Raw genomic sequence first — 112683 nt, forward strand, 5'->3', positions numbered from 1 at the left:
TTTTAGTCATAGAAATTTGATCTTTCCTAAGTAATTTTTCGTACTTTAAGACTGTTTCAATGGACGGCCAGTTATTTCCCTCAGGCATTTTCGGAAATTCAAATTCCGGAATATCATGGTGATTTTCAGCTTCTTCAAGCACCGTTTTCGCCCATTCATGATCTGAATCATAAATATGGATTGATCCCGCATTATGAAAATATTCTCCGACTTCTACACGCAGTTCTCTGGCCATTAATTCCTGCATGAAGGTAAATGAGAAAAGATCACTGATCATCCCGCGAAAAGCATCATTTGCACGCATGACAGAAGACATGTATAATTCGCCTTCCCTCACAAAAAACTGCAAACCGATTGTGCAGGAAACATCTATATTTTCTAAAACGAAGAGTTCCGAAGCATCGAATATTTGAATAAATGCCCTTTTTGAATCAATATCTTCTTGTGTCAAAAGATTTTTTATTCTATTCCATTGATTTAGTTTTGCATTTCCGAATTCAAATATTTTAGGCCCGTACGCAGTGCCTGTTAATGTTTTTTTATTCATTGAGTATGAAGGCATTTTTTTATTGTAATAACTGATAAAATCTAAGTCGTTACTCCCCGATAAATACCATAGCACTTCAGCAAAATTAAACACGATATTGGTTTTTCTTGAGGATAAATAAGTGACACGTTCTATTGGATTTTCCAGAGTCAGATGGTAGTTCAATTGTTCTCTGCTTTTTTGTCCGCGCGGTGAATTGAAAAATTCAGGGTTGTGATAGATGTCATACAGCGTTTCCGTATATGCTTCATGAAAAGTTCTCTTTCTCATTGAGATTCCGCCTTATATGCTGCAAAGGTATTTTTAATGTTCTCTAATAAATCATCTGTATCTTTATAGCTGATGTACTCAACATCCGCCACTGCATGTAACCCTTGAATTAAGAAAGCATAATCCTTGTCCTTTTCTAGAAATAGCACGATCTTTTTTTTCAAGGCGGAAGCCCATCCAATTTCTATATGTGTTCCAGGAGAAGCGGGTGATCCGGGAAATGCTGCAAAAAGGTCGCAAGTACTTATTTCATCAAAATCAATTTTAGTGCATTGAAGGGGTGTCATGAAATCTTTCCCCCACCCTTCCCGCTTGTGAGCATTATGAACCAGCCATCCTTCATTCTCAAAAAAGGAAATTAATGATTCCAGCTTTCCCCTCTCATACGTACTCATCAATCCAGTTTTCTCATCTACTAAACTTTTAAAAGGCCCTGCCAGAAAAACTTTTTTAGTCGCCACTTCATATCACCCTTTCAAAATAAATAAAGCCACTTTCCTCTATGGAAAGTGGCTTAAATATAGATAAGATAAAGAATCTCTCTAATTTTTCACTTCCCTACGCTGGTATTAACCAAATCAGGTTCAAAGGGTCAGGACGTATTGTCTCTTCTCAGCTATTAAAGCTCCCCTAGTGACTTTTTATAAATATTTACTTTAATTCTATGCTATTCCATATAAATAGTCAAACAATGACTTTCCCTTCAATATTGCAGCTTACCCACTAGTTTTAAAACCTTCCGGCCTCTTTTTTCCTGCCAACGAATAAGGTGACCACAACACTGGCTAAACTGACCAAAGTCCCCAGTACGGCAGCAAGAATTGTCAAAAAGCCATTGGGGATCAGAAATCCAATCGGAATGAGCCCCGCAAACGTGAGGACGATAAAACATTGATAGACTCCGGATATGATTCTCACAACCAAACTGCCAAAAAAGGACATGACGAATGGAGGAATGAACAAACATAAGATGATTCCGAGTGAGATCAATAAAATCATAGGCTCGTCAAAAGAAATGACACGATCGCCGGGAGACTCTTCAGCAGCCGCGAATACAGCAAATATAGACATTATCAGCGTAAGAAAAACAAGAAAAAACCTTTTCAGCAACGTTATGACTCCTTTTTTTATAAAAACGGGTATCTTTTTTTCAATCACAATAACCATTTTATGTTATCAAATGAAATAATATGAAGTCAAACCGAGTTCTGCACCTGATTTATTGGTTCTTATTTTTTTGATAATTTCCATATAATTGTCCGCAAGCAGCATCTATATCAATGCCAAATTGACTTCTGACGGTCACGTTAATTCCTGCTGACTTTAATTTTTTATAGAAGTTTACAACTTGTTTCTCATTTACTTCTTCAAATCTCATAGGTGAACTAACAGTCGGGTTATATCTAATGATGTTTACATGGAACAAGTTCCCTCTCTTATATCTGCTTCTTAAAAGATTTACTACTTCATTCGCATGATCAATAGAATCATTAACTCCCGGCAGCATAATATAAGCAATATAAACTTTTCTTGAGGTCACACGTATATGCTCATCTAATGTGTCCATTACCTCCAATAACGGGTAGCGTTCATTAATCGGCATTAACTTGCTTCGCTGTTCATTAAAAGGAGAATGTAATGAAAACGTCAGGTTGACCTGCGGATAATCCTGAGTGATTTTTTTAATGCCCGGAATAATACCTATGGTCGAAATAGATAACCTGCGAGGGCTTAAAGCAAACAACTTCGGATTTGTAAGCACATGTAAAGCATCAAAAACTTGTACATTCGCTAATGCTTCTCCCATTCCCATAAAAGAAATACTGTCAATTGAATGTCCTTTTAAGTGAAAGTACAAAATTTGGTCAGTCATTTCATCTGACGTTAAATTGCGTTTTAAACCAATATCTCCTGTTGCACAAAATTTACAGCCAAAATGACAGCCGCACTGCGAGGATATACAAAATGACTCCCAACCGGCTTTATATTTCATATTAACCGTTTCTATTTTTTCGTCTCCTGAAATTTCAAATAAGACTTTTGTAACTTGCTCAGAATGCTGCACTTTTAAAGGAGCAATATTTAAAATTGACTCTCCGAACTCCTCTATTAACAATTTTCTCAAGGATTTAGGAAGAACCGTTATTTCATTGAAATGATTTATTCTCCCTTGGAATACAGCATTTTTGATTTGATTCATTCTAAAATCAGGAAATTTATTTTGCTTCAGGAACTCTTGAATTCTTATATACTTGTTTTTTTGTTGCATGTTTTCTCATCCTTCCATAATACTCTTGTTTGTTTGAGTAAATAGAAGGGAGTGATCATCTAACCTTTTTTTAAAATCAGGCACAAAAAAACACCGACACAATTATCGGTGTTACGCTTAAATAACATCATGCACAAATAAACAAGGACATTATGTCATTGGATTATCGTTTATTTGACATAGAGAAAAAGCACCGATAACTGTTTTTGTATGGTGATTTGGCTTAAAAAAGGACAGACTGCTCCCTTTGTCCGCCAAAATGTTTCCAATTTTTGCATTTTTACCATACAAAATTCCATAAATCGTTATCATCGCTTTCACCTCTTTCTTGTCAATATTAGCAATAATCACCATATCATAAGGTTTCCCTTATGTAAAGCTAAACAAATGCTTACGCCCCCGCTAATGACAGTATTATATAACTTGCTTATTAAGCCTAATCCAAGTACAGAAAGCGCGCTGATCACATTTTTCACTTATCCGCGACGGAACATTTCTTATATAATGGGTGACCGGCAGCTGCCTGCTTGAATCCCAATCTTCCTATAGTGATTTTTTATATTCATGACAGTATGATGATTTGTCACTTCAGCAATCAGATCGTTTATTCGATCCAGATTAATCGGTTTATTTTCTGATAAGCTGCTGAAGCTTTCTCTGATTTCTTCAGGATAGACATTTCCGGCCATGCTTGACAGGCCGTTACACCCGTTACTCAGCATCTTCGGAAATTCAACGTCCCCTGCCGCAAACAAAATAAAGTGATCAGGGAACTCTGTTTGTTTATGACGCAGAACGTCTCCTCCTTCTTTCAGCCCCCTTATCCCGGGATGCCGGCTTATTAAGTCTTTAAGCGCTTTCTCACTCAGATTAAAACCGGTCCGGCCGGGGTTATTATAAAGCACAGCCTCTTTAGAGGTATGACTGAGAAGTTCGTCAACGTAATAAACGGCTTGCTGCTGTGTCGGTCTTATATAAGGAGGAAAACCAATCAGTACAGAATCAATATTGGTTTTCTCGATGTGTTTCATCAGTTTGACGGCATCACTGGTTCTTACGGCTGAAACACCGAACATCAGTTCAACATCTTCAAATTTTCGCTGATGAACATACTCAATGATCTGAAGACGCTCATCTATGCTGAGTGAATGCTGTTCACCAGTCGTGCCGCATATGAGTAACGAATGGATACCGCTGTTTTTCAAATGTTCGACAATAGCATCAAATCCTTCTACATATAAACTTTCATCTTCATGAAAAGGCGTAGGGATAGCAACATTAAAATTTCGCATGAGAATGTCCTCCAAGTACATATTCTTGAATATCTGCAGAGTATCATATAACACTGTCTGACATTTAAAAAGGTACAGTTTCAGATAAACAAACATGTCAGATGTAAAGGCCGACACACAAAAAAAGCAGGCAAAGAGAGCCTGCTTCATCCTCTAGCGATTCATTTCCTGGATGGCTTGACAAATATGAGTAATAAGGCAAACTGAATGTAAAAATTGTGCTAATGAGGTGGGGTTAATGATTTTAGATTTAAAAGGTGAACCGCACATGGATCATCTTGTGGGAATGCTGTATTCTGCCGTTAATGAAAATTACAGCCGCTTAATATCCATTGTGTCAGACATGTCACAGCAGGAGATTGATTATAAAGGACCAAATCAAACATACAATAGTACAGCTCAGCTAATAAGACACTTAGCATATGTTGATCTCAACTGGATATTCAGAATAAAGGGTGAACCGATACCAAAGCAGCTTGAAGAGAAGTATGGACCAATGTTAGATCAGAACAATAAGCTCCCTTTCATTTCCGGTGTTTCATTAGAACAAATTCTCACTGATTATGAAGAAGTATTCAGCATGTTTAAGTCTGTTTGTTATCAGTTAACTGACGATCAGCTGAATCATACAGTAGATTATGAAGCAGAAAAACAAGCAACCATTCAATGGGGAATATGGCATATGGCAGACCATAATAGATATCATCAAGCTCATATTCATCAGCTTCGCAAATGGTTTGAAGAGAAACAGAAACTTGTCGGTTAAAGCCGCTTATTAGGAGGAGCAAGGATAAATTTATTACAAGTTCCCTGCGGATTGCCTATTTTCACTGACTGCCAATCAATTAAAATGTACAGACAAAAAACCACATTTGCTGTTGAAAAGTTGTGGAATAAAGCATCGCATCAACTGCACTATGACAAGCTGAAACGTTAATATTTTGTGTTTCAGCCATTCAATCGCTTTATTTAATGATGCTGTCCAAATACGATTTTTTCTATAGTCTTTGCAGCAGTAAAGTCCTCTGGAATCCTATACTAATCTTCCGCAGCCGCTGCATCGGCCTTTGTCACATGAACCGTACCAAACGGATGGTTAGGAGGAGCATAAATTGAATACAGTTTTAACGGCGTATTACCCGTATTCACAACATTGTGCCAAGTGCCGGCAGGGACAACAATGGCAAAGTCATCATAGACATTTCTTTGGAAAGTTAAATGTTCCTTGCTCTTACCCATTTTAACGATCCCCCGGCCTTGCTCAATCCGTAAGAATTGATCTACGTGGGGGTGGATTTCCAAACCGATATCTTCTCCAATGCCGATACTCATTAAAGTAATTTGAAAATGTTTTCCCGTCCATAGAGCCGTACGGAATGTATTGTTTTGTTTTGCGGCTTTATTGATATTCACAACGAATGGTTTTGGTCCATAATCTTTCAAGAGAAGGTTTCTATCTTCGTATGAAGGATCATAGTTATTTGGAACAGTCCAATAAACAGATCTTCCATCGCTATACATCGGTACATTCACACAATAATAACATTGATGCGAAAAAGGTATATAATACATTTTTCATCCCCGCAATTTTAAATTTTTGTGATATTATCCTATGCTTTTGGTAATGAGAGTGTGCCGTACAAAGAAATTCCCTTGTTCAGCCTAAAAGACTTAAGTTAGCAGAAACGTTTTGACCACTAAATCCGTTTGCATAAAAAATACCAACTGAATATGCGCGGACTAAAATCGTTGCACTGATGGATAATTTAGGCACATGCCCTTATCAAAAACAATCTGGGTGCATATCCTGCTCCTAAAAGTCATTCATAAAGGGAGTTTAGATATGTATTATTATTATCCGTATTATGTATATGATTACAGACAGCAGCCTGATTTAAGTCAGGCAAACCTTAAAATGCGAAGCCATTTATCTGCGATTCAACAAATTCCAATACACTCATCCTCCTTTCAACAATCAATGGCTGCGGTAGTGAAACACTTGCAGGCTGTCAGCAGAGCACTCGCTCTGGGATGCGGTATGAGTTCAGAATTCAGATTTCTTCCAGACACTTGGGGATTACGAGAACTTCATATTGTACACGCGAAATATCTTACTCCGTTGAGCTATCACGTTTATTCCGCTTTAGGCGCAGCAGAGCTTCTCGCCTCCGGACAAGGCCGGGCTCCTCATTTTCCTCTTATGGTTGGCTGCATGAATTCAATACTTCGTCTATGGTCAAACTTCCCCGCAGCGATAGCAGACCTGAGAAGAGCAGCCGGTCACCAATACGAGTCATCTGTAGACGAGGCGGAAAATCTCCTAAGACCAATGGTTCCAGCCACACAACAGGCATTATCCATCAGTCAATCTGCAGTGAGTCCGGCTATTTGGCAGGCTTCCTTACGTGCCGCGCAGTTAGCTCGGGAAGTACGTCAGAATGTTGCACAATCAATGAGTCAGGGATCTTCTTATTAATTAAGCCAAAAGATTTTTTCGGCTTTACACAGTCACATAACCGTACTTATTCAACACAAAAAAGAGCAGTAAACACGTAAGTTACTGCTCTCCTCTGTCTATCCGCCGTTCATTTGTTTTACAATGTATTCAGCATCATTTCCTACACCTTGAAGCAGCGCTGAACCTCGCCTATGCTGCCAAGGCAAACCAATAAAATACAATCCTTCCACAGCTGAAACACCCCGGTGATGTATAATTCGGCCTTCCTTATCCAAAACACCTTCTATTTTCATCCAACAAAGCGGATTCTTAAAACCAGTTGCCCAAATGATATTGTTTACTTCTAATGAAGATGAATCTTTAAAAATCATTTCATTTTGCTTTCCGGCTATGACTCTTTGTTTTAAGATGATCTTCTTCTGTCTTATTGCATGTTTTAATTCATACCCAAATATGGGGTCGCCTTTCTTCTGAATGAACTTGCCTAATATTGATGTATGACTTGCATGTAAAACTCCTAATTTATCAAACCACCAAAAGATGCTTCTTTTTCCAATCCATAAAGGGAAATAAACCGGTTTATTACTGCAAGCCAAATATGTAACTCTTTCTTTGGATAATTCAACAGCTATCTGAGCCCCGCTATTCCCGCCGCCGACTACCAGTACATTCCCAGGCGCCAGTTGTTTTGAATGTTTATATTGTGAAGAATGTAATTGATGAATATGATCGGCTACATCCCTTGATATTGATGGAATGTTAGGGGTATGAAAAGGACCTGCGGCCATCACAAGATTCTTCGTTTGATATTCTTCCCGGTTTGTTTTTATTAAGAAATAGTTCTTTAATTTTTGGACACTTATTACTTCTGTCCGTAATTGGATCGGGATTTCAAATCTTTCAACATATTTTTTCAGATAAGCAGCAATTTCATTTTTTGAAGGGAGTCCATGCTTGTCTCCTTCAAGCTGCATTCCAGGCAAAGAGCTGTACATTCGAGAAGTAAATAAAACCAATGAGTCATACCGGTTTTTCCAGCTTTCTCCTACTTCATGACTTTTATCCAAAATGATAAACTTTTGTTTCGACTTCTTTAGATAATATCCTACTGAGATTCCTGCCTGACCGGCTCCGATTACTATCGTGTCGTACATATGAATCCCCCCGCGGTTTTAGCTTAATTGTCAGAAGACAAAGTGAACCCCTATTTCCTTCTTTAATGATGATGATGGTCACGCGGAATCTCATTTTGGGCCTGACAAAGAATCGTATTGTCGTGATTATGCGCTGCTGTTTCCATTTGAATGGTTACATGTGTAATGCCTTTATCTCCAAGTTCATGTTCAATTTTGCGTAAAATACTTTCGCTTTCTGAAATGGTCAGTTGATCGTTAACAACAGCGTGGCAGGAAAGAGCATTCAATCCGCTTGTGATAGACCATATGTGCAAATCATGAATGCTTTGAATTCCTTCTGTCTCTTCAATTGTATGAATGATGTCAGTGACATCGATATTTTCCGGAGTTCCTTCCATTAATACGTGAATGGAGTCTTTCGTCACATGGTAACCGCTTCTCAGAACAAGAATAGCCACAATGACACTGGCCGCTGGATCTGCCCAGCTCCACCCGAAGAAGATGATAAGGATCGCAGCCAGTATGGCACCTACAGATCCGAGCATGTCACTTATCACATGTAAGTAAGCCCCTCTTATGTTCAGGTTATTCTTTGTATCTCCGCCGTTCAGCATAATCCAAGCGACCAATATATTTACAGCTAACCCGATGATACTAATCGTCAGCATGCCGGTTGTTGCTACCTCCGGCGGATGAGAGAAACGTTTGATTGCTTCATAAATGATGTAAAGGGAAATCAATATTAATGCAACACCGTTTATCACAGCTGCGAGAATCTCAAATCGTTTGTAGCCGAATGTTTTATGATGACTTGCCTTTTTTTCGGCCAATTTAAAAGCAATCAGAGCAACCATTAATGAGATCGAGTCACTCAGCATATGGCCTGCATCTGACAAAAGCGCTAAACTATTGGTTAAAAATCCGCCTATCGCTTCTATTATCATATAACTTGTAATCATGATAAAAGAGATCAATAAAACCTTCTTATTGGATCCGCCAGCGTGATTGTGACCCATAAAAATCTCCTCCTTATCTCATACACTGCATTTATTATTTCTTTTCTGTTATGAAGCATTCTAACATGGACACAAAAATAACCGTATATGATTATGTGCTCATATATGAATATATAGGTTCTTTACTGAAATGTCAAAATCTTTTCAATGAAAATGTCCAATACTTTATATTGCTCTTGATCAATGATTGCTATGAAGCCGCGGATTACAGTAATTACTTTAGGCGCAGACAATTTAGAAAAATCGCTTCACTTCTATCGAGATGGCTTGGGTCTGCCTACAGAGGGAATAGCCGGTACAGAATTTGAACATGGTGCAGTTGCCTTTTTTGACTTACAAACAGGACTGAAACTTGCCATTTGGAACCGCAAAGACATCGCACATGAAACAAACGTTACGTTAACTGCGCCAAGCCCTGCATAATTTACATTAGGACATAATGTTGGCAGTAAAGCTGAAGCCGATAAAGTCATGGAACAGGCAAAACAGGCAGGAGCAACGATAACTGATCCCGCTCATGATACTTTTTGGGGCGGATACTCCGGTCACTTCCAAGACCCCGATGGACACTTATGGGAAATCGTTTGGAATCCGCACTGGGATGCAATTGAATAACCACATTTAGCAACAATAAAAACACACCTGAATGTTCTGGTGTGTTTTTTATTTGTTTCCAAAAACGATCAAACTATTTATACGATGGCGGGATGCTTTGCGGAAAACGGAATACATTTTCGGGATCGTATTTCGCCTTTATTCTTTGAAGCCTTGCAAAGTTTGAGCCATAATATGCTTTTCCGAAGTTCTCGATATTTTGATCCGGAACATTCACATATGAACCTGTTACATATGGTTTCATCAGCTGACGCACTCTTTCAACTGATGCAAGATTCGAAGCTTCTTGTGATTTATTTTTCCAACTGGCCGTCCATTCCGTATAAAACAATGGTCGGCGCCAATAGAAGGCTGTTTCACTGCTTGGAACTCTGCTTATCGCGCCGCCCCAATTGATAAAAAAGAAATTGGTTTCTGTCCCGGTCGCTTTTTCTAAAAATTGTCTCATTACTGCAATAGGTTCTTCCGGCCAAAGATTGAGCGCCCACGCCGAGGAGAATTTAACACTCTGATCAGATCTGCCGGGAATCGGTTCGTCAGGATCTAAGAAATCTATACAATCCGGGTAGTATAGTGTTTTGATTACTGTTTGTGCCGGTGTTCCGGCATTTAATAAAGGTTTTAATAATTGAACCAGCTCTGGTTTTGAACCGAGGAACAATCCTTCCACATGGCACAAGCCATTTACTTTGCTGTAAATCTCAAGGTAGCATCCTAATCGTTCGTCTGTAAACGGCGCCCATTTTTGCCACGCTTTAAATACCGTTTCTAACTGTTCCCACGGCCAAATGACATTAAAGACGGTTGCGGTTTTAGGGGCACGGTGAACTTTGAATGTATATTGGGTGTTATATCCGAAATTGCCTCCCCCGCCGCCTCTGGAAGCCCACAGTAAATCTTCATTGCGGGATTGATTTGCTTGAATAATCCTGCCTTTGGCATCTACCATTTTCAGTGCGAGAAGGTTATCGCTTATCAGGCCGATCGATCGGGAAAGCACTCCAAATCCGCCTCCCATTGTGATTCCTCCGATTCCGACGGTTGGACTGTCTCCGAACGGGGCCATAAAACCTTCCCGAGCTAAACCTTTTACAAGCGGGCCGACGTGAATACCGGTTTGAACAGTTGCTACCGCGTTTTTTTCATCTAAGAAAACTTTATTCATGTCACTCACATCAATAACAATCCCATCACTTACCGTGGAAAGATTTTTATCCAGAGCATGGCGGCCGCTTCTGACACGCATAGGCACATTCTTCTCACGAGCCCATTTAATAGCATTACTTACATCGTATGAATTTTGGGCAAAAACAAAGACAAGCGGACAGACATCAACATAAGGGTTCCAATTCTTAACCGCCTGTGTATAGCCGGGGTCCCCTTTGAAGATGACGCGTCCTGTTAACTGTGCTGATCCCATCTATTTCACTCCTAATAAGCATTTGATTCCGATACCAGTATATGTAGGAATTGGACAAATTCTTAGACAGATGTTCTGCAAACTTAAAAATAGATACATATACGCGAAGATGATATAAAAACAAAAAAAAAGACAAGAGCGGCAAGCTGCCGAAACTCTTGTCTCTCCTGCCTTTTTTATCATGATAGGCACTTACATTTATTGGCGTGATATCCCGACCAAACTATGGAAGTCCATAGAAAATTATGTTTGCCCTGCCATGCGTGGTTCTGCTGAGACACCGGCTGAGCAATCTTTCTGCTTGATCCCCCGACAAAGAATCTTATTCTTTATCGTTTTTGCACCCCTGTACGGTTAACATCAATACACATTGAATCTTATCTTTTACATGATGAAAAGCTCTTATTTTTTCTTCTTGTGCTTACGTTTGCAATCCTGTTTTTTCTCTTTCTTATGACGTTTTTTACATTTCGCTTTTGCTGCTAATTTTGCCGCTTTTACCTTTGCTTCTGCTGCTAATTTTGCCGCTTCTGCTGCTCTGGCTCTTGCTTCTTCCGCTCTTGCTATTGCCTCTTCCGCTCTGGCTCTCGCTTCTGCTTCTCTTGCTGCTTCCGCTCTTGCTGCGTCGTCCGCCATATCAAAATCATGGCCTAGGTCACAGGCTTCGTTGTATGGCTTTTTCTTCTGGACGTACTGTTGATCTTCACCTTCGTTATAATACATTACGCCACTCCTTCTCTCATTTTTTAATCTTTACATACTATGTAAATAAATAACTGCAGCTTGGACTGGTATTTTGATGAACCGGCACATTTTAGGGCAATTTTGATTTATCGATACAACAGATTCTGGATGCTTGATGAAACTTGAATGATTGACGATTATAATAAGCAGCGTAAAAAGGGAGACTGCGAAAAAACCAAGGGGTTAAAACCCTTGGTTTTTTTGTGAAAATGATAAAAAGGATGCTGCACGCTGCAGCATCCTTCTGTACCAACTTTTTATTGAACGATTGGAAAGTGTTTTTTGGCTTTTAGTTTGCTTGCTGTGTTTGTTTTACTGGTTCTTTGCTAAAAAGTCCGACAATGTTCCACAAGATAATTGCAGCAGCTATGATTACACGAGTCGTACTTCTTGGTTAGTAAACAATTTATAGCCATATATTGATCCCAATGCTGTTATGCAAAAAATATTGAACCATTTACTCCAACGCAATTAGAAAACTCCTTATAAAATGATTACATTTCCAAACAATGTATTATAATATTAACAAAATTTTTCAACAATTAACCAAAAATCATTCTTAATTGGTTATTCCTGATCATTTTCTCTAATCGTCATTCGATCTTTCGGATTTTTTGATCGTTTTTTTGTTACAGGCTAGACCCAGACATCATTTTCAGCTGTTTGATCAGTTATTTTCTGCCCGGTATTCACAACACCTTTAGGTTCTACAAGCAAAATGTTACACTCTGATTCTGCATAAGGTTTATGTTCAACATTTTTCGGAATGACAAACATTTCACCTTCATTTAATGTTACTTCTCCATCACGAAATTCAATGATTAAATTACCCTCAATGACAATGAAGACTTCATCTGTTTCGTCATGCTTATGCCAAACAAAATCCCCTTGTACCTTAACAAGTTTAAATTGATAGTCATTCATTTCAGCGATTACTTTTGGAGACCATTGATCTTGGAACGCAGCTAATTTCTCTTGAAAATTAATCGGTCTATATTCCATTCTTTCCGCTTTCCTTGTAAAACTCTATCATTTAACTAGTCCCAAATTAAAGGCCTGTCAACCTTAGCAGTTCTGAGATAATCTAAAAGCTGACCGGTATGTACGGACTCATGGTAAGCGATTCTTAATAACATGTCTCCTAGTTCGCGAATATATCCAACATCAGACCTGTCAATCTTTATATTTGTTAAATCTGTTTCGTTTAACGATTTGATGAATGTCAAAAACTCGGCCCGATACGGTTTTGCAAATTCTAATTCTTCGCTTACAGTGGTAAACATTTTTGATTCATAAGGATTAATAGTTTCCTCTGAAAACTCACTCATGTTTTTCATTAAAATTTGATGATAAAGAAATTCCGCTTCTAATATGTGTCTTATCATTTCTTTACACGACATGGCTTCGGAATCCGGGCGCCAGTCCATTTTTTCCTCAGGTATAGCTGTCCATAACTTGATGCTTCGCCGTCTCACCTCTTCAAAATGTAAAACGATAAGGTCAATCGTATTCAAATATTTTTCCCCCTTTTATTTTTATAACCTATTCTCCTTCTTCCCATGGAATACCTTCATGATCTGCCTCTTAAACTTAAAAATATTTTCTTTCCCACCCCGTTAGATTGATAAATTGAGCAATTTTTATGGTATGAGATATTCATTCATCCATACAGTAGACTCTGGTTGAACATATACTGAATGATAGTTTTCATCAGAAAGGAGAAATCAGCTTTGGCAAAGTATCGGATCATGACCTTTGACGGGGGCGGTACCTTAGGTGCTTTAAGTTTACAACTATTGAACAGACTAGCTGAAGAAAATCCAGCATTAATAAGCCGAACCCATGTATTTGCGGGAAATTCAATCGGTTCATTTACTGCCCTTGCATTAGCAAGCGGAAGATCTCCGAAGGAAACACTTCAGTATTTTGAGGATGAAATCCTGCCCGCATTCAGCACTTCCCGGCCGGGCGGACCTGTTTTCAATCAACAATTACCATATTCCGGTTTTATTAAAGCGGTACGAAACTTTTTCCCGCCAGGCCTTCGTCTTAAAGATGTAAGAAAACGAATTGTTGTCCCTTCATTCAAATTATACTCCCCAGCACTGGATCGTTGGACGCCCGTATTATTTCACAACTTTCCCGGCTCTCCCTATTTAAATGAGAAAGTGAGTGATGTCATACTGCGGAGCAGCGGTGCTCCCGCGACGCAGCGAGCCTATCAAAACTACGTGGACGGATATGTAGTGGCAACGAACCCCAGTACGGCCAGTATCGCGTTTGCGGTTGGTAAAGCCAACGTGCCACTGGATCAAATTGCGGCGCTATCCATCGGTACAGGTGAAGCCCCGACTCGGTTAAGAAGAGATACGAGGGGATGGGGAATGGTGAGTGCGGATAACATACGTCCCGAAAATCTGAAGGACCTTCCTCCAAATTGGGGAGTCCTTTTGGACAGGTCGCCTAATGAACCATTACTGCCATTTCTTCAGATGATCTCCGGCGGAAATGGCTACTATGAATCCATGGTCAGCGCGAATCTGCTGGGAGATCGCTTTTTCCGGTTAGATCCGCGGATTCCTAACTTCTCCAAAACAGACCCTTCCGTGGTTCCCGCTGTCATTGAAATTGCGAACAAAACCAACTTACAGCCTGTGAATACATTTATAGAGAAAAACTGGAACAACAACCATTAAGTAAGTTAGAAGTTTATAATAATTCAATGAACAAAAAATACCAAGGGACTCAAAACCCTTGGTATTTTTAATGCGGCCGAGAGGGTTTGGACCTTTACGGGGTGTTTATACGCTGGGCATTCGATAAAGTGAAAGCTTAGCTTATTACCACCCGGCATTTCAAGCACTGAAGTTAAGCATTACATCCAACAATCGGGCCATTTAATTGAATAGGACTACTCAGTAGTCGCTTCCCATTACGTAAGAAAAGCGACTTTTTAGATTTGATTTTCAAGTTCCTTTGACAAATTTTGAAAAGACCATTGACTATTCAGTTGAACTGTATTAAGTTTAACTATATAGTCAGACTGAATAGAGGATGAGGATATGAAACATAAATTATTACCGCTGTCTGAAACCATGCATTATATTTTATTAGCTCTGCGGGAGCCGCTTCATGGCTATGCCGCCATGCAGAAGATCGAAAAGATGAGTAACGGAACTGTTATTTTAGCAGCCGGCACATTATACGGCGCGATTGAAAACTTGAATAAGCATGGCTGGATTGAACCTGTCGGAGAATCGGGCCGGAGAAAAGTTTATATGATAACTGCGGAAGGAAGCGCCATTTTGAAAATGGAACAAAACAGATTACTTCATATTTTATCCCTGCACGAAGGAAGTGAATCGAATGAAGACATTTAAGATGTTTTTTGATATTGAAAAAGAGGAGCAATGGCTGAACGAGCACCTACAAAAAGGCTATCGCTGTACAAATATCAGCGGATTAGGAATATACACTTTCGAAAAAACCGACAAAAAATATGTGATGCGACTGGATTATCAAGATTATTTATCAAAGAAAAAGTTCAAAGACTACAAAGAGATCTATGAAGACTTCGGCTGGAGTTATATAAACAGCCCATGGCTTAGCGGAACTCGATATTGGCAAAAAGAAGATGATGATCAAAATGAAATCTTCTCGGATCGCCAATCAAAGAGTAATTATTATAAAAGACTAATGAGTTTTTCATCTTGTTTTGGTTTACTGTGCTTGTTTTATTCTTATTTGATTTACAAGGATTCAGGTTTGTATTTAACTGAAGGTCTGTGGAGTATGGAAAGCGCAATGTTTTGGAAAGCATTTTTATTTGAAACTCCATTTGCCCTTTTGAGGTCGCTTCCCGCCCTTATGGCTGTTCTATTTGGCTGCAGTTTCTATAAAGCGTATCGAAAGTATTCAATGTTAAAAGAACAATAACGCGGGGAAGTTACATTCAAAGAAGTAATCGAGGATCATGTATTTGCCGAAGCCGGGCGCTTTAACGGAAAAAAAGCGCCCTGAATTTGCTGATAAATCAGACGGCTTATTTTGTTAATAATACATACTTATTTACAATGGCTTGAGCAAGACAGGCTGATGAATCAACAAAGGTAAGTTCGCTGCTTTTTTGATCCGTGACCATATTTAAATCCGTACATGCAATGATAACCGTATCAACCTTTTCTGCTAATTCACGGTGTAATTCATCATATAATGTACGAGCCTCATTGATTTTACCTTGTTTAATCTTTTCTATTATGTGATCGACATAGATTTGCCAACTATCTTGATGTAAAAAATCATAACCTTCTCTGTTTAACGCTTCTTGAAATATTCCAGATTGAACCGTAGGAACAGTGGCTAAAAGAGCTGCTTTTTTGGAGCCTTTAGGTATTTTTTTTATGGTTTCATCAATCATGTTTAGTAAAGGGACTGAAAGCGATTTTTTTATTTGATTAAAATAGATATGTGCGGTATTACATGGGATTGCAATAAAATCAACACCCGTTTTTTCAAGCTTTACAGCCCCCTCAATAATTGCCTTTTCCATGTCCGTATGATTGAGAGGTTTATTCATATAGAAAGGAGTCGGACAAGAATAAATCATCATATGAGGGAAATCCATGTCATGTATTGCTCCATATATTTTTTGGCACTCGTCTACTACCTTATCTACAAATGGCCCAGTAGATTTTGGCCCCATTCCTGCCAGTATTCCAATCATAATTGTCCTCCTCTGTAAAAATGTGTACGAATACGATCACGATGAGTTATTCTTGTGTTACGCATCTGAATCTGCTCTCATTTCTTTTTGGCTGTCTTCTCCTATTTTATCATTTCATTAATCGAAAAAGGGACTTTAAAAAAGATAGCTGGCAAACCAGACGACTTGCTTTAGGTAACGGGGCAGCTGCAAACAAAAAAGTACCAAAAGTGTCAGAACCCTTGGTATCATTGTGATGCGGCTGAGAGGACTTGAACCTTCACGGGTTATTCACCCGCTGGGCCCTCAATAAAGTGAAACTGTGTTACCTATTACAAAACCTTTATATATTAGTGTTTGTTTATATTGATCATGTTATTTACAAAGATTTATTCATATTGTGGAGTAAAAATGGAGTCGTTTTTTTCGTCACCAGAAAGTTACATGACATGTCTTGGGTTCCATGTTTGTTAAAATCACCATCTTCGTTTTAAAACGTACAGGTTTATAGTGTCCCATAACGCTGTCCTAAATAAAACACTGGACGCAACTAAGTCAAATGTTTTTCACGGTACTATAGTCAAGACTTGCCCAAGTCACCATTATCAAAAAGAATTTCATCAAGCACTTGAAACATTTATTGAACGTGAGCAAGTGTTATAACATGAATAAGAAACCAAGGAGTGATGAATCTTCTAATCTTTCATTTTACCCGCTGACTCATATCAAAGGAGCTCTAACCAAATTTTAATAGCTGTCGCACTTATTAATAACGCTAAAATCCATTGCAGGAATTTTGTATTTACTTTTTGCCCAACAGATGCGCCAATAGGAGAAGCAATTAAACTAGCAATCATAAGAACCAGAGCCGGTGCAAAAAGAACCTGGCCCGTGATTACTTTTCCAACTGTTGCGCCAATAGATGAAAGAAATGTAATCGCAAGAGATGAAGCGACTGTGATTCTAACAGGGATATTTAAAATCGATAACATAATGGGGACTAGGATAAAGGCGCCGCCAGCTCCTAAAATACCTGATACGCCACCAATGATAAACGCTAGGGACGAAGCCAACCATTTAATAAATATCACTTCTTCGTCTTCGCTATGTTCTTGTCCTTTTTTAGGTATAAACATTAAAATAACTGCTAGTATAGACAGAATTCCGTATATAAAGTTAATTCCTTTTTCAGATATATAATGAGAAAAGTAACTCCCCAATACACTCCCTACAAGGGTGCTGCTTCCCATGTACATAATTAATGCTTTATTTAGAAGACCACTCTTACGATAAGCCCAAACACCGCCAAGTGTCGCAAAGAAAACTTGAATAGCCCCTATCCCTGAAACTTCATGGGCAGTTAATGACATCACTCCCACTAAAGAAGGAATGTATAATAACATTGGATAATTAATAACTGATCCGCCAATACCTATCATTCCGGAAATAAAGGCACCAATAAACCCTATAATGAAAAGAGTTGTGATAAAGGCAATATCCATTTTGGTTCCTCCTTTCAAAGAAAAAGGGCATCTTTGTATTCGATACCCTTTCACATTCATTAACCTTTTTTAATCCAGAATTTCAATACATCGCCTTCATCAGTTTGCTCTAAAAGGTCATGCCCGCCTGATTTAGACCAAGCTGCAAGATCATTTTTAGCTCCCTTATCTGTTGCATGCACTTCTAATATTTGACCTGATTCCAGTTCATTCATCGCTTTCTTTGTTCTGACGATTGGCATTGGGCATGCCAGGCCTTTTGCGTCTAATACTTTATCTGATTTCATGTTCATCTCTCCTCTTTTTAATAGAAATTTGTGTTACCGTATTGCACAGCGGTTTGGACCAATCTCCATTTCACGCTGTTTTTCTTCATTTGGGCTGATTTTCCCCATGTTTGTTTCCCGAATCTCTTGGTATGCATTTGGCTGCGGAGGCAAATGATCTGTTACTAGGTGTCTAAATTCTCTTTCATCCGCAATGTTCAAACCATGGTTCTCGCTAAATAATGTACGTAGTTTTTTACCAACACTTCCATCCTCATTTAGCTCGTCAATGATCATAAAGTGTGCCGGTAATACAATTAAATCCTTTGATAACGCGTTGTAACGGCTATAAAGCGTTGTTCTTAAATCTCCCGCCCAATCTTCTGCCATACCGGCTAAGTCTGGTCTGCCAATTGAATCAATAAACAAGATATCACCTGAAAGAAGATATTGATCATCGACAATGAAAGAAGTGGAACCAATCGTGTGCCCCGGTGAATAAATCGGTTGAATGCCAATCTTTGTGTTTCCAATGACAATATCGTTGCCTTCTTCCAGCGGCTGATAATCAAATACCGCTTCTTCTGCATCCTTCGGTGGTAACCAGTAGGTTGCTTTTGTTTTTTCAGCTATGACTCTGCCGCCTGAAATATGGTCTGCGTGAAGATGTGTATCAAATACGTGAGTAATCTCCGCGCCCTTCTCTTTCGCAAAGTCTATAAAAATATCTGCCATACGTGTCGCATCAATAATCGCTGCTTCACCATTGGAGATGACCATGTATGACAGGCAGCCTTTACCGATACGAACAAACTGATACATCACACCGCCATCTTTTAAATCCCCGACTTTTACCGGCTCTAAATGTTCGCTCCATGCTTTCATTCCGCCCTTAAGATAGGATACAGAATGACCTGCTTCAGAAAGCATTTCGGATACCATGACAGATGAACCTTCTTTTGCACAAACGACCAGCACTTCTTTATCAGAAGGAATTTTCTCCAAGATATCTTCTACGCCATCTAAAAGATCGAAATACGGTACATTTAAATGGTCAAAATAATGTCCTTCAATCTTCCAATCGCTAAAATCATTTTCATTACGTACATCCAAAATAAATAAAGATTCTTTGTGAAAGATTTTTTGTGTGACTTCTTTTGCGGTAAGTGCTTGCACGGTCATGTTTACATACCTCCTTTTTCTGTTTTACCTGTCCAATCCCGCATACCGGGAATAACATTAATAACCTTTTTAAAACCTTGTTTTTTCATGGTGTGAGCTGCCATTTCACTTCTTCTTCCTGAATGGCAAATAATATAAATTTCATCATTTTTGTTTAATTCGTTAGAGCGCTTTTCCACTTCGCCAAGAGGGATATGCACCGCTCCGGGGATATGGGCTTCTTCATACTCCTCTATCTCTCGTACATCTAAAATGTGAAGAGACTCATCACGATCCACTTTCTGTGTGAAAGCTTCTAATGAAATCTCAGGAATTGAAGATGCATTTTCTGATGAATGCTCTCCTCCTTTTCGAAGAAAGTGACAAAGGACTTCTCCCTCTGTTTCAGTACCTAGATATTCATGGCCTGAGCTTTTTGCCCATGCTTGCAGATCTGCCGCCGATCCTTTATCTGTTGCTTGAATTTCTAATATGTCACCAGCTTTTAATTCTTTTATTTTCTTCTTTGTTTTTACGATAGGCATTGGGCATGACAAGCCTTTAGCGTCTAATACAATATTTGCTTTCACGATTTTTTCCTCCTTTTCTTATATAGGGGTGGGGGTATATAAATATGCAAAAAGTTACTCTCTGGATGTTAATACCATGTATTCATACCACCTTTTATATTTGTGATATTTTTAAACCCTTGTTTCTTCAATATTTTACTTGCCTTTACACTTCTCATTCCGCTTTGGCAGATCACAAAGACGTCTTTGTCTTTCGAAAGCTGATGAGTTTGACGAGGCAAGATAGACAAAGGAATATTTTTGAACCCTTTAATATGCCTTGTGCGGAACTCATAAGGTGTTCGTACATCTATAAACTGTTTGTCTTTATTTTTCAGCTCTGACTTTAAATCAGCAGTTGTTATTTGTTTAACACCATGCAATGGGAAAAAACGTCGAAATACGATCCAAAGTAAAAATAAAATGAGTAAAGTATTGAACATTACTCCGCTATTCATAGTGTTATAACCCCCTTCACTTATTCAATTTGCAATGGATAACATTAGATAAATAAGTTGACATTGCCTTCTTCAGCATCTGCCAAATAAGCAGCTACACCAGCATAGTCGATATCATCTAATAGTTCTTTTTCCTGTAAACCAAGAAGATCCATTGTCATCGTACAAGCTACGAGCTTTACACCTTGTTCTTGAGCCATCTCAATCAACTGAGGCAACGTAAGTGCATTATGCTTTTTCATCACATTTTTAATCATTTTAGGGCCCATACCTGCAAAGTTCATTTTAGATAAACCCATCTTATCAGCACCGCGAGGCATCATCTTTCCAAACATTTTTTCAAGAAATTCTTTTTTCACTGGAATCAGCTCTTCTTTACGTAAAGCGTTTAATCCCCAAAACGTATGGAAGATCGTCACTTCATGATCGTAGGCAGCTGCACCATTTGCAATAATATAGGCTGCCATTGCTTTGTCATATTCGCCGCTAAATAAAACAATTGTTGTGCGTTTTGTTTGTTTTGTCATGTTTATTCTCCTGACTAACCACTATTACCCCTGGGGGTATATTAGAATTAAAATTTTTTTCGAAAGATCTCCTATTATTCAATCCAAAATACCGGTAGGGGTATATTATAATAAATATAAAAATCCGTCAACCTTAAAGATGATAGGTTGATGAATTTTTTTATCGGCTCTTTACCAATAAGTCGACCGCTTCTTTTACTAAGTGTTGTGTGTCTTCTCCCTTTTCTAAACTTTCACGAACACAATGTTCAAGGTTTGTGCTCACAATCAAACCCATTGCTCGATCGATCGCATTACGTGAAGCAGCTAGTTGGGTCACAACCTCTCTGCAATCTTTTCCTTGTTCCATCATGGTCAATACACCTTTTATCTGTCCTTCTATCCGGCGTAAGCGATTTTTAATCTTTTGATCATATTCCATGCGTTGAACTCCTTCTTTGAAATTTATATATTTGCATGTTATCAACTATCACTTCATACTATGCTTTATCACACTACATTATTAACTAGATAATGTTTGTGAATCAATATTATACCCTTACAGGTATACTGTCAATTTTCAAGACGGCATGAGAATGATTATAAAGAGTTAATATTAGTACCCACCTGTTTTACGTTAAACCCAAAAGATTAATCACAAGAAGTCTCCATATTTACTTAACATGCTCTTAATTGTATGATTGGTATCCTTGAGGAGAAGAAGACATCGAAAAAGTAAAAAAGCAAACAAATCTAGGATTCAATTGCTGTCATTGATGTCAAGTCATGAACTCCTAAAGGAGATTTAATAACTCATTTTCAACGAAAAACTGATCTCTGTTAATTAGTCGAGATTCCAAGATATACACGGACCAATTGAATTGATCTTTCCTTTTTTGGGAATCCCACAGGTTCCCTCTTGTTTTGATGTTGTTTTTTTTAAAAAAATATTGACACAAATAAATGACCATGTTATCATTAAAAATTTGATATCTCACTCCATATATGATAACCTTAAGTTAAGTTCCCATATATGGAGGTGGATTATATGTTTCAAATTGGCGATAACATTGTTTATCCAATGCACGGAGCAGGTACAATTGAAGCCATAGAAGAAAAACAATTCTTAGAGGAAAAACAACAGTATTATGTCATAAGAATGTCAATCAGTAATATGACAGTTATGATTCCAACGCGTAAAATATTGAGTTCAAATATACGGCCAGTTACTGATATACGTGCATTAAAACACATTATACACATTTTTCAGCATGGAGAATCAGATAAGTTACTGCCATGGAAGCAAAGGTATATAGTAAACACGAACAAAATAAAAACGGGTGAAATACAAGAAGGCGCTGAAGTTGTACGTGATTTAATGCGAATGAAGAAAGAAAAAGCACTTAATTCAAGCGAAAAAAAAATGTTGGATCATGCATATGAATTTTTGATTAGTGAACTGGAAGTCATTAAAGGAATCACTGAAAAACAAATGAAAAGTTTCTGCTAAGGTTAATTTTAAATAATGTTTTGCATTCCAAAAAGCACCCACGAGTTTTCGGAATATTACGATTAAAATATTTCGAAGACGCTTAACTTCATCAACTTACTTTTAGAACATTAACCTCTTTTATTATTCCTACAATCTAATCTGTTTTTATTATTAAAAATTTCTTCAACGAACATTTGATGTTTTATCAAAAAACCCGATGAAATAGTCACTTGATTTTTGTAATCCTGATTCACACTGGCACGGACAAGGAGCCGTAAGGATGGAAGAGAGGCAGGGCTTTCATTGTTTTAGGTCTAAGTGATTATTTCCAGAAGAAAAAACAACCACTCCCCTCTTTATCTTTAAGAATTTCTTACATCTGCTTCCACAGTGAATAGCAGGTGGTTATCTTCTTTTCATAAAAGAGATATGCGAATTGTAACAAAGAATAACATACAGTTATCTTGAGAACATAAAAACAAATCATTTATATATATTCCACATATCGTCAATCCGGTATGTTATACTGTAAACAATCCTTTGAGGTTTTAAACCTTTTTCTTACCTTGTAGCAACTGTCCCTACTCGAACGTTGAGTAGGGTTTTTTTATTCGGTATGATACAGAGAACATAAAAAAACAGGCCCTATATAAAGAGCCTGTTTGTATAAACGATTGAAGATTAAGCAGTTTTTTGAACGTTAGCAGCTTGAGCTCCACGAGCACCTTGCTCAACGTCAAACGTTACTTTTTGACCTTCGTCTAAAGATTTGAATCCGTCACTTTGGATTGCAGAAAAGTGTACGAATACATCGTCTCCATTTTCACGTTCGATAAATCCAAAACCTTTTTCTGCATTAAACCATTTAACTGTACCTTGTTCCATTTTTGTTGCCTCCTAGTGTGTTACACATTGTATTACTATCCTTGCCCAAAGTATCATCAAGACGAAAAGTCGATATTCATACTATCCTTTACACGAACAAAAATAATTCTCCTTTATCATAGCACGAAACGGAAATAACTGCAAATTAATAATGTGTTCATTCATGTTTTATTTGTTAAACCTGTCGATACCAGTGCAAAATAAGATGCCTATTAATAGCTATGGTTTGAAAACACCGTGAAAATGAATCACGAGTGCCTTCAAACCCAGTACTTCATATTGATTGTTAAAGATTTCTTTAAAAAGCTCAGCTGTTTCTTGTTCAAGTACAAAATATTCTTGGCTGTTCACTGGTATAGCTTTGTTTCTGCAGATGTTTCCAAACGATCACTCAGGTATACCTCTATTTTAACGGTATTAACTTGTCATGTTTGTTCCTCAAACAATCAAAGTTTACGGTCTAAATAAACCGATTCACATTGGGGAGCATGGAGAGAGTTTGGCCCGATAAAGAGCTGGGTATAATCTTCATACACCTTTTGTATTCCGGCTGGTTCTGCTAATAAAGATTTAATCGGCCTGGAAAAAAGTATCTCATTTCCAATAATTTCACAAACAAATGGGAAAGATACTTATCATCTATGGTGTATGACGCTGTGACTTCAAAGACAAACGTTTTCGATACATAGAAGAACATCAGGGAAGGGGAAATTTTTAAAAAATGAATGAACAAAACCTAAGGACTTTGAGAAAACTGGTTACACCCTATGAAAAATCCGATTTACAAAAAAGTATATGTCAAATCATTAACACATTGGTGCCATTTTTCCTGCTATGGTATTTGGCATATAAGAGCTTGTCCATTTCTTATTTCCTTACATTAGCCATTTCTGTCGTTGCAGCAGGTTTTTTAGTAAGAACCTTCATCATCTTTCATGATTGCTGCCACTATTCCTTTTTTAAGAACCGAAAGGCGAATCGAATCCTTGGAACAATTACAGGAATTCTGACTCTGCATCCGTTTGATCATTGGGCACACGATCATTCTGTCCATCATGCGACAAGCAGCAACCTGGACAAACGCGGTACGGGCGATATTTGGGTACTGACTGTTGAGGAATATAAAGAAGCCTCAACTAAGACAAAAATAATGTACCGTTTGTACAGAAATCCGTTTGTTATGTTTATTATCGGACCGATTTACGTCTTCGGGATTACCAATCGTTTTAATCGTAAAGGAGCAAAACGCAAAGAACGGATGAATACATATGTAACAAACCTGGGGATCGTCGCTTTGGCAGCACTTTTATGTTGGGCTATCGGCTGGCAAACCTTTCTGCTGGTCCAGACGCCAATTTTTATGATCTCGGGATCCCTCGGAATTTGGATGTTTTATATTCAGCATACGTTTGAGGATTCATATTTCGAAGAAGATGAGCATTGGGAATATGTAAAAGCAGCCGTTGAAGGAAGCTCTTTTTATAAGCTTCCAAAAGTCATGCAATGGTTAACAGGCAATATCGGTTTCCATCATGTTCATCATTTAAGCCCAAGAGTCCCAAACTATAAGCTTGAAATCGTGCATAACAACACCGAACCATTGCAAAACGTTCCGACCATCACACTGGCAACAAGTATTAAGTCGTTAAAGTTCCGACTATGGGATGAAGAAGGCAAAAAATTTGTTGGTTTTACCCACTTAAAAAAAACTTCTAAAAACCAGGTATCAGCTCGGCTAAGAACGGATTAAATAAACGCCCATAATCGATGATAATGGGCAGTGTATCTTGCATAATAAAAGTGGAGACTCGCGCAAAGATTTTGTGCAGAGGTCAGCACTTTTTTAATGCCACATGCACTTACAACAAAAAAATACCAAAGGTGTCAAAACCCTTGGTATCATTAGGATGCGGCCGAGAGGACTTGAACCCACGGGTTATTCACCCGCTGGGCCCTCAATTGGGTGCATCCATGTTATATCCTTCATTTACTTATATCCATTGCACACATTTACTCGTTTTTATTACTTTATCAGCCATCTTGAAGACTTAAAATTCCCTAATACTTCACCACTCGGAAACCCTCCAAAGAATAATCATTATTATAATATCGAACAATCATATTAATATTGTCAAAACGTTCGTTTTTGAATCACCTTGTTCATACTTCTATCAGTTTATAATTGAAATGAATTCGCCAATCTCTTCTACAAATAAAAAAACATTTATTTACAATTAATTTTTATTTTGTTATTCTACTCGTGATCATCGTTTTCTTTGTATATTCATTTTATTATGACTTTGATTTTTCTAATTGGTTTTCGCCCCATAAAAGAAGTGTTCAAATATAGGGTTCAGCTCTAGTCCTGCCCTAGTCAATGAATATTCTACTCTTGATGGAACTTCATTATACTGAACTCGTTGAACAATTCCGTATTCAATCAGGTCCTTTAATGATTGATTGAGCATTGTTCCTGTAATTCCATACACTTTACGCTTTAACTCATTATATCGAATATCATTGTAACTACATAGTACAGCTAAGATTTTTAAATTCCATTTTCCCGCTAATATATTTAATGCATAACTTGCTGGAGCTATCGCTTTATTTAGCTCACTTTCAGTCATATTTTATCCACTCCTTAGTCAGTTTTTCCTTACTTAGTCAGTTTATATTGAGTACTTGTTAAATCTTTTCCATTTATTATAATCAAATATGTAAACCCTGTCACCCATGTATTAGAGAGCTAAATTGATCATAAAACCCTTCAAGTTTATACTTTTTCAAGGAGATGGAGTGAGTAAATGAAAAGTGAAAAGATGCGTGCTGCACAATATACTAAATATGGATCACCGAATGTTCTTTTTGAAGATTCTATATCAAAACCTGTTATAGAAACTGGAGAAGTACTCATTCGTGTACATGGGTCGAGTGTAAACTCTATGGATACGCTATTTCGATCAGGCAAGCTGAAACTATTAACGGGTAATCAATTCCCAAAAGGAACAGGGGCAGACTTTTCTGGTGAGGTTGTTGAGGTAGGATCGAACGTAAAAAATTATCAATTAGGTGATAGAGTGTGGGGAGTTCTTCCTATGAATTTAAGGAGCCAAATTGGTAGTGCCGCTGAATATGTAGCTATATCACCTGAGAAAATATCTAAAATTCCTACAAAGGTTGATCTCTTACAAGCCGCGGCATTGCCTGGTGTAGGTGTTACTGCAATTATTGCCTTAAAATATAAAACGAAACTTAGAAAAGGCGAAAAGTTACTTGTACGTGGTGCAAGTGGAGGAGTCGGAAGCATTGCGATTCAAATTGGCAAAATGTTGGGTGCTCATGTAACTGCTCTTGCAAACGAAAAACATCTTACTTTTCTTCAAGAGCTAGGTGCAGACGAAGTATTTGATTATAAAAAAACATCTCCTACTGATCTTAAAAAGTTTGATGTAGTCATGGACACAGTGGGAACTGACCTCAAACATTATAGGCGCTTGCTTGCAAAGAACGGTAGAATGGTTACTATTGGATTTCCTAGTTTTTCGTCCTTCATATATATATTAGCTTCAACTACTTTCGGTTCTCGTAGAGTTCGCACATTCAGCGCAAATCCCAAAAATGAACTTCTAAAAGAATTAGCATCTTATGTAGATTCCAACAAGGTCAGACCAGTTATTGATAGCATTTATTTTTTATCTGATGTTGCCAAAGCTCATCATTCCTTAGAAGCTGGAGGTGGACGAGGAAAACGTATCATAAATTTACTTGATAAAAAATAAACCATCATTTCAGGATAAAATGGACGCTCATTTCTTGTAAAAGGCGTTGCTCCATTTGCGGCGTTATTAGGCGGGGCTTTAGATGGATTGAGATCAACTCAATTTGCTGATGCATTCAGTACTTTAGCCGCTATAATATAGATCGTCTTTTCACCAGTACCAAGAATAGTATGAATAACCGAAAAAGGTATAGTGGAAAATCTGTAATTTCAATTAACAAAAAAGACCAATACTCTTGTGAGTTTGGTCTTTTGGATTACTTCATATATGCGGTTGAGAGGAGTCGAACCTCCACGGGTTTAACCTCACTAAGCCCTCAACCTAGAAAGTTTTGGTAAGCAAGTCTTCTCCCATAGCTGTATTTTCCGCACAAAAAAATAATACCAAAGGTGGTCAAACCCTTGGTATTATTGGTATGCGGCCGAGAGGACTTGAACCCACGGGTTATTCACCCGCTGGGCCCACAATAAAGTGATTCTTTATTATGAATTACAAAAGCCTATAATATCAGCATTTGTTTATTTTGATTATGAGTGTTTACTTCGATTTATTTTTATTTGGGAGTAAAAATGGAGTAGGTTTTCATTTCAAGACAGTTAATGTCTTGTTACTGGTGACATGTCTATTAGAGTAACCGCCTAACTTAATTACATTTCAACATTTTTTATAAGAACAATTGAAATAGCTAGTTCTCCATGTTTTATAATGAACTCCGGCTTGATGAAGTTTTTCTATGATTTGATCTAGGTTTTTATCTTTCCATTTCTTAATCAGCAGAACTCGCGGTTTGTAACACCTTATTATTGCCTTTCAAAATCCTTTGCATAAACGATCTCGACTTTAATGACTGCTTTCTTCGTATTCCCCTTAAAATTGAATAATCACTTTCCCTTTTGGCCGTCCATTTGCGACTAGTTCTAGCGCTTCATTTACATTGTCTATGGTGAATTGTGTTGGATGAATTGCTGGAACAATGTTGTTTTCTTCAATGATTTTGGTAATCTCTTTAAGTTGTGCGCCGTCAGAACGAACGAAGATAAAATGGTATTCCACGTTTTGTTTCTTGGCTTTGCGATCATACTTTGCGCCAGCAAGGGAAAATAGCATTTGTTTCCACGATGGGAAATTTCGGTCTTTTCCGAAACGTTTATTTGGTCCTGTACGGAGAGAGAGCAATCTTCCGCCCGGTTTGATGATACTCAATTCACTGTCAAATTCTTTAGGTCCCAATGTATCAATTACGTAATTCACATTCGACAACAAGTCAACATAGTTTTCTATTGTATAATCCAAATATTGGACTGCACCCATTTCCAAAGTGCGTTCGCGCGCTTCTGAGCTGCCACTAACAATGACATTTAGGCCCATTGCCTTTGCGATTGGTACCGCCATTTGACCAAAGCTGCCTGATCCACCTGGAATGAAAACAGCTTTACCTGACTCTGCCTCCAGTTCTTCATGTAGACCTTGATACGCTGTGAGTCCAGCCAGTGGTGCAGCAGCGGCTTCCACGTAAGACAAATTTTTGGGCATGGGTGCAATTGCGGCAGCGTCAATTGCAGCATATTCCGCAAAAGCACCAATTTTTTCGAGAGGGAGACGTGTATAGATGGCATCTCCTACGTGAAATTCTGTCACTTTTTTTCCGACTTTTTCGATAACACCTGTCAATTCATTACCAAGCGTTAATGGGAATTCATAATCTTGAATCAGTTTCACGCTACCTGTAATAATTAACATTTCGAGTGGATTGACCGCCGCAGCTTTGACCTTTACCAAGACTTCATTGTCAGCGATCTCTGGAATTGGAATTTCATTAATTTGGACATGGGGATTTTTTGAATATTTGGTGATCTGAGCAGCTCTCATGAGTGTTTCCATTTTTATTAGCACCCTTCCGTTGAGTTGCTTTTATTAAGTTTCTTTACCTTATTTTTATTATTTTCACTGTCTACTTCATTTTTCTACCCTCAATATAATTCTTTTTATAAAGATCTTATATTATTCCAATCGTTTAGGTGGAGGGAACCTTATTTTAAGATCAACCCACCACCTAAACCTTAAATACTCACAAAATTATCTTTTTATTCAATTGGGACTGTTGTCTTTTAGAACGTTCATTCTCAAATAATTAAACTTTTTGAATCGCTACTGCAAAGAACCTATGTTTATCAGCCACCCCAACACGTTATTTTTGTTAATACATTAAACGCCTAGTATTGGATAGATTTGATCTCTTAAATTGAAATTGTAGCTTTCATCTACAATACCTACGACTTTATCGTTGTCATAAAGTTCCATCATAAAACCAGCCATTTGCTTAGCTGTGTGATACATTGGCATAAAGTTTTTGTAATCAAATTCTTCTACATCCTGTGCAGTTTTCTCAAATTCTGTTTCAGTCACTGCTGGTGCTAAAACTTTTGCCTTCATTTTTGCACTTTTAAGCTCCAGTTCTTTTGCAAGCCCTTCTGTAAATGCACTAACAAAATATTTAGATGCAGAATAGGTAATACCACCAATATAAGTCGCATATCCAAGTGCGGAGGATACATTAATTAATTGTGTTCCCTCTACATGAGAATAATCTCGCACAAATAGTGTGGAAAGAATCGCCAACGTCTCTATATTAAGACGTAACATGGATTCTACTTTCTCTAAATTCTGGTCCGTCACAGAAGAAGATTCACCAAGACCAGCATTATTAATCCACGTCTCAATTTGATACTCCTTTAAACTGTTATACAGTGTGTATGCCTGATCTGTTATCGATAGGTCACTTGTATGAATAATAACATCTAAATCAGGATTTATATTATGAATTACTGATTTAAGCCCTTCTAATTTCTCTAATCTTCTAGCTACAATAATTAAGTTTTTGCCGCGAGCAGCAAATTCCAATGCAGTTTCATATCCTATACCTGAACTTGCTCCTGTAATAACTGTGTATTTCATATCATTCTCTCCTCGAAACCATATTTTTAATTAACTAATCGATATCACAAAATAGATTTAGTCTAGTGTCGACAAAGTGAAATTAATAATACTTTCTAATTTCTCTTTATCATTTGTCGTTTTTGTTAATACTCGTATTCCTACGAGTGAATTATGAATAAATTGAGAAAGCCCTTTGATGTCATTGTGTTTAGGAATTTCACCTTGATCTTGACCATGTTTTAGCAGATCAAATAAATAGGCTTCTGTATTTATAAAAATCTCTGTCGTTTTTTTCGCTACTTCTTCATCAATTAGGGATAACTCAACAGCTGCATTAACAGCTAAACAACCTTTTGGCTGCTGTTGTGTCGAATCAATCACCATTTCAAATAATTTTCGTATCGACTGCTTCACTGTTAATTCTGTTTTCACTTCATTCTTCATTCGGCCTTCCATTATTTCTACATAATGATTTAAGACTCGCATAAATAAAGTATGTTTGTCGCCAAATGTATCATAAATACTTCTGCGGTGAACGCCCATATGATCCACCAAGTCTTGCATGGATGTTTTTTCATAGCCCTGTTCCCAAAAAAGAATCATTGCTTTTCTTAATGCCTTCTTTTCATCAAATTCTTTATTTCTAGCCATGTAATCCCACCTTCGAACATATTCAGGGAAAGGACTGAGAATCATTGATGTACTAGAAGCACAATCTTATACATTCATTCATCCCTCCCTCATTCTGAAATAATTAAAGAATGATCATTCTCTTTTGAGTAGCAAAACAGTTAGATCTAACGTATTTCAAGTATATCAAATTTAAGAACGATCAGTAAAGAATTTAGAATTAATTATGTGTTTTATATGGCTATGTATGGCTACTACCTGAATTTTAACGAATATCGCTCCTTTTTATTTTTCATCAAATCATTTCTTTAATGTCATTGACGGCAGGTCATAGAGCATACTGGTGTGTTTTCGAAAATACCCCTCATTTCAGTAAAGTTCCCCGCTGGAATATTCACACTTTAGACACGAACTAGGAACTGTAGAAGAGTTTCCCGGATTTTCAAACTAAAGTGTATTAAACAATACGGAGGATTACACTGGGTAACACAGTCAAATAAAAAAGCTCTAACTAATCCAAAAGGTTGCTAGTCAGAGCTTTTTATACATATTTTTTTGGTCCAACTCACAAAGCACCTACTCTGTCATCAGCTCGATAATACTCATTGGAACGTGATAAATCCCCTTTTTCATAAAAATAATCAGCTGCTCTGTTTGCAAAGTTTTCAATGTCTCCGTACATTCTTAGAAGGAAAATACCATTAGCGATGACACTAATGGTACCCCTTTGTTTCTACTCAATCACTTATTCAGCTTCTCCAACAACTGTAAAGCGTTCATTTATATGTTTTGGATTTTCGATTTCATCCAATACTGAAATTGCATAGTCTGCATAGCTGATATAACTTTCGCCTTTCGAATTCACAAGAAGATGATCTTTCCCTGACTGATAAAATCCAGTTCTTTTCCCGTCTGGGTCAAATACCGCTGAAGGACTGATAAATGTCCAGTTAATATCAGAAGTTTCCTTTAGTTCTTGCAAGTTACGACCTTGCCCTTTAGCTGTCGGAATAAAAATCTCCGGGAAATCAGGTGTATCCATTACACTGACAGTTTTATTTTCGTCTACATAAAGACTCCCTGCTCCACCTACAATTACGGCTCTTGTACCCGTTCCTTTTAATGCCCTAATTAATGCCCGGCCAGCATCTACATGTGCCTGTTCTTCTCCTAATGGAGCACCGAAGGCATTAACTGCTACATCTAACTTTTTTAGATCATCCGATGTAAGATCAATTATATTTTTTTCAATGACTGCAATCTTTTCCTCTTTAAGTTTTGCAGCATCTCTTACAATTGCAGTTACTTCATGTCCCCTGCTTACCGCTTCTTTCAAGATAAGACTTCCAGCTTTTCCGGTTGCACCAATGATTCCAATTTTCAATTTAAAGTCCTCCTAATCATTCAAAATTTTAAATGTAACCATATTGATTACATGTAATAATTTTAGTTACACCTTTTCTATTTGTCAATACTTTTATCATCTTGTTAATTGAGCATATTAGAGTAAAAGAACTTGTAATACATTCAGTTACAAGTGTACTATAAAGAGTGTAAAGTAATGAGGATGGTGAAGAAATCATGTCTATTAGCAGCCGTTTTGCTGTAGGAATTCATATATTGGCTCTTATTGAAATAAATGAAGACGGAATTAGCACTTCTGAATTTTTAGCTGGAAGTGTAAATACAAATCCCGCCTTCATAAGAAAAATTATGGGGATGCTGAAAAAAGCAGGTTTAGTAAATGTTCGGCCAGGTATTGCAGGGGCTGAATTAGCGAAGGATCTAACTGAAATCACCTTACTTGATGTTTATAGAGCAGTTAATGTTGTTCAAGATAAAGAATTGTTTAGTATACACGAAAATCCCAATCCTCAATGTCCTGTAGGCCGGAACATTCAAAGTACAATTGGTCCAATATTTGAAATCGCCCAATCTGCCTTGGAAAAAGCTCTTGGGCATATCACAATTGAGGATGTGGTAAAGGATATTATTGAAAAAGAAAAGTTGACCAATAATTGTTAAATGATTTCACAGAAAATCTTTTATCAGACTGGGGATAAAAAAATGGCTTTTTCATGAACAAAAAAAGAGCAGACATAAAGTCTGCTCCTTTTGATGAAAGATTTAGATTACGGTAAGGGATATAAATATGCTCATGATAAAAAGGAAAAATTAACGACAATGCAGACGATGCCAGATTCTTTAATAGGGCGTTGAGTATTACTATCCAACAACTCAAGGTTCAGAAGCTAAGTTCAAACAAAGACTTGAGGAAATCTCGGATTGGTATAAAAGAAACCGCAAATCTTAGTTTGAACGAATATGTTCTGTATATAAAAATAATGAGGTATGGGGTGAATTGATAATGAATTATGATGGAATAAAAGATTCCTGCCTAACCTTTCCAAACTCTTATGAAGACCATCCTTTTGGAGATGGTTGGACTGCAATTCGGCACAAAGGGAATAAGAAAATATTTGCACTTATCTTCACTCGCGACGAACACTTATGTGTCAACCTTAAATGCGAACCTGAAAGGGCTGATTTTCTACGTGGTCTTTTTGAAGAAATCAAGCCCGGATACCATATGAACAAGGAGCATTGGAATACTCTTACCTTAGATGAGGGACTCCCAGAGCATCAAATCCATGACATGGTAAAGTACAGCTTTGAACTGACAAAACCAAAAAGCAAAAAGGAAACATAACATCGAAGGATAGAACGCTCATTATAGATATTCATCCGGTGCAATGGTACAGAGGAATATGCAAAAAACTTCAAGGCAGCAATTTTTAAATTTGTATTTATGAGATGTTTTCGTTATTGTGAGTCCTTTGTTTCTTGAAATAGGTTGAACAAATAAAAAAGAGCAGACTCAAAGTCCACTCAATTAATTAAGATGATTGCTCATTTCATCCAGACACCTATAAAAAATGAAAGGTGACGATGATATGCCGCAAAGGTCATTTAGCGTTTAATTAATACTGATAACTCACCTTCAAACACTTTTTCCTCTTTCTGATTATAGGTAGATAACAATACAGTAAGTATCCCCGTCTGGCTTTTATTTGGTTTTTTATCAATAACCTTAACAATAGTGTGCAGTTTATCATTAGGGTAAACGGGTGCTAGGAATTTTATATTATTCATTCCTGTCCCAGCAATAATATCGTCTTCATGATGCCCTTCTTCAATCCAAAGCTTAAAAGTAATAGATAACGTTTGTATTCCAGAAGCAATAATTCCATTAAATCTGCCCATTTTTGCTTTTTCTTCATTTAAATGCATGTATTGTGGGTCATACACTTCTGCAAAATTCATTATATTCTCTTTCGTTAATTCAAAAGATTTAGTTTGAAAAACCTGCCCGATGGTGAATTCATCCAATTTCATAAATAAATCTCCTTGAATCTAAACTTTATTATTAAATCTACGTAGCATTTTAACATACTGGCTCTCACACAACAACTTAACGGTAAAACAATTGTTCCCCTATCAGGAATGAACAAGCACATTGTTTTTGTTTCCTTGCCTTTAACCTCTTTATAATCAGGTGTTTTCTTATACAGACCAAGGCGGTCGCCATCACCATCACCCGGCATATGTGCCATTTCCTCATAAGAATCTCCAAGCTTCTCATAATAAGAATAAGCAGTCAGCCTACGAGAACTTTCTTCTGGCTGATAAAACGCAAGTTGAATATATTTCCCGTCATCATATACACGAATTATGACGTTATCTCTTTTGTGCTCATCTGAATCCGCTCGCATTTCTTTTCTGACTTTCTTCTCCTGCTTCATCACATCATTAATTGCATTATCATATTTACTACCGCCGCACGCAGTCAGCTGAAGGATGAAGGTGACTGACAAATCATACGACCTACTATAAGTAAGTGGACAGTAACAGATAAATTTCTATAAACAAAAAATACCAAGGGTGTCAAAACCCTTGGTATCATTGATGCGGCCGAGAGGCACTTGAACCTCCACGGGTTATTCACCCGCTGGGCCCGCCATCTATATTCATAAAACTATTGCTCAGTTGTCAGCATGTTAAGTAAATTACGAATTTCCTTGTTATAACTTTTAATTTCTTCTTCATTACAACCGGTTTTATCAAATACTGCATTAGGTATCATTGTGACTTTTTCTTTAAACTCATTCCCTTCAGTTGTTAACGTAATAATTACACTTCGTTCATCCTCTTTTGAACGCTCTCTTATAATAAGACCTCGCTCCTCAAGTCGTTTTAAAACTGGAGTTAATGTTCCGGAGTCTAGATATAATTCTTCGCCTAAACCTTTAACAGATATTTTTTCCTTCTCCCATAAAACAAGAAGAACCAAATACTGTGATTAGCGTACAAGTTCTCGTTTTCTGCTTTGGACCCCATAGAAAATAAAAAGCCAGCTCTCCTTCGGGAGAAGAACTGGCATAACAAAGCTTCTTGCTCTTATTTTGCTGTATTGCTCGGACCTTTTAATTTCTCTTCGTTCTTGCGTCAACGTTTTATTATTAGGACACAACCAATAAAATAATGACGATCGAGAATAGCAACGCTGCTTTTGCAAAGCAGTAAGCCCTCCAGAATATAAAAGAGCTGCAGTCATTGCTGCTCGGATAATCCCAGCTTATTCTGAGTCTGTATTGAGTAGCCGGTCAATTAAATGGATGTTTTTTTCATTCCTTTTCTGTTTGTTCCATTTTCCACCACAGTGAATCTTTTGGATTTTCAACAGCTTCTTGAAACTCAGCTTTAGAAGCAACTGTTGGGTAAGAACCTTTTAAAGATTTACCTGAAGTATCTTTAAATAAGGTTAACACAACTATTAAGCCAATTAAACTAACTGCCAATAAATAGAAACCCGGCGCCAAATTGTTTCTTGTCACATGAGTTAACCAAGAAGCAACTAAAGGTGTTGTTCCACCAAAAATAGAAACTGATAAGTTGAATGTCCAGGATAACGTACGATATCTAATGTCAGTATGGAACAACGTAGGTAAAGATCCTGGCATAGTACCTTCGTATACAGATAATACAATACCTAACATTAAAAGTCCTATAAATAAGAATGTTATATTCCCCATATTAAGAAATTGAAAAGAGATAATCGAAAATACAATTCCTAATACTAATCCAATTGTTATAACTTTTTTATTTCCTAATTTATCTCCCAATTTACCAAAAGTTAAAGCGAACGGTACCATAATAATCAATACAATTGCTGTAACCGGTGTACTTATATTATCACTTATACCAAGGTTCTCATCTAAATAAGAAGGCATATAACCTAACAATAGGTAATTGGTTATATTGAAAAATGCCACAAATACGATACATAAAAAGATATCTTTTTTATATGTTTTAATGACTTCTAATAAACCTGGTTGTTGTTCTTGGCTTTCAGAGATGTCATTTTCAAAAATTGGTGATTCATCTAAATGACTTCTCAAATATAAACCAAATAATCCTATTGGAATACTTAAGAAGAAAGGAATTCTCCATCCCCAACTATTCATTTGAACATCAGATAAAGTCCAGAAAAGTACTGTAACTAAAACAGAAGCTACTATATAACCAGATAATGTGCCGATTTCTAAACCGCTGCCTAACCTTATACGCTTATTATCTGGAGAAGATTCTGCGATATATACCATTGCACCAGCGTACTCTCCACCCACAGAAAAACCTTGCAGAATACGAGCTAAGAGTAATAATATAGGGGCCCATACACCAATCTGTTCATAGGTAGGAAGCACACCAATTATTAAAGTAGATAAAGCCATCATTAAAATAGTAATTGTTAATACTATTTTCCGACCAAATTTATCACCCATTTTACCAAAAATAATTCCGCCTACCGGTCTAAGTAAGAAGGCAATTGCAAATGTAGCAAAAGTAAATATTAACTTTAATTCATCGTTTTGAACTGGACTGAAAAAGTTTTTACTAATAATAACTGCCAAATAAGAATATAAAGCAAAATCAAACCATTCCATCGCGTTTCCTATCCCTGTAGCAAACACGCTTTTCTTCGCTTTTTGAATGTCTACAACGTTAATTTTTTTCTTGTTAAACTTCATTTAATAATATCGACTCCTTAATTATCAAATCCACATTATACAAGCGTATAAACGGTCCCAGAATGTATAGCGTAATGCTTCTCTAAAAGTCTGGGGGTTTCTGTTTCACCTGATGGAGAGCTAACGGCATAGTGGATGATTGGTTCAACTGTACCTTAAAAGACTAGACTAATATCCATATCAGCGCCAAATAACATTGTAAACCAGGAAAGAAGGATGAAATTCAGTTTTTTCGCTGGTTTCCTTAACTTATTTTTGCCGATTGGACTAAAAATAATACAAAAAGCAACAAAAAGAGAAACATCCAACAGATAATACCAGCCAAAGCGGTTAGTGATATATCCTTGGGCTGTGGTTGGCATTTTCTGCAGACTATTTGGAGAAATGATTCCCCTTAATACAGCTCTATTGTGAATATTATCACATTCGAAAACAAACTTTTATTTCTCCAAAGTATCCTAAACCTTTATTTTAGTTCTTCCATTACGGCTTCCAATATGTTTATTATAAGATCGAGGTCGTTCCTAAGAATTATTTACTGATTCTATCTTTATTACCCCACAATCAGGTGAAACAAAACACTATAAACGTAGCATACCTTTTTAAAATCTGACAAGCCCAACAGGGTGATAGAAACCCGGCTAAAGCCCAGCTAGTCAATGGATAGAAGAAATTTTTTTGTTTTTCCCAAGGAATAACCGTCTGTGTTTAATCTAGCCCAATTAGAAAGAAAAAGAGCAGGAGTAATCCTGCTCTTTCATTCAAAACTTTAATTTGTATGAAGAATTTCGTATACCTTTTCGACTTTCTTTACCTATTAATCAGTATGCAGACTACAACAGAAATAAGTAGCACCGGGTATGAAATAATGGATGCATTTAAACAGGCCAATCACCGACAATTGAATTTATTGCATGACACCTAACAAAATTATTTTTTAAATCCAGCTGGAAATAAAGAAACATTTCTTAGGTAATGGATTTATTTTTGATCGGCTATTTCTTACAGCTAAATCCAGATATCATTTTCAGCTGTTTGATCAGTTATTTCTTGCCCGGTATTCACAACACCTTTAGGTTCTGCAAGCAAAATTTCACACTCTGATTCTGCATAAGGTTTATGTTCAACATTTTTCGGAATGACAAACATTTCACCTTCATTTAATTTTACTTCTCCATCATGAAATTCAATGATTAAATTATCCCCAATGACAATAAAGACTAATAATAACTAAAATTTTAGCAAATCCCAATATTCATTATCTCAATTTTGTTTAACTAACTGGTAATTGTAACAGTAAACTCATATTTATGAAAAGTTATACCTTCTGAAAATTTTCCGACTCAAGTCTGTTTAACCAGTTATGAACCAATGAATTAAATACATCGGTTTGTTCGATTTGCAGGTTGTGACCAGCCATATCAAGTACTGCAAAAGTTGCCCTTGGGTAATCTTCGAGTAGTCGCCACGCATCGTGGTATCCGACTACATTGTCCTGACGTCCTGTGATAATTAGCGTGGGATACTCAAGTTTAGATGAAATATCGAAGGTAAACCCATATCCATTTTGACGAATGTTGTTTATGAATTCATAATTTGTTTGTTTAGAAGGAAGTAAAATTTCATCTCGAAACCTCTCCCATTCAGTTTTACCTTGCACAATCCCCATAGAGCAAAATTCATCCGCCTCCTCTGAAGACAATTGTGATATCAAGTCGCTGTCTCTTTTTAGAACAGTCTTCTGCGGTACTACCCTTTCATCGAATTCAGGTATAGTTAATGGTGCCATCAGCAGTAATCCACGAACTGTTTCCTGACGTGAACGAACGATACCTCTGGCAATGTACCCTCCATATGAATTACCACACACAATAAACTGTTGACCAGGAATAATCTCGTCCAAAAGACGCAATATCGCTTCTAAAATATCATCAGAGTTCTGAATAGACGGTTGCGGCTTAGAATGTCCCATACCCGGTAAGTCTATGTATATTCTCTTCCAACCGCTTCGTTTCTCGAATAACGGTTCCATTGCATTTAACATCACCTGATGGTCAAGTGTCCAACCATGCAACATAACGATCGGGTATCCCTCTCCAATTACTTTATGGTAAATCGACATGTATTTGTTTCCCCTTCCCTGTAATCCAAATGTTTCGATATGAACATTCAATCCTTTCATACATTTATCACAATTTTAACAAAATTTTAACTGACCTTGGTAAGTTGAACAAAGATTAAAAATTGAATTTTGACAATCGCAAACTGTCATATGTGTCCGTCATATCAAAAGAATCTCTTTAATGTGTTGTTTAGTGCTTTCGTTACGGCGACTATCGACAAATAAGACCAAGCAAAGTATTGTCCAGATAGTTTGAGTATTTTGATCACTTTGCAAATAAGTTATTGAAAACACACTACCTAACTGCAGCCAATAGACACCGGCTGATTTTCATCAATAATCTCCCCTTTTTTAATTTTCTTAGAGAGCATTAAGCTTCCTCGTTCATGAAAATAATCAGCGACTTCAATCGAAAAATTTTTAACATCAGCAAACATTCTCCTCGAAGTCTTGGTTTTCTTCCTTGCTTAGCAATACTTTCTCTGCTTTTGCAAATTGGAGTTTGAGGCATTAGTAACTACCTATAATGATGAAAATATTTGTGCGATGTCTACTGCAGATGACTTACTTTAGGTAAGCGGGCAGATTGTGGGCAGTAGATCATTTAAAAATAAGCACAAAAAAATACCAAGGATCTCTCTATTACCCTTGGTATCATTGATACGGCCGAGAGGACTTGAACCTCCACTGGTTATTCACCCGCTGGGCCCTCAACCTAGTAAAAACCTATCATGAGTTACAAAAAACTTTTATTCAAAGCATCTGTTTATTTTATTTATACTTATTTTCATCATTTTTCATGAATTCTGAGCACAAACTGGGCACCTATTAGAGACCAAGGAAATCTGCATTTCATCAAGAAATATGCACTCATCGCCCTGCTGTTATTAGTTTCACATCATTTGTTTCAGCTTCCCTCGCGAATACCGGATCAATGCTCAGCTTTAAGATAGTTAACCAATTTCTCCGCACTGTTCTTAACATCTTCTTTTGAAAGGTGAAGTGTCCCATATTGTGTAAAGGCAGGAAGAAAACGCATTCCTATATAGTTAGCAGTGACTTGAAACGGTCTGATAAGCTCGCTGATCGTGATATTATATTCTCCGCCTGCTTGATAATCAGATTCCTGTGCGCCTAAGGAGATCGCTAAGAGCAGTTCTTTTCCATGCAATTTAGTACCTCCAGTTCCATAAGCCCAGCCATGTGTTAACACATCATCTTCCCATTGTTTGAGTAACGCGGGACTGCTGTACCAATACATTGGGAACTGAAAAACAATTCGCTCATGATCTAACAGGAGCTGCTGCTCTTTTTCTACATCAATGATAAAATTAGGGTATTCACCGTACAGGTCATGAACCGTAATGTCATTCTCTTGCTTTAAACGATTCATCCAGGTTTTGTTGACAACAGACGTTTCCAAATTAGGGTGTATAACGATAACTAATGTTTTCATTTGACCGTTATCCTTTCTTCGCAGATTAGTTATTATTGCTTTTGTGATAAAGAATTGATTCTAATTTTAAAATAACAACTTATTTACACCTATTTTATCCTTTTTCATGAATTCAGGGCAACTAATTGGACACCGATTACATTTATAGCCTAGTACCCTTATGCCCCTACCCTATTATCTCGTGTCTAAATTCTAATAGCTGATCATATAACAAGGCATCTTTGTTTTCCTCCATGCTTAGCAATACTTTCTCTGCTTTTGCAAATTGGAGTTTGAGGCATTAGTAACTATCTATAAATAATGAAAATATTTGTGCGACGTCTACTGCAGATGACTTACTCCAGGTAAGTGGGCAGTTTGTGGATAATAGATCATTTAAAAATAAGCACAAAAAAATACCAAAGGTGGTTAAACCCTTGGTATTATTGAGATGCGGGCGAGAGGACTTGAACCTCCACGGGTATTCACCCGCTGGGCCCTCAACATTGTGATTCCGTATCACTGATTATGAAAGCTTGGTTTCATTACATTTCCTATTTTCATTTGCCAACATTTATATACGTTTATATGAATTATGGTTAAAAAATGGTGAGCCAAAATAACAAACACTCTAACCTTTATCATGTGTATTGGTTATAGTTTTAACTAACTTCTTCTTATTAAAAAGGCTGACGAAAATTTCGTCAGCCTAATCTTTAATATTCTGCATTTTCTCAAATACGCTTTCCATAAATGATATATCGTTTCGGTACATTACCGATATTGAAAAGGGATAACAGGTTGTAAGATTGCCGTTAATAATTGGTGAGCAAAAAATACCTTAACTTCTTTACTTCTAAAAAGGGTTATACTGCCTAGGCATGCCATGAGAGTGACATACATAAAAAAAGATGCTATTGAAAAGCAACCTGAAGCTTATTTAAAGTTCAAAAACATCCTTCTAAACATAATCCCCTTAAAGAAATCAGATCCTTAGCACCGTGAAAAGAATAAATATGGTATATTTAGATAAAAAGTTCCTATTAGGAGGTTTATATGGAGAAAGATGTCAAGGTACCAAAGGTTTTTATATCTTACAGTTGGTCTTCTGAGGCTCATAAACAATGGGTACTTGATTTAGCTAATAGATTAGAGGCTAAATCTGGAGTTGAAGTCATTTTAGACAGGTGGCACTTAAAAATTGGACATGATAGATATAAATTTATGGAAGAGAGTATAAGACAAGCTGACAAGGTAATAGTAATTTGCGATAAAACTTACTGTGAAAAAGCAAATAATAGAGTTGGAGGAGTAGGGTCAGAGACCATTATACTTACACCCGAGATTTACGAAGACACTAAACAAGATAAGTTCATTCCTATTGCAATGGAATCATCAGTCGATAACCAGTTGCTCTTACCTGATTTTATAAAGTCAAGATTGGTTTTACCGATTTTAGACAAAGGAGATTTTGAAAAACAGTATGAAGATTTAATACATCTTATTTGGGATGAGCCAAGGCTAACTCCCCCAAAAAGAGGAAGTAAGCCAGACTTCAAAAGTAGTAACGAGAGAAATGATGATTATGATATTGTCTTTGATAAAAGCAATAGCGAGAGAATAATTTGGTTACTCCCACGGGGATTTTTATTATTGAAAGACATAACATATCAAACACATGACTCTTGGGCAATAACTGTACATTATTTCAATTACAATGGAGAGTGGCAGCACGGTACACATTATCACGATTCATACTATAGAGACTGGGATAGAAATATGGAAGTTCAGTTTAGAAAACTTTCAATCCCAAAAGCTGATTGGCTATGGTGTCAAGCGCCTTTAAACTTAGTTAGGGATCTAAGAGATACAACTACAATTATTGATATAGCTAAAGTTATTCAAAAAGAACAACAATGTGATTATCCCGTTTATTATTATGGTCCACAAGAACCTATCCTTTTACCTAAAGTTCCTTCTGATTACCATTTTTATTATAATAATGGTAAAATTAGAGATATTTTAGAGTACTTAAATAATAAACAACTAAAAAATGAAACCGACTTAAATGAACTACATTCAAATGCGTTAACAATAAGGCAAAGCACCTACATTGAATGTCTTAAGTTCTTAGGCGAAAAAAACCCCTTATTTCATTTTGTCAAAGAAGTCCTTGATGAATATGATAAATCTTTTTCAATTGATGATTTAATTATATGGTTCGGTAGAATTGAAAACATACTTTCTAGTACATTAAGTCACGCTTATAATGATTGGAATCTTAAAAATTAAGTTAGAAATGAAAAAGAGCAAATTTTTAATATATGCTCTTTTTCTATGTTCGCTTAACAACAACTTTATCTTATGCGATATTTATCTCAATTGATTTGCTTATGCCCATGTAAATGAGTGAAGGCAAAAATACTCCTCAATCCACCACTACCAATGAAGGTTTGCTATTTAAGTACCTCTAATTCACTCCTAAAGTCAGCATATAAGCACATGTTCGGTGCTAATTAATATGAGTGTTGCACAGCCTCATCATTAGCTCGATATACACTAAAATTTCCGTGTCCCCATAAAATGAAAATATCGCTCTATTATAATCACCTGTTACGCACCTACTCTATCGTCAGCAACATGAAAAGGAGCTTTGATAACAGGGACATCATTTGTTAAAATCACTCCTGCAATACTACCCAATAAAATGACTGTAAACAAAGTCCGGCTGATCTTCATTAATAATCTCCCCTTTTTTTATTTTTCGTCTCGCATCAATACTCAGTCGATAATATTCATTGGAACGTGATAAATCCCCTTTTTCATAAAAATAATCCGCTACTCTGATTGCAAAATTTTCAATGTCTCCGAACATTCTTTTTTCATTCAGGTACGAAAAGGCCTCTTCAATTAAAGAATATTCATCATCAGTAAAATAAAGTCCTTCTATAATCTTGAATTTTGCATCATATTCTGAATCCCCGTATTTCTTTGCGACAGATTGCCCTTTTTTTAAATAAGGTAAGGCTTCAGCCAGAGACTTCTGTTTTGTTTTAACGTTTACTATATTGAACAATGTTTTTGTCACAAATATATGTTCAGTCTTTTCAAAAAACTCTAATGAGGTTTGTAAATATTCAGAGGCTTTATCATATTCACCTATGTAATCATAACAAATGCCAATATTCATTCGAGACATACCAATCAAGTAATCCGCTCCAATTGATTCAGCTATACGCAATGTGTCTCTAAACACATCTAGTGCTCTTTCATAATCTAAAGAGTCAATTAAATTTCCGGCAATTATATTTTGACATCTTATGGTTTGAACTGCATATGCATCGTACTGTTTGAAAATTTTAAGTGCCCGATTGGCATAATTTAAAGAGAAATAAGTCTGCTTCATGTAGTAATACACATGGGAGACTTTAAAAAAGAACTCTGCCCTTTCAATTTCGTCCTCCACCTCAAACAACTTTTTCTCCGCGATTCGATAAGCACTTATTGCTGTAGTAAGCTCTTTTCTTCTAAATTCATACATACCCATAAAGAAATAAAAATAATACTCCAACATACCGGTTAATTGACCTTGGGATTCAATTTCCCTTAGCGTTTCATATGCATTTTCTAAGCTATCCATATTCTTTGACTTCATATAGCTCAACATGATTTCATGTCTGAATTCTAGCAGCTGATAATATAATAGAGCATCTTGATTTTCTTCCATATTAGCTAGTTCAGCTTCTGCTTCCACTTTAATTCTTTCTGCTTCATCAACCAAATCACTTTTTATCGCCATGTACCAAGCATTTAGTTTTTTTGTCACCAAATCATATGGAATTTTGCTTCTCTTTAAAAAACCCTGCTTCAAGAAAGCTCCCCCATCTCCACTAAATTGTTGGAATATTTACATTAATTGTATTATGTCAGATTGAACATTTCTTGACAAAGTTAAAATGTAAAAAGGTACGAATTGTCTATTGAAGAATTTATTCTTTTCGTCTTTATTGCGGTTATTGTAAGTCCTTTGTGTCTTGACAGATTTTAAGCACAAAAAAAGAGCAGACAGGAAGTCCGCTCAACTATTAAAGGATTACGTGGTTTTGGTTTTACGCACTTTGCTTTTGCTTCAGGTTGTTCCATATTTTCACCGTTAAGATGGTAATTAATATCAACGAAACGATAACTAACACAATACCTGTAACTGACTCACTAAAATTGATAACGACAAAGCTGGACAATAGCACGATAGGAATATTTGAAATCAATACAGTTAACATGTATGCAGAATACCTTAACCCGATTGCTGCCGATAAAAAACAAATCACATCCGTAGGAGCTACCGGACAAATCATCCCCAATGCCAAAAACTTATAATTGTACGCTTCCAATAACTCTTTCAAGTCAGGATGTTTATCTTCTAGCATTTGAATTGTTTTTTCACTGGCGAATTTTCTTGAAAAAAGGTAAACCAATGTTTCGCTTATAAACAGGCCGGCCATTGATAGTAAAATGCTAGTCATCGGATCAAAGCATATTCCGCCCAAAAACATCAGCGTCATCCCGGGAATAAAAAAGAGAAGCCTGATGACCCACAGAGCCAAAAACAACAGCATCGCGTATTCCGCATGCCCTGAAATAAAGTCCGATACATCATTCATATCGAATGACAGCAAGTCCAACTCCTTTAAACAATAGACGCCTAAAAACCATATACATAATAAAACAACTTTATTTTTCAAATTTCCCACTCTCCGCTTTCCCTAACATCATAAGCAAAAGGAACACAAACTCTAGTGAATCGGGTGTTCAACAGTAAATGAAAGCCAGCCACCGCTGTAATCCGCATGAATATGACCGCTGTGAAGCTCAACAATTCTCTTTGAAATGGCAAGTCCGAGCCCGGTACCCTGATGACCTGTTCTAGCCTTATCCCCTCTGAAAAATCGTTCAAACAATTGATTTATATCGTCTGAAGGAAGATTTTCAGCTTTGTTTGACACTTTCAAAATTGCTTTTTCATCTTTTATTTTAAGGTTTATGAACAATTCAGATGGTTTGATACTGTACTTTAACGCATTCATAAAAAGGTTATCATAAACACGAACCATCTTTTCTATATCAATACATACAGGAACATGTTCTTCCGTAATTGATTTTCGGACAGTTAATTGTTCCTTTTCAAACATAGGAAAGTACTCTCCGACGATTTGTTCCAATAAAGCAGACAAGTCTGTTTTGCTGCGGTTCAAAATAACATCCGGACTCGATAAATGCGTATATTCAAACAGTTCATCTATCAAATATTTCAGTCTTTGTGATTTTGAATAAATCGTTTCAAGGTACTCCTGAAATTGAGCTTTACTGTTGTATTGTTCTTTTTTAAGCAGATCCAAATATCCGATAATCGATGTTAACGGGGTTCTTAAATCGTGCGATACATTTGAGATCAGCTCACTTTTCGCTCGTTCTAATTCTCTTTCATGTTCAAATTTACTCTCTAATTCTTCGGACATATAATTGATATGTTGTGCAAGCTGTGTCAATTCATCCCTGCTTTCAATCCTGATGGTCAAACCCAATTTCCCATTGGCAATATGGTGAACACTCTCCGTAATGCGTTTCAAATATGATATTTTTTTCCGCACCAATAACAAAAAAACCGCGATGAAAGTAAGCAACGCCGCAAAGTACTCAATCAGTATCGTGACATAACTGCTGCGCACGCTGACGTTGGTCAGGCCGGTTATTTTATAAAAAGAGAAAATAATGAGAGACATCATCCCTAAAGAAACAAAAAAACTGATAGCGATCGCGATCAGAAGCCTGACAATCAGCTTATTTCCAAACTTCCTCATATTTTATATCCCGTTCCCCATACCGTTTTGATATAAATCGGATGTTTAGAATCCTCTTCTATCTTGTCTCTGATCTTTGTGATATGAACCATTACGGTATTGTCCGACTTAAAAAAGTCTTCCTTCCATACCGCCTCATATATTTTTTCAACACTCATGACAATTCCTTTGTTTCTCGAAAGAAGCTCCAGAATATCAAACTCTTTCGGAGTGAGCCTGACTTCTTCTCCCCGCACCCACACCTGCCTTGTATCCGTATTAACGGTCAAATCGCCGATTTCAATAATGTTCGCCGTGCTGATCGTATCTGTATTGTATTTTTTATACCTTCTCAGTTGTGATTTCACTCTGGCGATCAATTCCAATGGGTTAAACGGTTTCGTTAAATAATCATCTGCGCCGGAGGCCAGCCCTTGAATTTTATCCATATCTTCCGATTTGGCGGAAAGCATGATGATGGGCAGATTGCGTTCTTGTCTGATCTTCATGCATGCCTCAATCCCATCCATATTGGGCATCATAATATCCAAAATAATCAGGTCAAACTCCTTTTGCTCCAATAATTTCAATGCTTCAGCAGCATCTTCCGCCTTATGCGTGCTTATTCCTTCATTTTCTAAATAGACAGAGATCAGGTTTCGGATATCTTTGTCATCATCCACGATAAGAATGCTTGTCCCCATATGAATCCTCCCTCGTTTTTTGCGGCAATGAACAGCTGAAAACATAAGCCGGGGGAATATTCCTGAATTCTCTCCTTACTTCTGTTTTGGGAAAGAATTGCTCAATCAATGCCTTTTTATATTGAGTATATTGGAATGTAATAAATTCTCCATGATTTCTTAAGATTTTAGCTGTATCCGTCAAAATATCAGCAGAAACGTTTTTTGGCAGACTTGCAAAAGGAAGTCCGGAGACGACATAGTCGGCATAAGGGATTCCATGCTCTTTTATATGCCTCTCAATATGTTCGGCCGATCCGTGCACAATGAACAGGTTCTGTTCCTCTTTATATTTTTCTTTCAGTAAAGCATAAAATTTTTCATTTTGTTCTATCAATAAGATTATTGTTTCGGGCTGCCGTTTTTCAAGCAGCTTTTTTGTAAATACTCCCGTACCCGGCCCGTATTCAACAATGTATTCAGCTTTATGAAAATCAATTTTTCCCATCATCTTCTCAGCAAGAAAACGCGAGCTGGGCAGAACGGCGCCGACAGTTCTTGGTTTGACTATATATTGAAATAAGAATAACAAACGCTTCATCTTTAATCTCTCCATCCACCCTTAAATTTTCGGGTATAATTTAATTTTTCCATTTGTCTCGAATTTATAAATCAAATTTTACATTCGAAACCTTAAGAAAATGGATCGAAATTTCTTAAGAATTCTTAAGATGAAGTATAAGTCTTCGTTTCTTCACAGGCTTAAAAGCAAAAAAAAGAGCAGACATAAAGTCTACTCCTTAGTTTTCGTTTCCTTCCCTTTAACTTCTTCATAATCAGGTGTTTTCTTATACAAGCCTAAACGATCATGCTCTCCAGTTGCAGGCATATGCTCCATTTCTTCATAATCATTCCCCATCTTCTCATAGTAATCATACGTTGAATAATTGAGCGATCCATCATTATAGAAAGCAAGCTGAATATATTTCCCACCATCATATACACGTATTACTGCATTGTCCCTTTTAACATCATCAGTATCATATCCATCTTCCATTAAAGAGTTTTTATATTTTTTTATTACATTATCAATCACATCATCATACTTATTTCCGCCGCACGCAGTCAGAAGAAGTATGGCGGATATACTAAGGAAAATAAAAAGGTTCTTCAAAATATGCACCCCCTCTTTTTTCAATATTCATTATACTTAAAATATGGATGTCTTTCCACTTTTTATCCATTTCCTTTTACCTGTACATCATCTACCAGCCACTTGTTCTTTTCCTTCTTCATCTTTGTTTGGACAATCAGCACTTGCTGACTGGTTACTGAATTCGCAGTAGTTGATACCTCTACAATGTTCAAAAACAATTCAGTCGAATCATCAATCGGCTTTGAATAGCTTTCCAACGAACGTAATTTGCTTTGTACACTAATAGAATGCTTTTTGTCAGATCGGGAAGGGAAGGCATAATCAAAGCCTTTTTCCGTGGTGTATTTTTTAACCTCATCATAGCGCTTATCAATATCACTGTAATTCAGAAACGCTTCAAAAAAAGCATGATTTTCAGTAGCTCCCCCTGATTCTGATTGACGTATTTCTTCTTTTTTAAGCTCTACCTGCTTCTCTAAAAACCCTTGTCTCGCTTTATCAAATTCTTGAAATTTTGAGTAAGCAAGATATCCCATCCCACATACCAAAAGTAATAACACCCCATAAAGAAGCCAACTCGCTTTTCTTGTCATAGAAACAACCTCCTAATTTTTAATGCGTCCAAATGACACTAAATGATTGCGCCAGTAGCCGGATTTTAGATCAGAATACTGAATACCGCTGTCATTTGAATTGAACATTCGACCTTCGCCAACATAAATGCCAACATGAGTAATTGCCTTTCCTTCATATGTGCCGCCAAAGAACACGAGGTCACCCGGCACGGCCTGTTTTTCACTGATCTTTTTTGTCGCTCCATGCTGTTCCTGTGCTGTTCTTGGAAGAGTAATGCCAGCCTTCGCATATGACCATTGAACAAGCCCTGAACAGTCGAAACCACTTTTCGGGTTTGAACCGCCCCACACATACGGTTGCCCTTCATATTTCAGAGCTTCTTTCATAATGTTTTCATAGCCATCTATTGCACCATCAACAGGCTTGACGTCCTTATTAGAACCTTTGAGATAACGCATCACATGGTCAACATAACTCGGGTCACCGTAGCTTTTCCAACCCATCTTAATAGCTTGAAGACGGCTGAAATCTAAAGCTAGTTTTTTCGTATATTTGCCGCCGTGCTTCTTTACATATCCGATAAATCCAGAGCCAAAGTTATACGATTGTAAAGCTAACCGGACATCTCCTCCGGCTTCTTTAAACACCTTTTTAAAATGTTTGATACCGACTTCAATAGAGTATTCCGGGTCAGTGATGGTATTTGGCGGCAACCCTATGCTTTCTGAACTTTGCATAATATCTAAAGAGCGCCCACCACTTTCCTGCATGGTGAGCGCCATAATCACATTCACTTGATCATATACGCCCTCTTGGCGAGCGTACTTTTCAAACGCAAATCGAAAACGTTCAACTTCCGGAGCTATGCCAACAGTTTCGAACTCTCCATCTCCGCCCCCGATTTCATCGTTACCAATGTCATGTTCGCCCGAAATCAACATGACGACAGCCACCCCTAAAAGAAAGAAGAGGATGACAGGTGCTGAACATATGAGTATCCAAAGCTTTGTTTTTGGTTTCGTCTTACTTAAAACTGTCATATCCTTTCATCCTCTCTTAGTCTATCTATGCCTTTTGCTGATGAGCGACCCACAATATCCTGCAGGGGAAGGGTTTCCACCTTATTCATCACTTTTGGACTGTTACGTTTCAGCGTCACAGGCTTTTCAGCGACCTTTTTCGGAACTTCACGATTTACGAATCGATTTTCACTGCTGGAAGAAACAGACTGTTTTTTCTCCATAGAAAAACCATCTGTTCGGACTTTTGAAGGTGTCTCAGATGGTCTTATAACTGATTGATTCGGTTGTTTGTGTTCTGTCTTAACACCTGAATACGGAGTATATTGTGTTTCCTTCTGAACCTCTTGATAAGTCGGAGAAACATTTTCCCGTTGCACTTGTGCTACCTGATGGTCATAACCCTTTGCCCGGTGCTCTCTTTCACTAAATTGTTGTTGGTCTGTTCGTTCTTCTTCCGTCATCGTTTCTTGATGTAAAGGTGCTCTTTTTATTTTATCTTCTTCCTGTTGATGAAGATTTCCGTTCGTCTCATAAGAAGCAGCATCGTAATTCTCAACAAATTGCCTTTGGTCAGACCGGTCTTTTTCATCCATCTTCTCTTGAAGCATTGGTGCACGCTTATAAGCGTCTTCCTGCTCTTCTTTCAAAACATCATCTATCATAGGAGCTTTAACACCTTCTCGCCGCCAGTCTCTTGTAGAAGAGTTAAGCTGTTGTTTTTTCTGTAATTCACTCGGCGTTAATCTAGGCTGTTCTTTTCTCATGTTTTGCGGTTTTCTTTCAAGTGCCTTTCTCTCTTGATCAGATGGTGGGGCTACAGATGCTTTTTCATTTTGTTGCGGCGTCCTCGAAATAGCTCCCTTGTTGAATACAGTCACCATCCCCGGACTGCTTCCACCTGCACTCGCTCCCTCAGAAGATGGCGATTCTTGATCTTCGAATCCGCCTTTTCCTTTTCTGTTGCCAAATACCTTTCCAATTTGTCCAATTGCCCCAGATAGTCTGCCTGCACCTTTTTTTGCAGCTTCCCAAGAAGGCTGTACATATTCCTTTCTCATGTTGTCTACCATGTTATTATCGATAGATACAACTTTTCCGGCAGTCACAAATTGAACAATCGAATCTCTCTTCTTAATTGCAATCCACATTACAGCCGCCAATACAACCGTATTTAACAGGTACATTCCAAATCCATTAGGAGGGACGAGTGTATCAACCATGAAACAGAGGACATATACAAAAAGTATTAAAATGCTCAACATTGCTTTTAAAAGATAAATGCTTAGCAAACGTCCTAAAGCAACAAAACCTGACATAGCAAGTTGCGGGACATAAGCAATAATAAAAGCAAACGGAATAAAAAATACAATCGCTAAAGCGATAATCTGTAATAGGAAACTGAGGAACGCCAATGCAAGAAAAGGGATTCCAATTGCTATTGCCGAAACAACAGCTATAACCGATTCCCCCAACTGATTAAACACATTCCCCGAAGTCATTGTGTCATTGTTATATTTTTTTATTTCGATTTTCTCTATATATTTCTGTTTTTCCTTTTGACCTTCATCAGACAACTTATAGGACAACAGCTTATCAATACGACTTAATTCTTCTTTGCTGTCTCCTTTCTCATTAATTTTAGCCGCACTTGTTTGATCATAGTTTACAATCAGGTACGGTTTTTTTAAGGCAATGTCAAAATACACATTACGCATTACAGCAACTGTACCTTCCATTTCCTTACCTTTTTCTATTTTTGATGCGTCAGCATAAACCCCCTCATTTTCTACTATTCCAATCAGCCCGTTTCCTGCTTTCAACAGCTTCCCTTGCAACTCAACAGAAAGGGCATTTAATCCCTTCATGTAATAACCGGAGTTTGATACCCATAAGCCCCCAATGACCAGCACAACAATAAAAAGAATGCTACGCCTCATAGCATCCTTTGCACTTCCTCTTACAAAGAAAAGGTACACAATATAACCGCCTACAAAGATAAAAAGCGCTTCCCCAAAATTCTTTTTCAGCGACTTATATACCGTTTTCGATACATTCGTGATGCTGTCTGCAAATTTATCTATCGGTTTAAGGTTATACATAATATCCATACCAGCATCGACCACACGAACGATATTCCCTGCAAAAGAAAACGTCACATTTGTCATCCCTACAAATGGACCTTTGAGCATTTCATCAGATGCTTCATTGTTCGCTTGATAGCGAGAAATCGGAAATCGTTTAGACTCTAGTTCAACGCCTCCTGACTTTTCGATTTTGGGCTGTGTGGTTGTGTCTCCATCCGCCGCAATGGTAGACACTGCTGTTATGATGGTGAGAAACAGCAAAATGACAGCTGACACTATAAGAATTTTTTTCTTTTTCATGTCGTTCCTCCTAATCCAGCCTTGTCAGTAAATAAAACTGATAATTTGCATTCGCTAAATCCCTTTCGGTCAGCACCTTCCATTCAGGAAACCGATCATACAGTTTAAAACAAATTGCTTTTTGATACCTCATGTGCCTGAATATTTTACGATTATGCTCCACTCTAATTCCTAGCAGCGCTTGCATAAATAGAGCCGTCGACCTGTGCCCGATAAAGCTTTTATAACGCCAACCGTAACACCTCAGTACATCATGAACTTCCTGTATCGTAATTTTGTCAGCCTTATAACAGCCCGGGCTGGTCAGAACCAAAGAATTTAAGAGCGCAACCTCCATTTCTCCATCCCCTTTATAAATATTTTTCCTCGGCGTATGCGACAGCTTTTTTCTCAACTGTTTTCAATGCGCCTTCCCATTCTTCAAACAGACATTCAATTGATATTTTGGCAGTACGGCCATAATAATCTTTAAAGAGACATTGTCCCTGAAACATGGATTCCATCATTTTCAGATTTTCTTTTGTGACCTCCATGTTCATCCACTTCAACACGTCTTCACGTTCGTTCGGTTCATCAAAAGCGAAAGCAACACCAAAGTTACCGTTGTCCTCTTCTTTCAATGCGTCTTTTGTAGACTGTGAGATAAAATACTCAGCGTTATTATAAGAGCGACCTATACGCCGCATTTGACGTTCGACTTTTTTCCCTTGTTGTGACGTTGTAAATATCCATGCTTCATCTATAAATTCAACAGTCTGTTCATCTGGATTCATTCCAAACAGCTCACAGAATTTACCGAGTGCAAACATGACGGCACTTGATTTTAATTGTGAGGTTGTATAGTTCTCTAATCGCTCAGAGTGCTCCGGCAAATCCATATTTTCAACTTCTAAAATCGTGATTCTTTCTTCGAGTGAAAGAGCCGGATTCGATCCATCATGAATGCATAATTTCAGGATGGAGTCCGCCACAACTTCATTTAAATAATCGCCTGCTTTTCGCACGGCTTCTTCCGGATGATTCTGCATTTCCTTCACGATATGAAGGGAGCCAACTTGTTCCCCTTTTTGTTTCATCTCAATGACATTTGATGTCGCACGTAGAAACGCCGTATTCACATCGTCTTTTCCTTTAAAGTCATAGACTTGCTCAAAGATGACTTGAACGAGGTCTTTCGCTTTCATAGGCGGGAGGAAGGAAATCGGGTCTAATGCGCCCCAGTTTCCTTTGTCCTCATGATCTAACGTAATATAGTTGTATTTTTCTAAATGAGCGATATACATAGGGAACTTTCCTCTGATTTCTTGATCGTTTAAAACTCGGCGTATCCATTTCCTCATTTCTTTTTTGGGGTCAATATAAAGCGCCTTAACGTTCAGCATGCTGATATAGTTAAAAATCAATTTTGCGAGATAAGACTTTCCGTTCCCTGTGTCTCCTGTAATCAGACAATGAGGTGAACGTGTCTTCGACCCCTTTAACTGTTGGTTCGCTAGGAAAGGGTGAAACAAGACAAAATCACGACTTGATAAAATGGCGCTTTCCAAATCGGTATGCTCTATAAAACGATCAACCCAAGCAAGAAAGAATCCTATTTTTGAACCTATATCAGAGTTAACCGCAAACAAACCTTCAGCCAGCCCATCTTGTGTTGTTTTTTGAATCCAGTTTTTATCCGTCATATCTAACCTTTCGCCGGGCAGCATCTTATAAAACAGTTTCAATTGATCCGCCACAGGAAGTCTGCATGTGATGCCTGCCCCTTTTAAATGACGCCTAACAATCGTAGCCTTTTGGGTACAGTCCTTTTTGTCTTTGCCATGAACCACGATGACGGCCAGCCAGTTCATCAAGTACACTTCTTCTTTCTTAATTTCATCTTGCAGATGCCGCACCATCGTCGCACTGGTCACAGTTGAAACATCACTGCGGTCACCTGTGCTATGCTGTTCACGCTGTTCCTCTTTCAATTGTTGTTTCTTAATATTTAAGGCTGGTTTAGTAATAGACTTCGATTCTGTCTGCGCCTTAATCTGTACTTCTACTGGAAACGGAAGAGCCTGCGCTTCATAAAACAAATCACTTTCAGACATGTTGTGCAAAAATTCATCAACGACAACAAAAGAGGTGAAGCCTTCATCTTGATCACTATGGAGATGTAATACGGAAGGATGTGTAGGGTCAATAAGTGTATTCGTAATTGATCTGACGTTTCTAATCTCGCTTTCTTCTTCGATTCGATGCTTTAAGCCACGCACAAAATGATAACGATTCATATACGTCATTTCCTGCTTCGTGAGCCGTTCACCCCGAATTGACGCCATTACATTGGCTAATGTCTCTTCAACCTCTTCATACTTATAAAAAAAGGAGGTCGGAACATTTTGTTCCCACCCCAACATTTTGACGACTGTATCAGTCGCCGTATTGAACAATGACAATACATTATCTTTCATTTCACCACTGATGTTAACAAGGCTGTTTTTCAATTTAATACCGAAGATAAAATCATACTTGGTAAGCCGCCCTAAACGCTGTTCCAAGAGTCTTACCGTTTCTTCATTGTAATAACGAGCCACATCCAAAGCATCTGCGGCAAGATCAGATTCTAAATCCTCAAATCGTTTTTCTAACTCATATTCACTTGGATACATCATTAAATGAAAGTCATCATATGATGTAATTTCTTCGAATAAGTGTTTCCATTTTTGCTTATAATTCTCGACTTTTTCTTTATTCTGCATTGGGATGGAACTGCTTTTTATTCGGTAATACGCCCAAACGTCTCCCGCTCTTGTCAATAACAGGTTCTTGTGTATGGCTTTCATCGGTGTTTTTAATTTCATTCGATTTTCCCACCACCTCTACTAATTTTCGGAACTCAATTTGCTTCTCATTACTTAAATCCACCTTGCGGTCATGACAAAACTTCTTTTCAGGAAGCTTAATCAGAAAATAGTATTTCGCGAAGTCAAAGAAATACAGATAGATATTTTTTCCTTCCGGTTTAATTTTCGTTACAAGTATGGTTAAAAATACCGGAGTACCAAAAATCACAATAAAGAATGTATTTTCAAAAGCGTGAGGAAAAATCATCCTCACGCCGTACCAAAAACCAAAGCATAGACCCACAAAAATAAAGTAGTTGATTGCAGGTATCAACTCAATAGCAAACGGCAATGAAAAATTCTCGGTAAGCTGTTGAATTTTTTTTGGCTCCCGCATTGCCTTCCGATAATTAAAAACTAGACGCCCCACATCATCACTCCTTACAATTTGTTCATGAGTGCGTCAACCCAGCCGGAGAACTGCGACCAGTGATGAATAATCCATGTAACAGCACTTCCGAGAACACAAGCCGCCACAATTCCGCCTATTTTCAATTTCACGAAGTGCTTAGCAGACAAAGCCACGACAACAATCACAATGAACTGTGTGACAATATCCAACACCCAGCCTTTAACCCCGCTAAGAGTAGGGAGGCCAGCCCCCATAATCAAATGGTTGAATAAATCCATTTTGTTTTCCCCTTTCTAATTGTGTTTTAATTCATTCACATAAAATTGACCGCTGTTCTCTGTTAATTCGAGCGTAAAGCTTTCATTGACAGGTATCTCGTTTTCTTTTTCTTTAAATTGGACAGCACAAATAACCTCGAAACCTTTTTTCGTCCCGAAGATTTTAGCGTTTTTCACTTCACCGAATGCAAGGCTTCCTTGAAGCGCTTCCGGCTTTTTCATCATATACACCATTTCCTCTTGTTTTTCAGAAGCATATTTTTCAAAGAAAGATGTAAGAAATGACTCAATCGCTTCCTTTTTATCTCCTGCGTATTCATCCCTCGTTTCTTCCTTCTCTGAAGCTGATACATTGCCCTTTAAGTCGTATATCTCAGTGAAGTATGGGACAGCAGAGACGGCAAATGCATCGCCTTTATTGACTACAGGAATATTTAACAGCACTTGTTTTTCAGCTTTTTCATTTTCTGTGACTTTCTCCTTCACTTTCTTTTCCTTTTTCCCATCCTTTACTTTTTTCTCGACTTCTTTTTCCACTGGAAAGAGATTCGTATATGTCACTTTGTACTGAAAAAGCTTCCCTTTATCACCTTCTTTCACGTTATACAAGCTGTAATCATTTAGCTGACGATCACCCTTAAAGCCATCCATATCAAAACGTTCGCCATCTTCAAAGCTCGTTTGTGTCTGTTTCACCATGAAACTTTCAAGATTCTTTTTTCGTTCATCGATGGCGTCTTGATCATTTTTCACGTTGATATATTCATTAATGAAGCCTGACAGAAAATTTTCAGCCGCCGTTGTAGACATTTTCTGTTTTTCGCTTTCAGCAGGCTTACTGGATTGATTCCTTATATCATTCACAGCAGATCGGGTATTAACAGACAACAAAACAGACAGGATACAAAAGAGAAGTAACGCTCCTACACACGTCCACAACGTCCCTGCGACCAGTCGGGTACGATCTCGCGGCACTTTTGTATTTGTTTTCTCAGGCCGACGGACTTGTTTCATTTTTTGGATAGCAGCCTTAAAAAATGATTCTTCTTTTTTCTCGTTTTCATTTTCCTTTTGAAGCATCTTTTCACCCCTTTAAGCTGTGCCTTCGTCATTTACAGGACATCTCATTTTTTGAGTAAGTCTCAAAACTGAACGGGCAATTTTTTCACAGTTCGGCTCATTGGCTTCACTCACAAGCACGGTGAAAGGTTTTCCATTAATCTCGCAGACCTTCAAAACCTCTTTCATTTTGTACCCCCACTCTTTATTTGTTTTGTACTTTCCAAGAATGATAAAAAGGATGCTACACGAAGTAACACCCTTTTTATGGCTTGATTCTCTATATAAACTTTTACACTTGTCATACGTCCATCCGGCAGATACCTCGTTTTATAAAAGGTGTATCTGTACTCAGAAAAACCTTTGACCCTTTGACCTTCCACAACCAACATACAATCTCTGCTTAGACTCCTTACAAAAACCAGCGACGGGATGCCTACATTAAACCCCAAGCTTCTGAATTGATCGTCAACAGCAGACATACTGCTCACCCCTTATCTAAGTGAGCACTTTCAAATTCCACGTTTTTTTCTTCTGTTTCACCATCTTCATCTTCTAAGATGTTGAACATTACAAACAGCTTCCTTGTGTAATTCTCTACAACAGTTAAGATTTCAACTAAAAATCGTTCAGCTTCTCTTGTGTAATAAATGACGTAGTCCTGCATTTTCTCTACTATACTTTCAGCATCATGCACACATCCAAGTGCCTCCAATGCACTTTCCAAAGCCGCCCGATTGAGAAGATTGACGTTATTCACCTTTATTCCTCCCTCATGCATGAATTATTTGAATAAGACGCTATTATTTTCTCCTTCCTTGATTTTTTCGACCCTTAACACTATAAGACCAGGAGTCAATGACTGACGCCTATTCAAAACTAGCACTTCTATAAATCGCTTCGTACACTCACCCTTCCATTCATGGAGGCACAAAACATCTTGGGCCTTATAAATATTTTCGCTGACTGTAACCTCTGTAGCCCCTTTAGAAATAGCTTCAAACTCTTCCGGAAGTATCTTTAGATGATGAACGATCACGAAAGAACACATCCCTTCACTTTACTGCGCAACTGGTTTGGAATAGCCAATAACTTCAAAATGAACATCTTTTTCGTGCTGCTCTTCTAATTCATCTTCCTCGACAATCGAAAACATTGCATATACCTTCTGGTAAAACCATTCACCTCAGCAGTTACCTGAACAATAAATGATTCTTCATAAAGAGCGACTTCTTTCATTTGTTCAACAATTTCATCAAACAAATCTAAATGGCCAATTGACTCTAATTACCTTTCCAGCAAATCCGGATTAAGAAGGTTTACATTTACCATCCAACACCTCTCCTTTATTGGGCTTTGCCCAAACCCACCAACGTTAGCCCGTTGGATCGCTAATAATCTATCCCCCTATTCCCCCGAATCATCGGGGGACTCCCTCGCCGGTAGGCAGGAACAAACGGTTGTTTGTTCAATGCCAAGAGGGTTTTGGTGGCGCTGAATATGTCAACTCCTTATCCTCACTTCGTTCCGGTACCGTTGACACATACGTTTAATCGCATCACCTGTGTTTAAGAGCGATAGCAGTCTATTTAAACCTTTAAACGACCATGTCCCTCACTTCAGCAAGAAACACATCCAGCATCTTTTCTTGTTTCTCTGACAGCTCGGCTTCCATAATCATGTCCGAGAGGTCATTACGTCCCAAATGTTGGTCAGCTTCCAACACCATTTTCATGGTGGGGGAACATGAGTTTTTCAGCCAATTCCTTGTTTTCTGGTAAAAGTCTCTTTGCGGCTTCATGTACAGTTGAAGTTTCCCTACATCACCTATAAATTCAGACCAAAAAAGGCTCGTTTTCCAATGCTCACGAGTGACTTTCTCGTTAGCATCAACGAACCTTACATAATTATTAATGATCTGCATGGCGACTAATGTTAAGTCTTTCGTTTTCATCAAAGCATCAATTGCGGCTTGCGCCCGTTCATTTTTTAAGCGCAATTCATAGCGATTCCAATCACCTAATTCTTCTAACGGGATATTGTATTTTTCAGCTTGTTCATAATTTTTCTCATAAAAGCAGAGGTACGCTTCTGATTTTTTTGAACCGAAATAAATTGTCGTTCCGCCTGTTACACCATCCGATAAATCGAATGAGCCATTGAAATCAGATTTCCTAAACCGTGAAATACATTCGCCCTTTTGGGCTTTTTTCAACAATTCCGGGATTGAAAAGTATGTTTTTTTATCGTCAATTGCCAGATCAAGGCGAGTAAATGAACCGCCATTCTGTATACAGTCTTGAAAGAAATCAAACCATGTTTTCTTCCGGCAATCTAAGAACGACTCAAATTGCCGACAGCCTTGACCCGATAACTCGACCAGAATACCTCTATTATCTCCGGGCGGAGAGTAAAAAACTTTGATGAAGTCCAGCTCAAACGTTCCGACATATCCGTAAAAGCCGTTTGGCTTTTCTGTCATGAAATCTTTGTTCAAGTGAAGAATGTTCTCGATAATGTAATCAACATCATGCGTTTTGAAAGTCACACGAATGTAGTCAACCATTGATGTTAAAGGCTTTTCAGCGTTTTCTTCTTTTTCTTTTACGATTACTACCCCCCTGTTAGCGTGGGGGGGTTTTTGTAGTTCACTCACTCGCTTCGCTCCTTCGCTCACCGCTGGCCGTCTGGTCGCTTACGCTGCCGCTGGCGACTGCCGTCGCCTGCGCTCCCTCGACTCCAACCAGCGATTCCTTAATAGATGACATGAAATCATACCCCTTCGGCACAATTGGACTGTAAAACTCTAAAACCGAACCTGTGCCGACATCGGCATATCCTCGCCCTGTCACTTTTTTATTCACAAACGCTTTGTCAACATCACCAAACATCATTCCGTAACCTGTATCAGACATCAAGCCTAACGATACACGGAAACTAAACTGATCTCGTATTCCGTCCGCTAGATATTTTGCATCCGGACGCTGTGCCCCTAAAACAAGAAAATAACCAGCTTGTCGTCCCAACATAACCAATTGTTTCATGTAGGATAAAGCATCATTCCTCTCTTTCATGTCCAGCAAATCCATGAACGCCACGTATTCATCAAAGAAGATAAATACAGGCTTCAACCCTAAATAGGCATAGTTTTCACCCGTCTTGTAATTGGGCATTTTCTTCATTTCATCCATTCGCTCCATCATGCCATCAACCGACTTTCTCAAACACATAAGGATGCCATTTTTCTGCGAATAGACTCTTTTCGGCAACACCTCTTCCAAGTCGGCTAAATCGGCATTTTTCGGGTCTAAGATTTTCAGATCGGCCCCAAGCCCTACACACGCTTTTATGATCGTTAACATGAAATAAGTTTTCCCTCCGCCTGTACCGCCGGAGATCAGCATATGCGGCAACTTATCAAACTTCCACGACACATGTTTCATTAATGGCAAGACACCATCTTTCGCCACTGCGTCATCTATTGAAATTCGGTTTTTCTTCACATCATAAAGCAATTTAAAGCAGACAAAGCCTTCTTCCATTTCTTTATCCACCAGGTCACAAAATAAGCCGTTTTCCAAATCCTTTCCCAAGTCTAGGAAGCGATTCTGAAAACGGCCCATGTCCATAGCTATACGGATATAAATGTGATTGTCTTTGACTCGATAATACATTCTTGGAAAGTAAGTGATTTTTTCTTTAGCAGCCGTGTCATTCGAAAACAGCTTTTTCACTTGAACGCTTTCCTTTTCATAAAACTTATTCGAAAAGATCATCCTCGCAATTTTTTGCCTATGATACAGCTTTTTATACGCATCATGAAACAGAAAATAAGCTAGGATGACAGCTCCCGCCGCGGATAAAAGAGAGCACAGCACACTTTTAATTAGCAACGGGACATTCCATTCAAATTGCTTTACGGTTTTCATAACATCCAAGTGGAGCAAATGATCTTCCCAGAAGAAAAACATAGATAATAAAAAAACAGGTACAAATATGATTGCACCTGTCATTATTACATTGTTTCTCATTCTAGGCCGGATTCGAACCCCCCTATACTTCCAAAGCATTGTTCTAAGCCTAGAAATGATAATACACTCCTAACGTTTAGATTTATCCCTCTTTTTCTCACGCCACAACTCCCTTATGTCCATAATTAGAAACCGGCCACCAAACAAAGCAAATATACAAATTGACAGAAAAACGGTGATGAAAATATCAAAAGGCAACCAACCCACAGGCTTACGATACCAAGCGTAAAACACGAAAAATACGGCCCACAAAACAACACGAATGATTATTGAGAGAGTTGTTTTTGTTTTAAATGTTTCTAGAGATTTTTTTATAATTTTTAAAACCCCTTCCACTTTACAGTAAATGGACATACCCCCTTAACTTTTACCAATCATTCTAAAAATGATAAAATATACAAAATTAATAACTTTGAAAGGGAATATTATATGTTTGATAAACTTATAGGATTTTATTTCAAATTTTCAATTTACTTAACCCATCTTCTTTTGTTTAGTATTATCTTGGCTTCCTTTCACCCCCAAGTTTTCATACACTTTTTTAATGCACTTATAAAATTTATTCCAGTATCAATTATTAACTATTTTGCAGAAAAAAATATAGATCAGACTGATGTATTTTACGTTTTCACCATCGTTTCAGCTATTTCAGGGATAGGAATTATTTGGAGATATTTTTTCCCTAGAAATTATATTAGAAAAATGAGAGAAGTCGGTTTAGACATAAAAGAGTATCCATCATTTCATATGGCTTCAATTCATAATAAAAGTTCTGAGTTAACTACTCTTTTCCTACTCAGTATTACTTTGTTTATACAAACAAATGTTACATCATTTTCACCTTTTAAAGATTTAATATTAAATTTACTTAAGAATGCTCCGTTTGTTTTTCTTTTCTGTTGCATCGGTATAGGAGGAGCTATTCTTAATTGCGTTAATTTAATCATGTCTGGTTTTGGAACTATTATTGACGAGAAAGATTAACCTTAATTCTGAGAAATAGCGTGCCCATTTTCAACTATGAGCACGCTGTTTTTTATTTATTTCTTATCATTCCCGCCAGTTGCCGCCGCAGGTTTTACAGAAGAGCTGCCCTTAACAACAATATCATCAGCTTCAAGTTTCCACATTACATTGGCAAAGGTTGAATCCCTTTGACTAGTTGCCATAGCGCTGATTTTAGGATTTTTCAACTCAACATCAGCAAAAGCAGGGATTTCTTTTGCTCCAGCATACTCAGGAATAGTTACCTCAATTTGACCACCTTGAACAGCACTAGCAATGTTATAAATTCGTGATTCCAGTACGTCAGTACGCTTATTATTTTCCCGATCATACACATATCTTTCTCTGTTGAGTCCCATGTACTTCATTTCTCCAAAAGTCATATTGATGTCTGGCACGATAAAATTTAAATTCATTTTTTTACATCTCCATTCCGTTATTTTTATTCGGTTATTTCAATTTCAATTTTATATTCAAAGATTCGCTCCGGTGTCTCCATCGTGGCGCTTGTCAGTCGCTAACGGAAAATTCCTTCATGGCGACCTAGTAGGCTATTTATAGCCATCAGGCTGATTACACAGCCATGCCGCACGCTTATTCTAGCCTGCTACAGCATTTAAAGTGATTGCTGTTCATCACTCAAATACTCACGCATGACTTTTCATCAAAAATGCCCTATAATAAAATTGTTGAGGTTTTATTGCGGGCGTTCTTGATGGTAATCATCAAGGCGCTTTCTTTGTCTGTATGTAATTTTCAAAGAGCACAATCCTTTCTAATGGCATTTTTCGTACAATTCATCATTGTACAAGACGAACACTCGGTTATCTTTCTTGCCTGTCGGTTCAACCGACCATATGCACCACCAATGCCATCCTTCAAGCTGTTTTGACACTTCCACATTGGCTAAATCATAAGTTGGTGCTTCCACTACATAAGATTCAGAAATCACATAATCAGCAAAATGTTCAAAATTCTTGTCAGCTTCTAAGGCTTCAATATCCATAACAATCGTCGCATTCACTTTTACTTTCATCGCATTCCCCCTCTCAATTTTTCCAACAATACCGATAGTGGTGTATGACTTCACACTATAAGCCTTTGTTGAAGTGCAGAAAGATCTTTTCTGCCGATACCGTAATTCTTACAAATGCGCCGGTACGATACTCCTCTTTGTAGAAGCTCAGTAACATTCGCAGGTGTCAGAGGAAGGTTTAAATAATAATCTGTGATTACCAAATTAAGAGCAATCTTCATTCGTGCCGTCCAATGGCCTTCCATTCTCCTGGCTAGTGGCACAGCTTTACGCATAAATGATTGAGTTTGAAATTGATTCATTTTGAACACCCTGTTCTTGTGATCTGCTTCTGTAACAATATCTTTCTTCAAACTTTGAACGGTTGACCTTACCTTGAATAACCATGTAACCGTCATTCTTCATTTCAGTGTTTAAAACCCTAATGATTTCATATGCTTTGGCTTGCTTCACACCTAAAATTCTTTGAATGTCTTTTGCAGTAAGGAATTCACTCAATTTTCCCACCCCCAAGAAAATGCGTATAATCATTAACTAACTCTATAATAAATGCTCATGCGCATAATGTCAACCAAAAAAATGCAAAATACGCATATTTACTTTTAAAAAAATATGACTAATTGTAATATAAAAATAAAAATGAGGGCTAAATAATGAGTTTTGGTCATAATTTAAAAACTTTAAGAAAACAAAAAGGATTAACCCAAAAACAACTTGCTGAAAAGTTATTTTTAAGTCAGAGTTCAATAACAAGGTTTGAAAAGGATGAAATCCTACCAACAAGCGAAACTTTGAATAAAATAGCAAATTTCTTTGATGTGTCCATTGATTATTTATTAAACAGACCTCAACTTGAAAAGAAAAACAGTAATCTTGAGAAGGCTTTTAACGAAGCCATTAAAGAACTCAAAGATGAAGAAACGCTTCTTTTTATGAAAGACGGAGATATTGATGAAGAGACAGCCGAGTTAATAAAAAAGGCTTTAAAGAATGGAGTCCGATTTATAAATGAAATGAAACGTAAAGACAAATAATAATTAATATTGAAAGAGTGATGGTTATTTATACAACAAAAAGCATCAAACACAAAGCTCAAAAAGTCATAAGAGAACATAAAACAAATAATGTATCAACTATATGCAAAAATCTTAACATTTCACGCTTAGAAGGTAATCTAGGCAACGTTAATGGATTTCTTCAGTATTTTGAAGATGAAGACGAATACCTCATTCATATTAATGAGAATGCTTCTTGCAGGAATTTTGTAATTGCCCATGAATTAGGGCATTTTTTCCTCCATAAGAAATTAAACTCTTTTAAATTATCTAATTGTTCAGTCATGTTGGAAGAAAAATTAGAACAGCAAGCTAACATTTTTGCTTCTGAGCTTCTAGTCACAGACAAGATGATTCTTGAAGCAGGCTTAAACCTCAAAGGATGCTCGCTAAACAAGATTGCATCTTACTTTAAAGTACCTCCCTTTATCATTAAATACAAGCTTGACCAGATGAAATTCTCACCTCCACAATCATTTAATTTTGATGAATTTAATTTAATAACGCAGCGGTAAGGAGCAGAGGAATGTCAATAAGAAAAACAAAGGATGGAAGATATAGAATTGATGTGAGCCTTGGCTTTGATCCTGTTACAGGCAAACGCAAGAGAAAAACAATGACACTAAAAACAAAAAAACAAGCAGAAGAAATGTACCATGCAATTAAGAAAGCAAATAGTGATGGTTTATTGACCAGCTATAAGGAAGTAAGTTTTCCAACGTTAGTTAGCATTTATCTTGAGCAATGTAAGCTTCATCATAAGCCAAATTACTTCAATATAGAAAAATACACGATTGAAAAACATATCCTCCCCCATTTTGAAAACTGCATTGTAAAAAAAGTAACTCATAATGAGATTCAAGACTTTCAAAGATTACTTATCAAAAAAGGACTTGAGAACAAGACAATAAATAATACGATGATTATCCTAAGTAAGATTTTCGATATAGGGATAGTGGAAGATGTTTTGATCAAGAATCCTTGTGCAAAAGTAAAAAATTTAAGTGTCGAAAAAAAACAAATGAAGTTTTGGACTCCTGATCAATTCAAAGAATTTATTAATCTCATCAGTAATAACGAGTTTATATTCAAAGTGTTTTATACTACTGATTATTTAACAGGAATGCGTTTAGGTGAGATTTTAGCACTCCAATGGAAAGACTTAGACAATTTCAGAAGAGAAATCAATGTATACAAAGCAATAACGTACATCAACCAAGAATACATTATTACTCCACCAAAAACCAAAAACTCAATTCGCAGAATAAGTATCAATTCAAAACTTATAGCACTGCTAGATCAGTGGAAGCAAAAACAAAAAGAAATTTTTGATGGATTAGGAATTAAACAAACAGAGGGATCCTATATGTTTCAGTACAAAGATAGACCGCCTACAAAGGATATTTTCAGCAGAAAGATAAAACAGATATGTAAAAGAGGAAATATTGAACCTATTCGTTTTCATGATTTGAGACACTCACACGTCGCTTTGCTTATCAACCAAGGCGAAGATTATCTAGTGATAAAAGAACGACTGGGACATGGTTCAGTTGCCTTTACAATGAACACCTATGGACATCTTTTTCCTAATAAGCAGAAGGAAACTGCCGACCGTTTGGACAACTTACTTTAAGTAACTGGTGAGTTTTGGTGAGCAAGTCCTTTTTAAAGGCCGTATTTTCAGCATAAAAAAATAATACCAAAGGTGATTAAACCCTTGGTATCATTGAGATGCGGCCGAGAGGACTTGAACCTCCACGGGTTATTCACCCACTAGGCCCTCAACCTAGCGCGTCTGCCATTCCGCCACGACCGCGTGCTATGAAGCTGTCTTTCCACTAAGCATATAAGCTAGTGATGATGATCAGCACTTTGAAAATAAAGTGCGGGTGAAGGGACTCGAACCCCCACGTCGTAAGACACTAGATCCTAAGTCTAGCGCGTCTGCCAATTCCGCCACACCCGCGTGACAAGTGGTGAGCCATGAAGGACTCGAACCTTCGACCCTCTGATTAAAAGTCAGATGCTCTACCAACTGAGCTAATGGCTCGCTCTAAAAGTGATTCAAAATTTTTAAATAAAATGGCTGGGCTAGCTGGATTCGAACCAACGCATGACGGAGTCAAAGTCCGTTGCCTTACCGCTTGGCTATAGCCCAACGAAGGTAAATGGTGACCCGTACGGGATTCGAACCCGTGTTACCGCCGTGAAAGGGCGGTGTCTTAACCGCTTGACCAACGGGCCGTCTGGTTGAGAACTTATCTGGCGGAGAAGGAGGGATTTGAACCCTCGCGCCGCTTACGCGACCTACACCCTTAGCAGGGGCGCCTCTTCAGCCACTTGAGTACTTCTCCATATGGCTCCACAGGCAGGATTCGAACCTGCGACCGATCGGTTAACAGCCGATAGCTCTACCACTGAGCTACTGTGGAATAATCAGACTTTCTTTATTATAAATGATGCGACATATTGTGTCAAGAAGCAACATTTATTTTTTTAAGAAAGTGTCGTTGTCTCTCAACGACTTTTATAATTTAACATAGAACATTAAAATGAGTCAAGCCTTTTTAAAAAATTCTTTTGATTTTCCCTCTGCATTTTCCACAGGCATATCTTTCCGGGTTCATTGCCCGCTTCTTTATATACTGTTGGCCGCAAGCCGCGCATCTATACATATATGTTTTCTTTTGTGGCTTTTTGGTTTGCAGCGGCGTGCAGAATCTCGGCGCTCCGACTTTCTGAAGCAGTTCTCTGAAGTCCTTGTCTCTGTGCTTGTACCCTTTTCCTTCAAGATGAAGATGATAATGGCACAGCTCGTGTTTAATGATGCCTTCCAGCTCGCTCTGCCCGTGTTCGAGAAGATATTTTCGGTTTAATTCGATGTTATGGGAAGACAGCATGTAGCGGCCGCCTGTCGTTTTCAGCCGGTCATTGAAAAAGGCCCGGTGACGGAACGGTTTTCCGAAATCCTGTGCAGAGATGTCTTCCGTCAGCTTTTGAAGTTGTTCGTTATCCATAAGTGCACCCCGCTTTAAAAACATTGAACGGGACAATTCACCGTTCGCATACAATGAGTTAAAACCGACCTCTAACTAAAAGCTGAGGAGGAATGAGCCATGCCGAATTGGCTGATGAAACAAATGCAACAAGCGTTTTTAGAAAAGGACAATTACCAAATCAAACTGCTGAATCAGTGCTGGTATTTCTACAGAAAAAAACACTGCTCGTAAGCAGTGCTTTTATTTTACCATAGACAGCGACACTCTGCCTTTTTGCACGTCCACCCCTTCGACCCATACGGTGACGATGTCTCCGACCGATACGACGTCGAGAGGATGTTTGACGTATTGATTGCTCAGTTTTGAAATGTGCACAAGCCCGTCCTGTTTGACGCCGATATCGACGAAAGCGCCGAAGTCTACAACGTTGCGGACGGTGCCCTGCAATTCCATTCCTTCCTTTAAATCCTCAAGCTGCAGAACGTCTTTTTTCAGCAAAGGCTTCGGCACTTCGTCACGAGGATCTCGCTCCGGCCTTGTCAGCTGCCCGCAAATATCCGCAAGTGTAATTTCCCCTATACCGAGCTCTTCAGCCGTTTCCGACAGCGGCAATGCGCTTATTTTCTCTTTTACGTCCGCGCTTCCGATCTGATCCGCAGTGAGCTGCAGTTTTTTGAGCAGCGCCTTTGTCTCTTTATAGCTTTCCGGGTGTATCCCGGTGCGGTCGAGCGGCTCCCGTCCTCCGGGCACTCTCAAAAAGCCGATGCACTGTTCATATGTTTTTGCGCCGAGACGCGGGATTTCTTTCAGCTCTTTGCGGTTTGTGAATTTGCCGAGCTCTTCCCTTTTTTTGACGATATTACCGGCAACGGTTTTGGATAACCCGGCTACATATTGAAGCAGCGCGGCTGATGCTGTATTGACATTCACCCCGACTTGGTTGACGACGGTCTCCACGACAAAACGGAGTGATTCATTTAAATGCTTTTGGCTGACATCATGCTGGTATTGCCCGACGCCGACGGATTTAGGATCAATTTTTACAAGCTCGGCCAGCGGGTCCTGCAACCTCCGCGCGATGGAGACGGCGCTGCGCTCTTCGACCTGAAAATCCGGAAATTCTTCACGGGCGATTTCTGACGCGGAATACACGCTTGCTCCGGCCTCATTGACGATGACATAATAAATGTCACGCTCTGTTTCTTTCAGCACATCAACGACGAATTGCTCTGTCTCCCGTGATGCCGTGCCGTTTCCGATCGCCACAACCTCGACTTCGTACCGATCCAGCAATCGTTTGATTTTTTTCTGTGCTTCCGCTGTCTTTTTTACGGGAGCGTGCGGATAAATGACGTCGATTTTCAGCACTTTTCCCGTCTCATCAACGACTGCCAGTTTGCACCCCGTACGGAAGGCCGGATCGACGCCGAGCACGACTTTTCCCTTCATCGGCGGCTGCAGCAGGAGCTTACGCAGGTTTTCAGCGAAAATATGAATCGCCTGCGCGTCTGCTTTTTCTGACAGCTCTTTGCGGATATCGCGCTCAATAGCCGGCTGGATCAGACGTTTGTAACTGTCCTCAATGGCCTCTTTCAACGTTTCTTTCACAGGCGTTTCACGGTGTTTGATAATTTGCTTTTCTAAATAAGCTTTTATCTGATCGGCGGGCGGTTCGATCGCAATCTTTAAAATGCCTTCTTTTTCACCGCGGTTCATCGCAAGCACTCTGTGAGGAACGACCTTTTGGATCGGCTCTTCGTACTCGTAGTACATTTCATAGACGTTTTTCTCGTCATCTGCGGCTGACTTGCCTGCCGCGGAAGTGAGAATTCCTTTTTTATACGTTTCCTGGCGAATCCACTTTCTGAAATGAGGGTCATCCGAGATTTGTTCGGCTATGATGTGCTTCGCGCCTTCAATGGCTTCCTCTCTTGAAGCGACTTCTTTTTCTGCACTGATATATTGATCAGCGATGTCGTGAAGGCGGTTTTCTTTCGGGAGAGAAAGAATATAGTCCGCAAGCGGTTCAAGGCCTTTGCTTTTGGCGACGGTGGCTTTTGTTTTCCGTTTTTGTTTGAAGGGACGGTATAAATCCTCGACTTCCTGAAGCTTAACCGCTTGTTCGATTTTTTGCTTCAGCCCTACCGTCAGCTTGTCCTGCTCAGAGATCAATCTGATGACTTCTTCTTTCCGCTGCGTCAGGTTTTGTATGTATTGCCACCGCTCGGAGATTGCCTGAATCTGCACCTCGTCCATTGAGCCGGTCTGCTCTTTTCGGTACCGCGCAATAAACGGGACGGTATTGCCGTCTTCCAGCAGGCGGATGACACTTTCGACATGTTTTTGGGATAACGCTGTTTCTTCAGCAATTTGTTTTTTCAAAAGGGCTAACGTTTCCATATCACAAAAGCCTCCATCTCTTCATTCTTTCTCTAGTGTATCAAAAAACGGCGGAACATAAAAAAAGCAGCCTTACGATAAAAGCTGCCCTAGAATATAGGTCAAATCATCACGTCTGGATGTTGTGTACGGATGAAGTGATTTTGATATATCTTCTATTGAGTGTCCCTGCTTTAAGCAGGTGCGGATATGCGGAACCTCAAGCCCATCCGTGTAGATGATGAACCTCGCCCCTTTTTCGTATGATGACGTATACGTTTTGTATCTTTGCGGTTTGCCTGAGAGGTAACCCGAAATCGGCAGCGGATGAAAGACTTCGCCTGATGGGGAGTGCAGGAAGAAACGGACGTTGCCGATCGAGCAGTATGTCAATTCCCTTTTGATGAAATTGATTTTTAAGATGGAGGCAGTCGCCCCTCTTTTGTTTTTCATCGCTTGATTGCAGCGCTCAATGATGCTTTCCACATCCTCATCCGCATACGTTTCCACGATATCTTTAATGGCTGACGAGGATTCGTTGGCAAGAGATCCGCTGCCGAGACCGTCCGCTACCGCGCAAACTAATTCTTCTTCATTCGCCTTCATAAAAAAGCTGTCGCCGCATATGGACTTGCCTTCTTTATTTAATTGGTATACAAGAGTTTGAACATGTTCATTTTCTTCAACCTGAATCATTACATTAGCTCCATGGAGGGATCTCCAATCAAGGCCTCTCTCAGTTTTTTCACCGCTTTCCGCTGCAGGCGCGAGACGTGCATTTGAGATATTCCGAGAATGTCCCCTGTTTCTTTTTGGCTTTTATTTTGCACAAATGTTAGATCGATAATCTGTTTTTCGCGGTCGGACAGCACATGAAGCACGCTTTTGATCATCATCTGCTGGTTGACGCGTTCGTATCCTTCCTCCTGCGACCCGACGATATCTAAAATCGTGACGGTGCTTCCGTCCGCATCCGCTTCGATGCTGTGATCGACAGACAGCGCCTGATAGCTTTTTCCCATCTCCATCGTTTCAAGCACTTCCTCTTCTGACACATCGAGAAAGGCTGCGATTTCTTCGACTTTCGGCGACCGCTGCGTCTCTGTCGTCAGCTGATCCACCGCCATTTTAATGCGCGGCCCGAGTTCTTTAATCCGTCTCGGGACGTGTACGCTCCATGTTTTATCTCTGAGGAAGCGTTTGATCTCGCCGATGATGGTCGGAATCGCAAATGCTTCAAAGGATTTGCCGACCTCGGGATCATACCGTTTAATGGCTCCGAGAAGTCCGATCATCCCGACCTGGCGGAGGTCTTCATGAAAGCTTTTTCCTTTTGAATATTTCTTTGCCAGCATTTCGACGAGATTGGTATACACCTCGACGAGTGTTTCCTGGGCTTCTTTATTATCATGTGTTTGAAAGTCGCGTATGAGCCGATCAACTTCATCTTTAGTTAGTTTCGTAGTTTTTGATGGTTGTGCCATGATCAACTCGCTCCCCATTTAAATACTTTGTCATCGCCACGGTTACGCCAGAGTTGCTTTGAACTTTGACTTCATCCATGAGCGTTTCCATTAAATACAGACCGAGCCCTCCTTCTGACAATTGATCGACTGTGTGCGAAGGTGTGTACGGCCCGAGATCCTGCTGCTTCTGATCAAAATCAAAGCTGTCTCCCTGATCGGCGACAATAACCTCCAGCCGATCCTCAAACACACCGAACCGCACGGATACTTCTCCCTTATTTTCATCGTTGTATGCATGCTGGACAGCGTTTGTACAAGCTTCGCTGACAGCGATTTTTAAATCTTCAATGTCATCATAAGTATAGCCCATTCTGCTTGCGACCCCTGATAACGTAAGCCTGACGATTCCTACATATTCCGGTTCGGCCGGAATTTTCATCTCTATATAATCAACTGATGTACTCATTGCACGCCACCTTCTGACTTTGCCGAAATGTCGATGATGTCCTTAAGCCCCGTAATTTCAAACAGACGGACGAGCCGGTCGGAAAGATTCTCAAGCTTGAGAGAGCCGCCTTCCTTGCTCACCGTTTTAAACACGCCTACAAAAACGCCTAAACCCGTACTGTCCATATAATTTACATCTTTTAAGCAGATTCTCATGTCCTTCCCCTCGTTTGCCAGGGGCATCAGCTTTTCACGAACCACCGGAGCTGAGTATACATCGATTTCTCCAGCGATATTGATTTGTATATCTGAAAGATTCTCCTTCATATCTACCGTTAAATTCATCGTATCACCTCTGAAAGTTATCCTTACTCGTGCTAATGGCTTTTTACCCGTGCTGCTGTTTTTTTAAACCTTTCTTTTCAAAACAATTAACGTAAAATCGTCATGAAGCTGAAAGTCCTGGAGTCTCAGCAGGCTGTCGTAAATGTTTTTGACCATATCCTGCGCGGAGCAGTCCATATGTTCTTCCAGCATGCGCTGAATGTCACTGCGTTCTAAGAAACCGTTTTCGGTACGGCATTCGGTGACGCCGTCAGAAAAAAGAACGATCATGTCTCCTTCGTCCATGTGCTGTTCATATTGGCTGTAATCAAAATCCTGAGAAATTCCCAGCACCAATCCTTTTGCCTCCAGATCATAAAACTTTTTTTCTTTTTCAGAGTAGTAGAAGCCCGGTTCATGCCCCGCAGAGGCATATGTAAATTGGTGATTTTTCGTATTGTAGTTTGCGTAAAACATGGTGATAAACATGCTTGAGTCCACGTTCTGTTCTACAACGCGGTTAAGATTTTTCAGCACTTGGGAGGGGTGAATGCCGATCTCCGGAAGAGAGTCCATGGCATACTTGATCATCGACATGCACAATGCGGCGGGTATTCCTTTTCCGATGACATCGGCTATCGCGATGTTAATCGATTCCTTGTCTTTGACAAAGTGATAATAATCCCCGCTCATCTGTTTGGCGGGGACGCTGATCGCCCCGATATCCAGATCTTCTTCTTCAGGAATTTTTGTGCCAAGCAGCGTCTGCTGAACATTTGCGGCAATTTCAATTTCTGAACGAAGCTCCTGCTGGATATCTCTCAGACTTTGATGTTCCTGATAAGCCATCCCGTAGCCAATCATGACTTCTATTAAAAAATCCAGCGAATGAAAAACATCTTCCGGCAGATCCGGATACAGTTCCTTTACTACTTTTCGGTGGATACTGATAATCTCCTCCGGAGGAACCTGATGTTCAATCGTTTTTCGGCTGAATTTTTGGGCTTGATATAAAGATGTTTCTGTTAATTCGGCTATATATCGGCTAAGCAGCTGATGATACCGCTGCTCTATAACCTCCCTGAAATCCACGTTCTAACCTCCTACCGAAGCCATTTCACGGCTTGAATCTCTGTTCCTTCCTCTGCAACAGATTGCAGGCTGAATTCGTCCATCAGCCTTTTGACGCCCGGAAGTCCCGCTCCCAGTCCGCCTGACGTTGAAAAGCCGTCTTCCATCACTTTACGGATGTCGGGGATTCCGGGTCCTTTGTCTTCTGCTATAATTTTAAGGCCTTTTTTCCCTCTGTCGTTTACTTGTTCTATGCTGACCTGGCCTTTGCCTGCATATAAGTAAATGTTTCTGGCCAATTCTGAGATAGCCGTCGTGATTCTGGCCTGGTCCACCGTGCCGAAGCCTAATTCCTTCGCAACGTTGCGGCCAAGCTGTCTAGCGGCTACGATATCCCATTCTGTCATGATTTTCACACAGGATTGGTCGTTCATCGCTATTCCCCCAATTCCCGCTTCAATGTCTCAAGCCCTTGCTCTAAATCGAGCGCCGTTTCAATTTCCTCAAGTGAGATTCCGAGTTCAATCAATGTGACCGCCACAGCCGGCTGAATTCCCGTCAATACGACCTTTGCGCCCATCAATTTAGACATGGTGATGACATCGCCGAGCACTTTCGCGATAAATGAATCGATCATGTCAACGGATGTCAGGTCAATGACGACCCCGTTTGCGCCGGTTTCATAGATTTTGTTCAGCAGATCTTCTTGAAAATGCAAAGCTGTCTGGTCGTCAAGTTCCCATTGGATGGATACCAATAAGCAGTTATACAGTTTCAGGATCGGGATTTTTGGATGTCTCACAATGTTATTCCCCCAATGAAACGATTTTTCGATTTGTCATTTCAAGCGCTGTTTGAATTCCTTTTTGAAGGGTATTCTTCGTAATAACCTGCGACAAATCAATTCCCAGATTAACGATCGTCTGCGCGATTTCCGGACGGATTCCGACGAGCAGGCATTTCGCGCCGACAAGCCGCACCGCTTCTGATGCCTGAATAATATGGTGCGCCACCATCGTATCAACGACCGGCACGCCCGTGATATCAATTAATACAACCTGTGAACGGTGCTTCACGACGCCGTTTAACAGATTTTCCATAATGTGCTTTGCACGCTCCGTATCAATCGTCCCGACAAGCGGCATGACCGTTACATGCTCAAATACCGGGATCAGCGGAGCGGACAGTTCCTGAAGCGCGATTTTTTGCAAAGTAACCGTTTTTTCCCATGAGATAGAATACTGATTTAAGATTTCCGTGTTGATCGGACTGAAAAAGCTGTCTATCTCCAATATCAATTCCGCTCTGTCCTGATCGGCCATATTAAGGTCGACCATCGTTTCGTAAAGCAGCTTCCAAAACTCTGACAGGGTGGCTGAAAGAAGTTTCAGTGACAGGCCGAGCTGAACGGCGCGCAGTGCGAGGTCGCTGATCTGCTCTTCCGCAGCCTCGTCATTTTTAGTCGATAATAAAAGAATGTCTATATAGTCTTTACAAATATTTTCACATATGTGATTCGTAAGCTGATAGTCTTCCTGATTGCCTACTTCTTTTAGTTTGGCTGTCCAAGTATCAAGCAGTTCATCATGCTGATCAATGATAAACTGATACACTTTCTGATTCGACATGGGTTTCACTGACCTCCCGACACAAAACAACAAAGTTTGTTTGATTATCTCTTTATTATAGCGCTTATGTTTTTCGAAAACAAAAAAAGTTGCTCTTTATGAGCAACCAAAATATGACTAAAAATCAATGAGTGCCAAACTGATTTGCAAGGCTTCATCAACCTTATCCATCATTTCATCATCCAGATGAGTTATTTTATCCGTTAATCTTTGCTTGTCAATCGTCCGAATTTGCTCCAGCAAAATAACGGAATCTCTTTCAAAACCGTAGCGTTTTGCATCAATTTCGACGTGGGTTGGTAATTTCGCTTTCTGTATTTGGGCTGTTATGGCTGCAACAATAGCAGTCGGGCTAAAGCGATTTCCGATATCATTCTGGATCACTAAAACCGGGCGTACGCCGCCTTGCTCTGAGCCAACAACAGGAGATAAATCAGCAAAATAAACATCGCCGCGCTTTACAATCAAAATGATTATCCTCCGCTGACTAAGCGCTCAACGGTCGTTTCTGCTTCGCACTCAGCATAGTGAGCCTCAGAAGAGATATTCAAGTTGATTTTCGCCATTTCCATATACCCGCGTCTCATCAAATCACGGTTATGGCGAGTTGTCCGTTCGCTGACATACGCTCTCACTGCTTGTGATATCAGTTCGTTTCTGCTTCGTTTCTCCCGCATCGCTACACCATCCAATTCAGCTACTAAGTTTTCGGGCAAGCTGATTTTCATTTCGGTTCTTGCGCTGGATTCAGACAAAAAACATACACCTCCACCAAACTTACGGATACGACCAATTCATCCATCCAGACATAATGATACCATTATTCAAACGTCAAGCAAAGCTGTTTTATAAATTCTCTTTTTCCGGATGACGGCTACTTGTTTGTATTATCTTGCAGTAAAGGATTTCTTACTTCCATTATACTCTCATTTTCCAAAAACATACGGGGAACGCGGGAACTAATGGTACAAGGGACCTCGTAATTAATCGTCCCAAGCCGCCCGGCGATTTCATCCATCGTGATCGTTTCTTCCTTCTGGCTGCCGATCAGGGTGACTTTGGTGCCCGGCGGATAAGATTGATCTAATTCGACCATCAATTGATCCATGCAGATTCTTCCTGCGATATTCATCCGTTTGCCGCCGATCAGCACAGACGTGCCGCTCAGCTTGCGGAGCCACCCGTCTGCATAGCCGATGGGAACCGTTCCGATCCATTGATCCTTCTCTGCCGTATATGTTGCGCCGTAGCTGACGCTTTCCCCTTTGCGGATCTTTTTCACATGGGATAAAACAGAGTGCAGCGCAAAAGCCGGCTTTAATTGAAACGGAATTTCGCTTTGGATGTCAGCAGAAGGACGAAGCCCGTACATACTGATGCCGAAACGAACCGCGTTAAAGAAGCCCTTTTTAAGACGAAGTCCGGCAGCGCTGTTCGCGCAGTGCACCATCAATTCTTTTAAAGGGAGCGGAGCGATCAATGTTTTAAAGCGGTCAAACTGGAAGAGGAAATAATCTCTGTTTTTCTCATCCGCGGTAGCAAAGTGGGTGAATACGCCTTTACAGACTAAACCGGGATTTTGGCTGAGGATTTTTAACACGCTTTGGATTTCTTCCTCCGTTTTGACTCCGAGTCTGTTCATGCCGGTGTCGACTTTCAGATGAAACGGCACTGTTTCACTTCCGAGGTGGCGCGCAGCTTCCTGAAGCCATTCAACAGAATACCCCGTGAGTGTTACGTCATACTCGGCAGCTGCTTGTACATATTCGGGCGGCACGGCGCCAAGCACGAGAATCGGCGCTGTAATGCCCCGCTTTCTCAATGAAATCGCTTCATCCAGTATGGCTACGGCAAGACAAGAGGCACCCGCTTCAAGCGCGGCTTTCCCAACTTCCAAATCTCCGTGGCCGTAAGCGTTCGCCTTTACAACCGCCATGAGATGGACGTTTTGCCCGATGTGTTTTTTCATATGCGTGACATTTTCTTTAATCGCGGACAGGTTGATTTCCGCCCACGTTTCTCTGTAAAAGGATGCTGTGTTCATTCGATACACTTCCTAGCATTATTTTCAATTCATATTGTTATTATCATACTAAAATTATTCTGCAAAGTGAAATGGAATCAAAAAAGAGACCGACAGCAGCGGCCTCTTTTTTGACGTTATTTTGACGACTGTCCCTGCATGCTTTTGGCGGCGGCCACCATTTCATCTTTTGTAAGATCCTGTGATGACAGAAGATAATCCACTCCGTCATATGTCCACGTTAAAGACGTATCAGATAATGCCGCAACCGTGAAGCCGAGATTAACCGGTTCGCCTTTCAGCGTGACGGCAGAGGCGGCTTTTGCGATATGGGCTTTTTCTTGAATAAGGGTGAATGATTTTTCTCCGCCGTAAGTCATGACGATCCGTTTGCCGTCCGCCGTTGAAATATCTTTCTCTTCAAGCTTTTTGACGCCGGCCGGCACTTGAAGCGGTGTTTTGACCGCAAATGAATCAGACGGCTTGGCGCTTGTGGCGACGTCCATCTGAGAAAGCGTCATATTTTTCTTCTCGTCAAAAGAGTCTTTATCGAACGGCTTGTTGAATTCAAAGCTTTTGAATTCGACTTTTACCATCACTTTCCGGTCTGTATCCATGACTTTGACGAGCGACGGGCTCATGTCCTTTTTGTTGAAAGTGATTTCCTGAGTCGGCAGCATTTTGTTGTGCTGATAGTTTGTTTTTGTTTCAAACGTGTACTTTTTATCTTTGGCGGAATAGACGGCGTCTTTGTCATGCTGCACGTCCTTTACAAGTGACTCAAACAAATATACTTGGCTGCTGTTATTCGGCCAGTCGCTTTGGAATCTGAAGCTCTTATTTAACGACGGCGTGAGGACAAAGACTCCGTTGGCGTTCCGTAAAATGACTTGGTTTTGGTCTTTTTTCGGATTTTCCAAATAGACCCGGTACAGGGAAGGCTTTTTATGCCAGATTTCCACATTGTATACTTGCGGATCACTCCCCGTTTCAATGGTCATTTTGGCTTTCGCTTTGTACGAGGTGTATTCTTTCGCCTTCTTATCTAAACCGTTCACGATATCTTCCTGTGATTTTTGGCCGCAGGCCGAAAGAATAAGGACGGCAAGCAGTCCCGTTAAAAGCAAAACAAAGCTTTTTCTCACCTTTTTTCAACCCCTTCTTCTCAATTGATGTAAAGGGAAGAAATCGCTTGTTTGACTTTAACGGTACGCCCTGAACGGACGGACGCGTACCATAAAAGCCTCAAACAACTTGTCTCCCTTAATGCACTATCAAATATATGAAGGGGTTCCGGCTAATATGCAGACTAGCGTGACAACCTTTCAATCACGACCTGTGCCGCGGCGTATTCTTTTGTATGGGTAATGGAGACGTGAACCGCCGCGCCGTCAAGCTTGGCGCAGGCCAGCACAGGCTTTCCCGCTTTGTCGTTTCCGGTTTCAATATCCTGAAAGCTGAGCTCTTTGCCGATACCTGTGCCGTATGCTTTCGAAAAGGCTTCTTTTGCCGCAAATCTTCCCGCGAGAAATTCAATTTTCCTTTTGTCCGACAGCAATGTAAAACGGGCGTATTCAGCCTCCGTCAATATTCTTTGCGGAAATCTCGCCTGCCGGCTGAGCATGTTTTCAATTCTGTGCAGTTCAACGATGTCGATTCCGATTCCGAAAATCATGTGAATTCCTCCTAAAAGTCCGTACTAAAAAACGGTTTATGTCATAAACGTGTTACTATATATGTAACAAATCAGATGCAAAGGGGCTTGCGATGTTTATACGAACGGAAAATTTCCAGACTTTTATCAGACGTTATCCGGCCGTCAGCTGTATCTTGGCGCTGCAGGCGTTCTTGTGGCTGTTTTTCAGTATGCCGCTTCATTCCGTCATGATGTGGTCAGATGCTGTGACCGGCTATAATTACGGCGTTTCCTCGGGAGAATGGTGGCGGCTGGTGACACCGATGTTTTTACACGCGAATTTCACTCACCTTTTGTTTAACTCCATGTCTCTCTTTTTATTCGCGCCCCCGCTTGAGCAGATGCTCGGAAAAGTCCGTTTTCTGATTGTGTACATCGCATCGGGCATCATCGGCAATATCGGCACGTATCTTGCCGAACCGCTTGATTATGTGCATGTCGGCGCATCCGGCGCGATCTTCGGACTTTTCGGCGTGTATGTGTTTTTGACTGTTTTCCGCAAGGAGCTGATCGGCCGGGATCAGTCGAAAATGATTATGACCCTGCTTATCATCGCGGTGCTGTCGACGTTTATCAACTCTAATATTAACATTATGGCGCATTTGTTCGGACTGGCAGGCGGATTTTTGCTTTCCTTTTTATGCGTGCAGCAAAAAAAGCGGCGGTATTAACCGTCCGCTTTTTCATATGAATACCAGCGCCCGATGCGTTCGGCATCTTCCTCGCTGACATCCTTCAGCATGACATGCTCCATGTGGTGAGCTGATTTCACTGCGGTAGCCACAGATGCGAGCCGCCTTCTTTTTTGCAGAAAGGAGCGGCTGACTTCAAACATCTGCATTCTTCTTCTCAGCATAATCGTGGTCGTCTTCCCGACCAGCCTCGTGGTAATCTGAAGCCTGCCGCCGTTTATGCACCATGACGCTGTCCTAAACGAGGCATATCCAAGCACCAGTTCGACGGGAAGCACAAGGAGCGATGCATATCCCCACGGCTTAAACAGAATACAAAGCGGGATGATCACGAAAACCGAGAAGATTATGGATCGGAATAAATACCGGCGCAGCGCCCTTTTCGGCAAATGATTCCGGTTTTCTTCCAGCACGTAATCCGGTGTGAAACCGTTCAGCATCACTCCGAGCTTTGATTTGCGGATGATCGGAAACAGAATCGTCTGTGCTCCTTCTTTCTCATTCCCCGCACTGCCTGCGCTGACAATCGCCACCGTCGCGTATCCTAATAATTGCCTGATCACATTTTCTTTCATTTTAATGGCTTGGATTTTACGGAGCGGGATTGTCACTTGATGTTTTTCAATAATTCCTCTGGTAATGACCAATTCGTGTTCCTTTTTTTCTATTTTAAAGTTGGCATGCTTGATCATCATACCGGCGATGCTTAACAGCCAGGCGATGAACAATCCTATGAAAATGATCACGGCGTATATACCGATGCTCGCATGCTTGAGAAAAGAAAACCTGTCATAGAGCCAGTCCATCGGAAGTACTTCATCAATCTGAGAAAAGAGGGCGAATACCGCTGAGATGATGACACCGATTCCCCCGGATGTTGAGGCGGCCATAAGCAGCTCACCTACAGACAATCGGTAAACGGATTGCACATCTTCCCCGCGCATCGGCTCCTGCTCCGCTGCGGTCTCCCCTCGTTCTTCTTGTTCCGCTTTTTGCTGAAAAACAGCCGCTCTGATCCGTTCCGCCTCTTCCACAGTAATGGCGGATAAGACGGCCTCGGCGTTTTTCCCGTCGCCGGCCGTTTCGATTTGAAGCTTAACAAGCTTAAAAAGCTGCTGAATGATGCCGGCACTCGTATTCATTGATTGAATCCGGTCAATGGAGATGTATCTCTTTTTCGTAAAAAACAAGCCTTCTTCAATTCTGAATTCTCCGTCCTCAATCCGGTATGTGAATTTTCTCCACTCGATCACACTAGCCGTAACCAGCCAGATAAGCAGGACGGCGAGCGCAATGCCTCCGTAGAAGCGGATGAAGTGGTTGGAGTTTACAATATAGACGAGAAAAAATGGCAGAATAATGTTTTTAATAGTTTCGATAATAGTATGGAATAAGTTCAAAATCACGGCCGCCGGGTGCAGACGTTTCGGCTCAGACATCATCTTCCGTCACCCTTGCCAGACGGGAAATGGAATCCCTCAGCCGGTCAGCTTCCTCCATATCAAGCGCCGGAATGGAATGAACGGTTGCCGCCGTGGAGATTTTGACTGAGGCCAGACGGTACCTTCTGAGGAGCGGGCCTTGTGAAGTATCTACGTGCTGCACCCTCACCATCGGCACAATGACCCGTTTGACAATAAAAATGCCGGATTGAATATCAATTTCATTTTCATGGACTTCATAGCGCCAGATCCTGTGCCTGATTTTCGGTATGGCATAGACGGATATCACTGAACCGATGACCCAAATGATGCCGAGGACTCCGGTGATCCAATACGGCCAATGGAAGAAATGGCTTAAAACAGCTGCTGCTATAACGGCCAGAAGACAGAAGGCGGACAGGATGATTTCCTGAAGACGCCAGACTTTTAAGCCGCTTGGACTGATTCGATTTTTTGGCTGTGCTCTCAACATACCTACCTCCCATTTTTTATCATACATACAAATACGGCTGATTTGCAAAAAAGATTCACTTTCCGGCATATCAAAAAAAAGCGGACCCCGTAAAAGGGTCCGCTTCCTGTGTTTTAGTATGATTTTTTCTGGCGTCTGTCACCTGAAGAACGGCGGTCGCTTGAGCGTTTTTTATCGTAGGAAGAACGGTTGTTGTTTTTCCCTTTGCCGCCGCGGTAGCCGCCGCCTTGGCCGTCTCTGCGCTTAGAAGTACGCTGGTTTTTATAGCGTTTGCTGACCATCGGCGCTTCATCAGTGAGGCGTACAGGCGTGCTGTCCGGCTCTTTTGTCGCCATTTTAATGGCTGCAGCCACAACTGTCACTGCATCATGATCTTCTAACAATTCCGCAGCTGCCGTCATGTAGAAGTTCAGGTTGTTTTCGCTGATCGCCGTGCGCAGACGGTCAACCGTCACCTGCTGCTGTCCTTCTAATGCTTCGTCAAGCGTCGGCTCTTTCATGCGGTCCATTTTGCGTTTTGTCGTTTGTTCAATCGCGCGAAGCATGCTTTTCTCACGCGGTGTGATAAACGTCATCGCCATACCCGTTTTTCCTGCACGGCCCGTTCTTCCGATACGGTGAACGTAGCTTTCAGGATCTTGAGGCACGTCAAAGTTGTAAACGTGGGTAACGCCTGAGATATCAAGTCCGCGGGCGGCAACGTCAGTCGCTACAAGCACTTCGATCGCACCTTCTTTAAATTTACGAAGCGCAACCATACGTTTCGCCTGCGTTAAGTCGCCGTGAATTCCTTCAGCTGCATATCCGCGAAGGTTCAGGGCTTCAGCAAGCTCATCGACACGGCGTTTCGTACGTCCGAATACGATCGCAAGTTCCGGAGACTGAATGTCAAGAAGACGAGTCAGCGTATCGAATTTTTTGCGCTCCTGCACTTCCAAGTAGAACTGCTGAATGTTGGACACAGTCATTTCTTTCGCTTTTACTTTTACGTGTTCCGGCTCAGTCATGAAACGCTCTGCGATCCGTTTGATCGGCGCAGGCATTGTTGCTGAGAATAAGAGCGTTTGGTGGTCGCTCGGCACGTTTGAGAGAATGGATTCAATGTCATCAATGAATCCCATATTCAGCATTTCATCAGCCTCATCCATGACAACCGTATTCACGTTGTTTAAACGGATCGTGCGGCGGTTGATATGGTCAAGAAGACGCCCCGGCGTACCTACGATGATATGCGGGTTTTTCTTCAATGCGCGGATCTGACGTCCGATATCCTGGCCGCCGTAAATAGGCAGTACTTTCGCACGCTTATCTTGTCCGATTTTATATAACTCTTCAGATACTTGAATGGCTAATTCACGGGTTGGCGCGATTACGATTGCTTGAATATTAGGAGACTCGGGGTTCATTTTTTCAACAAGGGGTATACCGAACGCAGCTGTTTTACCTGTACCTGTTTGCGCTTGTCCGATGACATCTTTATTTAAAAGTCCGAGCGGAATCGTTTGTGCCTGGATCGGTGTTGCTTCTTCAAATCCCATACGATTGATTGATTTCATGAGATCAGAACTTAATTGGAAATCTTGAAACGTTATAGTCAAATTATTCAAACTCCTTCTGATTGCTGTTTCAGTAATGTCGTGATTTACCACTAAAAACCGCCCTTTCATCCAAAGGACAGGATCATACGTATACAAAGCCCGAATTACTTTACGTTTAATCTTACCATTACACTATGTGTTTTTCAATAAGGCGAGATGGTCAGGCGGCCGGAAGCGGCCTGACCGGATTCTTCCCGCGAACGAGGCCGGACCCCGCGCCGGACGGGATTTCCCAGCCGGCGGTCTTTCTTTTTCATACGGACAGAATTATTTCACCCTGAATTAGTTTCTTCATTTTTGTATATTTTTATAATGCTGATCAGTATTTTTTCAGTTCTTCTCTAATAAATCTTTAACGATTTCTTCGAGCTTCATACCTCTCGATGCTTTAAACAGAAGGAGATCGCCGGAAGCGGCCATTTCCTGTATGGCGTGAAGCAGTTCTTTTTTTTCAAGATAATGGCTGACGCGCCCTTCTTCAAAATGCCGGCGCGCTCCGTCAGCGATGAATGCGCCGAGTGTGCCGTAAGTAAATACATGGTCGATTTCCGCCGGATTGACCGCAGCTCCGCATTCTTCGTGGAATGCTTTTTCTTCATCACCAAGTTCAAGCATATCACCGAGCACGAGCATTTTCTTCCGATAGCCTTTCATCGTTTCGATTAATTCGACCGCCGCTTTCATTGACGTCGGGCTCGCATTATACGCGTCGTTTACGATCGAGATGCCGTTGTCCGTTTTGACCAGTTCCAATCTCATCCCCGTCACCTTCAGGCGGCTCAGTCCCAGAGCAGCATTTTCCGGCGTAATGCCGAAATAGATGCCGGCGGCGTATGCAGCCATGGCATTCATCACATTATGTCTGCCGAGAACCGGAATAAAGAAAGAACGGTCGATCCCGTCGATATTGAAGTACGTGCCTTCTTCCGCTTGTTTTATTTCTTTCAGGCGGAGATCATTGTCCGCGCCTGCGCCGTATGTCGTTGTCCGGCAAGTGTACGTCTTTTGGCGGAGCAGCGGCTCATCCCCGAAATAAAACAGAACGCCGTCTTCCCGAAGTCCGTTTATAATTTCAAGTTTCGCCTCCGCAATTCCTTCTCTTGAGCCTAAATCCTGCATATGGGATTCGCCGATATTGGTAATGACGGCCGCTTCCGGTTCAGCAAGACGGCTCAGAAAATCAATTTCGCCCCTCGCGCTCATTCCCATTTCTAAAACGGCGATTTCTGTATCTTCAGGCATGGCAAGCACAGTCAGCGGCAGGCCGATATGATTGTTGAAATTGCCGGCGGTTTTGTGAACGCGGTACTGCGTGCCGAGAACGGCGTGAAGCATGTCTTTCGTTGTCGTTTTTCCATTGCTCCCGGTCACCCCGATAACCCTTGTGCCGAGCTCTTTCAAATAAGCTTTTGCCAATGTTTGCAGCGCCTCCAGCGTGTCATCGACCAGGATGACAGCACGCTCTTCCGGCGGATTCGGTTCAGAGCGGTCCCACAATACCGCGGAAACGCCTTTTTCGAATGCTTGCGGCACAAAGGTGTGGCCGTTAAAATGCTCGCCTTTTAAAGGAATGAACAGCTGATTTTTTTCCAAAGTCCGCGTATCGGTTGCGGCGCCCTCAATCATTGTTTGTTCAAATTCGGGATTTGTCAGTGTGCCTTTGACCATGTCTGCGATTCGTTTTACAGTTCGCTTTATCAAAGGTGGCACCTCGCTTTCTGAAAATGTTGTCTGTTACGGGAAAAGACACTGCCCCTTCAGGCAGTGTCCGTCTTCATTAAAATGTATGTTTAATCAGCTGTTTTTCGGCATGGCGTTCTTTTGCCAGCTCAACCAGCTGTTCGATCAGATCACTGTAATCTACACCTGCTTCTTTCCAAAGCAGCGGGAACATGCTGAATGGCGTAAAGCCCGGCATTGTGTTCACTTCGTTAATGAGCACTTGACCGTCATTGGTCAGGAAGAAATCGGCGCGGACAAGGCCTGATCCGTCAATCGCTTTGAAGGCTTTAATCGCCATTTCGCTGATTTCCGCATATTGTTCATCCGTCACTTGCGCGGGAATCATTAAATCCGTGTCGCCGTCTTCATATTTCGCTTTGTAATCGTAAAAGTCGGTTTTCGGCGCGATTTCACCGACGGCGGAGCATTTCGGTTCGTCATTTCCGAGTACGCCGATTTCGATTTCTCTGCCGGCGATTCCTTCTTCCACCACAATTTTCCGGTCATACTCAAAAGCCAGTTCGAAGGCTTTTTCAAGCTCTTCACGGTTTCGGCATTTGCTGATTCCGACGCTTGATCCGAGGTTCGCCGGTTTGACGAAGCACGGATATCCCAGCTCCTCTTCAACCTGCTGTAAGCAGCTGTCCGGCGTCTGTTTCCAGTCCTTTTTTAAGAAAGCGGCGTACTTCGCCTGCGGAAGCCCCGCTTGAGCGAACAAATGCTTCATGATGACTTTATCCATGCCGGCTGATGATGCAAGCACCCCGTTGCCGACATAAGGAACGTTCAGCAATTCCAGCAGACCCTGAATGGTGCCGTCTTCACCGTTCGGTCCGTGGAGAAGCGGAAATACGACATCGATCGGCGCCTTTTCGTCAGGCGACGCTTCAGGAAACATTTCCCGGTTCAATGCTGATAGAGCGAAACTTTCACCGTTTTGTTCCAGCTGAAGCATTTTCACGTTGGAAACCGGCTCAGTCAGCAGCGGGCCTCTTTGCCATTCTCCTTTTTCAGTGATGTAAATCGGATGTATATCAAACTTCTCAGTATTAAGCGCTTTTGTTACAGCTAATGCTGTCTGCAGCGATACATTGTGTTCGGCTGACTTTCCGCCGTACACCAATCCTAGACTTGTTTTCAATGGATATTCCCCCCACAACAATTCATCTTTACTATCTTATCACTTTCCTCAGAAAATGATCTAATTATTTTTGGGCATTCTGAATATGAAAGCATTTGTATGTAATTCCTTTTTATTTTATATTAAAATGGCATGGAAAAGGAGATGTGTCATATGAAAAAAATCAGTACAACAGAACAATTTAATGAACTTATTCAATCCGACAAGGAAATCATCGTGAAATTTTTCGCTGACTGGTGCCCTGACTGCACGCGCATGAATATGTTCATCGGCGATATTTTGGAAGAATATAATCAAAATGATTGGTATGAACTGAACAGAGACGAGCTCCCTGAGCTTGCCGACAAATATCAGGTAATGGGCATACCGAGCCTTCTGATCTTTAAAAACGGTGAAAAGAAAGCGCATCTTCACAGCGCAAACGCGAAAACGCCCGAAGAAGTCACAGAGTTTTTATCACAGCATATTTAATTCGTTTCACGATCTTTGTTTATGACTTCAGGCTCTACATGAACATGGACATGAGTCACATCATGTTCATGTTTTATTGTATACTCGACTTCATCGGCTACTTCATGGCCTTCTTTCACAGACAGCCCCGGATCTACCGTAATGACCATTTCCACATGAACCGTGCTCCCTAAATACCTTGCTTTCACATCCTTCAGCCTGCTGACCTCTTTTATTTCTTTCACCGTGTGTTTATACGGCTCCAAATCTTTCAGATCAAACCCGTCCGTCAATGAGTGGGAAGCATCTTTGAAGATGTCCCATGCCGTCTTACAGATGATGATTCCGATCAGAAAAGCAATGACCGGATCAATCCACGGCAGATGAAGCCGGGCCGTTAAGACGCCTATAAACGCCCCAATACTGACATAGGCGTCAGAACGGCTGTCTTTCGCCGCCGCATGAAGCGCAGCACTTTTAACCCGATCTGCAAGACGGCTGTTATATACATACATGCCGTACATTACAATCGCGCTTCCGAGCGCCGTCCATGCCGCAATGAAGCTCGGCTCGGCCTCCGTTCCGCTGACAATCGCCTTTGCCCCTCCGATCAGCACTTCAAAACCAACCGCCATCATAATAAAAGACGCAATTAATGAAGAAATTGTTTCAGCCCGATAATGTCCGTAGGCATGATCACTGTCCGCGGGGCGCTGGGAAATCCGGAGCCCGATCAGCACAGCCAGTGATGCGACAATATCCGTGGCATTATTTAACCCGTCCGCTCTGAGCGCTTCGGAATGATAAATAAGACCGATCACCAGTTTGACGGCGGCAAGGATGAGGTACGCGCCGATATTAAGAATCGCGCCTTTCTCGCCCCGTTTTAAGTTTGCCGTTTGATCATTCATGTAAGGAGTCCTCCATTCTCATTCATAGTATGGATGGAAAAGCGGAAAAATAGCAGCTTTGATCTGAGCGAATGCAATATTCGACAGCATTATTCCCCGGGAAACTTTTTGTCGAAAAATTGGCGGTATTTTTCCTTTACATATGAATATGCCCATTGTATACTTTCATTAACTGATAATGATTCTCAATATCATTTGATTAGGAGGGTAATCATGAGGTCTTCTCCTCAGCTCAGATCATCAGTTGAAGGACGAAAAAAACATCTGATCCATTTGCTGATCAATAACGGAATATACAAAAAGTCGGAACGGCATTTATATGAATTATCGCTCGGAGAATTAGAAAGCGAATACAAATATGTAAGGAAGGTGCGGGCTCATGGCGAAACGTAAAATAAAAACATACGAACAGCTGATAAAAGAAAACAAGGCGGCCATTATGAATAATCAAAAGCTGATGAATGTGATCTATGACAGAATTGACCGCAAGCATCAAAAACTGCTCCGGCACAACAGCCATACATAAAAAGAGCCTTTTTCAGGCTCTTTTTTTATTGCTCAAAGGCTTCCGCCGCTAATTTGCCGATGACCGCATCGTCCATCGGCGGATTGTGAAGGCCGGCCCGGGCATCCCGATAATACCGCTGAAGCGGATTATTTCGCTCCAGGCTTTTTGCGCCGGTGATTCTCATTGCTTTATCAACAACAGAAAGGACGGCATTTGTCACAATATGTTTTGCGATGCCGAGCTCGCTTTTGATGAAAGGGCGGCGTTTCGGGTCATCATACATTTGCGCCGCCGTGAAGAGAAACTGTCTCGCTTTTAACAATTCAAGCTCCATTTCCCCGACACGCTGCTGAACGGCCGGCACGTCTTTAATCGGTCCGTTCAGGCTGTTCGGCGAATATTCGGATGCAAACCGGACGGCATAGTCCCTTGCCGCTTGAGCGATGCCCAGATAAGCAGCCGGAATGTGAAGCAGCCAGCCATTCACTTTCGCCGCTCTCGGCCCGCTGATAAGCTCCACAAGCCGCTCGTCACTGACCGTGACATGATCTAAAAGGAGATCATGGCTTCCGGTCGCCTTCATGGCAATCATATCCCATGTTTCTTCGACTGAAACGCCTGACTGATCTTTATGAATGAGAAAAACACCGGTCGTTTGTTTTTCTTCAATCCATGCCGTCACAAGCATATAATCCAAAGTCAGTGAAAGGGTTGTAAAGGTTTTTCGGCCGTTCAGCACCCATTTTCCGTCTTTTTTGACAGCGGAGGTGCCGGGTCTTCCTCCCCTCGTCGGACTGCCGGTCTGCCGTTCCGTCGCTGCCCTGTTCAGGACAGCTCCATTTTTCACCTCTTCTGTGATAAATGAAAAGACATCTTCATCCCAGCTGTTTCCTTCTCCGAGCTCACCCATGACGGATAAATGCCAGCCGATTCCGAGAGCAACGGCCGCGTCTCCCCGCGCCAGCCGTTCCTGAAACAGCACCATATCATAAACGGAAATGCCTGCACCGCCGAATACCTCAGGTACCGTTAACGCCGTATATCCCGCGTCGCGCAGTCTTTGAATTTTCTCCGCAGGAAAACGGCCCGCCTCATCATCAAGCGCGGCTGTTTTTTGAAATTCGTCTGCAAGCAGGCCGATTTTTTCCATCCATTCCCTCTGCCGTTCATTCTGTATCCATAAAGACACTGGAATCCCCCCATTATAATTCCGATAAAGTTAATAAGTATTATAGAGATTCAAGTCTCGTTTCGCAACTGTGAGGCTGTACAAAAAAAACACGCTATTCCATGGAATAGCGCGTTCAGACTGCTTCCGGGCCGCGGTCCTGCTTAAGCCCAAGATAAATCAGCATATATGTGAGATAACCCATCGTCATCACAAGCCCGCCAAAGAAAAAGCTAGAAAAAATCGGCTCTTCAAACGCGGTAACTGCCGCAAGCACGATCCAGCTTGCATACAGGTAGATGATGAAATAACGGAATCCCGACTTCATTTTATATAAGAGAAACAGCCCCACTGTAGAAAACAAACCCAGCGCAAGCCTGAAATAAACAAGATGTTCGAATTGGAACATGAATGACACAAAGGAAAAACCAAGCAATAACACAATCGGTAATGCGGTAATAAAATTTCTCAAGTGAGCACCTCCGTCATTACCTTTATTATAAATCAAAATAGCATAAATTATTGATTTATCGTGATCTTTTTCACAAAAATGTCATTCCTTTACTTTATACCCGAACATCGCGTTTGCAAAAGCTCCACCAAGCGACGGCTAAGAAGAATACAATATGGATAATGATAATGCCTGCGGAAAATAACGGCGTCATTCCCGCAAACAGCGGTTTCGCCCCGCTCATATATTGCGTCAGGTCAGTATTTGCGAACAGCAGAAAACTTCCCCATTTGTTTTGGAAGAGCGACATAATCGTCACGAGTGATTTTGCGCCATACAGCACGATAAATGACAAAATGACGGCCGTTGCGCTGTTTCGGAATACAGAAGAACACAGCAAGCCAAAGCATGCCATCGCAAACGCCTCGACCCAGTTCGTGCCGATTACTTTCAGGGTGTTCATAAGAAGCGTCCCTGATTCAGATGTCACCGACACGCCGAAGAAAGCCATGCCGAACAGCAGAGACAGAATATAGTACGCCGCATACAGGTACAAGCTGACCAAAAATACGGTAATGAGTTTAGATACAAAAATCCGCTCCCGCTTTACCGGGCGGATTAACAAAAATTTGATCGTTTTCTTATCAAATTCAGCGGAAATGATCGTTGCCGCGATCACGATCGTTAATGCCTCAAGCAGAATATTCAGCCCGGGCGCGTACGCCATATAGCCGATGAAATTCTCATCCGTTCCGGAACTGATGACAAGCCGTTTAATGACAAGCGCCATAATAAATTGGAGAACGGCCATCAGAATCAGCGCCACTAATGAGACTTTTCGGTTAAAGAGTTTCATATGCTCATTCGCTGTCAATTTAAACATTCGTCTCCCCCTCCTCTTGAAGCGCCGTCGTCACTTTCATGAATTCATCCTCCAGCGATTCCGCATACGGCATGATGGAATACACGAGAAAGTCTTGTCCGACGAGCGCACGGTTTAATGCCGGGATGTTCTTCTTCGCTACGGTGACGGTAATGCCCCCGCCGTTTTTCTCCGGAGCAAATTGCTGTTGGGACAGCCATTCGAATGCTTCGTCAGCCGGCTGAATGTCGAGGACGGCTTTTTCTTCTTTTTCCTCAGCGCCGCGCAGAACAACCTCTGTTTTGATCTCACCTTTTTGAATGATGATAACACGGTCGCAAAGGTCCTCCACTTCACGCAATAAATGCGTCGCAAAAAGGATGCTCGTCCCTTCAAGCTCCGCGAGTTCCTTTAAGTGATCGCGGAAATCCTTCATTCCGCCGGGATCAAGCCCGTTTGTCGGTTCATCTAAAATGAGCAGATTCGGACGGTGAAGAATGGCCTGCGCAATTCCGAGACGCTGACGCATGCCAAGGGAATACGTTTTAACTTTGTCATGAACGGCATTGGTGAGCCCGACCCGCTCGATGACTTCCTGAAGCCTCTCCTCTTTGATGTTTTTGTGCATGTTGGCAAAGTGCTTCAGATTTTCCCACCCCGTCAGGTACGGGTAGAATTCAGGATTTTCCACGATCGCTCCGACGGATTCAAGCGCTTTTTCGAAATCAGCATCGTGCTGAAAGCCGTTAATTGTAATCGTGCCGCTGTTTTTCTTTAAAAGACCGACGATGATTCGGATAAGTGTGGTTTTTCCCGACCCGTTCGGACCGAGCAAACCGATGATCTCGCCCTGCCTGACATCCATGCTGATGTTTTTTAAAATGTGCTTTTTGCCTATTGTTTTGTCAAGGCCTTCAATATGTAAAATCGGCTCAGTCATACAGCCTTCCTCCTTTTTCACAAAAAATAAACAGTGCCCGTACATAGGCACTGTCTGCATTATAACATTAGTCATATATTCGTGAAGAGCCGGAGCCGGCGTTATGTCTTATCCGGGACCGGCCCGTTTTTTTCCTTCTCTTCATTATTGACGACATCCAGAATATCGAGCAGGAACACAAAAATCGGAATTCCGATAATCAAGCCCCAAATGCCGAAGAAATGTTCCGAGAAAATCAGAACTGTAAAGGTAAAAAAGATCGGCAGTTCCGTTTTCGCTGACATCAATTTCGGATTAAGGAAGTACGTCTCAATCGCATGGATGACGAAAATGACCAGCACGATGTAGATGACATACGCAGCGCCGCCCGTCGTATACGCGATGATGCTGAGCGGAATGAGCGAAATCACCACACCCGCAACGGGAATGAGCCCGAGGAAAAAGACCATGATTGACAGGCCGAACAACTGCGGAAAATGCAGAATCGCCAATGCGATCAAGGTGAGGATACAGTTCACCAGCGCGATAATAAATTGGGCTTCAAGCACTTTGCCGAATGTTCTCGCAAACTTGCTGCCGAAATAAGCAAGTTCGCAGTAAAAAACAGACAGCTTGCTGTGCTGAAATTTTTTCATAAACTCCGTGAGCCGCTTTTTCTCGAACAGGAAAAACATGCTGAGAATCAGTGACATCACGACCTGCAAACCGAAAGTGCTGATATCGGCCAAGTATGTATACAGTACATTAAAACCTTCTTTTACATAGGAACCGATATTGATATCGCCGAACACGCTCGATATCTCATCATAAAACGGAATGACATCGGGATGATACGCGATGTGCTTGATCTGCTTAATCAGCTGTTCAATCTGCTTGGCAACAATCGGGTAAAAGACAAAGCCTCCGACAGTCGCCCCGACAGCCAGCGCAATATATAAAACGGTGATGACCACCCTCTGGCTGATCCGGAAAAAATGGTTCAACACGTGCCGGATGACAGTCTCCAGCCGATCCATCAGAAAAGTAAAAATAAACGTAAGCAAAATCAAATTAATCATACTTCGGAATACAACTAACACCCCAGTCAAAACAAGAAAAACGGAAAAACGTCTGACACCCGGATGCTGAAAAAATTTAAAAATAGCCGCCATTTATACACTCCTGCTAGGACAAAAAGCCCTTAGATTTCATCTTTCACTCTCTAATTGTAAATTATATAACAAAATGACGCTAAGGTCTTTGTCCACCTCCTAATAAATTTAAACAAATTTATCTTTTTTACTCATGGCGGCCGAAAAAAAGAACGGCATGCCCGATGCATGCCGTTCCTTTCCTTTTATACTGCCGTTTTCATTTCTTTAACGGCCTGTGTGCTTTTCGCTTCGTCAAACTCATTTTCGCTCTTGGCTACGATGATGGTGGCGATTCCGTTTCCGATCAGGTTGACGATCGCCCTTCCTTCACTCATAAAGCGGTCAACGCCGAGGAGCAGCGCCAGCCCCTCCAGCGGAATAACCTGAAGCGCCGATAAAGTGGAGGCGAGCACGATAAATCCGCTTCCGGTTACGCCCGCCGCGCCTTTTGATGTCAGCATCAGCACGAGAATGATCGTAACCTGCTGGCCGATGGTAAGGTCAACGCCGAACACCTGCGCCAGAAAAACCGTCGCCATGGACAGATAAATCGAGGTGCCGTCCAGGTTAAAAGAATATCCCGTCGGAATGACAAGGCCGACAACCGATTTGGAACAGCCGTAGCGCTCCATTTTATCCATCATCCGCGGAAGGACGGACTCAGAAGAGCTTGTGCCGAGAACGATGAGCAGTTCATCTTTAATAAAACGGAGATAGTTCCACAAGCTGAAACCGAATAGTTTGCAAATGATATTCAAAGCGACAAATACAAACAGGAACATCGTAACGTATACAGACAGCATCAGACTCGCCAGCGGCTTGATGGAATCAAGGCCGAAGTGCCCGATCGTATAGGCCATGGCCCCGAATGCGCCGATCGGCGCCGCGCGCATGATGTAGCCGATGATTTTGAAAAAAACGTGCGACAGTTTATCGAAGAAATCAATAATGCTTTTGCCTCTTTCACCGAGCGCCGCCAGGCCGACACCGAATAAAACAGAAAAGAATAAGACCTGAAGAATGTCGCCTTTTGCGAAAGCGTCAACCATATTTGACGGAACGATGTGAGTGATAAATTCAATCCAGTCAATCCCCTGTCCCCCGTTTTGCGTGTACTGAGAGACATCCCCTTTTTCAAGCTTGCTGTAATCAAGCCCCTCACCGGGTTTCATGATATTGACGACCAGAAGTCCGATAATAAGGGCGATGGTGGTCACGACTTCAAAATAAATAAATGCTTTTCCCCCGACTTTGCCGACTTTTTTCATGTCTCCCATCTTGGCGATGCCAAGCACGATCGTCAGGAATATGATCGGTGCGATAATCATTTTTACCGCATTGATAAATGTATCACCGAGCGGCTTCATCTGCTTCCCGGCCTCAGGCCATACGAGTCCGACAATGACGCCGATGATCACCGCCGTGATGACCTGCACCGTAAGATTTTTGAAAATTTTCATCCCTACTCCCCCTTGCCTCTCGCTGCGTCTATACAAAAATGATAGCGTTTTCAAACAAAGAGGGGAAGCTTATGATCATAACGGACATTTTGGTCTTTTTGGTCTCGGCTAGCGGACGAATTTGTAGCGGTTAACCGGCCGGCCCACTCCCCCGTATTGAATGTCGAGCTTAATCTGGCCGTCTTTTTCAAGAAAATCAAGATAACGCCGCGCTGTCACCCTGGCGATTCCGAGCGCTTTGGCGGCTTCTTCAGCTGAAAGCGGCTCCGTCTGCTGTTTCATATAGGTCAAAATTTCATTCATCGTAAAATGATTTAACCCCTTCGGCAGATCCCGGGACGGATTTTGCGGAATTTTAAGCAGCATGTCAAGCTGCTCTTGCGACATGGTGTCATGCTCTTCAATTTTCCGTTTATATTGTTTATAGTTTTCGAGCGCCTGTCTCATCCGCTCCAGCTTAAACGGCTTCAAAATATAGTCGGCCGCACCGTTTTGCAGCATAAGCTGGATTGTTTCTTTGTCTTTTGCGGCCGAGACGATGATGACGTCCACTTCGAGCTTTTGTTTTCTGATTTCCTGGAGTGTTTTAATTCCGTCTTTTTTCGGCATGTATACGTCTAATACCACGAGCCCGGGCCTCAGATCTTTTATAAGCCTGATTCCCTCGTCTCCGTCAGCTGCTGTGGCGATGACGCTGAACCCCGAAACACCGGTGATAAATTCTTTATTCACCTCCTGCACCATCGGATCATCTTCAATAAGCAGCACCTTGATGTCCATCGAATGATTCCTCCCCCTTCATCGGAAATAAAATAGAAAATGCCGTTCCCTGTCCCTGCCGTGTGTCGACTTCAATAATGCCCATCCCTTTGTCGACGATTTGTTTGACGAGGTACAAGCCGTATCCCGTTCCTCCCGTTTTATTGACGGTAAACCCTTTGTCATAAAGGTGCGGGATGTGCTGATCGGAAATCCCGCTTCCGTTGTCTTCTATTAATATAGCAAGCACTTCATCATTTTGCTCGATACTGATGTCAATATGTTTGTCCTCCGTATCCGCTGTTTCGAATGCGCCGAACGCATTTTCAATTAAATTGCCGAGCAGGACGACGATGTCATGCTGGTCGACATGCTCCGGAAATGCCGAGAAACTGCTGTTTTCATCAATTTTCACAGAAATGCCAAGCTCTTTTCCTCTTTTGATTTTGCTTAACAGCAGTCCCGCCGCAGCGTCATTCTGAATGGCCTGATGAAGAAAATCGGTGACGCTTTCTTGTTCTGATGATTCCTTAAAAGCAAGCTGGAGCGCTTTTTCTGATTTTCCGAGCTGAATCAGTCCCGCGATGGTGTGAAGCTTGTTCATATGTTCATGATTTTGAACTCTGAGCGCATCGACAAAATTTTTCACGCCGGTCAGTTCTTCCGCCATTTTCGCCGCTTCCGTCCTGTCCTGAAAAATGGCGACGGCTCCGATGACCTTCTTTTTCATCACGATCGGAATTCTGCTGCTCATGATCACCTTTCCGCTGACTTGGATTTCTTCATTATATACCGCTCGGTTCCGCTCGACGATTTCAGGGAGGCGGGAATCTTTTAACACGTCCCAGATCAGCCTGCCGTCTGTCTCTTGTCTGACATTGAATATCTGCTTCGCTTTTTCATTAAAAATAGTGATGTGATGCTGATTATCGATCGCGATGACGCCCTCATTCATTGAATGAAACGTAGCGGTCCGTTCCTCATACATTCTCACGATCTCATGGGGCTCCAGCCAAAACATTTGTTTTTTGATGTGGCGGGCCAGCAAAAAGGAGCCGGCCAGTCCGAACCCGAGCGCCAGCAGAACGATAAACAGTATTTCATGTTTCAGCTGAAGAAGAATTTCACCGAATCCGGGCAGCGTTTTACCGGCCAGAACGACGCCGATCTGATTCAAATCCCGGTCTTTGATGGGATAAAAAGCGCGGACGGCGGTGCCGATTTCTCCCTTTGCTTCGGAAAAATAAATGTGCTCGGCGAACGCCGCGGCTTCGTCCTCACCCCTTGAACGCTTTCCGATCATTGTGCTGACGGGATGTGAATAGCGGATATGATCCATATCCATGACGACGATGTAATCCGCTTCATTGATGATCCTTATTTCTTCGACCGCATGGCGCACGTCTTCCCTTTGTTTTTTCTGCTCCAGGGCGCGTTTGACATCGGTCATCTCAGATACCGTCCGCGCGGTATTCATCAGCCGTTTTTTCAGCTCGCGCTCCTCTGTATGCTGAATATTGCCGATCAGCACGATGCCGACGATCAAAAAAGTAAAAAGCACGACGATATACGAAAGTATGGTGATTTTCCAGCGGATGGTGAGCTTTTTTTTCGTCATTGGCCTCTTCCTTTCCGTCTCTTTACGAAAACGGCCCGCCCGATTATGCTTGTTATAGAAAATGGCGGAGGGGGTTTTCGATGAAAAGCTTGCTGACTTGTCTCAGCCTGATGGTACTCGGTATCGGAACCGCTTTATTCATCGGCTTTCATGATCGTTTCTCAACGGAAGAACCGTATTATGATGACGAACAGGAAGGCCTGAAAGATCAAATCGTTTTCAAATTCAGCCATGTCGTTGCTGAAAACACGCCAAAAGGGCGGGCGGCGAATAAGTTTGCCGACCTTGTCTATCAAAAGTCCGGCGGCACCATTAAAGTAGAGGTGTTTCCAAACGGGAGCCTCTATTCAGATAATGAAGAAATAAACGCCCTCCAAAACGGGGACGTGCAATTCATCGCTCCCTCCACCTCAAAGCTCGGATCACTGTCTCCCGAATGGGGTGTTTTGGATCTGCCGTACGCGTTTACAAACTATAAAGCCGTGCAAGAAGGCCTCAACGGCAAAATCGGCACACGCCTGTTCGCTTCATTAGAAAAGCATCATTTGAAAGGTCTGGCGTACTGGACGAACGGGTTTAAGCAGCTTACGTCAAATAAAGGACCGATCTTCACTCCGGACGATTTGAAAGGACAGGCGCTCAGGATCATGCCGAGCAGCGTGATCGAAGACCAATACCGTCTGCTCGGCGCGCGCCCGCGGCAGGATTCCTTTAATTCCACGTTTCAGCTATTGGAAAGCAATCTCGTAGACGGAGAAGAAAATACGATTTCAAATATCTATTCTAAAAAATTTTATAATGTTCAAGATTATTTGACAATCAGCAATCACGGGTACCTCGGTTATGCCGTGATGACCGACGAGCATTTCTGGAATTCGCAGACAGAAAAAACGAGAGCCATCTTAACGGAGGCGATGAGAGAAACGACGGAATGGAACGAAGCCTCCGCTGAGAAAATGAATAAAGACCAGCTTGAAGAGATAAAGAAGAATTCATCCATTCATATTCATGTGCTGAGCAAAGCGGAAAAGAACACATGGATGAAACGCCTCGACCCGATTTACGGACAATATGAACAGGTAATCGGCCGCGGGCTTGTGCAGGATTTGTTATCCTTGCGCCGCGAGCCTTAGCAGGACCAATACGCCCATCTCCGTTTCATCCCTTTTCCCGCCGGGGAAGTAAATAGGGACAGAGCAAAAAAAAGGAGATGGAGACATGTTTACACATACGAAAAAACTGCAGCATCCGGCTAAACCGGATCGTCCTGACCCGCTGTTCGCCAAAAAGATGCAGGAAATTTTAGGGGGACAATACGGGGAAATATCCGTCGCCATGCAATATTTGTTCCAAGGATGGAATACACGGGGCAATGAAAAATATAAGGATCTTCTGATGGATACCGCGACGGAAGAAATCGGCCATGTCGAAATGATCGCGACGATGATTGCGAGACTGTTAGAAGACGCCCCGCTGGCAGAGCAGGAAAAAGCGGCTGATGATCCGGTCATCGGGTCCATTTTAGGCGGCATGAATCCGCATCATGCGATCGTCTCAGGACTCGGCGCAATGCCGGAGAGCAGCACGGGCGTTCCGTGGAGCGCAGGCTATATCGTCGCAAGCGGAAACCTTCTGGCAGACTTCCGCGCCAATCTGAACGCCGAATCACAAGGAAGGCTTCAAGTCGCACGCCTGTATGAAATGACCGATGATAAAGGCGTGAAAGATATGCTCAGCTTTTTATTGGCCCGCGATACCATGCATCAAAACCAATGGCTTGCGGCCATTAAAGAATTAGAAGAACAGGAAGGTCCGATCGTTCCTTCCACATTCCCGAAGGCGCTGGAAAAACAGTCATTCTCCCATAAGCTTATTCATTTCTCAGATGGCGGAGAAAGCGCTGAACAAAATTGGCTGAAGGAAACAGCGCCGGACGGAGAACCATTCGAATACGAAAAGGAACCGAAAGCGCACGGCGAAATAGCTAAGCTGGATCCCGTCCCGCCGTATGTCCACAACACGCTTCCCGGACGCGAGTAAAGACACAAGCCCAAAACAAACTGTTTTGGGCTTTCATTATGCCTTCAGAACCGTCCAGTCCGGTTCGTATCGGATGTCAGGGTGATGTAACAGCTCGTGAATGACATGTTCATCCTCTTCATACACCATCACTTCTATTGAAAGAATCGCAGCCTTCTGCTCGTTTTCTTCGTATATTCGGTCATGTTCGTTCTCCATAAAATCATCATAGGCCTGTCTGTTCTCCCAAACGCTGATAATCTCTGCGATGAACAGGCCGTCTGCGTTTTTCCGCCACCCGCCGGCCTGTTTGACGAAGCCATTTACACATGATAATGCTCCCCACCTTGACTGTGCTTGCGCAAATGCTTCAGCGTTTGCAGCGTCTGTTTCACATACAATCTTTTTGATCAGCATGACGTTCCTCTGTGATGACTGTTTTCGCACGCGTATGCTCAACACACAGATTCACGGTTCTGACGTAAGAGCGGGTGCGGTGAATCGTGCCTTTCGGGATGAGCAGGCTGTCATTTGCTTTGAGCACTGCGGTTTCTTTGTCCTTAAAATCGATCAGCAGCTCACCTTCCAGAACGATGAACCATTCATCTGAGTCAGGGTGATGGTGCCAGTCATATTCTCCCGTAAACACTGCGAGGCGCACACAGTGGTCATTGATCTCCGCGATTGAAAAATTGTCGTGTTTTTCTTTGACTTTATTGGCGATAGCGAGCAAATTCAGCATGTCAGACACGAGTGAAAAACCCCTTTTTCATTTTATTGTATCTCAACGGCGGCTCAGATCAAGATTTTCCCAAAATAAAAAGCGATCCAGCTGATGCGCCGGATCGCTTTTGATCTGCAGGTTGTCTGCCTTTTATGCTTTTATTAGCTGCTTCGTCTGTTTCCGCCTTTTTGGCCGATTTCCTTATAAAAATCTTTGTCATGATTTTTACTTGTGGCTTCTCCGCCTTTTTGGCCGATTTCTTGATAGAATTCCTTGTCATGGTTATTGCTAGTGGCTTCTCCGCCTTTTTCACCGATTTCCTGATAGAATTCTTTGTCGTGATTTTTGCTAGTGGCTTCTCCGCCTTTTTCACCGATTTCCTGATAGAATTCTTTGTCGTGATTTTTGCTAGTGGCTTCTCCGCCTTTTTGACCAATTTCCTGATAGAATTCTTTGTCATGGTTATTGCTTGTCGCTTCTCCGCCTTTTTTACCTGCTTCTTCTCTGCTCATTTTGTTATTATCTTGTGCCATTTTTGAATTCCTCCTTTAATTGGTGTTGGTTGTTGGTTTCCCGATTTCAGAACTGCTAAACAAAGAAAACACATTGAATGTGTTTTCGGGCGGTTTTTTATCATTCTGTATCCCTCATGCGTTTTAGAATCCGGCGTTTTTTATAAAGCATGATGCCTGTTTCCGCGATGCTTTCTAAAGCTGAACGGTTGGCGGACGCGCCGAAGATGATACCTGCGGCCGGAACCATTTGCAGCAGTTTTTTCGCGGCGAACGTATCGCGATAGCTGTAAACGACTTCCCGCCAGCCTTGGATTTGCGAGGCGACGCGCTGATAGGCGCGGTCGTTTTGATCATATTGCCGTAAATCTTGCAGGATCGCTTTTTTTCCGATGACGTCACTGGATGCAAGCTGGAGCAATTTGACGATAAACACGCGTTCTTTTTTGTCTTTCGGATCAAAGCCGTAAGCAACCGCGATATCCTGCAGCGTCTTTAAGGACAGGCCGAGCATCGCCGGAATGTCTGCCGCCAGCGTGAATACGCCGCCGACTCCCGTTGCGGCTCCCTGCACCGTCGCGGCCTTTACGCTTGTACGCGCTATGGCTTCTGCGATTTCGTCCATGACGGCAAGCGGCGCAATGCGGATGTCGTGAAGCGTTCGACATGTACCGTGCGGCAGCCGTTTTTGAAACTTTTTCGTGATGCGCTTTTCAGATGTCAGGTACTGTCCGCCTGACTGAATAAACGTTCCCGTTTCATCGAGAATGAGTCCGATTTTCCTCTGAATAAATTGCGGTGTCAGCTTGTCCAAAAGCTGAAACGGCAAGCGGGTGAATGTTTGCCAGAACATCACCCTCTGCTGCGCCTTTTCCCATTTTTGAATGTCTCTCAGTTGTCTTTCCAGGTCTGTCCGCTCTTCTGTCACCCGTCCTGCACGTCCTTTCTGATTTCTTTGTTCATAGTATACCTTTATGGCGTTTTCTTTTTACACCCGGCCGGATTTTTTATCCGGAAAACATTCCATTGTTTAATTTTCTTCAAATTCTGTATATTGTATAATTTTGAATAATACGATTGAAGGAGAATGTTGAATGCAATGGATTTATTTAAGTTTAGCGATCATTTTTGAAGTATTGGGTACGGTCAGCATGAAATTATCAAATGGATTTACAAAACTTGTCCCAAGTATTTTATTATTATTGTTTTATATCGGCAGCCTTTGTTTTCTTACTTTGACTTTGAAATATATAAGTGTCTCCATCGCGTATGCGGTCTGGTCGGGGATGGGGATCGTGCTGATTTCCGTGATCGGAATTTTTTTCTTTCATGAACAGTTCTCTGTCATAAAAGCCGCCTCTGTTCTTTTGATCATCATCGGTGTTGTTTCCTTAAACTTTATTTCTGAAAGTGAAACGTCATCAAACGGCAGCAGCGTTCATACGGACAGAAACAGATGATGAAAGGGTTAAAGGTTCTCTTCCTCATTACAGATATTGGATTTATCGTTTATTGGATTGTTACTTTTTTTGAGTGGATTCCAAAAAACATGGTGTTTAAAGATTATGATAACGCCATGATCATGGCCTGGAACTGGTCATTCTTTCCCTTAGATATTTTCATTTCGATAACCGGGCTGTACAGCTTGTTTCTTTATAAACGGAAACATGCGTTATGGCGCTCTTTCGCATTAATATCACTTGTGCTGACCTTTTGTTCAGGCCTGCAAGCGATAGCCTTTTGGGTATTTATCGGTGATTTTGATCTTATGTGGTGGGCATTCAATCTGTACTTGCTTCTTTATCCTTTATATTTTATTCGGAAATTGCTGGTCTCTCGTAAAACTAGCTGTCATTCTTTTTGATAAGGCGGTTTTCTTTTTCTTCAGGCGGGAAACACTTTTCATAAAGGAGTGATAGACATGCCTTGGTCTATGAAGGATTATCCGCAATCATTGAAGAATCTCGAGGAACCTGTGAAGAAAAAAGCGATCGAAATCGCGAATGCGATGGTAGATGAGGGTTATGAAGAAGGACGGGCCATTCCCATTGCGACAAGTCAGGCGAAAGAGTGGAAAAAAAACGCTTCTAAGGAAGAAATCGATCAGCTGATGAAACACGAGGATGAAACGAAACGCGGAAATTGAATCGGAATAAAGGAAAAACCCCGCTCTCAAGAGAACGAGGTTTTTCTGATTATAAACCGTAATAATAAGATAGTGTGGTGACTGAAACGTAGCCTGTCGCTCCTGCATACGTGACTTTCAGCCATTTATTGGAATTGGTGTAGTGGCCTTGAACATATTCTCCGGTTACCCAAGAACCTGTAATTTTTTTACCGCTTGAGAATGTTGTGATTGTTGAACAGCTGACCTTAGAGCATGAGCGCATATTAGCACCGTAAATACCGACTGTGCCCCCGCTGGCTAAAATGGAAACGTCCGGTTCAGCTTTAGGTTTGAAAGCTGCTGCTGATGCAGAGCCGCCAAAAGCGAATAAAGAAACAGCAAAAATCATGGCTAAAGAAATGATCGACAAACGACGTACCAAGAAAATTCCCCCTCTTTTATCATATGGCTGGAAAGCTTTCCTGACGTTATTATACTTTTTTGCCCGGGAGACTGAAATAAGTCTAATGCTCCAACTTCTTTTCTTCGCAAGTGACCATGCCGATTCTTTTTTTGATAGATAACAGCGGTTTATTGGACTGGAATCACTGATATATCGTTGATTCAAACGTTTATTCAGAGCGGCCGGAGTTTTTCCGGAGGTCATTTGAATGGTACAGAGAGGTTTTATCTTCCAATGGAAAGAAACATTATTATTCTATTTACCCGGGAAAACGGAGGAAATACAGCGTCTTTTTCTCAAATCAGTTGGGCGGACAGAAAGTTGTGAAGTGATATAGGCAAGTGTCCTCTTTTCACCTTTTTAAAAGAACGCTCAACGCATCCGCGCATGATCCGACGCGGAAACACGCTTTGCGAACGGCATCGCTTCTTTCCCGGAACGATGTCGTTTTCATTTTCGGACCTTTCTTCGGCGGGATACATATCATAGATAAAACAGGGCATCAATGTGCCGGTTTATTGAACATAAAGAACTTGACATCTTATAATAGCGGATTTATGATGTAGATAAAATAATTTGCATCTAGGAAACTTTTTGTTATTTAGCTAAAAATCTATCGGAATTTAGGTGAGACATAATGAGCAAAGACATCTCAGCACAATCACTGCAAGCAAAAGCCGTGCAGGATGCACTTGACGGCAAAAGCAAGGGATTCAAGCGGCTTCTGCCTTTTTTAGGCCCCGCCTTTATCGCGGCGATTGCCTACATTGATCCGGGAAACTTCGCTACGAATATCTCAGCTGGTTCGAAGTATGGGTATATGCTGCTGTGGGTCATCCTCTTTTCAAACTTGATGGCTTTTTTAATTCAAGTTCTTTCCGCGAAGCTCGGCATTGCAACGGGTAAAAACCTTCCGGAAATCGCCAGAGACCGGTATCCGAAATGGGTATCAGCCGGGCTGTGGATACAGGGTGAACTGGTGATTATGGCAACTGATCTGGCAGAATTTATCGGGGCGGCGCTCGGACTCAACCTGCTGTTCGGCATACCGATGGTTGAAGCGGCCATTATCGCGGCGATCGGATCATTCGCGATTTTAGAGCTGCAGCGCCGGGGTTACCGGGCGCTGGAAGCGGGCATTGCCGGACTTCTGTTCGTCGTGGTGATCGCCTTCGCTCTGCAAACCTTCTTTGCCAAACCTGACGCCGCCTCCGTTCTCGAGGGGCTGTTTATCCCGAAAATTGACGGAATGGACAGTGTGCTTCTGGCAACCGGGATACTCGGCGCAACCGTGATGCCGCATGCCATTTACTTACATTCCGCACTGACACAGCGCCGTGTCGTCGGAAAAACGGATAGTGAGCGGAAAAAGATTTTTAGATTCGAGACGATTGACATTCTCATCGCGATGGTGATCGCCGGGGCGATTAACGCAAGCATGCTCATCGTCGCTGCCGCGCTTTTCTTCAAGAACGGGCTGTATGTAGAAGATTTAGACGTGGCTTATCAGCAATTCGGCCACTATATCGGACCGGCTTCAGCCATTCTCTTCGGGATCGGGCTGCTGGCCGCAGGGCTTTCAAGCTCTTCTGTCGGCACATTGTCAGGCGATATTATCATGCAGGGCTTCATCCGTTACCGTATCCCGCTTTATTTGCGGCGTTTCATTACCATCATTCCGCCGATGATCATCATTATCTCGGGGGTCAACGCCACAGAAGCGCTCGTATGGAGCCAGGTCGTTCTTTCATTCGGCATCTCCTTTGCGCTCGTGCCGCTGATTATGTTTACAAGCAACAAACGCCTGATGGGCGCCCTGACGAACCGAAAATGGGTGACGGCTCTCGCCTGGCTGATTGCGGTTTTGGTGATCGCGCTTAATCTGTTTGTGATCTACGATTCATTCCGTTAGAAAAAAACCGGCCATTGCGGCCGGTTTTTCTTTTGACGCCGGGTGCCGTTCGTATCTTTTTCCGGGCGTTTTTGGTATGATAGAAGAAAAATCGGAGTTTTGCTTATGTCAGTATTTATCCTTTTTTATCTGTGGATTGTGCCGATTGTCATCGGCATCTTCTGTTCTCTTTTTGCTTATCGGACAACGGGTAAGAAACGTCTGATTCCCGGCTTTTTGATGATCGCATTAAGCATCGTTTCCTTAATCACGGGGCTTTGGATCGGCGGGGTGAACTATCATGTGTTCATCGGGGGCATGTTTTTATTCGGTACGTTATTGGCCGGCTCCGCCTTCCCGTTTTTCTTCGCTCTTTCACGCAAACGAAAATAAACAGGCATGCCGCCTGTTTATTTTTATTCATTAACCCTAAATTATAAAACCGCTCCGATAATGTGATTCCGCCTCAAACAGCCTGTACATGTGTTATATAGGCTCCAGCCCATGTCCCATCTCATCGAAACTGCAGCCAAAATGAATCCCGCTAAAGAAGATTTTGAATTATAAGAAAAATACTGTATTAAAATCCTATTTACCCCAAAAATACCTATTGATAGAATGGTATCTGAGAGGGGAAAATGTTCAAAGCGGATCATATCGGTCCCGCCTAAATACATAGTCTTTCATTTCTCTCTACACTACATTTCTAAAGGAGGATTTCCCATTAGACACGCAGCTAAAGGCATTCTGTTTGCCGCATCTTTAGCCCTTGTAACTACTGCTTTTGTCCCCGCATCCTTAGCTAAAGAAAATCATAATAATACTGCCAATGCCACTGGAACGACCAAATCATTTTTTTATCAGACTGATACGCAATTTTCCTACGGACTTAAAGCACAAAGCGATGCGTCTGTGTCAAAACCAGTCAAAGATGTAATCAGAGAAGTGCTGAAAAATAAAACAAAATTATTCAATCTTGTTGAAAAATTAGCAGGAAAGAAAATAAGAAATGAACTCGAATCCGTTTTCAATGAACACATCGAACCGGTTTTAAAGAAAATGCTGAACGAGTATGTCGCCTTAAGCTGGACTGACGTGGAAAAGAATCTTTATCTTTCACTTAAAAAGTCCGGACTTTCTGACAGCCAGGCTAAAAACCTCGCTCATTTGACAACTTTAGCAATGAAAGCATTTTAAAATCATTCATAAATGATCATCAGGAAAATACGTATGAAGTAATGCAAAGTGCTGTTAGATTCACTCTAATAGCACTTTTTCATTGGAGATGTCACATGACTGTCTTTTTTACTGTTCTGCTCACTTTCTTATGCTGCCTTGTGATTTCATCTCTTATTTTTATGATTCTATTAAAAAAAGAGATCGTGGATACACCGCCAAACCGCTTAGCTCATGCAGCATTCATCTTACTTATTGGATTCTCCCTGTTCTTGGCTATAACTGTACCCAGCCTAGTTATGTATTTTGTAGCTATAACTGTAAATCATTTTTTCGGAGAATATATCATCTATGGTTCACTTTCAGACTTATACATATTTTCTGTCGTCGTCAGTATCTTAGCTTTAGTTTATATGCTTATCCTTACAGCAATTGTAAAAGGAATGACTCATGTTTTGACATTGCCTGCTTGGTCAGCCTATATCCTTGAATTCATTTTTGCATGGGCTGCTGTTTACTTCTCAATCCAATACGTTTCCAATCATATCATTGAGAACATATCTATATTTCAAGGTGGAGAAATTCTTCTTTCATTGTTCATCACTTTCTTATTTTCGGGATTGGATATCCTTTTCACTAATTTGGATAAGATCACAAAAGAGAAATTAGGCTAAGGGGGTAACAAATATGAGAATCATGACATATATATCCTATTTTTCTATTTCTTTAGTTTTGCAGGTGGTATGGCTGCTATTAATAAAAAGAACCTCTAATATATTTCTGATAGATATGATTACGGTGTCCTTCTTATTCACCCTCTTTATGTTCATCTTAGATCAAATGTTCAAAAAAAAGCGGACAAATTAGGGATTGTTTTTTAATAATCCTCGGGCTTCTCTCTCGTTTTGAAATGATTCCGGATCTAGAGATGTTACGGTGAGCCATTCATTAATGAATAACACCAGCCTCTTTAAAATACTTCTTCTTTTATATAACATCCTGACTTTTCCGTCATATATTCATACGAAAAAACTGCAATAGGGAGTAATGAAACATGATATTGTTTATTGGCAAGTTCATGTTGCTCTTTTTACTCTGTTCGCTGGCGTATTATTTGTTTAAAATTGTTTATTACAATATAGGGAAGAACATTGCGCTTAAAACCCCGAAAGGGACAAAGACAAACCGGACGGCACTTGTGTTTGTCAAAAATGGAACTACACTGAATGAGGGAGATTACTTTATGATCGCTGTTGTGACCGCTCTCTGGCTGTTCTTGAGATGAATTGCACTGGTCCTTCATAAGTTTTTTGATCAGCCATCGCTCGCCAGCTGCCGATTTTCACAATCATCGTTTTCGTTTAGGACGGCTATATGCAAGCAAGCCGCTCAACAAACAAAGGAGCTGTCGAGATCTTCTCGATAGCTCTTTTGTTTGTCCTTGAATGATTGAAGATAGGCTTAAAAATGGACGGCGTCTTTCTCATGCATGCATCGTTCAAGAAAACACTTCACAGCAAAACGGAAAGGTGAACGCAATACAAGTAACGGTTAAGAACCTTATGAGGCAGCGTATGTTGATTACTGGATAAGAAAAAGAAATCCCCCAGTCTTAAAAGGTGGAGGTCAAAAATTGGAGAACACTTAAATATTTATAGCTTTTTCAGCGATATAAAAAGTTCCAGAGTCACTCATTTCAGCAGTATAAACATTTGTCACACTTAATAATCCAGTAAAAAGAATACCGATTAAAGCGGAGCTGATTATAAGTTTCTTCATTATATAGCCTCCGTAACCTTAAGTATTTGTGTTTGGGCATGTATGGTTTTCTTTAAAAAGTTTCTTCCCTCTACATAGTTTCTCTTCTCAAAATGAAAGTCACCTAATTTTTCGGTTAGCTCTGCGAAATCAGACCAAAGGCGTTTCTTTTCCAAGTAACCTAAGCTTTGTTTCACTTCTGTTTCATTATATTCTTCGTATAATGAATTAATGATTTTTAATTTAGCTAAATATTCTTCTTCATTAGAAGTCCGAGCACGATTTAGAGCCGTTTCATAAAAGAAACGTGCTTCCTTGGCTTTATCACATTGGTACAGGACATTCGCCATCATATATAATGATCTCACTCCATACACTGTATCAATATGTTCTTTCACGTCTATTGCCTTTTTGAAATTCTCTTCAGCAGCAATCAAATTTTTCCCTCTTAAATAAACTAAGCCTAAGTTATGAAAGATCACTCCGATAATTCTTTTCACTTTTTCCTCATCCAAGCCACGGGCGATACTTAATGCTTCCCGATAATATGATTCTGCCTCCGTCAGCCTGTACATATCGTACATGTTAGCACCGACCATCATATTACAGCCAATCACTTTCACTTTGTATAGTTGACTTTTTTCAAACAATTGCTTGGCTTTTTTTAAATGATTGAGGGAAACAAAGTGCTGATCAATTTGATAATAGGCATCAGCTATTTTGTAATGAAATTCAGCTTGCTCCATTTCATCTGATACAGCATTCAACTCTCTCTCTGCTTTGCGATAATAGCTTATCGCTTCAACATACTCTTTATGATCAAATTCATACATTCCACGAAAAAACAATGAGTAATATTTCAAGAGGCCTGTAAGTCTTTTTTGTGGTTTTTCTATTTTTTCAAGCAGTTCGTCGACTGTAGGGCGATCTCTATATCTGTCTTCCGGCTCCAAGGAATCTAACATCAATTGGTGACGAAAGCACATCAATGAATAAAAGACAAGCAAATCCTGATCCTCTTCCATCTCCTCTATTTCCTGTTCTACTTCAGCCTTTAAAATCTCAGCATCAGGCACACTGAACTGGCGAATCATTTTGTACCATTCATTGATCTTGACACCAACTTGGGACGACGGTAAAACTTGGTCCACACTTATCCCTCCCTCTAATCACTATTTTTGTAATATTATAACTTTTCCTACAATAAACACAAACGAAAAAATCCCGCAATTTTCGTCGCGGGATTTTTGGGATTATGGTTTTGATGTACACTCTTGATTATTCCATTTAATATTTTCGCTTTGTAAAATTCATTATAGTCTTAGTGATTGAACCGGAGATAAGGCAGGCTCCCGTCATGATAAACACCCAAATTAAAAATGTTGGCTCTGCCCCTATCACAACAAACATAAATATCAATGACAGGATCAATACGACGACAACCATAGTCCATACTTTTTTAAAGATGAAATACCCTATTATCCCCAGCATAAAAGAAGCTGCCGGAAGAATAATGAGTATGATATATGCAGGGCTCAAAAACGGGCTAATATAAACACCTCCTACTTATTTTAAAATTTCGAACCGGGCAATTTCCCACTCTTTTTTTGCTTTTAGCGGGATTGTTTTTACCTTTTTGCCTGATTTCAAATCATAAGACGTGATATCTCCAAGCTTGTTATCACGCTGGATATCAAAGTTTTTGAGTAAAACATACATCTCTCTGTCATTGAATTGAACATCATTCATTAATTTGTTATCATCCCCAGCATAAAAATCAAAAGATTTTTTCTTAACCATTTTTTTATCAAACACCTGCAGCTTCCCCTCAAAAGAAACAGCTAAGATGCTATCTTTTAATATTTTCAATTTTGCAGGATGAAACCCTTTCTCCATCTCGACTTCTTTTTTTACCTTAAGAGTCTCTCTGTCTATTAATATGAGCTTAGAATTCTCTTTCTCATTCACGTTATCATTAACTGCCAGTACAAATGTATTTTCATCTAGAGCTTGGAATGCATCCTTTTCATCCATGAAGTATATCCCTTTATTCGGTATGGATGCCTTGTTCTCTTGCTTATTTGTCTCTGGGTTAATTGAAAGGATGGACATACTTTCTTCATCACTTGAAATGACATAAATTTTATTTTTAGCGACGATTGCTGATCCAAGTTCTCCGTCAAGCTTTATTTGTTTCTTGTTTTTTCGGCTGTTTCCCTTCCAATATACCAGTTCACTTTCCAGCCCTTTGTCTTTATATCCAACGTTAATGTCATGGATGATATAACCGTCAGAACTATTTATAAAGAAAGCACCTTCATCCTCAGTTGTTTTTGACAAACTCTTTTCATTTATTTTGTTTATTTTTCCGGTTTTATTGTCTATCATCAAGTGATTATTGCTTCTATTTGATGAGAAGAACGTATTATTTTTGTTATGTGAAGACATCGTGAAATTTATACCATCTTTCAATTCCAAGCTATCCATTTTAATACCATCTTCACCGTAAACCCCAATCTCACTTCCCCTATCTAAAGTGTTAGAAAAACCAACAATAAATTTTGCATTGTCAATATCCTTTAATACAGTCTTTTGATTGCTGCTTCTTTCCTCTTTTTCATTCCCAGTTGGGATGAGACCGCAAGAGGTTGTGACTATCAGTATGCAAATGAAAATTAACAGGGTCTTAAGTCTATTCATATTTTCCTCCCTTTGAAATGACAAAACAACCGGTGCAGCACCGATTGTTTTTGTCAATTTGTTTAACCCTTGTGATAAAAGATTGTTGTGTTATTGGATTTTACAAGCTCCATTGGTGTTACAACGGTGTCCCATTTGACATTGTCAATATCAATACCTTGGTTTTTCCAAGAACGCCAAGCTAATTGAGAACAATAAAATTTAGCAGTTGTCTTTTTATTTAAAAAGTTGAAATTATATTTCTTTTTATTATCTGCTTGCTTTTCCGCATATTTTGCAGCGTTTATATACTTATTGTTATTTGATCCTTTAACCCATAGACCATAAACTTTCTTTTTACTTCCCCAGTTATTATTATATCTGCGAACTCCATCTTGGTTTATAGGGCTCCAGCTTTTCGCCCATGCTTCAACTGTTTTTGATTTGTTAGTTGAAACAATCGCAGCATGTCCTACACCAATAGACCAACTTCCAGAATTAATTTCATAGCTTGTAAGAACATCACCTTTTGTACCTAACGCTTTTGCTGCAATTTGGTTCTTGGGCTGATATTCAGGCTCCTTGTATTTAGGAAGAACTTCATCAATTTGACCAGAGGCTTTCAATTCTTTGATTTCTTTTTGGGAATCCTTATACAAGTCTTCTGCATGTTCTTGTACATACGCATACTCTTCTTTACTCATTTCATAGAATTTCTGTACTTCCTCACTTGTCATGCCGGCATCTTTCATTTCCTGTATTTCCGTTTGGACTTTTTCATTAGTAAGTTGCGGAAACCCTTCAGCATGTGCACTTTTCCCAAATCCCAATCCTAAACCAGAAATCAACATAGTTGTAGAGAACATGGTGGTAAGTAAAAATTTACTCTTTTTCACGTCAGTATCCTCCTATTGAATATTTTTCCTTCTTTCCTAAGATATAGGATATAAATAAGGTTGTAAACACCTTTTTTGAATTATTTAGGATATTTTAATCATTTCTATCTAGTGCATAATGACACAAAATCGGGATATGCAGTGCCAACTGAACTATAGGATTTGGGCTTTGCACAATGTTTATCAGGCAATGTGTTGTTTCACTATTTCTTCGTAAGGTTATCCTTCAAATTTTATACAAATTTACAAGTATTTGAAATACTTTTTTCCAACAAACACATTCTACCATTGATGCGAACCACAATTCTATATACTTCTTTATTTTTATGAAATATATAGAATTGTGGTACAGCCCTATTAAAGGGCTGTTTCATTTATTTCAGAAGAGACAACATTTTTGCTTTCGTTTTCGGTCCGTAAATTCCATCAGCAGTTAACCCGTACATAGATTGGAATCGTTTGACTGCGTTTGCTGTTTTCGGACCGTAATAGCCATCTATTCCGTTGTTCTTTGCTCCTTTGTCCGGATAGTAATAAAGAGCCGCCAAAGCTGTCTGGATCTGTTTCACGGCCGTTCCCTTAGTTAAGGGGCTTGTCACTTTAAAAACGCCTGATGGCAGCGTGTAAGATGATTTTTTGCCTTTTGTTGGAGAGCTGGCCGAGTCCGTCTGCTTTAATACTTGGCCGACTTTGATAAAATTCGGGTCCTTGATACTGTTCAACCTTTGCAGGGTCGCCATGCTCACGCCAGTTTCCTGTGCAATGACAGAAAGAGCATCGCCTTTCTTGACGGTGTACGTCGCCCCGCCTGTCTTGGTTTCTGTTTTTGCTGATAAGGGCTGGGCGATGCTGATGTGCGAACCACGTTTGTTATGAACTGTCCTGGTCCTTCATAAGTTTTTTGATCAGCCATCGCTCGCCAGCTGTGGCTTTTCACAATCTCCGTTTTCGTTTAGGACGGCTATATGCAAGCAAGCCGCCCAACAAAAAAATAAACAGGCATGCTGCCTGTTTATTTTTTTATAACCACCTGCTTCTTAAAACAGCCGTTTTAAGCTTTTCTTGAGTGACGGCATTTCGATTTTTTGGTTTTCAAAGAAGTTTTTCAGCATGTATTTGCTGAAGCCCTTCGCTTGGCCGTAAGTGATTTTTCCCGGAAGCGGCGGCTCGTCGCCGATGACGGCGTCGATGACGACCGGCTCATTTGAGTTAAGCGCTTCATGAAAAGCAGGAGCCAATTCCTCGTGTTTCGTCACTTTGATGCCTTTTGCCCCACAGCTTTCTGCAAAAGCGGCGTAATCCATATTTTGCAGCTGGGTGACGTAGTCAATGTTGCCTTTGACCCGCTGTTCATATTCAATCATGCCTAAATTTTCGTTGTTTAAAACGACAACCGTAATCGGCAGTTTGTATTTAACAGCCGTCGGCAGATCCTGCATTACCATTGAAAATCCGCCGTCTCCGCAAATGGCGATGGACTGCCGCTCAGGTTCGGCAAGGCTTGCGGCAATCGCTCCCGGAAGCCCGCACCCCATCGTGGCGAGCCAGCTGGAGACGATAAAGTCCTGCTTCTTCATTTTAAAATGGCGGGCCATCCACACCGTAACCGTTCCGACATCCACTGACAGGACGGCGTCCTCTGCGGCCGCATCCTGAAGCCGGGCAATGACCTGCTGCGGCTTGAGCAGATGAGTCGCTTCGGTTTCATCCTTTTCGATTTCCTTCCACCAATGCTTCATGTGCTCGGTGCAGGCGTCCAAAAATCTTCTGTCTTCTTTATATTCAATGTATTCCGTCAGCTCTTTCAGCCCCAGAGCCGCATCACTGACGATTCCCGCATTGACGGGATAGCGCTTGCCGATTTTCGCCGGATCCGAATCAAGCTGAATGGCGGGCGTATCATCCGGGAGATAATCCCTGTATGGGAACGATGTGCCGAGCATGATCAGCAGATCGCATTCCTCCATTGCTTCGTAGGCGGGCTTTGTGCCGATTTGCCCGAGATTCCCGAGAAAGTGGGGATGGCTGTCAGGCACGACGCCTTTTGCCGGAAGGGTAATGACAATCGGAGCGGCCGCTTTATCGGCGAATGCGAGCAGCTCCTCTTTTGCTGATTTTAACCCTTGGCCGGCGAGAATGACCGGTTTTTTTGCGTTGTTAATATATTGCGCACATGTCACGAGATGTTCTTTTTTCGGCTCTATATCAGCTTTGAGGTATATCGGCGATGTGTAAACCGGCTCCCGTTTGATTTTTTGCGCGAATAAATCATCAGAAACAGTTAAAACGGCAACGCCTTTTTTGCTGTAAGCCGTGCGGATCGCCTGATTCAGAAGATCGGGCAGCGCTTCTGCCGTATGTACTTGCTGGTTGAATACCGCCACGTCCTCAAACATTTGCTCTAATTTGATTTCCTGAAAGCTGTCACGGCCGATTTCATCGGAAGCCACCTGTCCCGCAATCGCCAGCACCGGAACGCCGTCCGCTTTGGCGTCGTATAAACCGTTCAGCAGATGAACGGCCCCCGGTCCTGCGATTGAAAGGCAGACACCGATCTGCCCGGTCAGTTTTGCCTCAGCCGCGGCTGCCAGGGCTGCGACTTCTTCGTGCCGGGTTTGTATGAATGTCAGGTTATTTCGTTCATGTCTCAGTTCTTCGATAAATTCATTAATGCTGTCTCCGGGAATGCCGTATATATGACCGACTCCCCATTGTTCAAGCAGCTCCGTCATTACGTGTCCTGCTGTTTTACTTGGCATACTGCATCCTCCTTTTACCTGTATTCATCCCCTTTTTCATACAGGTTGAAACACGAGCTATACTCTCAGCTTTTTTCTTAGCAGATCAAGGATGGATAACAGATTTCGGTCTTTAAGGACTGCCTTTTGATTTGCCGCCCCATTGAGTCCGTCTTTTATTTGCCGTTTTCTGTTCGGCACCATGAACAGCGGCAGCCGGTTTGGGGAAAACCAGCGTAAAGCGGCGGTTTCCGATCCGTTCATCAGCGGTGTTCCTCCGGTAATGGCTCCGATGAAAACGTGCTGTGTATCTTCAAATGCCGGCCTTTCATACTCACCGGATTTTTGCAGGATGGTCACGTTATACCCGGTTTCTTCGAAGGCCTCTCTGACGGCTGCGGCTTCAGGTGTTTCACCTTCTTCAATCCTGCCCCCGGGCAAATCCCATAGTGGAACGTCTTTTCGTTTTACGAGCAATATGTCCCGCCCGTCATTTTGTATGATGACAAAAGCGCCTTGTGCCATGTCGTCCTCCTTTACAAAAAAGACCGCGGCATTTTAGCCTGCGGTCTTTGCCGTTACTTTTTAAAATGATACGGCAGGGTGGCGACGATTATGTCCTTCTTCCAAAACAGCCGGACGCGGAGCAAGAAGGCTGATTGGTTGTGAAGGATGGTCTGCCAGCGTTTTTTCGTGAT

At 40.7% G+C, this 112683-nt stretch carries 127 protein-coding genes, 7 tRNA genes, 14 pseudogenes and 1 riboswitch (2 of these 149 running past the window's edge); of the genes and pseudogenes, 32 read left to right on the plus strand and 116 right to left on the minus strand.

Annotated features, from left to right (window positions below; all coding sequences use genetic code 11):
- The 6 genes from ABK447_RS17775 to ABK447_RS17800 form a co-directional block, all read right to left on the minus strand.
- Window positions 1–817, minus strand: partial view of a thymidylate synthase gene (locus tag ABK447_RS17775; RefSeq protein ID WP_007409546.1) — the 5' portion only. 194 nt of this gene lie to the left of the window's left edge; the window shows 817 of its 1011 coding nt (coding positions 1–817); the start codon lies at window positions 815–817; its stop codon lies off the left edge, out of view.
- A complete protein-coding gene (locus ABK447_RS17780; RefSeq protein WP_042634877.1) occupies window positions 814–1278 on the minus strand; it encodes a nucleoside 2-deoxyribosyltransferase in 465 nt (154 codons plus the stop codon). Before ABK447_RS17780 ends, ABK447_RS17775 begins: the two co-directional genes overlap by 4 nt.
- A 77-nt stretch (window positions 1279–1355) precedes the next feature.
- Window positions 1356–1459, minus strand: a riboswitch (TPP riboswitch).
- Window positions 1460–1546: 87 nt separating this feature from the next.
- Window positions 1547–1927, minus strand: a complete 381-nt coding sequence (locus ABK447_RS17785) for a hypothetical protein (RefSeq protein ID WP_039062680.1) — start codon at window positions 1925–1927, stop codon at window positions 1547–1549.
- Window positions 1928–2036: 109 nt separating this feature from the next.
- Window positions 2037–3086: a Cfr family 23S rRNA (adenine(2503)-C(8))-methyltransferase gene (locus ABK447_RS17790; RefSeq protein WP_007409549.1), complete on the minus strand. Its 1050-nt coding sequence runs from the start codon at window positions 3084–3086 to the stop codon at window positions 2037–2039.
- A gap of 150 nt (window positions 3087–3236) precedes the next feature.
- A complete protein-coding gene (locus ABK447_RS17795; protein WP_007409550.1) occupies window positions 3237–3440 on the minus strand; it encodes a hypothetical protein in 204 nt (67 codons plus the stop codon).
- A gap of 143 nt (window positions 3441–3583) precedes the next feature.
- On the minus strand, window positions 3584–4378 hold the full coding sequence (locus ABK447_RS17800) for a dihydrodipicolinate synthase family protein (protein ID WP_191974128.1): 795 nt from the start codon (window positions 4376–4378) through the stop codon (window positions 3584–3586).
- 238 nt (window positions 4379–4616) lie between these two features.
- Between ABK447_RS17800 and ABK447_RS17805 the strand changes: the two genes are divergently transcribed.
- Window positions 4617–5144, plus strand: coding sequence for a DinB family protein (locus ABK447_RS17805; protein WP_227749571.1), 528 nt, complete (start codon window positions 4617–4619; stop codon window positions 5142–5144).
- Between the two features lie 272 nt (window positions 5145–5416).
- On the opposite strand, the gene ABK447_RS17810 is transcribed toward ABK447_RS17805, so the two are convergent.
- Entirely contained in the window at window positions 5417–5950 is a 534-nt protein-coding gene (locus tag ABK447_RS17810) for a cupin domain-containing protein (RefSeq protein ID WP_043021449.1), read from the minus strand.
- Window positions 5951–6221: 271 nt separating this feature from the next.
- On the opposite strand from ABK447_RS17810, the gene ABK447_RS17815 reads away from it, so the two are divergent.
- Window positions 6222–6854: a hypothetical protein gene (locus tag ABK447_RS17815; protein ID WP_069006874.1), complete on the plus strand. Its 633-nt coding sequence runs from the start codon at window positions 6222–6224 to the stop codon at window positions 6852–6854.
- A 98-nt stretch (window positions 6855–6952) separates the two neighbouring features.
- Here the strand turns inward: ABK447_RS17815 and ABK447_RS17820 are convergent, their stop codons facing one another.
- The gene (locus tag ABK447_RS17820) at window positions 6953–7990 is read right to left on the minus strand and encodes an NAD(P)/FAD-dependent oxidoreductase (protein ID WP_012116910.1); all 1038 of its coding nucleotides are present in this window, start codon (window positions 7988–7990) and stop codon (window positions 6953–6955) included.
- A 62-nt stretch (window positions 7991–8052) separates the two neighbouring features.
- A complete protein-coding gene (locus tag ABK447_RS17825; RefSeq protein ID WP_094031532.1) occupies window positions 8053–8988 on the minus strand; it encodes a cation diffusion facilitator family transporter in 936 nt (311 codons plus the stop codon).
- 192 nt (window positions 8989–9180) lie between these two features.
- Between ABK447_RS17825 and ABK447_RS17830 the strand changes: the two are divergent.
- Window positions 9181–9603 (plus strand): annotated as a pseudogene (locus tag ABK447_RS17830) (VOC family protein).
- 73 nt (window positions 9604–9676) lie between these two features.
- Here the strand turns inward: ABK447_RS17830 and ABK447_RS17835 are convergent.
- The 5 genes and pseudogenes from ABK447_RS17835 to ABK447_RS17855 all read right to left on the minus strand — a co-directional run bounded on the left by ABK447_RS17835 (window position 9677) and on the right by ABK447_RS17855 (window position 13281).
- On the minus strand, window positions 9677–11023 hold the full coding sequence (locus ABK447_RS17835; RefSeq protein ID WP_025284302.1) for an FAD-binding oxidoreductase: 1347 nt from the start codon (window positions 11021–11023) through the stop codon (window positions 9677–9679).
- Window positions 11024–11425: 402 nt separating this feature from the next.
- On the minus strand, window positions 11426–11746 hold the full coding sequence (locus ABK447_RS17840; protein ID WP_015239237.1) for a hypothetical protein: 321 nt from the start codon (window positions 11744–11746) through the stop codon (window positions 11426–11428).
- A 310-nt stretch (window positions 11747–12056) separates the two neighbouring features.
- Window positions 12057–12238 (minus strand): annotated as a pseudogene (locus ABK447_RS17845) (hypothetical protein).
- Window positions 12239–12403: 165 nt separating this feature from the next.
- Window positions 12404–12769, minus strand: coding sequence for a cupin domain-containing protein (locus tag ABK447_RS17850; RefSeq protein WP_052827092.1), 366 nt, complete (start codon window positions 12767–12769; stop codon window positions 12404–12406).
- A gap of 35 nt (window positions 12770–12804) precedes the next feature.
- Complete coding sequence (locus tag ABK447_RS17855; protein WP_025284300.1) at window positions 12805–13281, minus strand: DinB family protein; 477 nt, start codon at window positions 13279–13281, stop codon at window positions 12805–12807.
- 216 nt (window positions 13282–13497) lie between these two features.
- Here ABK447_RS17855 and ABK447_RS17860 point away from each other — a divergent pair, with 216 nt between their 5' ends.
- From ABK447_RS17860 to ABK447_RS17870, 3 genes are all read left to right on the plus strand, one after another.
- Window positions 13498–14463, plus strand: a complete 966-nt coding sequence (locus ABK447_RS17860) for a patatin-like phospholipase family protein (RefSeq protein ID WP_094031531.1) — start codon at window positions 13498–13500, stop codon at window positions 14461–14463.
- 366 nt (window positions 14464–14829) lie between these two features.
- Window positions 14830–15147, plus strand: a complete 318-nt coding sequence (locus ABK447_RS17865) for a PadR family transcriptional regulator (protein ID WP_015239232.1) — start codon at window positions 14830–14832, stop codon at window positions 15145–15147.
- Window positions 15134–15703 (plus strand): DUF2812 domain-containing protein, encoded by a 570-nt coding sequence (locus ABK447_RS17870; RefSeq protein ID WP_025284296.1) that lies wholly within the window; start codon window positions 15134–15136, stop codon window positions 15701–15703. Before ABK447_RS17865 ends, ABK447_RS17870 begins: the two co-directional genes overlap by 14 nt.
- A 106-nt stretch (window positions 15704–15809) precedes the next feature.
- On the opposite strand, the gene ABK447_RS17875 is transcribed toward ABK447_RS17870, so the two are convergent.
- The 8 genes and pseudogenes from ABK447_RS17875 to ABK447_RS17910 all read right to left on the minus strand — a co-directional run bounded on the left by ABK447_RS17875 (window position 15810) and on the right by ABK447_RS17910 (window position 21373).
- The gene (locus ABK447_RS17875; protein ID WP_094031530.1) at window positions 15810–16490 is read right to left on the minus strand and encodes an aspartate/glutamate racemase family protein; all 681 of its coding nucleotides are present in this window, start codon (window positions 16488–16490) and stop codon (window positions 15810–15812) included.
- 704 nt (window positions 16491–17194) lie between these two features.
- Window positions 17195–17971: a sulfite exporter TauE/SafE family protein gene (locus ABK447_RS17880; protein WP_094031529.1), complete on the minus strand. Its 777-nt coding sequence runs from the start codon at window positions 17969–17971 to the stop codon at window positions 17195–17197.
- A 59-nt stretch (window positions 17972–18030) separates the two neighbouring features.
- The gene (locus ABK447_RS17885) at window positions 18031–18258 is read right to left on the minus strand and encodes a sulfurtransferase TusA family protein (protein ID WP_003156135.1); all 228 of its coding nucleotides are present in this window, start codon (window positions 18256–18258) and stop codon (window positions 18031–18033) included.
- Between the two features lie 33 nt (window positions 18259–18291).
- Window positions 18292–19456 (minus strand): annotated as a pseudogene (locus tag ABK447_RS17890) (MBL fold metallo-hydrolase).
- Complete coding sequence (locus ABK447_RS17895) at window positions 19422–19991, minus strand: sulfurtransferase TusA family protein (RefSeq protein ID WP_025284292.1); 570 nt, start codon at window positions 19989–19991, stop codon at window positions 19422–19424. The pseudogene ABK447_RS17890 and the gene ABK447_RS17895 overlap by 35 nt, the downstream one beginning before the upstream one ends.
- A gap of 65 nt (window positions 19992–20056) precedes the next feature.
- Window positions 20057–20425 carry a rhodanese-like domain-containing protein gene (locus ABK447_RS17900; RefSeq protein ID WP_025284291.1) on the minus strand — a complete coding sequence of 123 codons (369 nt, stop codon included), beginning with the start codon at window positions 20423–20425 and terminating at the stop codon, window positions 20057–20059.
- A gap of 44 nt (window positions 20426–20469) precedes the next feature.
- Complete coding sequence (locus tag ABK447_RS17905) at window positions 20470–20952, minus strand: DsrE/DsrF/DrsH-like family protein (RefSeq protein ID WP_012116892.1); 483 nt, start codon at window positions 20950–20952, stop codon at window positions 20470–20472.
- 160 nt (window positions 20953–21112) lie between these two features.
- Window positions 21113–21373: a metal-sensitive transcriptional regulator gene (locus ABK447_RS17910; RefSeq protein WP_003156141.1), complete on the minus strand. Its 261-nt coding sequence runs from the start codon at window positions 21371–21373 to the stop codon at window positions 21113–21115.
- Between the two features lie 606 nt (window positions 21374–21979).
- Between ABK447_RS17910 and ABK447_RS17915 the strand changes: the two genes are divergently transcribed.
- Window positions 21980–22441: a CarD family transcriptional regulator gene (locus ABK447_RS17915; protein ID WP_059368304.1), complete on the plus strand. Its 462-nt coding sequence runs from the start codon at window positions 21980–21982 to the stop codon at window positions 22439–22441.
- Window positions 22442–23104: 663 nt separating this feature from the next.
- Here ABK447_RS17915 and cspC read toward each other — a convergent pair.
- Window positions 23105–23308: a cold shock protein CspC gene (gene cspC / locus ABK447_RS17920; RefSeq protein ID WP_003156143.1), complete on the minus strand. Its 204-nt coding sequence runs from the start codon at window positions 23306–23308 to the stop codon at window positions 23105–23107.
- A gap of 446 nt (window positions 23309–23754) precedes the next feature.
- On the minus strand, window positions 23755–23844 hold the full coding sequence (locus ABK447_RS17925) for a molecular chaperone TorD family protein (RefSeq protein ID WP_157696427.1): 90 nt from the start codon (window positions 23842–23844) through the stop codon (window positions 23755–23757).
- A gap of 185 nt (window positions 23845–24029) precedes the next feature.
- On the opposite strand from ABK447_RS17925, the gene ABK447_RS17930 reads away from it, so the two are divergent.
- Window positions 24030–25058, plus strand: coding sequence for a fatty acid desaturase (locus ABK447_RS17930; RefSeq protein ID WP_052827085.1), 1029 nt, complete (start codon window positions 24030–24032; stop codon window positions 25056–25058).
- 559 nt (window positions 25059–25617) lie between these two features.
- On the opposite strand, the gene ABK447_RS17935 is transcribed toward ABK447_RS17930, so the two are convergent.
- Window positions 25618–25935, minus strand: a complete 318-nt coding sequence (locus ABK447_RS17935) for a helix-turn-helix domain-containing protein (RefSeq protein ID WP_227749573.1) — start codon at window positions 25933–25935, stop codon at window positions 25618–25620.
- 177 nt (window positions 25936–26112) lie between these two features.
- On the opposite strand from ABK447_RS17935, the gene ABK447_RS17940 reads away from it, so the two are divergent.
- Complete coding sequence (locus tag ABK447_RS17940; protein WP_012116887.1) at window positions 26113–27087, plus strand: NAD(P)-dependent alcohol dehydrogenase; 975 nt, start codon at window positions 26113–26115, stop codon at window positions 27085–27087.
- A gap of 867 nt (window positions 27088–27954) precedes the next feature.
- Here the strand turns inward: ABK447_RS17940 and ABK447_RS17945 are convergent.
- The 4 genes from ABK447_RS17945 to ABK447_RS17960 all read right to left on the minus strand — a co-directional run bounded on the left by ABK447_RS17945 (window position 27955) and on the right by ABK447_RS17960 (window position 32038).
- The gene (locus ABK447_RS17945) at window positions 27955–28968 is read right to left on the minus strand and encodes an NADP-dependent oxidoreductase (protein WP_012116886.1); all 1014 of its coding nucleotides are present in this window, start codon (window positions 28966–28968) and stop codon (window positions 27955–27957) included.
- Between the two features lie 324 nt (window positions 28969–29292).
- Complete coding sequence (locus ABK447_RS17950) at window positions 29293–30042, minus strand: SDR family oxidoreductase (RefSeq protein WP_012116885.1); 750 nt, start codon at window positions 30040–30042, stop codon at window positions 29293–29295.
- A 57-nt stretch (window positions 30043–30099) separates the two neighbouring features.
- Complete coding sequence (locus ABK447_RS17955) at window positions 30100–30675, minus strand: TetR/AcrR family transcriptional regulator (protein ID WP_025284288.1); 576 nt, start codon at window positions 30673–30675, stop codon at window positions 30100–30102.
- Window positions 30676–31399: 724 nt separating this feature from the next.
- Window positions 31400–32038 (minus strand): NAD(P)-dependent oxidoreductase, encoded by a 639-nt coding sequence (locus ABK447_RS17960; RefSeq protein ID WP_038463647.1) that lies wholly within the window; start codon window positions 32036–32038, stop codon window positions 31400–31402.
- A gap of 197 nt (window positions 32039–32235) precedes the next feature.
- Between ABK447_RS17960 and ABK447_RS17965 the strand changes: the two genes are divergently transcribed.
- From ABK447_RS17965 to ABK447_RS17975, 3 genes are all read left to right on the plus strand, one after another.
- Complete coding sequence (locus ABK447_RS17965) at window positions 32236–32679, plus strand: Rrf2 family transcriptional regulator (protein ID WP_015239220.1); 444 nt, start codon at window positions 32236–32238, stop codon at window positions 32677–32679.
- 93 nt (window positions 32680–32772) lie between these two features.
- The gene (locus tag ABK447_RS17970; protein ID WP_223252771.1) at window positions 32773–32874 is read left to right on the plus strand and encodes a hypothetical protein; all 102 of its coding nucleotides are present in this window, start codon (window positions 32773–32775) and stop codon (window positions 32872–32874) included.
- Window positions 32875–33022: 148 nt separating this feature from the next.
- On the plus strand, window positions 33023–33364 hold the full coding sequence (locus tag ABK447_RS17975; protein ID WP_094031527.1) for an MmcQ/YjbR family DNA-binding protein: 342 nt from the start codon (window positions 33023–33025) through the stop codon (window positions 33362–33364).
- A 260-nt stretch (window positions 33365–33624) separates the two neighbouring features.
- On the opposite strand, the gene ABK447_RS17980 is transcribed toward ABK447_RS17975, so the two are convergent.
- From ABK447_RS17980 to ABK447_RS20955, 12 genes and pseudogenes are all read right to left on the minus strand, one after another.
- Window positions 33625–34050: a MaoC family dehydratase gene (locus tag ABK447_RS17980; protein WP_038463641.1), complete on the minus strand. Its 426-nt coding sequence runs from the start codon at window positions 34048–34050 to the stop codon at window positions 33625–33627.
- A 125-nt stretch (window positions 34051–34175) separates the two neighbouring features.
- Window positions 34176–34529: pseudogene (locus tag ABK447_RS17985) on the minus strand (cystatin-like fold lipoprotein); the annotation flags it as partial.
- A 161-nt stretch (window positions 34530–34690) separates the two neighbouring features.
- The gene (locus tag ABK447_RS17990; protein ID WP_072588824.1) at window positions 34691–35005 is read right to left on the minus strand and encodes a MarR family winged helix-turn-helix transcriptional regulator; all 315 of its coding nucleotides are present in this window, start codon (window positions 35003–35005) and stop codon (window positions 34691–34693) included.
- Window positions 35006–35339: 334 nt separating this feature from the next.
- Window positions 35340–36743, minus strand: a complete 1404-nt coding sequence (locus tag ABK447_RS17995; protein ID WP_007409580.1) for an MFS transporter — start codon at window positions 36741–36743, stop codon at window positions 35340–35342.
- A 57-nt stretch (window positions 36744–36800) separates the two neighbouring features.
- Window positions 36801–37159, minus strand: a pseudogene (locus ABK447_RS18000) (BCCT family transporter); the annotation flags it as partial.
- 592 nt (window positions 37160–37751) lie between these two features.
- Window positions 37752–37964: pseudogene (locus ABK447_RS18005) on the minus strand (cupin); the annotation flags it as partial.
- Window positions 37965–38061: 97 nt separating this feature from the next.
- Window positions 38062–38865 (minus strand): alpha/beta fold hydrolase, encoded by an 804-nt coding sequence (locus tag ABK447_RS18010; protein WP_025284283.1) that lies wholly within the window; start codon window positions 38863–38865, stop codon window positions 38062–38064.
- A 115-nt stretch (window positions 38866–38980) separates the two neighbouring features.
- Window positions 38981–39121: pseudogene (locus tag ABK447_RS18015) on the minus strand (IS1595 family transposase); the annotation flags it as partial.
- Between the two features lie 43 nt (window positions 39122–39164).
- A pseudogene (locus tag ABK447_RS18020) lies at window positions 39165–39311 on the minus strand (tetratricopeptide repeat protein); the annotation flags it as partial.
- Window positions 39312–39796: 485 nt separating this feature from the next.
- Window positions 39797–40321, minus strand: coding sequence for an NAD(P)H-dependent oxidoreductase (locus tag ABK447_RS18025; protein WP_015416878.1), 525 nt, complete (start codon window positions 40319–40321; stop codon window positions 39797–39799).
- Between the two features lie 172 nt (window positions 40322–40493).
- Window positions 40494–40580 (minus strand): annotated as a pseudogene (locus ABK447_RS18030) (hypothetical protein); the annotation flags it as partial.
- 454 nt (window positions 40581–41034) lie between these two features.
- Window positions 41035–41108 (minus strand): annotated as a pseudogene (locus tag ABK447_RS20955) (class D sortase); the annotation flags it as partial.
- Window positions 41109–41356: 248 nt separating this feature from the next.
- Between ABK447_RS20955 and ABK447_RS18035 the strand changes: the two are divergent.
- On the plus strand, window positions 41357–42592 hold the full coding sequence (locus tag ABK447_RS18035; RefSeq protein WP_100001251.1) for a toll/interleukin-1 receptor domain-containing protein: 1236 nt from the start codon (window positions 41357–41359) through the stop codon (window positions 42590–42592).
- A gap of 403 nt (window positions 42593–42995) precedes the next feature.
- Here ABK447_RS18035 and ABK447_RS18040 read toward each other — a convergent pair whose 3' ends face one another.
- The 20 genes and pseudogenes from ABK447_RS18040 to ABK447_RS18135 form a co-directional block, all read right to left on the minus strand.
- Window positions 42996–44171 (minus strand): Rap family tetratricopeptide repeat protein, encoded by a 1176-nt coding sequence (locus tag ABK447_RS18040; RefSeq protein WP_060560222.1) that lies wholly within the window; start codon window positions 44169–44171, stop codon window positions 42996–42998.
- Window positions 44172–44409: 238 nt separating this feature from the next.
- Window positions 44410–45042, minus strand: a complete 633-nt coding sequence (locus ABK447_RS18045; protein WP_100001708.1) for a TVP38/TMEM64 family protein — start codon at window positions 45040–45042, stop codon at window positions 44410–44412.
- A 51-nt stretch (window positions 45043–45093) separates the two neighbouring features.
- Complete coding sequence (locus tag ABK447_RS18050; RefSeq protein WP_100001249.1) at window positions 45094–46158, minus strand: cell wall metabolism sensor histidine kinase WalK; 1065 nt, start codon at window positions 46156–46158, stop codon at window positions 45094–45096.
- Window positions 46155–46841: a response regulator transcription factor gene (locus tag ABK447_RS18055; protein WP_100001247.1), complete on the minus strand. Its 687-nt coding sequence runs from the start codon at window positions 46839–46841 to the stop codon at window positions 46155–46157. The genes ABK447_RS18050 and ABK447_RS18055 overlap by 4 nt, the downstream gene beginning before the upstream one ends.
- The gene (locus ABK447_RS18060; RefSeq protein ID WP_100001245.1) at window positions 46813–47421 is read right to left on the minus strand and encodes a class I SAM-dependent methyltransferase; all 609 of its coding nucleotides are present in this window, start codon (window positions 47419–47421) and stop codon (window positions 46813–46815) included. Before ABK447_RS18060 ends, ABK447_RS18055 begins: the two co-directional genes overlap by 29 nt.
- Before the next feature lie 192 nt (window positions 47422–47613).
- Complete coding sequence (locus ABK447_RS18065) at window positions 47614–47994, minus strand: cystatin-like fold lipoprotein (RefSeq protein ID WP_100001242.1); 381 nt, start codon at window positions 47992–47994, stop codon at window positions 47614–47616.
- Between the two features lie 62 nt (window positions 47995–48056).
- Window positions 48057–48398: pseudogene (locus tag ABK447_RS18070) on the minus strand (hypothetical protein); the annotation flags it as partial.
- 183 nt (window positions 48399–48581) lie between these two features.
- A complete protein-coding gene (locus ABK447_RS18075; protein ID WP_060560228.1) occupies window positions 48582–49592 on the minus strand; it encodes a bifunctional lytic transglycosylase/C40 family peptidase in 1011 nt (336 codons plus the stop codon).
- A complete protein-coding gene (locus ABK447_RS18080) occupies window positions 49589–51958 on the minus strand; it encodes a CD3337/EF1877 family mobilome membrane protein (RefSeq protein WP_221664180.1) in 2370 nt (789 codons plus the stop codon). The genes ABK447_RS18075 and ABK447_RS18080 overlap by 4 nt, the downstream gene beginning before the upstream one ends.
- Before the next feature lie 10 nt (window positions 51959–51968).
- Complete coding sequence (locus tag ABK447_RS18085; RefSeq protein WP_017418466.1) at window positions 51969–52295, minus strand: YddF family protein; 327 nt, start codon at window positions 52293–52295, stop codon at window positions 51969–51971.
- A gap of 13 nt (window positions 52296–52308) precedes the next feature.
- Window positions 52309–54804, minus strand: a complete 2496-nt coding sequence (locus tag ABK447_RS18090; protein WP_157774446.1) for an ATP-binding protein — start codon at window positions 54802–54804, stop codon at window positions 52309–52311.
- Window positions 54692–55216: a conjugal transfer protein gene (locus tag ABK447_RS18095; RefSeq protein ID WP_100001234.1), complete on the minus strand. Its 525-nt coding sequence runs from the start codon at window positions 55214–55216 to the stop codon at window positions 54692–54694. Before ABK447_RS18095 ends, ABK447_RS18090 begins: the two co-directional genes overlap by 113 nt.
- A gap of 11 nt (window positions 55217–55227) precedes the next feature.
- Window positions 55228–55476, minus strand: coding sequence for a hypothetical protein (locus ABK447_RS18100; RefSeq protein ID WP_100001232.1), 249 nt, complete (start codon window positions 55474–55476; stop codon window positions 55228–55230).
- Between the two features lie 15 nt (window positions 55477–55491).
- Window positions 55492–56556: a conjugal transfer protein gene (locus ABK447_RS18105; RefSeq protein ID WP_100001229.1), complete on the minus strand. Its 1065-nt coding sequence runs from the start codon at window positions 56554–56556 to the stop codon at window positions 55492–55494.
- A gap of 12 nt (window positions 56557–56568) precedes the next feature.
- Window positions 56569–56724, minus strand: coding sequence for a hypothetical protein (locus ABK447_RS18110; RefSeq protein WP_189318802.1), 156 nt, complete (start codon window positions 56722–56724; stop codon window positions 56569–56571).
- The gene (locus ABK447_RS18115; protein WP_071347250.1) at window positions 56721–57017 is read right to left on the minus strand and encodes a hypothetical protein; all 297 of its coding nucleotides are present in this window, start codon (window positions 57015–57017) and stop codon (window positions 56721–56723) included. Before ABK447_RS18115 ends, ABK447_RS18110 begins: the two co-directional genes overlap by 4 nt.
- A gap of 5 nt (window positions 57018–57022) precedes the next feature.
- Window positions 57023–57295 (minus strand): hypothetical protein, encoded by a 273-nt coding sequence (locus ABK447_RS18120; RefSeq protein WP_047936384.1) that lies wholly within the window; start codon window positions 57293–57295, stop codon window positions 57023–57025.
- Window positions 57296–57319: 24 nt separating this feature from the next.
- Complete coding sequence (locus ABK447_RS18125; RefSeq protein WP_232528646.1) at window positions 57320–57586, minus strand: DUF3850 domain-containing protein; 267 nt, start codon at window positions 57584–57586, stop codon at window positions 57320–57322.
- A gap of 546 nt (window positions 57587–58132) precedes the next feature.
- Complete coding sequence (locus ABK447_RS18130; protein WP_100001224.1) at window positions 58133–59191, minus strand: replication initiation factor domain-containing protein; 1059 nt, start codon at window positions 59189–59191, stop codon at window positions 58133–58135.
- Complete coding sequence (locus ABK447_RS18135; protein WP_100001222.1) at window positions 59184–60605, minus strand: DNA translocase FtsK; 1422 nt, start codon at window positions 60603–60605, stop codon at window positions 59184–59186. Before ABK447_RS18135 ends, ABK447_RS18130 begins: the two co-directional genes overlap by 8 nt.
- Before the next feature lie 390 nt (window positions 60606–60995).
- Between ABK447_RS18135 and ABK447_RS18140 the strand changes: the two genes are divergently transcribed.
- A complete protein-coding gene (locus tag ABK447_RS18140; protein WP_077392003.1) occupies window positions 60996–61550 on the plus strand; it encodes a hypothetical protein in 555 nt (184 codons plus the stop codon).
- Between the two features lie 56 nt (window positions 61551–61606).
- On the opposite strand, the gene helP is transcribed toward ABK447_RS18140, so the two are convergent.
- The 5 genes and pseudogenes from helP to ABK447_RS18160 form a co-directional block, all read right to left on the minus strand.
- Window positions 61607–61987 carry a helicase processivity factor HelP gene (gene helP / locus ABK447_RS18145; protein ID WP_077392004.1) on the minus strand — a complete coding sequence of 127 codons (381 nt, stop codon included), beginning with the start codon at window positions 61985–61987 and terminating at the stop codon, window positions 61607–61609.
- A 63-nt stretch (window positions 61988–62050) separates the two neighbouring features.
- A pseudogene (locus ABK447_RS20960) lies at window positions 62051–62139 on the minus strand (hypothetical protein); the annotation flags it as partial.
- Window positions 62140–62346: 207 nt separating this feature from the next.
- On the minus strand, window positions 62347–62607 hold the full coding sequence (locus tag ABK447_RS18150; protein ID WP_077392005.1) for a hypothetical protein: 261 nt from the start codon (window positions 62605–62607) through the stop codon (window positions 62347–62349).
- A gap of 50 nt (window positions 62608–62657) precedes the next feature.
- Complete coding sequence (locus ABK447_RS18155; protein WP_150941010.1) at window positions 62658–62909, minus strand: hypothetical protein; 252 nt, start codon at window positions 62907–62909, stop codon at window positions 62658–62660.
- Window positions 62875–63105 (minus strand): hypothetical protein, encoded by a 231-nt coding sequence (locus ABK447_RS18160; protein WP_060560257.1) that lies wholly within the window; start codon window positions 63103–63105, stop codon window positions 62875–62877. Before ABK447_RS18160 ends, ABK447_RS18155 begins: the two co-directional genes overlap by 35 nt.
- Window positions 63106–63260: 155 nt before the next feature.
- Between ABK447_RS18160 and ABK447_RS18165 the strand changes: the two genes are divergently transcribed.
- Genes ABK447_RS18165 through ABK447_RS18175 form a run of 3 tightly spaced genes read left to right on the plus strand, consistent with a single transcriptional unit; the run spans window position 63261 to window position 65295 of the window.
- A complete protein-coding gene (locus tag ABK447_RS18165; RefSeq protein WP_060560259.1) occupies window positions 63261–63641 on the plus strand; it encodes a helix-turn-helix domain-containing protein in 381 nt (126 codons plus the stop codon).
- 20 nt (window positions 63642–63661) lie between these two features.
- On the plus strand, window positions 63662–64177 hold the full coding sequence (locus ABK447_RS18170; protein WP_060560261.1) for an ImmA/IrrE family metallo-endopeptidase: 516 nt from the start codon (window positions 63662–63664) through the stop codon (window positions 64175–64177).
- A gap of 11 nt (window positions 64178–64188) precedes the next feature.
- Window positions 64189–65295, plus strand: a complete 1107-nt coding sequence (locus ABK447_RS18175) for a site-specific integrase (RefSeq protein ID WP_077392008.1) — start codon at window positions 64189–64191, stop codon at window positions 65293–65295.
- A gap of 99 nt (window positions 65296–65394) precedes the next feature.
- On the opposite strand, the gene ABK447_RS18180 is transcribed toward ABK447_RS18175, so the two are convergent.
- The 8 genes from ABK447_RS18180 to ABK447_RS18215 all read right to left on the minus strand — a co-directional run bounded on the left by ABK447_RS18180 (window position 65395) and on the right by ABK447_RS18215 (window position 66679).
- Window positions 65395–65478 (minus strand) — tRNA-Leu (locus tag ABK447_RS18180).
- Between the two features lie 68 nt (window positions 65479–65546).
- Window positions 65547–65628 (minus strand) — tRNA-Leu (locus ABK447_RS18185).
- Between the two features lie 8 nt (window positions 65629–65636).
- Window positions 65637–65712 (minus strand) — tRNA-Lys (locus tag ABK447_RS18190).
- Between the two features lie 33 nt (window positions 65713–65745).
- Window positions 65746–65820, minus strand: a tRNA-Gln gene (locus ABK447_RS18195).
- A gap of 11 nt (window positions 65821–65831) precedes the next feature.
- Window positions 65832–65906: transfer RNA gene (locus tag ABK447_RS18200), tRNA-Glu, on the minus strand.
- 19 nt (window positions 65907–65925) lie between these two features.
- Window positions 65926–66016 (minus strand) — tRNA-Ser (locus tag ABK447_RS18205).
- Window positions 66017–66019: 3 nt separating this feature from the next.
- A tRNA-Asn gene (locus ABK447_RS18210) sits at window positions 66020–66094 on the minus strand.
- Between the two features lie 135 nt (window positions 66095–66229).
- The gene (locus ABK447_RS18215) at window positions 66230–66679 is read right to left on the minus strand and encodes a SprT family protein (RefSeq protein ID WP_029326211.1); all 450 of its coding nucleotides are present in this window, start codon (window positions 66677–66679) and stop codon (window positions 66230–66232) included.
- A gap of 99 nt (window positions 66680–66778) precedes the next feature.
- Here ABK447_RS18215 and cmpA point away from each other — a divergent pair, with 99 nt between their 5' ends.
- Complete coding sequence (gene cmpA, locus ABK447_RS18220) at window positions 66779–66892, plus strand: cortex morphogenetic protein CmpA (protein WP_094031523.1); 114 nt, start codon at window positions 66779–66781, stop codon at window positions 66890–66892.
- A 9-nt stretch (window positions 66893–66901) separates the two neighbouring features.
- Here the strand turns inward: cmpA and ABK447_RS18225 are convergent, their stop codons facing one another.
- The 14 genes from ABK447_RS18225 to acpS form a co-directional block, all read right to left on the minus strand.
- Window positions 66902–69061 (minus strand): Tex family protein, encoded by a 2160-nt coding sequence (locus tag ABK447_RS18225; protein WP_094031522.1) that lies wholly within the window; start codon window positions 69059–69061, stop codon window positions 66902–66904.
- Between the two features lie 72 nt (window positions 69062–69133).
- The gene (locus ABK447_RS18230; RefSeq protein ID WP_007410234.1) at window positions 69134–69736 is read right to left on the minus strand and encodes a PP2C family serine/threonine-protein phosphatase; all 603 of its coding nucleotides are present in this window, start codon (window positions 69734–69736) and stop codon (window positions 69134–69136) included.
- Entirely contained in the window at window positions 69736–70524 is a 789-nt protein-coding gene (sigB, locus tag ABK447_RS18235) for an RNA polymerase sigma factor SigB (RefSeq protein WP_003156171.1), read from the minus strand. The genes ABK447_RS18230 and sigB overlap by 1 nt, the downstream gene beginning before the upstream one ends.
- Window positions 70490–70972 (minus strand): anti-sigma B factor RsbW, encoded by a 483-nt coding sequence (gene rsbW / locus ABK447_RS18240; protein WP_007609591.1) that lies wholly within the window; start codon window positions 70970–70972, stop codon window positions 70490–70492. Before rsbW ends, sigB begins: the two co-directional genes overlap by 35 nt.
- Window positions 70969–71298 (minus strand): anti-sigma factor antagonist RsbV, encoded by a 330-nt coding sequence (gene rsbV, locus ABK447_RS18245; protein ID WP_003156176.1) that lies wholly within the window; start codon window positions 71296–71298, stop codon window positions 70969–70971. The genes rsbW and rsbV overlap by 4 nt, the downstream gene beginning before the upstream one ends.
- A gap of 63 nt (window positions 71299–71361) precedes the next feature.
- The gene (locus ABK447_RS18250) at window positions 71362–72369 is read right to left on the minus strand and encodes a PP2C family protein-serine/threonine phosphatase (RefSeq protein ID WP_007410233.1); all 1008 of its coding nucleotides are present in this window, start codon (window positions 72367–72369) and stop codon (window positions 71362–71364) included.
- Between the two features lie 11 nt (window positions 72370–72380).
- Window positions 72381–72782, minus strand: coding sequence for an anti-sigma regulatory factor (locus tag ABK447_RS18255; protein WP_003156178.1), 402 nt, complete (start codon window positions 72780–72782; stop codon window positions 72381–72383).
- Between the two features lie 2 nt (window positions 72783–72784).
- Entirely contained in the window at window positions 72785–73150 is a 366-nt protein-coding gene (rsbS, locus tag ABK447_RS18260; RefSeq protein ID WP_003156180.1) for an RsbT antagonist protein RsbS, read from the minus strand.
- 4 nt (window positions 73151–73154) lie between these two features.
- Window positions 73155–73976, minus strand: a complete 822-nt coding sequence (locus ABK447_RS18265) for an STAS domain-containing protein (RefSeq protein ID WP_033575045.1) — start codon at window positions 73974–73976, stop codon at window positions 73155–73157.
- A 117-nt stretch (window positions 73977–74093) separates the two neighbouring features.
- On the minus strand, window positions 74094–74444 hold the full coding sequence (gene ndoA, locus ABK447_RS18270; RefSeq protein WP_003156187.1) for a type II toxin-antitoxin system endoribonuclease NdoA: 351 nt from the start codon (window positions 74442–74444) through the stop codon (window positions 74094–74096).
- A 5-nt stretch (window positions 74445–74449) separates the two neighbouring features.
- Window positions 74450–74731: a type II toxin-antitoxin system antitoxin EndoAI gene (endB, locus tag ABK447_RS18275; RefSeq protein WP_003156188.1), complete on the minus strand. Its 282-nt coding sequence runs from the start codon at window positions 74729–74731 to the stop codon at window positions 74450–74452.
- A gap of 119 nt (window positions 74732–74850) precedes the next feature.
- Entirely contained in the window at window positions 74851–76020 is a 1170-nt protein-coding gene (alr, locus tag ABK447_RS18280) for an alanine racemase (RefSeq protein ID WP_033575046.1), read from the minus strand.
- Between the two features lie 116 nt (window positions 76021–76136).
- The gene (locus ABK447_RS18285; RefSeq protein ID WP_007410230.1) at window positions 76137–77144 is read right to left on the minus strand and encodes an outer membrane lipoprotein carrier protein LolA; all 1008 of its coding nucleotides are present in this window, start codon (window positions 77142–77144) and stop codon (window positions 76137–76139) included.
- A gap of 164 nt (window positions 77145–77308) precedes the next feature.
- Window positions 77309–77674, minus strand: coding sequence for a holo-ACP synthase (gene acpS, locus ABK447_RS18290; RefSeq protein WP_007410229.1), 366 nt, complete (start codon window positions 77672–77674; stop codon window positions 77309–77311).
- Window positions 77675–77766: 92 nt separating this feature from the next.
- On the opposite strand from acpS, the gene ABK447_RS18295 reads away from it, so the two are divergent.
- Window positions 77767–78366, plus strand: coding sequence for a rhomboid family intramembrane serine protease (locus tag ABK447_RS18295; RefSeq protein ID WP_003156193.1), 600 nt, complete (start codon window positions 77767–77769; stop codon window positions 78364–78366).
- On the opposite strand, the gene ABK447_RS18300 is transcribed toward ABK447_RS18295, so the two are convergent.
- The 5 genes from ABK447_RS18300 to ABK447_RS18320 all read right to left on the minus strand — a co-directional run bounded on the left by ABK447_RS18300 (window position 78363) and on the right by ABK447_RS18320 (window position 84762).
- Window positions 78363–79829 (minus strand): PH domain-containing protein, encoded by a 1467-nt coding sequence (locus ABK447_RS18300; RefSeq protein ID WP_033575047.1) that lies wholly within the window; start codon window positions 79827–79829, stop codon window positions 78363–78365. The genes ABK447_RS18295 and ABK447_RS18300 overlap by 4 nt on opposite strands.
- Window positions 79819–80298 carry a PH domain-containing protein gene (locus tag ABK447_RS18305; RefSeq protein ID WP_003156195.1) on the minus strand — a complete coding sequence of 160 codons (480 nt, stop codon included), beginning with the start codon at window positions 80296–80298 and terminating at the stop codon, window positions 79819–79821. Before ABK447_RS18305 ends, ABK447_RS18300 begins: the two co-directional genes overlap by 11 nt.
- Window positions 80299–80414: 116 nt before the next feature.
- The gene (gene cshA / locus ABK447_RS18310; protein WP_014416963.1) at window positions 80415–81899 is read right to left on the minus strand and encodes an ATP-dependent RNA helicase CshA; all 1485 of its coding nucleotides are present in this window, start codon (window positions 81897–81899) and stop codon (window positions 80415–80417) included.
- 330 nt (window positions 81900–82229) lie between these two features.
- Window positions 82230–83600 carry a UDP-N-acetylmuramoyl-tripeptide--D-alanyl-D-alanine ligase gene (murF, locus tag ABK447_RS18315; RefSeq protein WP_094031520.1) on the minus strand — a complete coding sequence of 457 codons (1371 nt, stop codon included), beginning with the start codon at window positions 83598–83600 and terminating at the stop codon, window positions 82230–82232.
- A gap of 76 nt (window positions 83601–83676) precedes the next feature.
- Window positions 83677–84762, minus strand: coding sequence for a D-alanine--D-alanine ligase (locus tag ABK447_RS18320; protein WP_003156199.1), 1086 nt, complete (start codon window positions 84760–84762; stop codon window positions 83677–83679).
- Window positions 84763–84915: 153 nt separating this feature from the next.
- Here ABK447_RS18320 and ABK447_RS18325 point away from each other — a divergent pair, with 153 nt between their 5' ends.
- Entirely contained in the window at window positions 84916–85233 is a 318-nt protein-coding gene (locus ABK447_RS18325) for a thioredoxin family protein (RefSeq protein WP_003156200.1), read from the plus strand.
- Here ABK447_RS18325 and ABK447_RS18330 read toward each other — a convergent pair.
- Complete coding sequence (locus ABK447_RS18330) at window positions 85230–86123, minus strand: cation diffusion facilitator family transporter (RefSeq protein WP_100001218.1); 894 nt, start codon at window positions 86121–86123, stop codon at window positions 85230–85232. The genes ABK447_RS18325 and ABK447_RS18330 overlap by 4 nt on opposite strands.
- A 213-nt stretch (window positions 86124–86336) precedes the next feature.
- On the opposite strand from ABK447_RS18330, the gene ABK447_RS18335 reads away from it, so the two are divergent.
- Together ABK447_RS18335 and fbpB are read left to right on the plus strand one after the other, a co-directional pair.
- Window positions 86337–86516 (plus strand): Fur-regulated basic protein FbpA, encoded by a 180-nt coding sequence (locus ABK447_RS18335; protein WP_003156203.1) that lies wholly within the window; start codon window positions 86337–86339, stop codon window positions 86514–86516.
- Window positions 86503–86649: a Fur-regulated basic protein FbpB gene (gene fbpB / locus ABK447_RS18340; RefSeq protein ID WP_003156206.1), complete on the plus strand. Its 147-nt coding sequence runs from the start codon at window positions 86503–86505 to the stop codon at window positions 86647–86649. Before ABK447_RS18335 ends, fbpB begins: the two co-directional genes overlap by 14 nt.
- Before the next feature lie 25 nt (window positions 86650–86674).
- On the opposite strand, the gene ABK447_RS18345 is transcribed toward fbpB, so the two are convergent.
- The 8 genes from ABK447_RS18345 to ABK447_RS18380 form a co-directional block, all read right to left on the minus strand.
- Window positions 86675–87820, minus strand: coding sequence for an acyl-CoA dehydrogenase family protein (locus ABK447_RS18345; RefSeq protein WP_094031517.1), 1146 nt, complete (start codon window positions 87818–87820; stop codon window positions 86675–86677).
- Between the two features lie 115 nt (window positions 87821–87935).
- Window positions 87936–88271, minus strand: a complete 336-nt coding sequence (locus ABK447_RS18350; protein ID WP_007410218.1) for a hypothetical protein — start codon at window positions 88269–88271, stop codon at window positions 87936–87938.
- 94 nt (window positions 88272–88365) lie between these two features.
- Window positions 88366–89133 carry an ABC transporter permease gene (locus tag ABK447_RS18355; protein ID WP_007410217.1) on the minus strand — a complete coding sequence of 256 codons (768 nt, stop codon included), beginning with the start codon at window positions 89131–89133 and terminating at the stop codon, window positions 88366–88368.
- Complete coding sequence (locus tag ABK447_RS18360) at window positions 89126–90052, minus strand: ABC transporter ATP-binding protein (RefSeq protein WP_094031516.1); 927 nt, start codon at window positions 90050–90052, stop codon at window positions 89126–89128. Before ABK447_RS18360 ends, ABK447_RS18355 begins: the two co-directional genes overlap by 8 nt.
- Before the next feature lie 101 nt (window positions 90053–90153).
- Complete coding sequence (locus ABK447_RS18365; protein ID WP_072588808.1) at window positions 90154–91203, minus strand: AI-2E family transporter; 1050 nt, start codon at window positions 91201–91203, stop codon at window positions 90154–90156.
- 185 nt (window positions 91204–91388) lie between these two features.
- Window positions 91389–92645, minus strand: a complete 1257-nt coding sequence (gene dctP / locus ABK447_RS18370) for a C4-dicarboxylate transporter DctP (RefSeq protein ID WP_012116859.1) — start codon at window positions 92643–92645, stop codon at window positions 91389–91391.
- Window positions 92646–92753: 108 nt separating this feature from the next.
- The gene (locus ABK447_RS18375; protein ID WP_003156219.1) at window positions 92754–93425 is read right to left on the minus strand and encodes a response regulator; all 672 of its coding nucleotides are present in this window, start codon (window positions 93423–93425) and stop codon (window positions 92754–92756) included.
- Entirely contained in the window at window positions 93400–95022 is a 1623-nt protein-coding gene (locus tag ABK447_RS18380; protein WP_015416863.1) for a sensor histidine kinase, read from the minus strand. Before ABK447_RS18380 ends, ABK447_RS18375 begins: the two co-directional genes overlap by 26 nt.
- A gap of 80 nt (window positions 95023–95102) precedes the next feature.
- Here ABK447_RS18380 and ABK447_RS18385 point away from each other — a divergent pair, with 80 nt between their 5' ends.
- Window positions 95103–96155 carry a TRAP transporter substrate-binding protein gene (locus ABK447_RS18385; RefSeq protein ID WP_094031515.1) on the plus strand — a complete coding sequence of 351 codons (1053 nt, stop codon included), beginning with the start codon at window positions 95103–95105 and terminating at the stop codon, window positions 96153–96155.
- An 85-nt stretch (window positions 96156–96240) separates the two neighbouring features.
- A complete protein-coding gene (locus ABK447_RS18390; protein WP_012116856.1) occupies window positions 96241–97062 on the plus strand; it encodes a manganese catalase family protein in 822 nt (273 codons plus the stop codon).
- A gap of 36 nt (window positions 97063–97098) precedes the next feature.
- Here ABK447_RS18390 and ABK447_RS18395 read toward each other — a convergent pair whose 3' ends face one another.
- The 4 genes from ABK447_RS18395 to ABK447_RS18410 form a co-directional block, all read right to left on the minus strand.
- Window positions 97099–97458 carry a DUF4937 domain-containing protein gene (locus tag ABK447_RS18395; protein ID WP_221664182.1) on the minus strand — a complete coding sequence of 120 codons (360 nt, stop codon included), beginning with the start codon at window positions 97456–97458 and terminating at the stop codon, window positions 97099–97101.
- Window positions 97433–97792 carry a cupin domain-containing protein gene (locus ABK447_RS18400; protein ID WP_015416860.1) on the minus strand — a complete coding sequence of 120 codons (360 nt, stop codon included), beginning with the start codon at window positions 97790–97792 and terminating at the stop codon, window positions 97433–97435. The genes ABK447_RS18395 and ABK447_RS18400 overlap by 26 nt, the downstream gene beginning before the upstream one ends.
- A gap of 134 nt (window positions 97793–97926) precedes the next feature.
- Complete coding sequence (gene gsiB / locus ABK447_RS18405; protein WP_012116853.1) at window positions 97927–98298, minus strand: glucose starvation-inducible protein GsiB; 372 nt, start codon at window positions 98296–98298, stop codon at window positions 97927–97929.
- 100 nt (window positions 98299–98398) lie between these two features.
- A complete protein-coding gene (locus ABK447_RS18410) occupies window positions 98399–99205 on the minus strand; it encodes an EcsC family protein (protein WP_033575054.1) in 807 nt (268 codons plus the stop codon).
- 166 nt (window positions 99206–99371) lie between these two features.
- Between ABK447_RS18410 and ABK447_RS18415 the strand changes: the two genes are divergently transcribed.
- The 3 genes and pseudogenes from ABK447_RS18415 to ABK447_RS18425 form a co-directional block, all read left to right on the plus strand.
- Window positions 99372–99737, plus strand: a complete 366-nt coding sequence (locus ABK447_RS18415; RefSeq protein WP_033575055.1) for a multidrug efflux SMR transporter — start codon at window positions 99372–99374, stop codon at window positions 99735–99737.
- Window positions 99734–100141 carry a DUF5360 family protein gene (locus ABK447_RS18420; RefSeq protein ID WP_015416856.1) on the plus strand — a complete coding sequence of 136 codons (408 nt, stop codon included), beginning with the start codon at window positions 99734–99736 and terminating at the stop codon, window positions 100139–100141. Before ABK447_RS18415 ends, ABK447_RS18420 begins: the two co-directional genes overlap by 4 nt.
- Window positions 100142–100198: 57 nt before the next feature.
- A pseudogene (locus ABK447_RS18425) lies at window positions 100199–100414 on the plus strand (DUF2188 domain-containing protein); the annotation flags it as partial.
- A 58-nt stretch (window positions 100415–100472) separates the two neighbouring features.
- Here ABK447_RS18425 and ABK447_RS18430 read toward each other — a convergent pair.
- Window positions 100473–100826: a hypothetical protein gene (locus ABK447_RS18430; RefSeq protein ID WP_007410203.1), complete on the minus strand. Its 354-nt coding sequence runs from the start codon at window positions 100824–100826 to the stop codon at window positions 100473–100475.
- Window positions 100827–101481: 655 nt separating this feature from the next.
- Between ABK447_RS18430 and ABK447_RS18435 the strand changes: the two genes are divergently transcribed.
- From ABK447_RS18435 to ABK447_RS18460, 5 genes are all read left to right on the plus strand, one after another.
- Window positions 101482–102759 (plus strand): Nramp family divalent metal transporter, encoded by a 1278-nt coding sequence (locus ABK447_RS18435; protein ID WP_094032124.1) that lies wholly within the window; start codon window positions 101482–101484, stop codon window positions 102757–102759.
- Between the two features lie 105 nt (window positions 102760–102864).
- Window positions 102865–103131 (plus strand): hypothetical protein, encoded by a 267-nt coding sequence (locus ABK447_RS18440; RefSeq protein ID WP_014416946.1) that lies wholly within the window; start codon window positions 102865–102867, stop codon window positions 103129–103131.
- 225 nt (window positions 103132–103356) lie between these two features.
- Entirely contained in the window at window positions 103357–103935 is a 579-nt protein-coding gene (locus ABK447_RS18445; protein ID WP_169510081.1) for a hypothetical protein, read from the plus strand.
- A gap of 95 nt (window positions 103936–104030) precedes the next feature.
- Complete coding sequence (locus ABK447_RS18450; RefSeq protein ID WP_094031513.1) at window positions 104031–104588, plus strand: hypothetical protein; 558 nt, start codon at window positions 104031–104033, stop codon at window positions 104586–104588.
- A 380-nt stretch (window positions 104589–104968) separates the two neighbouring features.
- The gene (locus ABK447_RS18460) at window positions 104969–105199 is read left to right on the plus strand and encodes a hypothetical protein (RefSeq protein ID WP_039062640.1); all 231 of its coding nucleotides are present in this window, start codon (window positions 104969–104971) and stop codon (window positions 105197–105199) included.
- Between the two features lie 359 nt (window positions 105200–105558).
- Here the strand turns inward: ABK447_RS18460 and ABK447_RS18465 are convergent, their stop codons facing one another.
- The 9 genes and pseudogenes from ABK447_RS18465 to ABK447_RS18505 form a co-directional block, all read right to left on the minus strand.
- Window positions 105559–105693 (minus strand): hypothetical protein, encoded by a 135-nt coding sequence (locus ABK447_RS18465; protein WP_254922222.1) that lies wholly within the window; start codon window positions 105691–105693, stop codon window positions 105559–105561.
- A complete protein-coding gene (locus tag ABK447_RS18470; RefSeq protein WP_039062639.1) occupies window positions 105693–106823 on the minus strand; it encodes a Rap family tetratricopeptide repeat protein in 1131 nt (376 codons plus the stop codon). Before ABK447_RS18470 ends, ABK447_RS18465 begins: the two co-directional genes overlap by 1 nt.
- Window positions 106824–106959: 136 nt before the next feature.
- Complete coding sequence (locus tag ABK447_RS18475) at window positions 106960–107163, minus strand: DUF2651 family protein (RefSeq protein WP_228767510.1); 204 nt, start codon at window positions 107161–107163, stop codon at window positions 106960–106962.
- 75 nt (window positions 107164–107238) lie between these two features.
- Entirely contained in the window at window positions 107239–108372 is a 1134-nt protein-coding gene (locus ABK447_RS18480; RefSeq protein ID WP_039062638.1) for a hypothetical protein, read from the minus strand.
- 62 nt (window positions 108373–108434) lie between these two features.
- Window positions 108435–109202, minus strand: a complete 768-nt coding sequence (locus ABK447_RS18485; RefSeq protein WP_080760371.1) for a YiiX/YebB-like N1pC/P60 family cysteine hydrolase — start codon at window positions 109200–109202, stop codon at window positions 108435–108437.
- 419 nt (window positions 109203–109621) lie between these two features.
- Window positions 109622–110044 (minus strand): annotated as a pseudogene (locus ABK447_RS18490) (peptidoglycan-binding protein); the annotation flags it as partial.
- Window positions 110045–110284: 240 nt separating this feature from the next.
- The gene (locus ABK447_RS18495) at window positions 110285–112006 is read right to left on the minus strand and encodes a pyruvate oxidase (protein ID WP_094031512.1); all 1722 of its coding nucleotides are present in this window, start codon (window positions 112004–112006) and stop codon (window positions 110285–110287) included.
- 57 nt (window positions 112007–112063) lie between these two features.
- Window positions 112064–112510 carry an NUDIX hydrolase gene (locus tag ABK447_RS18500; RefSeq protein WP_039062635.1) on the minus strand — a complete coding sequence of 149 codons (447 nt, stop codon included), beginning with the start codon at window positions 112508–112510 and terminating at the stop codon, window positions 112064–112066.
- 53 nt (window positions 112511–112563) lie between these two features.
- Window positions 112564–112683: the 3' end of an APC family permease gene (locus ABK447_RS18505; protein ID WP_072588804.1), read on the minus strand. 1701 nt of this gene lie beyond the right edge of the window; the window shows 120 of its 1821 coding nt (coding positions 1702–1821); the start codon falls outside the window, past its right edge — the gene reads right to left on this strand; it ends in the stop codon at window positions 112564–112566.

The sequence above is a fragment of the Bacillus sp. hwrm1 genome, from assembly GCF_040207805.1.
Lineage (GTDB): Bacteria > Bacillota > Bacilli > Bacillales > Bacillaceae > Bacillus > Bacillus velezensis.

What these genes read in the sequence shown, in the direction of transcription:
- ABK447_RS17865 (WP_015239232.1), top strand. Translation starts at nt 14,830, where the DNA reads ATGAAACATAAATTATTACCGCTGTCTGAAACCATGCATTATATTTTA.
- ABK447_RS18080 (WP_221664180.1), bottom strand. Translation starts at nt 51,958, where the DNA reads ATGAAAAAGAAAAAAATTCTTATAGTGTCAGCTGTCATTTTGCTGTTT.
- acpS (WP_007410229.1), bottom strand. Translation starts at nt 77,674, where the DNA reads ATGATTTTCGGAATCGGAATCGACATCGTTGAACTGCACAGAATTGAA.
- ABK447_RS18155 (WP_150941010.1), bottom strand. Translation starts at nt 62,909, where the DNA reads ATGAATCAATTTCAAACTCAATCATTTATGCGTAAAGCTGTGCCACTA.
- ABK447_RS18090 (WP_157774446.1), bottom strand. Translation starts at nt 54,804, where the DNA reads ATGAAATTAAAAACACCGATGAAAGCCATACACAAGAACCTGTTATTG.
- ABK447_RS17790 (WP_007409549.1), bottom strand. Translation starts at nt 3,086, where the DNA reads ATGCAACAAAAAAACAAGTATATAAGAATTCAAGAGTTCCTGAAGCAA.
- ABK447_RS18135 (WP_100001222.1), bottom strand. Translation starts at nt 60,605, where the DNA reads ATGCTTTGGAAGTATAGGGGGGTTCGAATCCGGCCTAGAATGAGAAAC.
- ABK447_RS17905 (WP_012116892.1), bottom strand. Translation starts at nt 20,952, where the DNA reads ATGACAAAACAAACAAAACGCACAACAATTGTTTTATTTAGCGGCGAA.
- helP (WP_077392004.1), bottom strand. Translation starts at nt 61,987, where the DNA reads ATGAATTTAAATTTTATCGTGCCAGACATCAATATGACTTTTGGAGAA.
- ABK447_RS17950 (WP_012116885.1), bottom strand. Translation starts at nt 30,042, where the DNA reads ATGAAATACACAGTTATTACAGGAGCAAGTTCAGGTATAGGATATGAA.
- ABK447_RS18215 (WP_029326211.1), bottom strand. Translation starts at nt 66,679, where the DNA reads ATGGATAACGAACAACTTCAAAAGCTGACGGAAGACATCTCTGCACAG.
- ABK447_RS18105 (WP_100001229.1), bottom strand. Translation starts at nt 56,556, where the DNA reads ATGCTTCAAAAGGAAAATGAAAACGAGAAAAAAGAAGAATCATTTTTT.
- ABK447_RS18365 (WP_072588808.1), bottom strand. Translation starts at nt 91,203, where the DNA reads ATGGCGGCTATTTTTAAATTTTTTCAGCATCCGGGTGTCAGACGTTTT.
- ABK447_RS17840 (WP_015239237.1), bottom strand. Translation starts at nt 11,746, where the DNA reads ATGTATTATAACGAAGGTGAAGATCAACAGTACGTCCAGAAGAAAAAG.
- ABK447_RS18025 (WP_015416878.1), bottom strand. Translation starts at nt 40,321, where the DNA reads ATGAAAACATTAGTTATCGTTATACACCCTAATTTGGAAACGTCTGTT.
- ABK447_RS17875 (WP_094031530.1), bottom strand. Translation starts at nt 16,490, where the DNA reads ATGATTGGAATACTGGCAGGAATGGGGCCAAAATCTACTGGGCCATTT.
- ABK447_RS18360 (WP_094031516.1), bottom strand. Translation starts at nt 90,052, where the DNA reads ATGACTGAGCCGATTTTACATATTGAAGGCCTTGACAAAACAATAGGC.
- ABK447_RS17980 (WP_038463641.1), bottom strand. Translation starts at nt 34,050, where the DNA reads ATGAAATTGGATGAATTCACCATCGGGCAGGTTTTTCAAACTAAATCT.
- ABK447_RS18125 (WP_232528646.1), bottom strand. Translation starts at nt 57,586, where the DNA reads ATGTGTTCTTTCGTGATCGTTCATCATCTAAAGATACTTCCGGAAGAG.
- ABK447_RS18225 (WP_094031522.1), bottom strand. Translation starts at nt 69,061, where the DNA reads ATGGAAACGTTAGCCCTTTTGAAAAAACAAATTGCTGAAGAAACAGCG.
- alr (WP_033575046.1), bottom strand. Translation starts at nt 76,020, where the DNA reads ATGAACACAGCATCCTTTTACAGAGAAACGTGGGCGGAAATCAACCTG.
- ABK447_RS17965 (WP_015239220.1), top strand. Translation starts at nt 32,236, where the DNA reads ATGTCTATTAGCAGCCGTTTTGCTGTAGGAATTCATATATTGGCTCTT.
- ABK447_RS18175 (WP_077392008.1), top strand. Translation starts at nt 64,189, where the DNA reads ATGTCAATAAGAAAAACAAAGGATGGAAGATATAGAATTGATGTGAGC.
- ABK447_RS17940 (WP_012116887.1), top strand. Translation starts at nt 26,113, where the DNA reads ATGAAAAGTGAAAAGATGCGTGCTGCACAATATACTAAATATGGATCA.
- ABK447_RS17870 (WP_025284296.1), top strand. Translation starts at nt 15,134, where the DNA reads ATGAAGACATTTAAGATGTTTTTTGATATTGAAAAAGAGGAGCAATGG.
- ABK447_RS18265 (WP_033575045.1), bottom strand. Translation starts at nt 73,976, where the DNA reads ATGTCGAATCAGAAAGTGTATCAGTTTATCATTGATCAGCATGATGAA.
- ABK447_RS18460 (WP_039062640.1), top strand. Translation starts at nt 104,969, where the DNA reads ATGATATTGTTTATTGGCAAGTTCATGTTGCTCTTTTTACTCTGTTCG.
- ABK447_RS18300 (WP_033575047.1), bottom strand. Translation starts at nt 79,829, where the DNA reads ATGATGTCTGAGCCGAAACGTCTGCACCCGGCGGCCGTGATTTTGAAC.
- ABK447_RS18485 (WP_080760371.1), bottom strand. Translation starts at nt 109,202, where the DNA reads ATGTTGATTTCTGGTTTAGGATTGGGATTTGGGAAAAGTGCACATGCT.
- ABK447_RS17835 (WP_025284302.1), bottom strand. Translation starts at nt 11,023, where the DNA reads ATGGGATCAGCACAGTTAACAGGACGCGTCATCTTCAAAGGGGACCCC.
- ABK447_RS18500 (WP_039062635.1), bottom strand. Translation starts at nt 112,510, where the DNA reads ATGGCACAAGGCGCTTTTGTCATCATACAAAATGACGGGCGGGACATA.
- ABK447_RS18480 (WP_039062638.1), bottom strand. Translation starts at nt 108,372, where the DNA reads ATGAATAGACTTAAGACCCTGTTAATTTTCATTTGCATACTGATAGTC.
- ABK447_RS17795 (WP_007409550.1), bottom strand. Translation starts at nt 3,440, where the DNA reads ATGGTGATTATTGCTAATATTGACAAGAAAGAGGTGAAAGCGATGATA.
- cspC (WP_003156143.1), bottom strand. Translation starts at nt 23,308, where the DNA reads ATGGAACAAGGTACAGTTAAATGGTTTAATGCAGAAAAAGGTTTTGGA.
- ABK447_RS18420 (WP_015416856.1), top strand. Translation starts at nt 99,734, where the DNA reads ATGATGAAAGGGTTAAAGGTTCTCTTCCTCATTACAGATATTGGATTT.
- ABK447_RS17815 (WP_069006874.1), top strand. Translation starts at nt 6,222, where the DNA reads ATGTATTATTATTATCCGTATTATGTATATGATTACAGACAGCAGCCT.
- fbpB (WP_003156206.1), top strand. Translation starts at nt 86,503, where the DNA reads ATGGCGAAACGTAAAATAAAAACATACGAACAGCTGATAAAAGAAAAC.
- ABK447_RS18140 (WP_077392003.1), top strand. Translation starts at nt 60,996, where the DNA reads ATGTTTGATAAACTTATAGGATTTTATTTCAAATTTTCAATTTACTTA.
- ABK447_RS18415 (WP_033575055.1), top strand. Translation starts at nt 99,372, where the DNA reads ATGCAATGGATTTATTTAAGTTTAGCGATCATTTTTGAAGTATTGGGT.
- ABK447_RS18445 (WP_169510081.1), top strand. Translation starts at nt 103,357, where the DNA reads ATGGTATCTGAGAGGGGAAAATGTTCAAAGCGGATCATATCGGTCCCG.
- ABK447_RS17975 (WP_094031527.1), top strand. Translation starts at nt 33,023, where the DNA reads ATGAATTATGATGGAATAAAAGATTCCTGCCTAACCTTTCCAAACTCT.
- ABK447_RS18110 (WP_189318802.1), bottom strand. Translation starts at nt 56,724, where the DNA reads ATGAAAGAGGTTTTGAAGGTCTGCGAGATTAATGGAAAACCTTTCACC.
- ABK447_RS18075 (WP_060560228.1), bottom strand. Translation starts at nt 49,592, where the DNA reads ATGACAGTTTTAAGTAAGACGAAACCAAAAACAAAGCTTTGGATACTC.
- ABK447_RS18055 (WP_100001247.1), bottom strand. Translation starts at nt 46,841, where the DNA reads ATGGGGACAAGCATTCTTATCGTGGATGATGACAAAGATATCCGAAAC.
- ABK447_RS18335 (WP_003156203.1), top strand. Translation starts at nt 86,337, where the DNA reads ATGAGGTCTTCTCCTCAGCTCAGATCATCAGTTGAAGGACGAAAAAAA.
- ABK447_RS17885 (WP_003156135.1), bottom strand. Translation starts at nt 18,258, where the DNA reads ATGAAATCAGATAAAGTATTAGACGCAAAAGGCCTGGCATGCCCAATG.
- ABK447_RS18440 (WP_014416946.1), top strand. Translation starts at nt 102,865, where the DNA reads ATGTCAGTATTTATCCTTTTTTATCTGTGGATTGTGCCGATTGTCATC.
- ABK447_RS18085 (WP_017418466.1), bottom strand. Translation starts at nt 52,295, where the DNA reads ATGGAGGTTGCGCTCTTAAATTCTTTGGTTCTGACCAGCCCGGGCTGT.
- ABK447_RS17955 (WP_025284288.1), bottom strand. Translation starts at nt 30,675, where the DNA reads ATGGCTAGAAATAAAGAATTTGATGAAAAGAAGGCATTAAGAAAAGCA.
- ABK447_RS17945 (WP_012116886.1), bottom strand. Translation starts at nt 28,968, where the DNA reads ATGGAAACACTCATGAGAGCTGCTCAGATCACCAAATATTCAAAAAAT.
- ABK447_RS18385 (WP_094031515.1), top strand. Translation starts at nt 95,103, where the DNA reads ATGAAAAGCTTGCTGACTTGTCTCAGCCTGATGGTACTCGGTATCGGA.
- rsbW (WP_007609591.1), bottom strand. Translation starts at nt 70,972, where the DNA reads ATGAGTACATCAGTTGATTATATAGAGATGAAAATTCCGGCCGAACCG.
- ABK447_RS18395 (WP_221664182.1), bottom strand. Translation starts at nt 97,458, where the DNA reads ATGCTGATCAAAAAGATTGTATGTGAAACAGACGCTGCAAACGCTGAA.
- ABK447_RS18355 (WP_007410217.1), bottom strand. Translation starts at nt 89,133, where the DNA reads ATGTTTAAATTGACAGCGAATGAGCATATGAAACTCTTTAACCGAAAA.
- ABK447_RS17805 (WP_227749571.1), top strand. Translation starts at nt 4,617, where the DNA reads ATGATTTTAGATTTAAAAGGTGAACCGCACATGGATCATCTTGTGGGA.
- ABK447_RS17995 (WP_007409580.1), bottom strand. Translation starts at nt 36,743, where the DNA reads ATGAAGTTTAACAAGAAAAAAATTAACGTTGTAGACATTCAAAAAGCG.
- ABK447_RS18035 (WP_100001251.1), top strand. Translation starts at nt 41,357, where the DNA reads ATGGAGAAAGATGTCAAGGTACCAAAGGTTTTTATATCTTACAGTTGG.
- ABK447_RS18375 (WP_003156219.1), bottom strand. Translation starts at nt 93,425, where the DNA reads ATGGACATCAAGGTGCTGCTTATTGAAGATGATCCGATGGTGCAGGAG.
- gsiB (WP_012116853.1), bottom strand. Translation starts at nt 98,298, where the DNA reads ATGGCACAAGATAATAACAAAATGAGCAGAGAAGAAGCAGGTAAAAAA.
- ABK447_RS18060 (WP_100001245.1), bottom strand. Translation starts at nt 47,421, where the DNA reads ATGAAGCGTTTGTTATTCTTATTTCAATATATAGTCAAACCAAGAACT.
- ABK447_RS17820 (WP_012116910.1), bottom strand. Translation starts at nt 7,990, where the DNA reads ATGTACGACACGATAGTAATCGGAGCCGGTCAGGCAGGAATCTCAGTA.
- ABK447_RS17935 (WP_227749573.1), bottom strand. Translation starts at nt 25,935, where the DNA reads ATGACTGAAAGTGAGCTAAATAAAGCGATAGCTCCAGCAAGTTATGCA.
- ABK447_RS18325 (WP_003156200.1), top strand. Translation starts at nt 84,916, where the DNA reads ATGAAAAAAATCAGTACAACAGAACAATTTAATGAACTTATTCAATCC.
- ABK447_RS18010 (WP_025284283.1), bottom strand. Translation starts at nt 38,865, where the DNA reads ATGTCGATTTACCATAAAGTAATTGGAGAGGGATACCCGATCGTTATG.
- ABK447_RS18050 (WP_100001249.1), bottom strand. Translation starts at nt 46,158, where the DNA reads ATGAGGAAGTTTGGAAATAAGCTGATTGTCAGGCTTCTGATCGCGATC.
- ABK447_RS18150 (WP_077392005.1), bottom strand. Translation starts at nt 62,607, where the DNA reads ATGAAAGTAAAAGTGAATGCGACGATTGTTATGGATATTGAAGCCTTA.
- ABK447_RS18390 (WP_012116856.1), top strand. Translation starts at nt 96,241, where the DNA reads ATGTTTACACATACGAAAAAACTGCAGCATCCGGCTAAACCGGATCGT.
- ABK447_RS17900 (WP_025284291.1), bottom strand. Translation starts at nt 20,425, where the DNA reads ATGAATAGCGGAGTAATGTTCAATACTTTACTCATTTTATTTTTACTT.
- ABK447_RS17810 (WP_043021449.1), bottom strand. Translation starts at nt 5,950, where the DNA reads ATGTATTATATACCTTTTTCGCATCAATGTTATTATTGTGTGAATGTA.
- ABK447_RS18495 (WP_094031512.1), bottom strand. Translation starts at nt 112,006, where the DNA reads ATGCCAAGTAAAACAGCAGGACACGTAATGACGGAGCTGCTTGAACAA.
- ABK447_RS18295 (WP_003156193.1), top strand. Translation starts at nt 77,767, where the DNA reads ATGTTTATACGAACGGAAAATTTCCAGACTTTTATCAGACGTTATCCG.
- ABK447_RS17825 (WP_094031532.1), bottom strand. Translation starts at nt 8,988, where the DNA reads ATGGGTCACAATCACGCTGGCGGATCCAATAAGAAGGTTTTATTGATC.
- ABK447_RS17800 (WP_191974128.1), bottom strand. Translation starts at nt 4,378, where the DNA reads ATGCGAAATTTTAATGTTGCTATCCCTACGCCTTTTCATGAAGATGAA.
- ABK447_RS17850 (WP_052827092.1), bottom strand. Translation starts at nt 12,769, where the DNA reads ATGGAATATAGACCGATTAATTTTCAAGAGAAATTAGCTGCGTTCCAA.
- ABK447_RS17910 (WP_003156141.1), bottom strand. Translation starts at nt 21,373, where the DNA reads ATGGAATATGATCAAAAGATTAAAAATCGCTTACGCCGGATAGAAGGA.
- cmpA (WP_094031523.1), top strand. Translation starts at nt 66,779, where the DNA reads ATGCCGAATTGGCTGATGAAACAAATGCAACAAGCGTTTTTAGAAAAG.
- ABK447_RS18380 (WP_015416863.1), bottom strand. Translation starts at nt 95,022, where the DNA reads ATGACGAAAAAAAAGCTCACCATCCGCTGGAAAATCACCATACTTTCG.
- sigB (WP_003156171.1), bottom strand. Translation starts at nt 70,524, where the DNA reads ATGGCACAACCATCAAAAACTACGAAACTAACTAAAGATGAAGTTGAT.
- ABK447_RS17930 (WP_052827085.1), top strand. Translation starts at nt 24,030, where the DNA reads ATGAATGAACAAAACCTAAGGACTTTGAGAAAACTGGTTACACCCTAT.
- ABK447_RS18475 (WP_228767510.1), bottom strand. Translation starts at nt 107,163, where the DNA reads ATGCTGGGGATAATAGGGTATTTCATCTTTAAAAAAGTATGGACTATG.
- ABK447_RS18450 (WP_094031513.1), top strand. Translation starts at nt 104,031, where the DNA reads ATGACTGTCTTTTTTACTGTTCTGCTCACTTTCTTATGCTGCCTTGTG.
- rsbV (WP_003156176.1), bottom strand. Translation starts at nt 71,298, where the DNA reads ATGAATTTAACGGTAGATATGAAGGAGAATCTTTCAGATATACAAATC.
- ABK447_RS17970 (WP_223252771.1), top strand. Translation starts at nt 32,773, where the DNA reads ATGAAAGATTTAGATTACGGTAAGGGATATAAATATGCTCATGATAAA.
- ABK447_RS18115 (WP_071347250.1), bottom strand. Translation starts at nt 57,017, where the DNA reads ATGTCTGCTGTTGACGATCAATTCAGAAGCTTGGGGTTTAATGTAGGC.
- ABK447_RS18230 (WP_007410234.1), bottom strand. Translation starts at nt 69,736, where the DNA reads ATGATTCAGGTTGAAGAAAATGAACATGTTCAAACTCTTGTATACCAA.
- dctP (WP_012116859.1), bottom strand. Translation starts at nt 92,645, where the DNA reads ATGAAAATTTTCAAAAATCTTACGGTGCAGGTCATCACGGCGGTGATC.
- ABK447_RS18255 (WP_003156178.1), bottom strand. Translation starts at nt 72,782, where the DNA reads ATGAACGACCAATCCTGTGTGAAAATCATGACAGAATGGGATATCGTA.
- ABK447_RS18100 (WP_100001232.1), bottom strand. Translation starts at nt 55,476, where the DNA reads ATGGATTTATTCAACCATTTGATTATGGGGGCTGGCCTCCCTACTCTT.
- ABK447_RS18465 (WP_254922222.1), bottom strand. Translation starts at nt 105,693, where the DNA reads ATGAAGAAACTTATAATCAGCTCCGCTTTAATCGGTATTCTTTTTACT.
- ABK447_RS18170 (WP_060560261.1), top strand. Translation starts at nt 63,662, where the DNA reads ATGGTTATTTATACAACAAAAAGCATCAAACACAAAGCTCAAAAAGTC.
- ABK447_RS17880 (WP_094031529.1), bottom strand. Translation starts at nt 17,971, where the DNA reads ATGGATATTGCCTTTATCACAACTCTTTTCATTATAGGGTTTATTGGT.
- ABK447_RS18165 (WP_060560259.1), top strand. Translation starts at nt 63,261, where the DNA reads ATGAGTTTTGGTCATAATTTAAAAACTTTAAGAAAACAAAAAGGATTA.
- ABK447_RS17915 (WP_059368304.1), top strand. Translation starts at nt 21,980, where the DNA reads ATGTTTCAAATTGGCGATAACATTGTTTATCCAATGCACGGAGCAGGT.
- ABK447_RS18330 (WP_100001218.1), bottom strand. Translation starts at nt 86,123, where the DNA reads ATGAATGATCAAACGGCAAACTTAAAACGGGGCGAGAAAGGCGCGATT.